The sequence below is a fragment of the Streptomyces yunnanensis genome (genome assembly GCF_029011865.1).
GTDB lineage: Bacteria > Actinomycetota > Actinomycetes > Streptomycetales > Streptomycetaceae > Streptomyces > Streptomyces yunnanensis.
In genome coordinates this window covers 682,619-797,961 of record NZ_CP095749.1, presented here as the reverse complement: position 1 = coordinate 797,961, position 115,343 = coordinate 682,619, and the positions used below count along the sequence as shown (strand labels likewise).

Genomic DNA, 115,343 nt, shown 5'->3' with positions numbered 1-115,343 from the left:
GCTGCCGCGCACCCTGCACGTCACCGAGCCCTCGACCCGGGTCGACTGGTCGGCCGGCGCGGTGCGGCTGCTCACCGAGCGGACCGCCTGGCCGCAGACGGACCGTCCGCGTCGGGCCGGGGTCTCCTCGTTCGGTATCAGCGGCACCAACGCCCACGTCATCCTGGAGCAGCCGCCCGCCGAGCCCACCCCCGTGGCCCCTGCCGACCGCCCCACCCGGACGCCCGCCGTCCTCCCGTGGGTCGTCTCGGCCCGATCGGCCGCCGCGCTCGACGCGCAGCTCGCGCGGCTGCGGGCGTTCGCCGCCGAGCGCCCGGACCTGCCGCCCGCCGACGTCGCCCACTCACTCGTCACCGGCCGCGCCACCTTCGAACACCGGGCGGTCCTGCTGGCCGCGCCCGACGGCATCACCACGGCCGCCCGCGCCGAGGCCCGCGAACGCCGCACCGCGTTCCTCTTCTCGGGGCAGGGTGCTCAGCGGTCGGGGATGGGGCGTGAACTGCATGCTGCTTTCCCGGTGTTCGCGGAGGCGTTCGACGAGGTGGTGGCTGTGTTGGACGCGGAGTTGGGCTCTGTTGCCGGTGGGGGTGTGTCGTTGCGGGAGGTGATGTGGGGCGAGGGGTCGGAGTTGTTGGATCGGACGCGTTTTACGCAGCCGGCTTTGTTTGCGGTGGAGGTGGCGCTGTTCCGGTTGGTGGTCTCGTGGGGGGTGGGGCCGGAGTTTGTGGCGGGGCATTCGGTGGGTGAGATTGCGGCGGCGTATGTGGCCGGGGTGTTCTCGTTGGTGGATGCGTGTCGTTTGGTGGTGGCGCGGGCTGAGTTGATGGATGCGTTGCCGGTGGGTGGCGTGATGGTTGCGGTGGAGGCGGCTGAGGCGGAGGTGGTGTCGCTGTTGGTCGATGGGGCGGCGATCGCTGCGGTCAATGGTCCGGTGTCGGTGGTGGTCTCCGGTGTGGAGGCGGCTGTTGGGCGGGTTGTGGATCAGTTGGTGGGGCGGGGGCGGCGGGTCCGTCGGTTGGCGGTCAGTCATGCTTTCCACTCGCCGTTGATGGATCCGATGGTGGATGCTTTCCGGGTCGTCGCGGAGGGTGTGGACTACCGTCGGCCGCGTATCCCGGTGGTGTCCAATGTGACGGGTGAGGTGGCCACGGCGGAGGAGCTGTGCGTGGCCGACTACTGGGTGCGGCACGTCCGGGCGACCGTGCGGTTCGCCGACGGCGTCCGGGCACTGGCCGGGCGCGGCGCCACCGCCTTCCTGGAGATCGGCCCCGACGGCGTACTGTCCGCCCTGGCCGCGGCCTGCCTGTTCGACACGGACGCCGAAGTGGTGCCCGCCCTGCGCAAGGGCCGCCCCGAGGAGCACACCGCCCTCACCGCCGCCGCCCAACTCCACGTGGCCGGCGTGGACATCGACTGGACCGCGGTCCTGGCCGGCACCGGCGGGCGGCGGACCGCCCTGCCCACCTACGCCTTCCAGCGCGAGCGGTACTGGCCCTCGCTCGCCGCACAGGCCCCCGGCGACGCCGGCGGGCTCGGCCTGGAAGCCGGGCGGCACCCGCTGCTCGGGGCCGCGACCACCGTCGCCGGATCCGCGGAGATCCTGCTCACCGGCCGACTGTCGACCACCGCCCAGCCGTGGCTCGCGGCCTACGAGGCGGACGGCCGCACCGTTCTGCCGGCCGCGGTCCTCGCCGAACTCGCCGTCCGCGCCGGCGACCAGGCCGACTGCCCGACCGTGGCGGAACTGACCGTCGCCGCACCGCTCGTCCTCACCGGCGCGGCGGCCCAGCGCCTCCAGGTCCGGGTGGCCGCCCCCGACGACACCGGCCGGCGCGCGCTGTCCGTGCACGCCCGACCCGACGACGCCCCCGACCGCCCCTGGACGCTGCACGCCACCGCGGTCCTCACCCGCGACACCCCGCGGCCCCCGGCGCCCGACACCGTCTGGCCGCCGGAGCGCGCCGTGCCGCTCGACGCCCTGCCCACCGCCACCGGCCCGGCCGGGATCGCGGCGGCCTGGCAGCGGGGCGACGAACTCTGCGCCGAGATCGAGCTCCCCGAACCCGGCCCGGCGGAGCGGGCGTTCGCGCTGCACCCGGCGCTGCTGGACACCGCGGTCCGCGCCGGCGGCCTGCTGGACGGCGACGCCACCCTGGACGCCGTCGGCTGGCGGTGCCTCGCCCTGCACGCCGCGTCCGCCACCGCCCTGCGGGTCCGCCTCACCCCGGACGGCACCGACACCTGGGCCCTGGAGGCCACCGACCCCCAGGGCGCTCCGGTCGTCTCCGTCACCGGGCTCACCCTGGGAACGCCCACCGTCGACCGGTCGGGGGCCGGGGCGGCCGATGGCGGCGCGACCCTGCTCGACCTGGACTGGGTGCCCGCGCCGCAGGCCGCACACACCGGCGGTGACCACCTCCCCTACGCCGTCCTCGGCGGTCAACTCGCGGAGTTGGACGGGGAGTCGCGGATCACGAGCGACGCGCCCGGGCGCGTCGCGTCGCTGGCCGCGCTGCTGGACGGCGGTGCGCCGCTGCCCCGGCTCGTCCTCGCGCCGGTGCTGGGCGAGCCGACCGGGGAAGGCGACCTGCCCGCCGCGGTGCGCGGCACCACCACGGCGGTGCTGGAGCTGCTGCAGCGCTGGACCGCCGACGCCCGCACCGCCGACAGCCACCTGGTGATCGTCACCCGTGGCGCCGTCGCCGCCGGGGCGGAGGACGTGCACGACCTGGCGGCGGCCCCGGTCTGGGGCCTGGTCCGCTCGGCGCAGTCCGAACACCCCGGCAGCCTCCTGCTGCTCGACCTCGACCCCGCCGATCCCGCGGGAGCCGCCCGCGCCGCCGCGCCGGCCACCCTGGCGGCGCTGCTCGACGCGGGCGAGACCCAGGCCGCGGTGCGCGCCGGCACGCTCACCGTCGCCCGGCTGACCCGGGCCGCCGACGGACCCGAGGCCGCCGCCGGACACCCGGTGCGGGACTGGGACCGCGACGGCACCGTCCTGATCACCGGCGGCACCGGCGGCCTGGGCGGCCTCCTGGCCCGCCACCTCGTCACCGGACACGGCATCAAGCACCTGCTGCTCGCCGGGCGCCGCGGCCCGAACGCCCCCGGCGCGAGGGCCCTGCGCGACGAACTGGCCGCCCTCGGCGCAGAGGTGACCGTCGCCGCCTGCGACGTGGCCGACCGCGCCGCACTGGACCGGCTCCTCGCGCAACTGCCGCCGGAGCACCCGCTGACCGCCGTCGTGCACACCGCCGGCGTCCTCGACGACGCCACCGTCGGCACCCTGACGCCCGAGCGGCTGGACACCGTCCTGCGCGCCAAGGCGGACGCCGCCTGGCACCTGCACGACGCCACCCGCGACCGCGACCTGGCCGGGTTCGTGCTGTACTCCTCGGTCGCCGGTGTCACCGGCGGCCCCGGCCAGGGCAACTACGCCGCCGGCAACACGTTCCTCGACGCGCTCGCCGCGCACCGCGCCGCCCAGGGCCTGCCCGGCCTGTCGCTGGCCTGGGGACCGTGGGCGCAGGACGCCGGCATGACCGGCACCCTCGGCGCCGCCGACCTGGCCCGCCTGGAGCGCTCCGGCATGCCGCCGCTCACCCCGGAAGGGGGCCTGGCCCTGTTCGACGCCGCCGGCGCCCGCGGCGACGGGTTCGCGGTGGCGGTGCGGCTCGCCGGTGGCGCCGCCGCACCGGGCGCCGGCGAGGTCCCCGCGGTGCTGCGTGCCCTGGTGCGCGGCCGGCGCCGCACGGCGGCCGCGGCCGGGCACGCCGGGGGACTGGCCCGCCGGCTGGCCGCCCTGGACACCGAGCAGCGGCATCAGGCGCTGCTCGACCTGGTCCGCACCGAGACGGCCGCGGTGCTCGGCCACTCCGGGGCGGACGCCGTCCCGGCCGAACGGGACTTCAACCGGCTGGGCTTCGACTCGCTGATGGCGGTCGAACTGCGGACGCGGCTGGCCACCGCCACCGCGGCCCGGCTGCCGGCCACCCTGGTCTTCGACCACCCGACGCCGGACGCGGTCGCCCGGCACCTCGCGTCGACGCTGCCCGGCGGGGGCGCGGCCGGCCCGGACCGTTCCCCGCTGGCCGAACTCGACCGGATCGCCGCCGAGTTGTCGCCGGAGCGCGCGGACGACGCCACCCGACAGGGCGTCGTCGGACGGCTGCGGCACCTGCTGGCGCAGTGGGACGGCACCCGGCAGGACGGCGGTGCGACGACCGTCGACGACCGCATCGAAGCGGCGAGCGCCGAAGAGGTCCTCGCCTTCATCGACCACGAGCTCGGCCGGCAGGCGGACTCCTGACCCGCCCGACTCCCGTCGCTCGCGCGCACCACATCTGAGGAAGGTTTCACGGACCATGCCGGACGAAAAGAAGCTCGTCGACTATCTGAAGTGGGTCACCAAGGACCTCCACCAGACCCGCCAGCGCCTTCAGGAGGTGGAGGCGGGGCGCCACGAACCCGTGGCGATCGTCGGCATGGCCTGCCGCTTCCCCGGCGGTGTGCGCTCCCCGGAGGACCTGTGGGAGCTGCTGTCCGCGGGCCGGGACGGCATCGGGCCGTTCCCCGCCGACCGCGGTTGGGACCTGGCGGCGCTGGCCGGCGACGGGCCCGGTCGCAGCGCCACCCAGGAAGGCGGATTCCTGCCCGACGCGGCCGCCTTCGACCCGGGCTTCTTCGACATCTCCCCGCGCGAGGCGCTCGCCATGGACCCGCAGCAGCGGCTGCTGCTGGAGACCGCCTGGGAGGCCGTCGAACGCGCCGGCATCGACCCGGCCGGGCTGCGCGGCAGCCGCACCGGCGTGTTCGTCGGCACCAACGGCCAGGACTACGCGCACCTGGTCCTCGCCGCACGGGACGACATGGGCGGCTACGCGGGCAACGGCCTGGCCGCCAGCGTGCTCTCCGGCCGACTGGCCTTCGCGCTCGGCCTGGAAGGCCCGGCCGTCACCCTCGACACCGCCTGCTCCTCGTCCCTGGTGACCCTGCACCTGGCCGCACAGGCCGTGCGCGCCGGCGAATGCGGCCTGGCCCTGGCCGGTGGCGTCACCGTGATGACGACCTCGTCGAGCTTCGCCGGCTTCAGCCTCCAGGGCGGCCTGGCGCCGGACGGCCGCTGCAAGGCGTTCGCCGAGGCGGCCGACGGCACCGGCTGGTCCGAGGGCATCGGCCTGCTCCTCGTCGAGCGGCTCTCCGACGCGCAGCGCAACGGCCACCCGGTGCTCGCCGTGCTGCGCGGCTCCGCCGTCAACCAGGACGGCGCGTCCAACGGCCTCAGCGCGCCCAACGGCCCGTCCCAGCAGCGGGTCATCCGGCAGGCGCTGGCCGGCGCCGGCCTCGTCCCCGGCGACGTGGACGCGGTCGAGGCGCACGGCACCGGCACCCGGCTCGGCGACCCCATCGAGGCCGGTGCGCTGCTCGCCACCTACGGCCAGGACCGGCCCGCCGACCGGCCGCTGTGGCTCGGCTCGGTGAAGTCCAACCTCGGCCACACCCAGGCCGCCGCGGGCGTCGCCGGCGTCATCAAGATGGTGCTGGCCCTGCGGCACGGCGTCCTCCCGCAGACCCTCCACGTGGACGCGCCCTCCTCGCACATCGACTGGGAGACCGGCGCCGTGCGGCTGCTCACCGCACCCGTCGCCTGGTCCGGGGGCGACGAACGGGTGCGCCGGGCCGGCGTCTCGTCGTTCGGCATCAGCGGCACCAACGCCCACGTCATCCTCGAACAGGCCCCCGATCAGCCGGAACCGACCGCGGAAGAGGCTGCTGTCGCGGCGCCCGGCGGCACCGCCGAGGAGCAGTCCGCCGCTCCGACCGTCCCGCGCGCCGTGCCGTGGCCGGTCGCGGCCCGCACCGCCGGCGCCCTCGACGCCCAACTGGCCCGGGTCCGCACGCTGACCACCGCGCCCGGCCGCACCGCCGCCGACGTCGGTCACACGCTGGCCACCGCCCGCACCCCCTTCGAGCACCGGGCGCTACTGGTCCACGAGGGCGGCGCCCTCACCGAGGTGGCGCGCGGCGCCGTCCCCACCGGCGACCGGGGCGGGCTGGCCGTGCTGTTCTCCGGACAGGGCTCCCAACGGCCGGGCATGGGACGCGAACTCCACGCCCGCTACCCGGTCTTCGCCGCCGCCTTCGACGAGACCGTCGCCCTGCTCGACGCCCGGCTCGGCACGTCGCTGCGCGACATCGTCTGGGGCCAGGACCGCACCCGGCTCGACGACACCCGCCACACCCAGCCCGCGCTGTTCGCCGTCGAGGTCGCGCTGTACCGCCTGCTGTCCTCCTGGGGCATCCGGCCCGACCACGTCACCGGACACTCCATCGGCGAGATCACCGCGGCGCACGTCGCCGGTGTGCTGACCCTCGCCGACGCCTGCACCCTGGTGGCCGCCCGCGCCACCGCCATGAGCGAACTGCCGCCCGGCGGCGCGATGGTGGCGCTGGAGGCCACCGAGGACGAGGTGCGCCCGCTGCTCACCGACGACCTCGCGCTCGCCGCGGTCAACGCCCCCCGTTCCGTCGTCGTCGCCGGCGCCGAGGACGCCGCCCTCGCCGTCCGCCGGCACTTCGACGACCTGGGCCGCCGCACCACCCGGCTCCCGGTCAGCCACGCCTTCCACTCGCCGCTCATGGACCCGATGCTCGACGCCTTCCGGACGGCCCTCGCCCCGCTGACCTTCGCCGAGCCGGAGATCCCGGTCGTCTCCAACCTCACCGGCCGCCCGGCCACCGCCGAGGAACTCGCCACCCCGCACTACTGGGTGTGCCACGTCCGGCAGGCCGTCCGCTTCGGCGACGGCGTGCGCGCCCTCGCCGACCGCGGCGTGCGGACCTTCCTCGAACTCGGCCCGGACGGCGTGCTGTCCGCCCTGGTCCGGGAGAACCTCCCCGAGCCCGGCCTGGTAGCGGTGCCCGTGCTGCGCAAGGAGCGGCCCGAGGAGACCACCGTGCTGGCCGCCCTGGGCACCCTGTGGGCGCACGGCGCGGACGTGGACTGGGACGCGGTGTTCGCCGGCACCCGCACCCCGCAGGCCGACTCCGTCGAACTGCCCACGTACGCCTTCCAGCGCGCCCGCTACTGGCCCACCCTCGGCGCCCGCCACGGCGACCCGGCCGACCTCGGGCAGACCGCCGCCGCCCACCCGCTGCTGGGCGCCGCCGTCACCCTCGCCGACGCCGACGAGACCGTGCTCACCGGCCGCCTCGCGCTGCCCACCCACCCCTGGCTCGGCGACCACCGCAGCGAAGGAAGGATCACCGTCCCCGGCGTCGCCTTCGCCGAACTCGCCGTCCGCGCCGGCGACCTGAGCGGCACCCCGCACCTGGCGCGGCTCGACCTGCCGGCGCCGCTCACCCTCGGCGACGGCGACGCCGTCACCCTCCAGGTCCGGGTCGGCGCCCCCGACCCCGCGGGCCACCGGCCGCTGACCGTCCACGCCCGCCTGGCGGCCACCGAGGACGCCCCCTGGACCACCTGCGCGACCGGCCTGCTCGCCCCCGACGCCCCCGAAGCGCCGGCGGATCCGATCGGCCCGGCCGACGCCGCATGGCCGCCGCGGGACGCCCGCCCGGTGCCCGTCGCCGACCTCGACGCGGCCGCCACCGCCGCCGGCCGCCACTACGGCCCCCACTTCCAGGGCCTGACCGGGCTGTGGCGGCGCGACGGCGAGGTCTTCGCCGAGGTGGCCCTGCCCGCCGCCACCGCCGCCGACCGCGCCTTCGGCATCCACCCCGCGCTGCTGGCCACCGCGCTCCGCGCCACCGCCGCACTGGACGACGACCACACCGCCGGCCACACCCCCGAACCGACCGGCTTCACCGGACTCGCCCTGCACGCCACCGGGGCCACCGCGCTGCGGGTCCGGCTCACCGCGACCGGGCCCGACACCGTGGCCCTCGCCGCCACGGACGCCACGGGCGGCGCGGTCCTGACCGCCGACACCGTCACCCTCGGCTCCCCCCAGGACCGCCCGACCCCCGCACCGGCCGGCCACACCGGGCAGGGCGGCCTGTTCCACCTCGACTGGGTGCCGGTCGACCCCGGCGCCCGCGCCACCGGCACCCGCTGGGCCGTCGTCGGCGACGACGAACTCGACCTCGGCTACGCCCTGCACCGCGCCGACGAGACCGTCAGCGCCTACGCGGCGTCGCTGGGCGGAGCCATCGGCGACAGCGGTCTGGCGCCGGACGTCTTCCTCGTCCCCGTCGTCGGCGGTCCGGACGCCGGGCCCGACGCCGTGCACGCCGTCACCGCCCGCGCCCTGGGGCTGCTCCAGGAGTGGCTGAACGAGCCGCGGTTGGCCGGCGCCCGCCTGGTCTTCGTCACCCGCGGCGCCGTCGCGGTGCCCGGCGAGACCGTCACCGACCCGGCCGGCGCCGCCGTCTGGGGCCTGCTGCGCTCCGCCCAGACCGAGAACCCGGGCAGTCTGCTGCTGATCGACCTCGACGACGCGTTCCGGTCCGCCGGGATGCTGCCGCACGTCCTCACCCTCGACGAACAGCAACTCGTCGTCCGCGACCACGCGGTCCGCGCCGCCCGCCTGGCCCGGCTGCCGGAGCCGGCCGCCGGCACCGCGCCGGCCCGCGCCTGGGACCCGGACGGCACCGTCCTGATCACCGGCGGCACCGGCGGCCTGGGCGCCGCGCTCGCCCGCCACCTGGTCACCGTCCGCGGTGCCCGCCACCTGCTGCTCGTCGGCCGCCGCGGACCCGAGGCACCGGGCGCCGGCGCACTGGTGGCGGAGCTGACCGCACAGGGCGCGGACGTGCGGGTGGCCGCCTGCGACGTCGGCGACCGCACCGCCCTCGACGCGCTCCTCGCCACGGTCCCCGCGGCGCACCCGCTGACCGCCGTCGTGCACACCGCCGGCGTCCTGGACGACGCCCTGATCGGCTCGCTCACCCCCGGCCAACTGGCCACCGTGCTACGGCCCAAGGCCGACGCCGCCTGGCATCTGCACGACGCCACCCGCGGCCTCGACCTGGCCGGCTTCGTCCTGTACTCCTCGGTCTCCGGCGTCCTGGGCAGCCCCGGCCAGGGCAACTACGCCGCCGCCAACGCCTACCTCGACGCGCTCGCCCGGCACCGCGCCGACCAGGGCCTCCCGGCGCTCTCCCTCGCCTGGGGCCCCTGGGGCCGGGGCAGCGGCATGACCGCGTCGGTCAGCGACGCCGACCTGGAGCGGATGGCGCGCGGCGGCCTGCCGCCGCTGACCGTCGAGGACGGCCTGGCCCTGTTCGACGCCGCCGTCGGCCGCCCCGAGCCGGCCCTGGTGCCCAGCCGCATCAACGTCGCCGGCCTGCGGGACCAGCAGGCCCTGCCGGCGCTCTGGCGCGACCTGGTACCGCGGGCCCGCCGCACCGCGGCCGCCGCCGACCGCTCCCCGGTCACGGTGCGCGAGCGCCTCCGCCACCTCGACGAGACCGGCCGGGAACAGCTGCTCACCGACCTCGTCGTCGGCTACACCGCCGGCCTGCTCGGCCACCCCGACCCCACCGCCGTCGACCCCGAACGGGGCTTCCTGGAGCTGGGCTTCGACTCCCTGGTCTCGGTCGGCCTGCGCAACCAGCTCGCCGAGATCCTCGGCCTGCGCCTGCCCTCGTCCATCGTCTTCGACAGCAAGTCCCCCGTGAAGCTGGCGCGTTGGCTGCACCAGGAACTCGCCAACAGCCCCCAGCCGGGCGCCCCCGCCCCCGCCACCGCGGACGCCCGCCCCGCGGTGCGCTCCGACGACACCCTGGAGGGCCTGTTCTACAACGCGGTGCGCGGCGGCAAGCTCGTCGAGGCGATGCGGATGCTCAAGGCCGTCGCCAACACCCGGCCGATGTTCGACACCCCCGCCGAGCTGGAGGAGCTCTCCGAGCCGGTGACGCTCGCCGACGGCCCGGGCCGGCCCCGGCTGATCTTCGTCAGCGCCCCGGGCGCCACCGGCGGCGTCCACCAGTACGCGCGCATCGCCGCGCACTTCCGCGGCAGCCGCCATGTCTCCGCGCTGCCCCTGATGGGCTTCGCCCCCGGCGAACTCCTCCCGGCCACCAGCGAGGCCGCGGCCCGCATCGTCGCCGAGAGCGTCCTGATGGCCAGCGAGGGGGAACCGTTCGTCATGGTCGGCCACTCCACCGGCGGCTCGCTCGCCTACCTCGCCGCCGGTGTCCTGGAGGACATCTGGGACGTCCGGCCCGAAGCGGTGGTCCTCCTCGACACCGCGTCCATCCGCTACAACCCCGGCGAGGGCAACGACCTGGACCGCACCACGCGGTTCTACCTGGCCGACATCGACTCGCCCTCGGTGACGCTCAACAGCGCCCGGATGTCCGCCATGGCCCACTGGTTCATGGCGATGACCGACATCCAGGCGCCCGCCCCCACCGCCCCCACCCTCCTCGTGCGCGCCGCCCGGGCCCTCGACGGCTTCCGGCTCGACACCTCGTCCGTCCCCGCCGACGAGGTCCGGGACATCGACGCCGACCACCTCTCCCTCGCCAAGGAGCACTCGGCACTGACCGCGCAGGCCATCGAGGGATGGCTCGCGGAACTGGAGGAACCCGCGGTGTGAGAACAGATCGAGCCGGGCGTCCGGACAAGGCGCCACACATCCCACCGGGGTGGGGCGGGGTGGCGCCGCCCCACCCCGCCCGGCCCCGCGCAGACAGTCGGACGCCTGTCCCCCCACGGCACCACCCTCCAGAGGAGTCCTCCATGAGCACACCCACCGCGCCGCCCTCCCTCGCGGCGGAGGCGCGCACCGTCCTGCGCCTGAGCCCCCTGCTGAGCGACCTGCAATCCAGGGCCCCCGTCTGCAAGGTCCGCACCCCGGCCGGCGACGAGGGCTGGCTCGTCACCCGCCACGCCGAACTCAAACAGCTGCTGCACGACGAGCGGTTGGCCCGCGCCCACGCCGACCCGGCCAACGCACCGCGCTACGTACGCAACCCGATGCTGGACCTCATCGTCACCGACGACGTCGACGGGGCGCGCGCCCTGCACGCCGAGATGCGCTCGCTGCTCACCCCGCAGTTCTCCGCCCGCCGGGTCCTGGACCTGGTGCCGAAGGTCGAGGCCCTCGCCGAACAGGCGCTCGCGCACCTCACCGCCCAGGGCCCGCCCGCCGACCTGCACGGCGACTTCTCCATGCCGTTCTCCCTGTCGGTGCTGTGCGCCCTCATCGGCGTCCCCGCAGCGGAGCAGGGCCAGTTGGTCGCCGCGCTCGCCAAGCTCGGCGAAATCGACGACCCGACCCGGGCCCAGGAAACCCAGGACGAGCTGTTCGGTCTGTTGTCCGGACTGGCCCGCCGCAAGCGCACCGCACCCGAGGACGACGTCATCTCCCGGCTGTGCCCGAAGGTGCCGTCCGACGACCGCATCGGGCCGATCGTCGCCGGACTGCTCTTCGCCGGCCTGGACAGCGTCGCCAGCCACATCGACCTGGGCACGGTGCTGTTCACCCAGTACCCCGAACAGCTCGCCGCGGCGCTCGCCGACGAGCAGCTGATGCGCAGCGGAGTCGAGGAGATCCTGCGGTCCGCGAAGGCCGGCGGTTCGGTACTCCCGCGGTACGCCACCGCCGACGTGCAGGTCGGCGACGTGACCATCAGGACCGGCGACCTGGTGCTGCTGGACTTCACTCTGGTGAACTTCGACCGCACGGTCTTCGACGAGCCCGAGCTGTTCGACATCCGGCGGGCGCCCAACCCGCACCTGACGTTCGGCCACGGCATGTGGCACTGCATCGGCGCACCGCTGGCCCGGGTCCAACTGCGCACCGCCTACACCCTGCTCTTCACCCGGCTCCCCGGCCTGCGGCTGGCGCGCCCGATCGAGGAACTGGGCTTCTCGTCCGGCCAGTTGTCCGCCGGACTGACGCAGCTGTCCGTCACCTGGTGACGATCTGCCCGCCCGCTCCCGGGCAGGCAGAGGCGAGGGCCCCCGACCCGCTCGGCCGGGGGCCCTCACGCACGGGGGAGCGGGCTCCTCAGTCCGCCGCGACGCTGATCGCCCCGGACGGGCACAGCGCCGCCGCCTCGCGGGCGGCGACGGCCAAAGCGCCCGCCGCCGGGTCGAGGACGGTCACCAGACCGTCGTCGTCCTGGTCGAACAGGTCCGGTGCGGTCAGGACGCACTGGCCGGCCCCGACGCAGCGGCCGGGGTCCACGGTGATGCGCACGATCGTTCCTCCGAGGGTCGGTTCGTTGCCGGGGTCGGGCCGCCGGCGGGCGGCCCGACCGGGCTCACTTCCAGGTGACGGGCAGTTCGTGCAGGCCGAACAGCACCCCGTCGTACTTCAACGGCAGTTCCTCCACCGGCACGGCGAGCGTGAGGGAGGGGATCCGGGCGAAGAGCGTGCGGTAGGCGATGTCCATCTCCTCCCGCACCAGGTTCTGGCCCAGGCACTGGTGGACACCGTAGCCGAACGCCACGTGCGAGCGCGCCGAGCGCTCGGGGTCGAACTCCGAGGGCGCCGCGAACGCCGTGTCGTCGTGGTTGGCGGCGGCGATCAGCGGCACGATGCCCTCACCGGCCCGGATCAGCTGACCGCCGATCTCCACGTCCTCGACGGCCACCCGGAACGCCACCAGATCGGCCACCGAGTAGTAGCGCAGCAGCTCCTCGACGATCCGGTCGTCGCCGATCCACTGCGGGTTGGTGAGCAACTGCACCACGCCCAGGCCGATGTTGTTCGCCGTCGTCTCGTGCCCGGCGATCAGCAGCAGCATCGACACCCCGGACAGCTCCTGCCGGGACAGCGTGCCCGCGGCGATCAGCCGGCTGATCAGGTCGTCGCCGGGCCGCCGCTGCTTGATCTGGATGAGTCGGCCCAGATAGCGCAGCAGTGCCTGGGTCGCCTTGTCGCGCTCCTCGTCGGTCGAGCTGAGTCGGACCAGCACCCGGGTCCGGTCCTCGAAGAAGTCCCGGTCGGCCTTGGGCACCCCGAGCAGACTGGAGATCACCAGGGACGGCACCGGCAGCGCGAAGGACTCGATGAGGTCCGCCGAGGTGCCCGCGGCCAGCATCGCGTCGATCCGCTCGTCCACGATCTGCTGGATCACCGGCCGCAGTTCCCGCACCTTGCGCACGGTGAACTCGGGGATCAGCGTCTTGCGGAACCGTCCGTGCTCCGGGGGGTCCATCGCCACGAACCACCCCGGCACCTCGTACTGCGACGGGGCGCCACCGGTCCGACCGGCTTTGGGGAAACCGGGTTTGGAGGGGTCGGCGCTGATCCGCGGGTCGGTCAGCACCGCCCGGACGTCCTCGTGCCGGGTCACCAACCAGACCGGGCCGCTGGGGAGTTCGGAGCGGACCAGGCCCACTCCGCCGCGGTAGGTCGCGTACTCCGGCGGGGGGAAGGGCCGGCCCGGCCTGCGCAGCGGGAAGGCCACCGGGCACTGCGGCGCGGCCGTCCGCGCGTCGGCTCCGGTGCTCATGCCGCTCCGTAGAACGCGCGGATCCGGCCGGTGATGAACTCCTGCTGCTGCGCGGTCAGTCCGGTGTGCGTCGGCAGGTAGAAGCCGTCGGCGCTGAGCCGGGCCGCGTTCAACGTGGGCCAGTCGGCGGAGAAGTAGCCGGGCTGACGGCTCATCGGCTTGAAGAACACCCGGGTCTCGACGCCCTCGCCGGCGAGGTACCCGCACAGCTCGTCGCGCCGCTCGGCCCGCAGGTCGTACATCCACAGCACGTCGCGCGGCGGCATCAGCGTGATGCCGGGGATGTCGCGCAGCGCCTCGTCGTAGCGCTTCTCGATGTCGCGGCGCCGGGCGAGGATGGTGTCCAGCTGCTCGGTCTGGGCGAGCGCCACCGCGGCCTGCATGTTGGTCATCCGGAAGTTGTAGGCCAGCTTCTTGTGCAGGAAGCTGTGGTCCTTGGTGAACGCCATCGCCCGCAGATGGGCCATCTGCTCGGCCAGGTGCGGGTCGTGGGTCAGGCAGACGCCGCCCTCGCCGGCCGAGATGATCTTGTTGGCGAAGAGTGAGAAACAGGCGATGTCGCCCCGCGGCCGCACCCCGTGCGCCTCGGCGGAGTCCTCCACCACCCGCAGGTTGTACTCGTACGCCAGGTTCAGCACGGCGTCCATGTCGCACTGCCGGCCGTAGATGTGCACCGGCATGATCACCTTGGTGCGCGGGGTGATCTTCTCCTCGATGCGGGACACGTCGATGTTCAGGTCGTCGCCGCAGTCCACGAACACCGGCGTGGCACCGGTGTAGGTCACCGCCCAGGCGGACGCGATCATCGTGAACTCCGGGACGATCACCTCGTCACCGGGGCCGACGCCCAGCGCGCGCAGCGCCAGCGTCAGCGCCGTGGTGCCGGAGGAGCAGGCGACGCCGAACGGCACGTCGTTGTACGCGGCGAACGCCTCCTCGAACTGCCTGACGTAAGGCCCCTGCGAAGAGATCCAGCCGCCGCCGACGGCCTCCGTCACATAGTCGAGCTCGCGGCCCTGGAGCCACGGCATGGACACCGGATACGTAAAGGACATGAGTTGAGTCTTCCTCGGTCAGTCGGTTGCCAGGGCGGGAAGGCCGAGCAGCAGGTCCGCCGCCGCGGCCCGGCCGCCGGCGTCCCGCAGCAGCCCGGCGAAGTGCTCCGCGCGCTCGGTGAAGGAGGGCTGGTCGAGCACGCGGGTGATCTTGTCCAGGACGTCCTCGGTGTCCACGGTCTCCGGCCGGTCCAGCGTCAGGCTCACCCCGAAGTCCTGGCCCCGGATCGCCTGGTCGTCGCAGTCCACCCACAACGGCCGGACCACCAGCGGCTTCCCGAAGTACAGGCCCTCGTGGTAGCCGTTGCCGCCGGCGTGGGTGAAGAACGCCTTCACGTTCGGATGGGCCAGCACGTCCAGCTGGGACGGCACCCAGCCCTCGATCCGCAGGTTGTCCGGCAGCTCGGCGGCCGGCGGCAGCAACTCCTGCTGGCCGCGCGGGAGTTTCCACAACACCTGGTGGCCCTGGCCGTCCAGCCGCCGGGCGACCTCCACCAGCGACGCCACCTGCCCGCGGGTCAGCCGGGTGATCGTGCCGAAGCCCATGTACACCACGGACTTCTGCGCCGACAGCCAGTCCGCCAGGCCGTCGTCGTCCGGTGCCTGGGGCAGCGGCGGCACCATCGTGCCCACCAGCCGCAGCTTCGGATGCATCGGGAACGGGTAGTCCAACTCCCTTACGGAGTAGCACAACACCTGCTCCGCATGGTCGATCCGCGCCATCATCTGCCGTGCCTGGGGCGCGATGCCCAGCTCGGTGCGGATCCGGTTGTCCTCCTCGACGACCTTGCGGATCTCCGGCGTCAGGAACATCCCGAGCGTCCGCAGCCGGAACAGCTGGTTCTCGATCCGCTGGGCCAGGGACATCGCGGCCGGCAGCCCCGAGTGCGGCACCGGGAAACCCGACGGGGTGTAGGACTTGGCGAACGGGACGTGCGAGGTGAGGACGTTGCTCGGCACGAACGGCACCCCGAGCACGAACGGAATGCCCTTGGTGATCGCCAGCTCGTACCCGAACTGGCACATGCTCTCGATCACCATCAGCGCCGGCCGGACCTCCTCGACGATCTCCTCCAGGCGGCGGTACTTCGCCCTCCGCGACTCCGGCGCGAACGAATGCCGAATCACCGCCGCGTGCGCCTTGAACCGCGACCGCTGCGTCACCTCCGCGTACGTCGCGTCGTCCCATGTGACCGCCGACATCTGCGAGACGGTGTCGCCGAGCGACGCGAACTGCACCGGGCTGCCGTCCACCACGGCAGCCACCTCGTCGCGCGCTTTCTCGTCGGTGGCGAACCACAGGTCCGCCACGTTGCGCCGGGACAATTCCCCGGCCAGCACGAGCAGCGGATTGAGCAGGCCGCTTTCGGCATAACTGACGAACAGGATCGGCCGCCGATTCGCGCCCATGGACAACACCCCTCGGAATGTGGCGGGCCGCCGGGCCCGCGCGCCACGCACCCGCCCGGCCGGGTCGCCGGGTGGGTGCATTCGCCGACGCCGCCACCCCGGGCGCGCGCTGCCGGAAGGAACGGTCACCGGCCGGCACCCGGAACGCGCCGCGTGGAAAACGGGTCGGTTACTTGGTCTCATGCCACGGACCGGGGAATCACTAGTCTTCGCCGCGCGACGGCCCTTTCCGGGCCGTGCGGCCAATGCCCGTCCCCGTCGCCCGTCATTCCTTAGGGAAAAGTACAGCGTTTGCGAACGTACGATCCGGCACGCAGAGGTGACCTGAGGCCAACTTTTCCGCAGGGGTGAGCAAGGCATGACGATCGGAGCCGACGAGGACCCGGTGGTGGTCGTCGGAATGGCCTGCCGTTATCCGGGTGGGGTCGCCGGCCCGGAGGACCTGTGGGAACTGGTCCGCACCGGCCGCGACGCGACCACCGCCTTCCCGGACGACCGCGGCTGGGACCTGGCCGCACTGGCCGGCGACGGACCCGGCCGCAGCGCGACCCGCGAGGGCGGATTCCTCACCGGCGCCGCCGACTTCGACGCCGCCTTCTTCGGCATGTCGCCCCGCGAGGCCGTCTCCACCGACCCGCAACAGCGCCTTGTCCTGGAGACCGCCTGGGAAGCCCTGGAACGCGCGGGCATCGACCCGCACTCCCTGCGCGGCAGCCGCACCGGCGTCTTCATCGGCGCCAGCGGCCAGGACTACGCCGCCGTCACCCACGCCTCGCCCGACGACCTGGACGGTCACGCCCTCACCGGCCTGGCCCCCGGCGTCGCCTCCGGTCGCCTGGCGTACGTCCTGGGCCTCGAAGGCCCCGCCGTCACCGTCGACACCACGTCCTCCTCCTCGCTGGTCGCACTGCACTGGGCGGTTCGCGCCCTGCGCGCGGGGGAGTGCAGCACCGCCCTGGCCGGCGGCGTCACGGTGATGTCCACCCCGGCCGCCTTCGTCGGCCACACCCGACAGGGCGGCCTCGCACCCGACGGCCGCTGCAAGCCGTTCTCCGACGACGCCGACGGCACCGCCTGGGCGGAGGGCGTCGGCATCGTCGTCCTGGAGCACCTGTCCACCGCCCGCGCCGCCGGCAACCCCGTCCTCGCCGTGCTGCGCGGCTCGGCCGTCAACCAGGACGGCGCCTCCGACGGCCTCACCGCACCCAGCGGTCCCGCCCAGGAACGCGTCATCCGCGCCGCCCTCGCCGACGCCCGACTCGTCCCCGCCGACATCGACCTCGTCGAGGCGCACGGCACCGGCACCCGGCTCGGCGACCCCGTCGAGGCCCGGGCGCTGCTCGCCGCCTACGGCCAGGACCGGGACCCGGACCGGCCGCTGCGCCTGGGCTCCCTGAAGTCCACCCTCGGCCACGCACAGGCCGCCGCCGGCATCGGCGGAGTGATCAAGACCGTCCTGACCCTCCGGCACGGCCTGATGCCGCGCATCCGGCACCTGGCCACGCCCACCCGCCAAGTCGACTGGTCCCAGGGTGCCGTGGCCCCCCTCACCGACCACACGCCCTGGCCACCGGCCGACCGACCGCGCCGCGCCGGCGTCTCCTCCTTCGGCATCAGCGGCACCAACGCCCATGTGATCCTCGAAGAGGCCCCGCCCGCCGACGTCCCCGTCACCCGGCCCGGCACCCTCCGCCCCACCACCGTCCCCTGGCCGGTCTCCGCCGCCACCCCCGAAGCCCTCGACGCCCAACTCGCCCGGCTCCGCGCCCACCTGCGCACCCGGCCGGACCTGGACCCGCTGGACGTCGGCTACTCCCTCGCCACCGGTCGCGCCGCGCTCCGCCACCGGGCGGTCCTCCTGCCGACCGCCGACGGCGCCGCCGCGGACGCCGTCGAGCACGCCCGTGGCGCGGCCCACCAGCGCCGCACCGCCGTCCTCTTCTCCGGCCAGGGCAGCCAGCGCCTGGGCATGGGCCGCGAACTCGCCGCCCGCTTCCCGGTGTTCGCCGACGCACTGGACGACGCGCTGCGCGCCCTGGACCGGCACCTGGACGGCCCGGTGCGCGAGGTGATGTGGGGCACCGACGCCGCGCTGCTGGACCGGACCGGCTGGACCCAGCCCGCCCTGTTCGCCGTCGAGGTCGCCCTCCACCGCCTGATCACCTCGCTCGGCCTGCGCCCCGACGCCGTCGGCGGCCACTCCGTCGGCGAGATCGCCGCCGCCCACGTCGCCGGCGTCCTGAGCCTGGAGGACGCCTGCCGCCTGGTGGCCGCCCGCGCCACGCTGATGCAGGCGCTCCCGGCCGGCGGCGCGATGGCCGCGCTGGAGGCCACCGAGGACGAAGTGGCCCCGCTGCTCGGCGCACACCTCGCGCTGGCCGCCGTCAACGGCCCGACCGCGGTCGTCGTCGCCGGAACCGAGGACGCCGTGCTGCAACTGACCGCCCACTTCGCCGACCGCGGCCGGCGCACCAGCCGGCTGGCCGTCTCGCACGCCTTCCACTCGCCGCTGATGGAGCCCATGCTCGACGCCTTCCGGGACGTCGTGGGCCGACTGACCTTCCACCAGCCGTCGATCCCGCTGGTCTCCAACCTCACCGGTGAACTCGCCGGCAGCGAGATCACCACCACCGAGTACTGGGTCCGGCACGTCCGCGACACCGTCCGCTTCGCCGACGGCATCACCGCACTGGCCAAGGCCGGCACCGACGTCCTGGTCGAACTCGGCCCCGGCAGCGTGCTGTCCGCGATGGCCCGCGACACCCTGGGCCCCGACGGCACCACCGACGTCGTACCCGCCCTGACCAAGGGACGGCCCGAGGAGACCGCGTTCGCCGGCGCCCTCGGCCGCCTGCACACCCTCGGCGTCCCCGTCGACTGGCCCGCCTTCTACGCCGGCACCGGCGCCCGCCGCGTCGAACTGCCCACCTACGCCTTCCAGCGCGTGCGCCACTGGCCCACCCCGCCCCGCCCGAACGGCACCGGGCCCGGCGCCCTCGGCCACCCCCTGCTCGGCTCCGCCGTCGAACTCGCCGACGGCGGCGGCACCGTCTGCTCCGGCGCCCTCTCCCTCCGCACCCACCCCTGGCTCGCCGACCACACCGTCGCCGGCCGGATCGTGCTGCCGGCCACCGCGCTGCTGGAACTCGCCGTGCGCGCCGGCGACGAAACGGGCTGCGACGTCCTGCACGAACTCCACCTCACCACCCCGCCGGCCCTGCCCGACGACGCCGCCCTGCACGTCCAGGTGCACGTCGGCCCCGCCGACCCCACCGGGCGCCGCGCCGTCACCGTCCACACCCGCCCCGACCACCACCCGGCCGGCGACTGGACCCGATGCGCCACCGGCACCCTCGGCAGCACCCCGCCGTCCACCACCGAAGCCGCCACCGACGGCACCCCGGCCAGCTGGCCGCCGGCCGACGCCGAACCCCTCGACCTCGCCGACCACTACGAACGGCTCGCCGACCGCGGCTTCGACTACGGCCCGACCTTCCGCGGCCTGCGCGCCGCCTGGCGACGCGGCGCGGAGATCTTCGCGGACGTGGAATGCCCGCCCGGCACCGCCGACGACGCCCCCGACCACGAACTGCACCCCGCCCTGCTCGACGCGGCCCGGCACGCCGCCATGGCCGTGGACGGCACCGTGCCCGTCGCCTGGCACGGCGTCCGGCTGCACGCCGTCGGCGCCACCGCGCTGCGCGTCCGCATCCGCCCCACCACGACCGGCACACTGACCCTCACCGCGGTCGACGTGCACGGCGCGCCGGTCGTCACCGTCGAGGCCCTCGCCACCCGCCCGCTGACCGACGAGGAACGCGCCGCCCCCCGGACCCCGCGGCAGGCCCGCGGCGAGACGCCCGCCGACGCCCGCCCGGCCCGGCCCGCCGCGGCCCGCCCCGACCCGGCCGGCGAACCCCTCCCGGACACCACCGCCTCCCACCCCACCGCCGGCCACCTCACCGCGCTTCCGCCGGCCGCCCGGGAGCGCCACCTGCTGGACCTGGTGCGCACCCAGGCCGCCGCCGTCCTGGGCCACCCCGGCCCCGAGGCCGTCGGCACCCGCAGCGTCTTCAAGGAGCTCGGGTTCGACTCGTTGGCCGGCGTCGAACTCGCCGACCGGCTCACCGCCCGCACCGGACTGCGTTTGCCGGCCACCCTCGTCTTCAACTTCCCCACCCCCGAACGGGCGGCCCACCGCCTCGGGGAACTCCTCGCCGCAACCGACCCCCTCGACCCCGGGGCGTACGGCGAGGAACTCACCAGGTTCGAGGCGATCGTGACGAACCTGCCGCCGGACGGCCCCGAACGCCGGGCCGTCGCGGACCGGTTGGACGCCATCGTCTCCGCACTCCGCCAGAACTCGCCTGCAGAGGTGCCCTCCTCGGACGAGGACATCGACACGGTGTCGGTCGACAGACTGCTCGACATCATCGATGAAGAGTTCGAAACCACATAGAGAAATTGTTGCTTTCGTTCGCGACCCGATGACGAGGACGGACCGATGCAGGAACCCCAGCAAGGCCAGCCGGACCAGCAGGAGAAAATCGTCGACTATCTCCGGCGGGTCACTTCCGATCTTCGCCGTGCCCGCCGCCGCATTGGCGAACTGGAATCCAAGGACAACGAACCCATCGCCATCGTCGGAATGGGCTGCCGACTTCCCGGCGGCGTCAATTCACCGGAATCCCTGTGGGACCTGGTGCGGTCCGGTGGTGACGCCATTTCCGGATTCCCCGCCGACCGCGGCTGGGACCTGGAAACCCTCACCGGAAACGGCGACGGCAGCAGCGCCACCCACGAGGGCGGATTCCTCTACGACGCCGCGGAATTCGACGCCGCCTTCTTCGGCATCTCGCCGCGCGAGGCGACCGCCATGGACCCCCAGCAGCGCCTCCTCCTCGAAGTCGCCTGGGAGGCGCTGGAGCGCGCCGGCATCGCCCCCACCGCCCTGCGCGGCAGCCGGTCCGGCGTGTTCGTCGGCTCCTACCACTGGGGCGCGCCCTCGGCCGACGCCGCCACCGAACTGCACGGCCACGCCCTGACCGGCACCGCCGCCAGCGTGCTGTCCGGCCGCCTGGCCTACACCCTCGGCCTCGAAGGCCCGGCCGTCACCGTCGACACCGCCTGCTCCTCCTCCCTCGTCGCCCTGCACCTGGCCGCCCAGTCCCTGCGCGCCGGGGAATCCTCGCTCGCCGTGATCGGCGGCGTCACGATCCTCACCGAGCCGTCCGTCTTCGTCGAGTTCAGCGCCCAGGGCGGCCTGGCACTCGACGGCCGCTGCAAGGCGTTCTCCGACGCCGCCGACGGCACCGGTTGGGCCGAGGGCGTCGGTGTCCTCGTCGCCGAGCGGCTCTCCGACGCGGAGCGCAACGGCCACCCGGTCCTCGCCGTGCTGCGCGGCTCCGCCGTCAACCAGGACGGCGCCTCCAACGGCCTGACCGCCCCCAACGGCCCCTCCCAGGAACGCGTCATCCAGCAGGCCCTCGCCCGGACCGGCCTGACCCCCGCCGACATCGACGCCGTCGAGGCGCACGGCACCGGCACCCGGCTCGGCGACCCCATCGAGGCCCAGGCCCTGCTCGCCACCTACGGCCAGGGACACACCCCGGACCAGCCGCTGTGGCTCGGCTCCCTGAAGTCCAACATCGGGCACACCCAGGCAGCCGCCGGCGTCGCCGGTGTCATCAAGATGGTCATGGCGCTGCGCCACGGCCACCTGCCGCCGACCCTGCACGCCGACGCGCCCTCCTCGCACGTGGACTGGTCCGCGGGATCGGTACGGCTGTTGACCGAGGGGCAGCAGTGGCCGGAGACCGGTCGTCCGCGCCGGGCCGCGGTGTCCTCGTTCGGCATCAGCGGCACCAACGCGCACGCCCTGCTGGAACAGGCACCCCACCCCGCGGACACCCCGGACGCCGGCGACGACGCCGCGCCCACCGAACCGGCCGGCGCGCCCGCCGCGCTGCCCTGGATCGTCTCCGGCCACTCCCCGCAGGCGCTGCGCGACCAGGCGGCCGCCCTGGCCGCCCGGGTCGAGACCGACCCTGCGCTCCGCCCCCAGGACATCGGGCACACCCTGCACACCGCCCGCGCCCTGCTCGAACGGCGCGCCGTCGTCGTCGCCCCCGACCGCGCCGAACTCCTCGCGGCCACACGCGAGTTGGCCGCCGGCCGGTCCGCGAAAGCCGTCGTCGAGGGCCTCGCGGACGTCGAGGGTCGGACGGTGTTCGTGTTCCCCGGTCAGGGTTCGCAGTGGGTGGGGATGGGTGCGCGGCTGCTGGACGAGTCGCCGGTGTTCGCGGAGCGGATTGCCGAGTGTGCGGCGGCGTTGGCGGAGTTCGCCGATTGGTCGCTGGTGGATGTGTTGCGCGGTGGTGTGGGTGCGCCGTCGTTGGAGCGGGTTGATGTGGTGCAGCCGGCGTCGTTCGCGGTGATGGTGTCGTTGGCTGCGTTGTGGCGTGATCGTGGTGTCGAGCCGGATGCGGTGGTGGGGCATTCGCAGGGGGAGATTGCTGCTGCGGTGGTGTCGGGTGGGTTGTCGTTGCGGGACGGGGCGCGGGTGGTGGCGCTGCGGAGCCAGGCGATCGGTCGTGCGTTGGCGGGGCGGGGCGGGATGATGTCCGTCGCGTTGTCGGTGGAGGCGCTCGAACCGCGGTTGGAGGAGTTCGAGGGGCGGGTGTCGGTGGCCGCCGTCAACGGCCCCGGCGCGGTGGTGGTCTCGGGCGAGCCGACCGCCCTGGACGACCTCCAGGCCCGGCTGGCCGCCGACGAGATCCGGGCCCGCCGGATCGCGGTGGACTACGCCTCGCACTCGCACCAGGTCGAGGACCTGCGCGAGGAACTGCTCGCCGCACTCGCCGAGGTGACCCCCCGGGAAGCGCGGATCCCGTTCTTCTCCACGGCGACCGGCGACTGGCTGGACACCACCGAGCTGGACGCCGGCTACTGGTTCCGCAACCTGCGCGGCCGGGTGCGGTTCGCGGACGCGGTACGGGAGTTGCTGGCGGCGGAGTACCGGGCGTTCGTCGAGGTCAGCTCGCACCCCGTGCTGACGATGGCGGTCCAGGACCTGATCGAGGAGGCCGGGGTCACGGCCGTCGCGACCGGCACCCTGCGCCGCGACCAGGGCGGCGCGGGCCGCTTCCTGCTGTCGGCCGCCGAGGTCTTCGTGCGCGGTGTGGACGTGGACTGGGCGGGGGTGTTCGAGGGGACCGGTGCGTCCCGGGTCGACCTGCCCACCTACGCCTTCCAGCGCGAGCGGTACTGGAACACCCGCAGCGCCGCCGACCGCACCCCGGCCGACGCGCCGATGGACGCCGAATTCTGGGCCGCCGTCGAGCAGGCGGACGTCTCCGCGCTGACCGCCGCGCTCGGCACCGACGAGGACTCCGTCGCCGCCATCCTGCCCGGCCTCACCTCCTGGCGCCGGGCCCGCTCCCAGCGCGCCACCCTCGACTCCTGGCGCTACCGCGTCACCTGGACGCCCCTCGCCCAGGTGCCCCGCGCCACCCTGACCGGCACCTGGCTGCTGGTCACCGCCGACGGCATCGACGACACCGATGTGGCAGGGGCGTTGGAGACCTACGGTGCCGAGGTGCGCCGGCTGGTCCTGGACGAGGAGTGCGTCGACCGCGTCGTCCTGCGGGAGCGGCTGGCCGGCGCGGAGGACGTGACCGGCATCGTCTCCGTCCTCGCCGCCGCGGAGGACGACGCCGCCCGCCACCCCGGCCTCACCCGGGGACTCGCACTCACCGTCTCCCTCGTCCAGGCCCTGGGCGACGCCGCGGCGACCGCGCCGCTGTGGTTCCTGACCCGAGGCGCCTTCGCCACCGGCCCGTCCGACCCCGTCACCCGGCCCCTGCAGAGCCCGATCGCGGGCGTCGGCTGGACCACCGCGCTGGAGCACCCGCAGCGCTGGGGCGGCACCGTGGACCTGCCCGACACCCTCGACGCCCGGGCCGCCCAGCGGCTCGCCGCCGCGCTGTCCGGCGCCCTCGGCGCCGAGGACCAGCTCGCCGTCCGCGCCGCCGGGGTACTGGCCCGCCGCATCGTCCGCGCCGGACACCGCGCCGGACGACCGGCACGGACCTGGGCACCGCGCGGCACCACCCTGGTCACCGGCGGCTCCGGCACCCTCGCCCCGCAGCTCGCCCGCTGGCTGGCCGAACGCGGCGCCGAGCACGTGGTGCTGGTCAGCCGACGCGGTGCCGACGCCCCCGGAGTGCCCGAACTCATCGCGGAGGCAGCCGAGTCGGGCACCGAGGTGACCGCCGCCGCCTGCGACATCACCGACCGCGCCGCGGTCGCCGCGCTGCTGGCCGACCTCACGGCCGACGGCCGCACCCTGCGCACCGTCGTCCACGCCGCCGCCGCCATCGAGCTGTCCGCGCTCGCCGACACCACCGTGGCGGAGTTCGCCGACGTCGTGCACGCCAAGGTCACCGGCGCACGGATCCTCGACGAACTGCTCGACGACGCGGAACTGGACGACTTCGTCCTGTACTCCTCCACCGCCGGCATGTGGGGCAGCGGCGTGCACGCCGCCTACGTCGCCGGCAACGCCTATCTGTCCGCGCTCGCCGAGCAGCGCCGCGCCCGCGGACTGCGCACCACCTCCATCCACTGGGGCAAGTGGCCCGACGACCGGGCACGCGAGCTGGCCGACCCGCACCGGATCCGCCGCAGCGGCCTGGAGTACCTCGACCCCGAGCTGGCGCTCACCGCGCTCCAGCACGTCCTGGACGACGACGAGACCGTCATCGGCCTCATGGACATCGACTGGGACACCTACCACGACGTGTTCACCGCGGGCCGGCCCGCGCACCTCTTCGACCAGATCCCCGAGGTGCGCCGCCGCCTCGACCAGGCATCCGCCCCGGACCCCGCGGGCCCGGCCGCCGACGGCCTGGCCGCCCGCCTGCACGGCCTCGCCGCCGCCGAACAGGACCGGCTGCTGCTCACCCTGGTCCGCACCGAGGCCGCCGCCGTCCTCGGCCACGCCTCCGCCGAGTCCTTCCCCGAGCGCCGCGCCTTCCGCGACCTCGGCTTCGACTCGGTCACCGCCGTGGACCTGCGCAACCGGCTCGTGGCCGGCACCGGACTGCGGCTGCCCTCGACGATGGTCTTCGACCACCCCAACTGCGCGGCGCTCGCCGCGTTCCTGAAGACGACGGCGCTCGGCGTCCCCGGCGCCGCACCGCGGCAGCACGCCGCGACCGGCACCCCGGCCGACGACGACCCGATCGCCGTGATCGGCATGAGCTGCCGCTTCCCCGGCGGCGCCACCACCCCCGAGGAACTGCTGCGGCTCGCCCTCGACGGCGCCGACGTCATCTCGGAGTTCCCCGCGGACCGCGGCTGGGACGCCCGGGGCCTGTACGACCCGGACCCCGACCGCCCCGGCCACACCTACTCCGTCCAGGGCGGCTTCCTCCACGAGGCCGCCGGCTTCGACCCCGGCTTCTTCGGGATCTCCCCGCGCGAGGCGGTCGCCATGGACCCGCAGCAGCGGCTCCTGCTGGAGACCTCCTGGGAGGCGTTCGAACGCGCCGGCATCGACCCCACGTCACTGCGCGGCAGCGCCGCCGGCACCTTCTTCGGGGCCAGCTACCAGGACTACTCCTCCACCGTGCAGCACGGCACGGGGGAGTCCGAGGCGCACATGGTGACCGGCACCGCGGCCAGCGTCCTGTCCGGCCGGGTCTCCTACCTGCTCGGCCTGGAGGGCCCCGCGGTCACCGTGGACACCGCCTGCTCCTCCTCCCTGGTCGCCCTGCACCTGGCCTGCCAGTCCCTGCGCAGCGGCGAGAGCTCCCTCGCGCTGGCCGGTGGCGCGGCCGTGATGGCCACCCCGCACGCGTTCGTCGGCTTCAGCCGGCAGCGTGCCCTCGCCAAGGACGGCCGCTGCAAGCCGTTCTCCGACACCGCCGACGGCATGACGCTCGCCGAGGGCGTCGGCGTCGTCCTGCTGGAGCGCCTGTCCCACGCCCGCGCCAACGGGCACCGGGTCCTGGCCGTGATCCGCGGCTCGGCCGTCAACCAGGACGGCGCCTCCAACGGCCTGACCGCGCCCAACGGCCCGTCCCAGCAGCGCGTGATCCGCCAGGCGCTCGCCAACGCCGGCCTGACCGGCGCCGACGTCGACGCGGTCGAGGCGCACGGCACCGGCACCAAACTCGGCGACCCCATCGAGGCCCAGGCCCTGCTCGCCACGTACGGTCAGGACCGCGACGCCGAACGGCCGCTGCTGCTGGGCTCGGTGAAGTCCAACATCGGCCACACCCAGGCCGCGGCCGGCGTCGCCGGCGTCATCAAGATGGTGCTGGCCATGGACGCCGGCGAACTGCCCGGCACCCTGCACCTCGACGCGCCCTCCAGCCACGTCGACTGGACCGCCGGCGCCGTGGAACTGCTGCGCGGGCGCACCCCGTGGCCCGAGAGCGGGCGCCCCCGCCGGGCCGGTGTCTCCTCGTTCGGCATCAGCGGCACCAACGCCCACCTGATCCTCGAACAGGCCCCGGCCACCGAGCCGCCCGCCGACCCCGACCGCGCCCAGGACACCGACACCGTCGTCCCCTGGCCGCTCGCCGCCAAGTCCCCGGCCGCCCTGCGCGCCCAGGCCGCCCGGCTGCTCGCCACCGTCGAGCACGCCCCCGACCTTCCGCCCGCCCCCGTCGGCCACGCCCTGGCCACCACCCGCGCCGCCCTCGAACACCGCGCCGTCGTCGTCGGCGAGCGCCGCGAGGACTTCCTGCGCGGCCTGGCCGCCCTGTCCACCGGCGCCTCGGCGGCCGGCCTGGTCACCGGCATCGCCGGCCCCGACCCCGAGGGAGCGGTCTTCGTCTTCCCCGGCCAGGGATCCCAGTGGTGGGGAATGGGCCGCGAACTCCTCGCCACGTCCGAGGTGTTCCGCACCGCGATCGACGACTGCGCGACGGCCCTCGCCCCGTACGTCGACTGGTCGCTGCACGACGTCCTGGCCGGCGAGGGCGACCCCGCCCTGCTGGAGCGGGTGGACGTGGTCCAGCCCGCGCTGTTCGCCATGATGGTCGGGCTGTCCGCGCTCTGGCGCTCCCACGGCGTCGTCCCGGCGGCCGTGGTCGGCCACTCGCAGGGCGAGATCGCCGCGGCCTGCGTCGCCGGAGCCCTCAGCCTGGCGGACGCCGCCCGCGTGGTGGCACTGCGCAGCCAGGCACTGCCGCAACTGTCCGGACGCGGCGGCATGATGTCGGTCTCCGCCCCCGTCGAGCGGGTCGGCGCACTCCTCGCCCCGTGGCAGGAGGCGCTGTCCGTCGCCGCGGTCAACGGGCCCTCGTCCGTGGTCGTCTCCGGCGACACCGACGCCCTCGACGCCCTGCTCACCGCCTGCCAGGAACAGGGCGTGCGGGCCCGCAAGGTGTCCGTGGACTACGCCTCGCACGGGCGGCACGTCGAGGCCGTCCGCGACGAACTCGCCCGCGTCCTCGCGCCCGTCGACCCGCGCGCCCCCGAAGTGCCGTTCTACTCGACGGTCACCGGCGACCGCGTGGACGACGCCGCCTTCGACGGCGCCTACTGGTACACCAACCTCCGCCGGACCGTCCGCATGGAGGAGGCCACCCGCGCTCTCCTCACCGCCGGGCACCGCGTCTTCATCGAGGTCAGCCCGCACCCGGTGCTCGCCGCCCCGATCCAGGAGACCCAGGAGGCCGTCGCGGAGGCCACCGGCGGGTCCGCGGTGGTCCTCGGCTCGCTGCGCCGCGACGAGGGAGGCCCGCGGCGCTTCCTGACCTCGCTCGCCGAGGCCCACACCCACGGCGCCCCGGTCGACTGGACCACCACCTTCGCCCGGTCCGCCTACCGGCCGGTGGACCTGCCGACCTACCCCTTCCAACGGCAGGACTTCTGGCCCGAGGCCCGGCCCGCCACCCCGGCCGCCGGCGCCGACGCGTCCGACGCCGCGTTCTGGCAACTGGTCGAGAACCAGGACCTCGCCGCGCTCGCCGACGCGCTCGGCGTCCCCGCCGACGCCGAGCACACCGCGCTCGGCGCCGTGCTGCCGGCCCTGTCCGCCTGGCGCGCCAAGGCCCAGGCCCGCACCCGGATCGACGAACTCCGCTACCACGTCCAGTGGACCCGGGTCGCCGAGCCCGCAGCGGCCCCCGCCACCGGCCGGCTGCTGGTCGCCGTCCCGCCGGACCACGCCGACGCCCCCTGGGTCACCGCGGCGCTCGACGCCCTGGGCACCGACACCGTCCGCTTCGAGGCCAAGGGCACCGACCGCGCGGGATGGGCCGCGCAGATCGCCCAACTCATCGAGGACGGGGAGGAGTTCAGCGGCGTGGTGTCGCTGCTGGCAGCCGCCGAGGACCTCCACCCGGACTTCGGCTCGGTGCCGCTGGGGCTGGGGCAGACCCTCGTCCTCGTCCAGGCCCTCGGCGACGCCGGCCTGACCGCACCCCTGTGGTGCCTGACCCGCGGCGCCGTCGCCACCGGCCGCGACGACGCCCTCGGCAGCCCGACACAGGGCGCCCTGTGGGGCCTCGGCCGGGTCGTGGCCCTGGAACACCCCGACCGCTGGGGCGGCCTGATCGACCTGCCCGCCGCCCTCGACGCCCGCGCCGCGGCCCGCCTCACCGGCCTGCTCGCCGACCCCGCCGGCGAGGACCAACTCGCCGTCCGCGCCACCGGCGTGCTCGCCCGCCGCATGGTGCACGCCGCGCCGTCCGCGCCCCGCGCCGGGCGCCGCTGGCGGGGCCGCGGCACCTGCCTGATCACCGGCGGCACCGGCGGCATCGGCGGCCGGGTCGCCCGCTGGATGGCCGAGCACGGTGCCGCCCACCTGGTCCTGACCAGCCGGCGCGGCCCGGACGCACCCGGCGCCGCCGCACTCCGGGCCGAACTGGAGGCCCTGGGCGCCCGCGTCACCCTCGCCGCCTGCGACGTCGCCGACCGCGACGCCCTGGCCGCCCTGCTGGCCGACCTCCCCGCCGACCAGCCGCTCACCTCCGTCTTCCACTCCGCCGGCGTGGCCGACGGGGACGCCCGGGCAGCCGACCTGACCCTCGATCAGCTCGACGCGCTGCTGCGCGCCAAACTGACCGCCGCCCACCACCTGCACGAGCTGACCGCCGCCCTCGACCTCGACGCGTTCGTGCTCTTCTCCTCCGGCGCCGCGGTCTGGGGCAGTGGCGGCCAGCCCGGCTACGCCGCCGCCAACGCCTACCTCGACGCCCTCGCCGCCCACCGCAGGTCCCTCGGCCTGTCCGGCGCTTCCGTCGCCTGGGGCACCTGGGGCGAGGTCGGCATGGCCACCGTCCCCGAGGTCCACGAGCGACTGCACCGCCAAGGGGTCCGCGCCATGGAACCGGACCACGCGATCGGCGCGCTCCAGCAGATGCTGGAGGACGACGACACCACCCTCGCCGTGACCCTCATGGACTGGGAGACGTTCGCACCCAGCTTCACCGCGACCCGACCCAGCGCCCTGTTCAGCACGGTGCCCGAAGCCGTCCGCGCGGTGACCGGCGACCCCGGCACCACGGCCGGCGACGACGCGGACTCCGCGACCCCGCCGCTCCGCCGCCACCTGGAGGAGCTGTCCGCCGCCGAGCGCGGCCGGGCCCTCGTCGAGGCGGTCCGCGCCGAGGCGTCCGCGACCCTCGGCCACGACACCCCCGATGCCATCCCCGCCGGCCGTGCCTTCCGCGACGTCGGCTTCGACTCGGTCACCGCCGTCGAACTGCGCAACCGGCTGCGCACCGCCCTCGGCCTGCCGCTGCCGGCCGCGCTCGTCTTCGACCACCCCACCCCCACGGCCCTCGCCGGCCACCTCGGCGCGCTGCTGTTCGGCACCGCCCCCGAGGACGCCGGCGCCGGCCGCCCCGACGACCCCGACGCCCGCATCCGCGAGGCGCTCGCCACCGTCCCCATCGGACGGCTGCGCAAGGCGGGCCTCCTCGACATGGTGCTGAAACTCGCCGACTCCGACGCGACCGACGACCCCGCCCCCGAGGCCGACGCCCCCTCGGAATCCCTCGACGACATGGACGCCGAAGCCCTGCTGCGGCTGGCCACCGAGAACTCGGCGAACTGAAAGAGAGCTGGAGCCCACCATGAGCACGAACCCCGACAAGTACGTCGAGGCACTCCGGTCGTCCCTGAAGGAGATCGAGCGGCTGCGCCGGCAGAACGAACAGCTGGTGGCGGCGGCGGTCGAGCCCGTCGCGGTCGTCGGCATCGGCTGCCGCTTCCCCGGCGGCGTCACCTCCCCCGAGGACCTGTGGGAGCTGGTCGCCGAGGGGCGCGACGTCATCGGGCCGTTCCCGCAGGACCGCGGCTGGGACCTGGAGAAGCTGGCCGGCGGCGGCGAGGGCGGCAGCCTCGCGCAGGTCGGCGGCTTCGTCGAGGACGCCGCCGGCTTCGACCCCGGCTTCTTCGGCATCTCCCCGCGCGAAGCGGTCGCCATGGACCCGCAGCAGCGCATCCTGCTGGAGATCACCTGGGAAGCCCTGGAACGCGCCGGCATCGACCCGTCCACCCTGCGTGGCACCCCCACCGGCGTCTTCGTCGGCACCACCGGCCAGGACTACGGCGAGGTCATCAAGGCGTCCGCCGAGGACGTCGAGGTCTACTCGACCACCGGCCACGCCGCCAGCGTCATCTCCGGCCGACTCTCCTACACCCTCGGCGCCGAGGGCCCGGCCGTCACCGTCGACACCGGCTGCTCCTCGTCCCTGGTCGCCCTGCACTGGGCCGTCCAGGCGCTGCGCGGCGGCGAGTGCTCCATGGCCCTGGCCGGCGGCGCGTCCATCATGGCCACCCCGGGCCCGTTCGTCGCCTTCACCGCGCAGAGCGGCCTGGCCGCCGACGGCCGGTGCAAGCCCTTCTCCGACCGGGCCGACGGCACCGGCTGGGGCGAGGGCGCCGGCATGCTGGTCCTGATGCGGCTCTCCGACGCCCAACGCGAGGGCCGCCCGGTCCTCGCCGTGCTGCGCGGCTCCGCCATCAACCAGGACGGCGCCTCCAACGGCCTGACCGCCCCCAACGGCCCCTCCCAGCAGCGCGTCATCCGCGCCGCGCTGGACAGCGCCCACCTCACCGCCGCCGACATCGACGCCGTCGAGGCCCACGGCACCGGCACCACCCTCGGCGACCCGATCGAGGCCCAGGCGCTCCTGGCGACCTACGGACAGGACCGGCCGCGGCCCCTGTGGCTCGGCTCGGTCAAGTCCAACATCGGCCACACCCAGGCCGCCTCCGGTGCCGCCGGCGTGATCAAAATGATCATGGCGTTGCAGCGCGGCGTGCTGCCGCGCAGCCTGCACGCCACCGAACCCACCACGGACGTCGACTGGACCGCCGGCTCCGTCGACCTCCTCGACGAGACGGTCGCCTGGCCCGAGACCGGGCGCGCCCGCCGCGCCGGTGTCTCCTCCTTCGGCATCAGCGGCACCAACGCGCACGTCATCCTCGAACAGGCCCCCACCGCCCCCGAAGAGCCCACCACCGAACCCACCGTCCGCCCCGCCGTCGTCCCGTGGGCGCTCTCCGCCCGCACCGCCGCCGCCCTCGACGCCCAGCGCGCCCGCCTCACCGGCCGCCTCGCCGACACCCCCGACGTCGACCCCCTCGACGTCGGCTACGCACTCGCCGACGGACGCGCCACCTTCGAACACCGCGCCGTCCTGCTCCCCGACGGCACCGAACTCGCCCACGGAACCGCCGGCGAGGGCCTGTCCGCCGTCCTCTTCTCCGGCCAGGGCTCCCAGCGCCCGGGCATGGGACGCGAACTCCACACCCGCTTCCCGGTGTTCGCCGCGGCCTTCGACGAGATCGCCGCCCTCCTCGACACCCACCTCGACCGCCCGCTGCGCGAGGTCGTCTGGGGCACCGACGCCGACCTGCTGAACGACACCGGCTGGGCCCAACCCGCCCTGTTCGCCGTCGAGGTCGCCCTCTACCGCCTGGTCGCGTCCCTCGGCGTCACCCCCGACTTCGTCGGCGGCCACTCCATCGGCGAACTCGCCGCCGCGCACGTCGCCGGGGTCCTCTCCCTCGAAGACGCCTGCACCCTCGTCGCCGCCCGCGCCCGCCTCATGCAGGCCCTGCCGCGCGGCGGCGCGATGCTCGCGATCCGCGCCACCGAGGACGAGGTCACCCCCCACCTCACCGACGACGTCTCGATCGCCGCCGTCAACGGGCCCACCTCCGTCGTCGTCGCCGGCACCGAGGACGCCGTCGCCGCGCTCGGGGCGCACTTCACCGCACAGGACCGCAAGACCACCCGGCTGCGGGTCAGCCACGCCTTCCACTCGCCGCTCATGGACCCGATGCTGGCGGAATTCCGCGCCGTCGCCGCGGGCCTGACCTACCACGAGCCGCGCATCCCGGTCGTCTCCAACCTCACCGGCGCCGTCGCCGCCGTCGCCGACCTGTGCTCCGCCGACTACTGGGTCCGCCACGTCCGCGAGGCGGTCCGCTTCGCCGACGGCGTCACCGCCCTCACCGACCGCGGCGTGACCACCCTCGTCGAACTCGGCCCGGACGGCGTGCTGTCCGCCATGGCCCAGGAATCCCTGCCGGACGGCGCCGCCGCCGTGCCGCTGCTGCGCAAGGACCGCCCCGAGGAGCTCTCCGCCGTCACCGGCCTGGCCCGCGCCCACGTCCGCGGCGTCACCGTCCGCTGGACCGGTCTCTTCGACGGCACCGGCGCGCGCCGCGCCGACCTGCCCACCTACCCCTTCCAGCACCAGCGGTTCTGGCCGACCGCGGCCCGCGCCGCCCAGGACGTCACCGCCGCCGGACTGGGCGCCGCCGACCACCCGCTGCTCGGCGCCACCGTCGAACTCGCCGACGGGGCCGGCTACTTGTTCACCAGCCGGCTCTCCGTCCGGACCCACCCCTGGCTCGCCGACCACGGGGTCCAGGGCCGGGCCCTGCTGCCCGGCACCGCCTTCGTCGAACTGGCCGTCCGCGCCGGCGACGAGGCCGGCTGCGACCGCGTCGAGGAACTGACCCTGGCCGCACCCCTGGTGCTGCCCGAGCGCGGCGGCGTCCAACTCCAGGTCCGCGTCGGCGCGCCCGACGCCGCCGGCCGCCGCACCCTCGGCATCTTCTCCCGCGTCGAGGACGGCTTCGACCTGCCCTGGTCGCAACACGCCACCGGCGTCCTGACCGCCGGCGCCGGCACCCCCGACCCCGCCTTCGACGCCACCGTCTGGCCCCCCACCGGCGCCGAACCCGTCGACCTCACCGGCGCGTACGAGCGCCTGGCCGCCCTCGGCTTCCAGTACGGCCCCGCCTTCCAGGGCCTGCGCGCCGCCTGGCGCCGCGACACCGAGGTCTACGCCGAAGTGGCCCTGCCCGACGGCGCGGACACCGACCCCGCCACCTTCGGACTGCACCCGGCCCTGCTGGACGCCGCACAACACGCCGCCGCCTACGCCGACCTCGGCGCCATCAGCCGCGGCGGCCTGCCGTTCGCCTGGCAAGGCGTCTCGCTCGCCGCCGCCGGCGCCACCACCGTCCGCGCCCGGATCGCCCCGGCCGGCGAGGACACCGTCACCATCGCCGTCTACGACGCCGCCGGCGGCACCGTGCTGTCCGTCGACTCCCTGGTCTCCCGCGAGGTCCCCGCCGACGCACCCGGCGCCGCCGGCACCGTCCACCGCGACTCGCTCTTCCACGTCGAGTGGACCCCGCTCCAGGGCCGCCCCGGCCCCGCCCCGGCCACCGTCGCCGTCCTCGGCCCCGACCCGGACGCCCTGGCCGACGCCCTCCGCGCCACCGGCATCCGGACCACCGCCCCCCGCGACCTGGCCGCCCTCGCCGACGCCGAAGGGCCCGTCCCCGACCTGGTCGTCACCACCCTCACCAGCACCCCGGGCGCCCCCGTCCCCGACGCCGCGCACGCCACCACCGCCGCCGTCCTCGACCTCGCCCAACAGTGGCTCGCCGACGACCGCTTCGCCGACTCCCGCCTGGTCCTCGTCACCCGCGGCGCCACCGACGGCACCGACCCCGCCGCCGCGGCCGCCGGCGGCCTGATCCGCACCGCCCGCACCGAGAACCCCGGCCGTTTCGCCCTCCTCGACCTCGCCCCCGACACCGACCGGCCCGACCCCGAGACCCTGGCCACCGCCCTGGCCGCCACCCACGACGAGCCCGACCTCGCCGTCCGCGGCACCGACGTGCACGCCGCCCGCCTGGCCCGTGTCCCGCTCGCCACCGAACCCACCACCTGGAACCCGGACGGCACCGTCCTGATCACCGGCGGCACCGGCGGCCTGGGCGCGGTCCTCGCCCGCCACCTGGTCACCACCCACGGCGTCCGCCACCTGCTGCTCGCCAGCCGCCGCGGCCCGGCCGCCGACGGCGCCGACGACCTGACGGCCGAACTGACCGGACTCGGCGCCACCGTCCACATCGCCGCCTGCGACGTCGCCGACCCGGCCGCCCTCGCCGACCTGCTCGGCACCGTCCCGGCCGGGCACCCGCTCACCGCCGTCGTCCACACCGCCGGCGTCGTCGACGACGGCGTCCTCGGCTCCCTCACCCCGCAGCGCCTGGACACCGTCCTGCGGCCCAAGGCCGACGCCGCCTGGCACCTGCACGAGGCGACCCGCCACCTCGAACTGGACGCCTTCGTCCTCTTCTCGTCCGTCGCCGCCACCCTCGGCAGCCCCGGACAGGCCAACTACGCCGCCGGCAACGCCTTCCTGGACGCCCTCGCCGCCCGGCGCGCCGCCACCGGCCTGCCCGCCACCTCCCTCGCCTGGGGCCCGTGGACCCAGAGCGTCGGCATGACCAGGAGCCTGTCCGACCTCGACGTCGAGCGCATCGCCCGCTCCGGCATGCCCCCGCTGACCCTGGAACAGGGCACCGCCCTCTTCGACGCGGCCCTGGCCGCCGGGCCCGCCGCCCTCGCCCCGGTCCGCCTCGACCTGCCCGTCCTGCGCACCCAGGGCGACATCGCCCCGCTGCTGCGCGGCCTGATCCGCACCCCCGTGCGGCGCACCGCCGCCCAGGTCTCGCAGACCGCCGACGGCCTCGCCCAGCGGCTCGCCGGCCTCGACGCCGCTGCCCGCCGGGAAGCCCTCCTGGAGCTCGTCCGCACCCAGATCGCCCAGGTCCTCGGCCACGCGGACGCCACCGAGGTGGAGACCGGCCGCCAGTTCCAGGACCTCGGCTTCGACTCCCTCACCGCCGTCGAACTCCGCAACGCCCTCAACACCGCCACCGGCCTGCGGCTGCCCGCCACCATGGTGTTCGACTACCCGACACCGCACGCCCTCGCCGACCACCTGCGCGACGAACTCCTGGGGATCGACGCCGAGTCGACCCCCGCCGTCCCCGCGCCGACCCGCGCCGCCGGCACCGACGACCCCATCGTCATCGTCGGCATGGCCTGCCGCTACCCCGGTGGCATCGCCTCACCCGAGGACCTCTGGCGCCTGGTCAGCCAGGGAGCCGACGCCACCGGCCCGTTCCCCACCAACCGCGGCTGGGACCTGGACAACCTCTACGACCCCGACCCCGACCGCCCCGGCCGCACCCACGTCCGCGCCGGCGGCTTCCTGCACGACGCCGGCTCCTTCGACGCCGACTTCTTCGGGATGAGCCCGCGCGAGGCGATGGCCACCGACTCCCAGCAGCGCCTGCTGCTCGAACTCTCCTGGGAAGCCGTCGAACGCGCCGGCATCGACCCCGCCGCACTGCGCGACTCCGGCACCGGCGTCTTCGCCGGCGTCATGTACAACGACTACGGCACCACCCTGACCGGCGACGAGTACGAGGCGTTCCGCGGCAACGGCAGCGCCCCGAGCGTCGCCTCGGGCCGCGTCTCCTACGCCCTCGGCCTGGAGGGCCCGGCCGTCACGGTGGACACCGCGTGTTCCTCCTCGTTGGTGGCGTTGCACTGGGCGGCGCAGGCGTTGCGGGCGGGGGAGTGCTCGTTGGCGTTGGCCGGTGGTGTGACGGTGATGTCGACGCCGAGCACGTTCGTGGAGTTCTCGCGGCAGCGGGGTCTGGCGCCCGATGGTCGTTCGAAGGCGTTCGCCGAGGCCGCGGACGGCGTGGCCTGGTCCGAGGGCGTCGGCATGCTGGTCCTGGAACGTCAGTCGGACGCCGTGCGCAATGGTCACCGGATCCTGGCCGTGGTGCGCGGCTCGGCGGTCAACCAGGACGGTGCGTCCAACGGCCTGACCGCGCCGAACGGCCCGTCCCAGCAGCGCGTGATCCGCCAGGCGTTGGCCAGCGGCGGCCTCTCCACGGCCGACGTCGATGTGGTCGAGGCGCACGGCACGGGTACGACGCTCGGTGACCCGATCGAGGCCCAGGCGCTCCTGGCCACCTACGGGCGTGACCGCGACCCCGAGAACCCGCTGCTGCTCGGCTCGATCAAGTCCAACATCGGTCACACCCAGGCAGCGGCGGGTGTCGCCGGTGTCATCAAGATGGTGATGGCGATGCGGCACGGTGTGCTGCCGCAGACCCTGCACGTCGACGCGCCGTCCTCGCACGTCGATTGGAGCGCCGGCGCCGTCGAGCTGCTCACCGCGCAGACCGCCTGGCCGGAGACCGGCCGGGCCCGTCGCGCCGGTGTCTCCTCCTTCGGCATCAGCGGCACCAACGCCCACGTCGTCATCGAGCAGCCCCCGACCGCCGCCCCCGCCACGCCCGCGTCCGCCGACCGGTCCGTCGAGGAACCGCCGGCCATCCCCTGGGCCCTGTCCGGCAAGACCCCCGAGGCCCTGCGCGCCCAGGCCGCCCGCCTCCTCGCCCACGTCGAGGCGCACCCCGCACTGCGCCCCGTCGACATCAGCTACTCCCTGATCGCCACCCGCACCGCCTTCGACCACCGCGCCGTCGTCCTCGGCACCGACCGCGCCGAGGCCCTGCGCGCCCTCACCGCGCTCGCCGCCGGCGAGACCGACCCGGCCGCCCTCACCGGCACCGTCCGCACCGGCCGCACCGCCTTCCTCTTCTCCGGCCAGGGCTCCCAACGGCTCGGCATGGGCCGTGTCCTCTACGAGCGGTTCCCCGCCTTCGCCGAAGCCCTCGACACCGTCCTCACCGCCCTCGACGCGGAACTCGGCCACCCCCTCCGCGACATCATCTGGGGCGAGGACGCCCAACTCGTCGACCGGACCGGCTACACCCAACCCGCCCTGTTCGCCATCGAAGTGGCACTCTTCCGCCTCCTGGAAGCCTGGGGCATCACACCGGACTTCGTGGCCGGCCACTCCATCGGCGAGATCGCCGCCGCACACGTCGCCGGCGTGCTCTCCCTCGGCGACGCCTGCCGCCTCGTCGTGGCCCGCGCCGTGCTGATGCAGTCGCTGCCCGAAGGCGGCGCGATGATCGCCGTCCAGGCCACCGAGGACGAGGTCCTGCCGCTCCTCACCGACGACGTCTCGATCGCCGCCATCAACGGCCCGACCTCCGTCGTCGTGTCCGGCCACGAGAACGCCACCCTCGCCGTCGCCCGGCACTTCGCCGACCAGGGCCGCCGCACCACCCGGCTGCGCGTCAGCCACGCCTTCCACTCGCCGCTGATGGCGCCGATGCTCGACGACTTCCGCGCCGTCGTCGAGAGCCTCACCTTCACCGCCCCCACGACCCCCGTCGTCTCCAACCTGACCGGTGAACTGGCCCCGGCCGAGGCACTCTGCTCGGCCGACTACTGGGTCCGGCACGTCCGCGACGCCGTCCGCTTCGCCGACGGCATCCGCACCCTCGCCGACCGCGGCGTCACCACCTTCGTCGAACTCGGCCCCGACAGCGTGCTGTCCGCCATGGCCCAGGAGTCCGCCCCCGAAGGCGCCGGCACCGTCCCGCTCCTGCGCCGCGACCGGCCCGAGGAGCAGGCCGTCCTGGCCGCGCTCTGCCACCTCCAGGTGCTCGGCGTCGAGGCCGACTGGTCCGCCACCTTCCGCGGCCTCGACCCCGTCCGCGTCGACCTGCCGACCTACGCCTTCCAACACCGCTGGTTCTGGCCCGCCGCCCGACCCGCCCGCCCCGACGACGTCCGCGCCGCCGGCCTGGGCGCCGCCGAACACCCCCTCCTCGGCGCCGCCGTGCAACTCCCCGACGACGACGGCGCACTCTTCACCGGCCGCCTCTCCCTGCGCACCCACCCGTGGCTGGCCGACCACACCGTCCTGGGCACCGCACTGCTCCCGGGCACCGCACTGGTGGAACTCGCCGTCCGCGCGGGCGACGAGACCGGCAGCGGCCACCTCGAAGAACTCACCCTCGCCGCGCCCCTGACCCTCCACGAGGACGGCGCCACCCTCCTCCAGGTCCGGGTCGGAGCCGCCGACGACACCGGCCGCCGCACCGTCACCGTCCACGCCCGCCCCGACGACACCGCCGACCGCACCTGGACGCTGCACGCCACCGGTGTGCTCGCCACCACGCCCCCGGCCGCCGCGGCGTTCGACACCACCGTCTGGCCGCCCGCCGACGCCGAACCCCTCACCACCGACGACTGCTACGCACACTTCACCACGCTCGGCTTCGCCTACGGCCCCGCCTTCCAGGGCCTGCGGGCCGCCTGGCGCGCCGGCGACGTGCTGTACGCCGAGGTCGCCCTGCCAGAGTCCGCTGCCGACGACGCGGCCGCCTTCGGCCTGCACCCGGCGCTCCTGGACGCCGGCCTGCACGTCGCGCTCCTCGCCGAGGACCGCGACACCGGACTCCCGTTCTCCTGGGAAGGCGTCACCCTGCACGCCTCCGGCGCCACCGCGCTGCGCGTCCGGCTCGCCCCGAACGGCCCCAACGGCCTGTCCGTCACCGCCGTCGACCCGGCCGGCAACCCCGTCGCCACCGTCACCCGCCTGCTCGCCCGCCCCCTGGACGCCGAGCAGTTGACCACCCACAGCGCCCTGACCCGCGACGCGCTCTTCCACCTGGACTGGACCCCGGTCCCGCTCCCCGACACCGCGAACCCCGCGACGCCGGCCCTCCTCGGCCCGGACACCGCCGCGCTCGCCGACGCCCTCGGCGCCCCGGCCGTCGCACGCCACGCCACCCTCGACGACCTCCTGGCCGGGGACGCCACCGCGCCCGCCACGGTCCTCGTCCCCCTCGGCGCCCCCCTCGACGGCGACACCGCGCAGCACGCGCACGCCCTCACCCGCAGCGCGCTGACCCTCGTCCAGCAGTGGCTCGCCACCGACCGCCTCGCCGACTCCCGCCTGGTCTTCGTCACCCACGGAGCCGTCGCCACCGACGACGCGCCCGCCACCGACCTGGCCGCCGCCGCGGTCTGGGGCCTGATCCGCTCCGCACAGACCGAGAACCCCGGCACCTTCACCCTCCTCGACCTCGACACCGAGCCCGACTCGACCACCGCGCTCGGCCGCGCCCTCACCCTCGACGAACCACAGCTCGTCCTCCGCGCCGGCCGCGCCCGCGCCGCCCGCCTCACCCGCACCCCCGCCCCCACCACCACCCACACGCCGTGGTCCGCGGACGGAACGGTGTTGGTGACGGGTGGTACCGGTGGTCTGGGTGGGGTGGTGGCTCGGCATCTGGTGCGGTCGTGTGGGGTGCGGCGGTTGTTGTTGACCAGTCGTTCGGGTTTGGGTGCGGCGGGTGCGGTGGAGTTGGTTGCGGAGTTGGAGGCGTTGGGCGCGCGGGTTGTGGTTGCGGCGTGTGATGTGGGTGATGGCTCGGCTGTGGCGGAGTTGGTTGCCGGTGTTTCGGAGTCGTATCCGTTGTCTGCGGTGGTGCATGCGGCTGGTGTGTTGGATGACGGTGTGGTGGGTTCTTTGACGCCGGAGCGGTTGGCTGCGGTGTTGCGTCCGAAGGTGGATGGTGCGTGGAACCTGCATGTGGCGACGCGTGGTCTGGATCTGGACGCGTTTGTGGTCTTCTCTTCTGTTGCGGGTGTGTTCGGGGGTGCGGGTCAGGCCAACTATGCGGCGGGTAATGCGTTTTTGGATGCGTTGGCGGTTCATCGGGTGGCTGGTGGGTTGCCTGGTGTGTCGTTGGCGTGGGGTGCCTGGGATCAGGGTGTGGGGATGACGGCGGGGTTGACGGAGCGGGATGTCCGTCGTGCTGCCGAGTCGGGTATGCCGTTGTTGACGGTTGATCAGGGTGTGGCGCTGTTCGATGCGGCGTTGGCGACGGGGAGTGCCGCGTTGGTCCCGGTCCGCCTGGACCTGGCCGCACTGCGCATCCGGGGCGACATCGCACCGCTCCTCCGCGGCCTCGTCCGCGCACCGCTGCGCCGCACCGCGGCCACCGGCCTCGCCACCGGCGCGGACACCGGACTCGTCCAACGGCTCGGCCGACTCGACCACGCCCAGCGCCACGAGGCCCTGCTCGACATGGTCCGCAGCAGCGCCGCGCTCGTCCTCGGCCACGCCGACGGCAACGCCATCGACGCCGAACGCGCCTTCCGCGACCTCGGCTTCGACTCGCTCACCGCGGTAGAACTCCGCAACCGTCTGCGCACCGCCACCGGCCTGCACCTGTCGGCCACGATGGTCTTCGACCACCCCACCCTGTCCGCCCTCGCGGAGCACCTGCGGGACGAGTTGTTCGGCGCGGTCGAGAACGAGGCGCGGGTGCCGGTCCAGGCACTGCCGCCGACCGCCGACGATCCCGTCGTGGTGGTGGGCATGGCCTGCCGTTTCCCGGGTGGCGTGGCCTCGCCGGAGGACCTGTGGCGCCTGGTCGACACCGGCGCCGACGCCATCACCGACTTCCCGACCAACCGTGGCTGGGACCTGGACAACCTCTACGACCCGGACCCCGAGCACTTCGGAACGTCCTACACCCGCTCCGGTGGTTTCCTGCACGAGGCGGGGGAGTTCGACCCGGCGTTCTTCGGAATGAGCCCGCGTGAGGCACTGGCGACCGACTCCCAACAGCGGTTGTTGTTGGAGTCGTCGTGGGAGGCGATCGAGCGGGCCGGCATCGACCCGCTGACCCTGCGCGGCAGCGCCACCGGTGTCTTCGCCGGCGTGATGTACAGCGACTACGGGAGCATCCTCGGGGGCAAGGAGTTCGAGGGCTTCCAGGGCCAGGGGAGCGCGGGCAGCGTGGCCTCGGGCCGCGTCTCCTACGCCCTCGGCTTCGAAGGCCCGGCCGTCACGGTGGACACCGCGTGTTCCTCCTCGTTGGTGGCGTTGCACTGGGCGGCGCAGGCGTTGCGGGCGGGGGAGTGCTCGTTGGCGTTGGCCGGTGGTGTGACGGTGATGTCGACGCCGAGCACGTTCGTGGAGTTCTCCCGGCAGCGGGGTCTGGCGCCCGACGGTCGTTCCAAGGCGTTCGCCGAGGCCGCGGACGGCGTCGGCTGGTCCGAGGGCGTCGGCATCCTCGTCCTGGAGCGCCAGTCGGACGCCGTGCGCAACGGCCACGAGATCCTCGCCGTGATCCGCGGCTCGGCCGTCAACCAGGACGGTGCGTCCAACGGCCTGACCGCGCCGAACGGCCCGTCCCAGCAGCGCGTCATCCGCCAGGCACTGGCCAGCGGCGGCCTCTCCACGGCCGACGTGGACGCCGTCGAGGCACATGGCACCGGCACCACGCTCGGTGACCCGATCGAGGCTCAGGCGCTCCTGGCCACCTACGGGCGTGACCGCGACCCCGAGAACCCCCTGTGGCTGGGCTCCCTGAAGTCCAACATCGGTCACACCCAGGCAGCGGCGGGTGTCGCCGGTGTCATCAAGATGGTGATGGCGATGCGGCACGGTGTGCTGCCGCAGACCCTGCATGTCGACGCGCCGTCTTCGCACGTCGATTGGAGCGCCGGCGCCGTCGAGCTGCTCACCGCGCAGACCGCCTGGCCGGAGACCGGCCGGGCCCGTCGCGCCGGTGTCTCCTCCTTCGGCATCAGCGGCACCAACGCCCACGTCATCGTGGAACAGCCGGCACTCGTCGAGAGCCCGGCCGCGGAGCCGAGCGGACGCGAACCCGCCGTCGTTCCGCTGCCGCTGTCCGGAAAGTCCCCCGAGGCCCTGCGCGACCAGGCCGCACGCCTGCTGGCCGGGTTGGCGGAGCGGCCCGCGCTGCGCCCGCTCGACCTCGGCTACTCGCTGGCGACGACCCGTTCGGCGTTCGACCACCGGGCGGTGGTGCTCGCCACCGACCGCTCCGATGCGGTCCGCGCGTTGACGGCGCTCGCCGCCGCCGACGCGGATCTCTCCGCCGTCGTCGGCGCTACCCGCACGGGTCGCCACGCGGTGCTGTTCTCGGGCCAGGGCTCGCAACGCCTTGGTATGGGGCGTGAGTTGTACGGTCGTTTCCCGGTCTTCGCCGAGGCCCTCGATGTCGTGGTCGACCATCTGGACGCCGCCTTGCCTGCCGAGGCCGGTCTGCGTGAGGTGATGTGGGGTGACGATGCGGAGCTGCTGAACGAGACCGGTTGGACGCAGCCCGCTCTCTTCGCCGTCGAGGTGGCGCTGTTCAGGCTGGTGGAGAGTTGGGGTGTCCGTCCGGACTTCGTGGCCGGCCACTCCATCGGTGAGATCGCGGCGGCGCATGTCGCCGGGGTGCTGACGTTGGAGGACGCCTGCCGTCTGGTGGCCGCTCGTGCCGCGTTGATGCAGGCGTTGCCGGCCGGCGGCGCGATGATCGCGGTCCAGGCGACCGAGGACGAAGTCACCCCGCACCTGACCGACGACGTAACGATCGCGGCCGTCAACGGCCCGACCTCCGTGGTCGTCTCCGGGGCCGAGAGCGCCGCCCGTACGGTGGCCGAGCGGCTCGCGGAGAACGGCCGCAAGACGACCCGGCTGCGGGTCTCCCATGCGTTCCACTCGCCTCTGATGGATCCGATGCTGGCGGAGTTCCGCGCGGTGGCGGAGGGCCTGTCCTACGCCGCCCCGTCCCTGCCCGTCGTCTCGAACCTGACGGGCCAGCTGGCCACGGCCGACGAACTCTGCTCGGCCGAGTACTGGGTGCGCCACGTCCGCGAGGCGGTCCGCTTCGCCGACGGTGTGACGGCCCTCGAAGCCGAGGGCGTGCGGACCTTCCTGGAACTCGGCCCGGACGGCGTGCTGTCCGCCATGGCCCAGCAGTCGCTCACCGGCGACGCCGCCACCGTCCCGGCCCTCCGCAAGGACCGCGACGAGGAGACGTCCGCGCTCACCGCGCTCGCCCACCTCCACACGGCAGGTCTCCGCGTCGACTGGGCGGCGTTCTTCGCCGGCACCGGCGCCACCCGCGTGGACCTGCCGACCTACGCCTTCCAGCACGCCACCTACTGGCCCACCGGCACCCTGCCCACCGCGCACGCCGCGGCCGTCGGCCTCACCGCCGCCGAGCACCCGCTGCTGAACGGCTCGGTCGAACTCGCCGAAGGCGCAGGGGTGTTGTTCACCGGACGGCTGTCGCTGCAGTCGCATCCGTGGCTGGCCGACCACGCCGTGATGGGACAGGTCCTGCTGCCCGGCACCGCACTCCTGGAACTGGCGTTCCGGACCGGCGACGAGGCCGGTTGCGACCGCGTCGAGGAACTGACGCTCGCCGCACCGCTCGTCCTGCCCGAGCGCGGCGCGGTACAGACCCAGGTCCGGGTCGGCGTCGCCGACGACACCGGCCGCCGCACCGTCACCGTCCACTCCCGGCCCGAGCACGCGACCGACGTGTCGTGGACCCAGCACGCCACCGGCACCCTGACCACGGGCGCAGCCCCGGCCGACACCGGTTTCGACGCCACTGCCTGGCCGCCCGCCGACGCCGAACCCCTCACCACCGACGACTGCTACGCGCGCTTCACCGCGCTCGGCTTCGCCTACGGCCCGGTCTTCCAGGGCCTGCGGGCCGCCTGGCGCGCCGGCGACGTGCTGTACGCCGAGGTCGCCCTGGCGGACTCCACCGGCGACGAGGCGACCGGCTTTGGTCTGCACCCCGCACTGCTCGACGCCGCCCTGCACGCCGCCCTCGTCGCCCACGACGGCGAGGAGAGCAACGGCGGACTCCCGTTCTCCTGGGAGGGCGCGACCCTCTACGCGACCGGCGCCACCGCACTGCGCGTCCGGCTGACCCCGACGGGCACCGACGGCCGGTCGGTGGCCATCGCCGTGGCCGACACCGCCGGCCGTCCGGTCGCCGCCATCGACAACCTCGTCTCGCGCCGGGTCTCCGGCGACCAGTTGACCGGCGCCGCGGGACTCGCCCGCGACGCCCTGTTCACCCTGGACTGGAACCCCGTACCGGAGAAGTCCGGAGGGGAGCAGACCCGGGACCAGGACGGCCGGCCCGCCGCGGCCACCGTCGCGCTGGTCGGCGCGGACGGCACCGCAATCGCCGCCGACCTGACCGCCGCCGGCATCCACACCACCCTCCACCCCGACCTCACCGCCCTCGCCACGACCGACGCCGACGTTCCGAAGACGGTCCTCGTCCCCCTCACCGGAACCGGCACAGGCATCGGGACCGAGTCGGTGGCCGGAATCGGGACGGGGGCCGCCGCGCCGGACGCGTCCGCCCCCTCCCCGGCCGAGGTCGCCTACACCCTGACCACCGCCGCACTCGCCCTCGTCCAGGAATGGACCGCACAGGAGCGCTTCGCCGGCTCCCGCCTGGCGTTCGTCACGACCGGGGCGACGGCCGCCGGCGGTACCGACGTCGTCGACGTGGCCGCCGCCGCGGTCTGGGGCCTGGTCCGCTCCGCCCAGTCCGAAGCCCCGGACACCTTCGTCCTGATCGATCGTGACCCCGGCCCGGCCGGCGCGCACGACCGCACAGCCGCCGCCGAACGGGGCCAACTCCTCCTACGGGCACTGCACACCGGCGAACCGCAGCTCGCCCTGCGGGACGGCGGAGTGCTCGCCGCCCGCCTGGCCCGCTTCGACACCGCGGCCGCGCTCACCCCGCCGGCCGACCGGGCCTGGCGGCTCGACAGCACGGCCAAGGGCAGCCTCAACGGCCTCGCCCTGACCCCGTATCCGGCGGCACTGGCGCCGCTCACCGGCCACGAGGTGCGGGTCGAGGTGCGTGCCGCGGGCCTGAATTTCCGTGACGTGTTGAACGCGTTGGGGATGTATCCGGGGGATGCGGGGTTGTTCGGTTCGGAGGCGGCCGGTGTGGTCGTCGAGGTCGGGCCGGACGTCACCGGGCTGGCACCCGGCGACCGGGTCATGGGCATGATCACCGGCAGCTTCGGCTCGCTCGCCGTGGACGACGCGCGCCGCCTCACCCGCCTGCCCGAGGACTGGTCCTGGGAGACGGGTGCCTCGGTGCCGTTGGTGTTCCTCACCGCGTACTACGCCCTGAAGGAGTTGGGTGGTCTGCGGGCGGGGGAGAAGGTGCTGGTGCACGCCGGTGCCGGTGGTGTCGGTATGGCGGCGATCCAGATCGCCCGGCATGTCGGTGCCGAGGTGTTCGCCACGGCCAGTGAGGGCAAGTGGGACGTGCTGCGCTCGCTGGGCGTGGCCGACGACCACCTCGCCTCCTCCCGCACCCTCGACTTCGAGGCGGCATTCGCCGAGGTCGCCGGCGACGGCGGCCTGGACGTGGTGCTGAACGCGCTGTCTGGTGAGTTCGTCGACGCCTCGATGCGGCTGCTCGGCGACTGCGGCCGGTTCCTGGAGATGGGCAAGACCGACATCCGCGCCGCGGACTCCGTCCCCGACGGCCTCACCTACCACTCCTTCGACCTCGCCTGGGTGGTGCCGGAAACCATCGGCACCATGCTGGCCGAGCTGATGGACCTCTTCCGCACCGGCGCACTGCGGCCGCTCCCGGTCCGTACCTGGGACGTCCGGCACGCCAGGGACGCGTTCCGGTTCATGAGCATGGCCAAGCACATCGGCAAGATCGTGCTCACCCTGCCCCGCTCCTGGCAGCCCGAGGGAACGGTGTTGGTGACGGGGGGTACCGGTGGTCTGGGTGGGGTGGTGGCTCGGCATCTGGTGCGGTCGTGTGGGGTGCGGCGGTTGTTGTTGACCAGTCGTTCGGGTTTGGGTGCGGCGGGTGCGGTGGAGTTGGTTGCGGAGTTGGAGTCGTTGGGCGCGCGGGTTGTGGTTGCGGCGTGTGATGTGGGTGATGGCTCGGCTGTGGCGGAGTTGGTTGCCGGTGTTTCGGAGTCGTATCCGTTGTCTGCGGTGGTGCATGCGGCTGGTGTGTTGGATGACGGTGTGGTGGGTTCTTTGACGCCGGAGCGGTTGGCTGCGGTGTTGCGTCCGAAGGTGGATGGTGCGTGGAACCTGCATGTGGCGACGCGTGGTCTGGATCTGGACGCGTTTGTGGTCTTCTCTTCTGTTGCGGGTGTGTTCGGGGGTGCGGGTCAGGCCAACTATGCGGCGGGTAATGCGTTTTTGGATGCGTTGGCGGTTCATCGGGTGGCTGGTGGGTTGCCTGGTGTGTCGTTGGCGTGGGGTGCCTGGGATCAGGGTGTGGGGATGACGGCGGGGTTGACGGAGCGGGATGTCCGTCGTGCTGCCGAGTCGGGTATGCCGTTGTTGACGGTTGATCAGGGTGTGGCGCTGTTCGATGCGGCGTTGGCGACGGGGAGTGCCGCGTTGGTCCCGGTCCGCCTGGACCTGGCCGCACTGCGCACCCGGGGCGACATCGCACCGCTCCTCCGCGGCCTGGTCAAGGCGCCCATCCGTCGCACAGCCGCCACCACCCCCGGCGACGCCGGACTTGCCGAGCAGCTCACCCGGCTCCAGCGCGCCGAGCGACGGGACACCCTCCTCGCACTCGTCCGCGACCAGGCCGCGATGGTCCTCGGCCACACTTCGGGCGACGGCGTCGACCCGTCCCGCGCCTTCCGCGACCTCGGCTTCGACTCGCTCACCGCGGTCGAACTCCGCAACCGCATCGGCGCGGCCACCGGCCTGCGGCTACCGGCCACGGCCGTCTTCGACTACCCCACCGCCGACGCCCTCGCCGCCCACCTGCTCACCGAACTCCTCGGCCCCGACGCCGAGTCGGACCCCGGCGAGCCCGGCGCCCCCACCGCGGGGCCGACCGACGACCCCATCGTCGTCATCGGCATGAGCTGCCGCTTCCCCGGCGACATCACCTCGCCGGAGGACCTGTGGCGTCTGCTCGGCGACGGCGCCGACGTCGTCACCGACTTCCCGACCAACCGCGGGTGGGACCTGGACAACCTCTACGACCCCGACCCCGCGCACCCCGGCACCTCGTACGCCCGCGCCGGCGGATTCCTGCACGACGCCGCCGACTTCGACGCCGACTTCTTCGGCATGAGCCCCCGCGAGGCCATGGCCACGGACTCCCAGCAGCGCCTGCTCCTGGAGTCCTCGTGGGAGGCGATCGAGCGGGCCGGCATCGACCCGCTGACCCTGCGCGACAGCCGGACCGGCGTCTTCGCCGGCGTCATGTACAGCGGCTACGGCACCCGCCTCGACGGCACCGAATTCGAAGGCTTCCAGGGGCAGGGCAGCGCACTGAGCGTGGCCTCCGGCCGGGTCTCCTACACCTTCGGTTTCGAAGGCCCGGCCATGACGGTCGACACCGCCTGCTCCTCCTCGCTGGTCGCCCTGCACCTCGCCGCACAGGCACTCCGCGGCGGTGAGTGCACCCTCGCCCTCGCCGGCGGCGTCACCGTGATGTCCATCCCGGACACCTTCATCGAGTTCTCCCGGCAGCGCGGACTGGCCCCCGACGGCCGCTCCAAGCCGTTCTCCGAGTCCGCCGACGGCGTCGGCTGGTCCGAGGGCGTCGGCATGCTGCTGCTGGAGCGCCGGTCGGACGCCGTGCGCAACGGTCACCAGATCCTGGCCGTGGTGCGCGGCTCCGCGGTCAACCAGGACGGTGCGTCCAACGGCCTGACCGCGCCCAACGGCCCGTCCCAGCAGCGCGTCATCCGCCAGGCGTTGGCCAGCGGCGGCCTCTCCACGACCGATGTCGACGCGGTCGAGGCACACGGCACCGGCACCACACTGGGCGACCCGATCGAGGCCCAGGCCCTCCTCGCCACCTACGGCCAGGACCGCGAGCACGACCGCCCGCTGTTCCTCGGCTCGATCAAGTCCAACCTCGGCCACACCCAGGCCGCCGCCGGTGTCGCCGGCGTCATCAAGATGGTCATGGCGATGCGGAACGGCGTGCTGCCGCGCAGCCTGAACATCACCGAACCGTCCTCGCACGTCGACTGGGGCGTCGGCGCCGTCGAACTGCTCACCGAGCAGACCGCCTGGCCGGAGACCGGCCGGGCCCGCCGTGCCGGTGTCTCCTCCTTCGGCATCAGCGGCACCAACGCCCACGTCATCCTGGAACAGCCGGAGGCCGCGCGGCACTCGGCGCCGGACGAAGCCGACACGGTGGCGGCAGCCGCCCAGGCGCCGGCCGCCACCGCGGACCTGCCCGTGATGCCGTGGGCGCTGTCCGGCAAGACGCCGGAGGCCCTGCGCGCCCAGGCCGCACGCCTCCTCGCCCACCTCCAGCAGCACCCCGAACTCGCACCCGCCGACATCGCCCTGTCCCTCGCCACCCAGCGCTCCCAGTTCACCCACCGGGCAGTCGTCCTGAGCGCCGACCGTGACGAGGCGACCCGCGCGCTGTCCGCCCTCGCCACCACCGCCGCGTCCGACCCCTCGGCCCTCACCGGCACGGTCACCATGGGACGTCGCGCGGTGCTGTTCACGGGTCAGGGTGCGCAACGCCTGGGCATGGGGCGTGAGTTGTACGGCCGTTTCCCGGTCTTCGCCGAGGCTCTCGATGTCGTGGTCGACCACCTGGACGCTGTCTTGCCTGCGCAGGCCGGTCTGCGTGAGGTGATGTGGGGCGACGATGCGGAGTTGCTGAACGAGACCGGTTGGACCCAGCCCGCTCTGTTCGCCGTCGAGGTGGCGCTGTTCCGGCTGGTGGAGAGTTGGGGTGTCCGTCCGGACTTCGTGGCCGGCCACTCCATCGGTGAGATCGCGGCGGCGCACGTCGCCGGGGTGCTGACGTTGGAGGACGCCTGCCGCCTGGTGGCCGCGCGGGCGACGCTGATGCAGGCGCTGCCCGCCGGCGGCGCGATGTTCGCGGTCCAGGCGACGGAGGACGAAGTCACCCCGCACCTGACCGACGAGGTGGCGATCGCGGCCGTCAACGGCCCGACCTCCGTGGTCATCTCGGGCGCAGAAGAGGCCGCGCAGACCGTGGCGCAACACTTCGCCGACCAGGGACGCCGGACGACCCGACTCCACGTGTCGCATGCGTTCCACTCGCCGTTGATGGACCCGATGCTGGCGGAGTTCCGTGCGGTGGCGGAGGGCCTGTCCTACGCCGCCCCGACCCTCCCCGTCGTCTCGAACCTGACGGGCCAGCTGGCCACGGCCGACGAACTCTGCTCGGCCGAGTACTGGGTGCGCCACGTCCGCGAGGCGGTCCGCTTCGCCGACGGGGTGACGGCCCTCGAAGCCGAGGGCGTGCGGACCTTCCTGGAACTCGGCCCGGACGGCGTCCTCGCCGCCATGGCCAGGGAAACCGTCGCCGACGACACGGTCACCGTCCCCGTCCTCCGCAGGAACATGCCCGAGGAACGGGCCCTGCTCACCGCACTCGGCCGACTCCACACCACCGGAACGCCGATCGACTGGACCACCCTCCTGGCCCCGACCGGTGCCCGCCCGGTGGACCTGCCGACATACGCGTTCCAACACCGTCCCTTCTGGCCCTCCGGCCCCCGCGACACCGCGGATGCCGCCGCCGTCGGCATCGCCGGCGCGAGCCACCCGCTCCTCAACGGCATCGTCGAACTCGCCGACGAAGAGGGCCTGTTGTTCACCGGACGGCTGTCGCTGCAGTCGCATCCGTGGCTGGCCGACCACGCCGTCATGGGACAGGTCCTGCTGCCCGGCACCGCACTGCTGGAACTCGCCCTGCGCGCCGGCGACGAGGTCGGCTGTGACCACGTCGAGGAACTGACGCTCGCCGCACCGCTCGTCCTGCCCGAGCGCGGCGCGGTACAGACCCAGGTCCGGGTCGGCGTCGCCGACGACACCGGCCGCCGCACCGTCACCATCCACTCGCGTCCGGCACGCGCCACGAACACCGACAGTGACCCCCAAACCGACACCGACACCCCGTGGACCCAACACGCCACCGGCGTCCTCGTCACCGGACTGCCGGCGACGGCAACCGTGCCGTTCGACGCCACCGTGTGGCCGCCGGCGCACGCCGAACCCGTTGACCTGGCGGACTTCTACGCGTCCCGGGCCGGCGAAGGATTCGGCTACGGGCCCGCTTTCCAGGGCCTGCGAGCGGCCTGGCGGCGCGACGGCGAGGTGTTCGCCGAAGTCGCTCTGCCGGAGGCCGGCCGTACCGAAGCCGAGGCGTACGGGCTGCATCCGGCGCTGCTCGACGCCGGACTGCACGCAGCCTGGCTCGTCGCCCCGGACGGGGAGCCCACCCGGACGGGCAGCGTGCCGTTCTCGTGGCACGGCGTCTCCCTGGCCGCTTCCGGTGCCTCCTCGGTCCGCGTCCGACTCGGCCGCGACACCGACGGCACGCTGAGCCTGGCCATCGCCGACACCACCGGTGCACCGGTCGCGTCCGTACAGGCCCTGGCCATGCGTACCGTCTCGGCGAAGGCCCTGAGCACCACGGCGACCCTCGCCCGCGACGCGCTGTTCCGCCTGGACTGGGCCCCGGCCCCGGCCCTGGCCCCGGAGCCGGCGCCCCAGCCGGACGGCACGGTGGCCGTGACCCCGGCGGTCACGGTCGTCGGTGCGGAAACCGTCGAGCTCACCTCCGAGCTCACCGCGGCCCTGCGCGCGGCGGGCGCCGACGTCGACGTCCGCACCACCCTGTCGACCGATGAACCCGCGCCCGCGCTGATCGCGCTGCCGCTCGTCGCCTCCGACCAGGCCGGCACCGCAGACGCGGACTCCGTCCCGGCGGCCGTGCACGATCTCACCCGCCGAGCCCTGGCCCTCGTACAGACTCGCCTGAAGGAGCAGCACTTCGCGGACACGAAGTTCGTCTTCGTGACCCGTGGTGCGACGGTCGGGCGTGATGTGGCTGGTGCTGCGGTGTGGGGTCTGGTGCGTTCGGCGCAGTCGGAGAACCCGGGTTGTTTCGGTCTGGTCGATCTGGATCCGGATGGTGCGGTGGGTGCGGCGGTGCTCGTCGCCGCGTTGGCCGGTGATGAGCCGCAGCTTGCGGTGCACGGTGATGTGTTGCGGGTCGCGCGTCTGGTGCGGCGGCCGCTCACCGAGGGGGGTGAGGGCACTGATGACGGCTCTGGTGTGTCGTTCTCGGGTGAGGGTGCGGTTCTGGTCACGGGTGGTACGGGTGGTCTGGGTGCGGTGTTGGCGCGTCATCTGGTGGCCGAGTACGGGGTGCGGGATCTGCTGTTGGTCAGTCGCAGTGGTGAACGTGCGGTGGGTGCTGGGGAGTTGGTGGCGGATCTTGCGGGTGTGGGTGCGCGGGTGCGGGTGGTTGCGTGTGATGTGACCGATCGTGCCGCGGTGGTGGAGTTGGTTGCCGGGCATGGTGTGTCTGCGGTGGTTCATGCGGCGGGTGTGCTGGATGACGGCATGGTGGGTGCGTTGACCGGGGAGCGGTTGTCCGCGGTCCTGCGGCCGAAGGTGGATGCTGCCTGGCATCTGCACGAGGCGACCCGCGGCCTGGACCTGGAGGCGTTCGTCGTCTTCTCCTCCCTCGCCGGTGTCTTCGGCAGCCCCGGCCAGGCCAACTACGCGGCGGCGAACGCCTTCCTGGACGCGCTGATGATGCAGCGCCGGGCGGAGGGTCTGCCCGGCCTGTCACTGGCCTGGGGACCGTGGTCGCTGGCCGGTGGCACATCGGGCATGCTCGCGGACGCCGAGTCCGATCGCCTGACCCGTTCGGGAGTGCCACCGCTGACCGCGGAGCAAGGACTGGCACTGTTCGACGCGGCCTTGGCGACCGGTGACGCCACCTGTGTCCCGGTGCGCCTGGACCTGTCGGCACTGCGCGCCCAGGGTGAGGTACCGCCGCTGCTGCGGTCCCTGATCCGAGGCCGCTCGCGCCGCGCCGCCGCCGCGGAATCGGCAACCGCCACCGGGCTGCGGGAACGGCTCGTCGGCCTGAACCCGGTCGAGCGACAGGAAGTCCTCCTGGACCTCGTGCGCGGCCAGGTGGCCCTGGTCCTCGGCCACGCCGACGCCAACGACGTCCACCCGGCACGTGCCTTCCGGGAGTTGGGCTTCGACTCCCTCACCTCGGTGGAACTGCGCAACCGCCTCAACACCGTCACCGGCCTGCGGCTCCCCGCGACCATGGTGTTCGACTATCCGACCGTCGAGGTGCTGGTCTCCTACGTCTTGGACGAGTTGTTGGGCGCGGATGTCGAGGTGGCGACCGTGCAGCGGGCCGCGGTGGCGGTGGCGGACGACCCGATCGTCATCGTGGGCATGGCCTGCCGCTACCCCGGCGGGGTCACGTCTCCGGACGACCTGTGGAGGCTCGTCAGGGACGGCACCGACGCGGTGTCCCCGTTCCCGACCAACCGTGGTTGGGACGTCGAGTCCCTCTACCACCCGGACCCTGACCATCTCGGTACCTCTTACACCCGCTCGGGTGGGTTCCTGCATGAGGCGGGGGAGTTCGATCCGGGGTTCTTCGGGATGAGTCCGCGGGAGGCGTTGGCGACCGACTCCCAGCAGCGGTTGTTGTTGGAGTCGTCGTGGGAGGCGATTGAGCGGGCCGGTATTGATCCGGTGAGTTTGCGGGGCAGTCGGACGGGTGTGTTCGCGGGGGTGATGTACAGCGATTACAGCGCGATGTTGGCCGGTCCGGAGTTCGAGGGTTTCCAGGGCAGTGGTAGTTCGCCGAGTTTGGCGTCGGGTCGGGTGGCCTACACGTTGGGGTTGGAAGGCCCTGCGGTGACGGTGGATACGGCGTGTTCGTCGTCGTTGGTGGCGATGCACTGGGCGATGCAGGCGTTGCGCAGTGGTGAGTGTGGGTTGGCGTTGGCCGGTGGTGTGACGGTGATGTCGACGCCTGCGGTGTTTGTGGACTTTGCTCGGCAGCGGGGTCTGTCGCCGGACGGTCGGTGCAAGGCGTTCGCGGATGCGGCCGATGGTGTGGGCTGGTCCGAGGGCGTGGGTGTGTTGGTGTTGGAGCGTCAGTCGGATGCGGTGCGCAACGGTCATGAGATTTTGGCCGTGGTGCGCGGTTCGGCGGTCAACCAGGACGGTGCGTCCAACGGCCTGACCGCGCCGAACGGTCCGTCCCAGCAGCGCGTGATCCGTCAGGCGCTGGCCAGCGGCGGCCTGTCCACGGCTGATGTGGATGTGGTGGAGGCGCACGGCACCGGGACGACGTTGGGTGACCCGATCGAGGCGCAGGCGCTGATCGCTACGTATGGGCGGGATCGTGAGCCCGGGCGGCCGTTGTTGTTGGGTTCGGTGAAGTCGAACCTGGGGCATACGCAGGCTGCTGCGGGTGTGGCGGGTGTGATCAAGATGGTGTTGGCGATGCGGCATGGTGTGGTGCCGCGGACGCTGCATGTGGATGCGCCTTCCTCGCATGTGGACTGGTCCGAGGGTGCGGTGGAGCTGCTGAGCGAGCAGGCTGCCTGGCCGGAGACGGGTCGGGTGCGGCGGGCGGGTGTCTCCTCCTTCGGCATCAGCGGCACCAACGCGCACGTGATCCTGGAGCGTCCGGAGGCCGCGCGGCGTCCGGGGATGGAGACGAACACCGTGGAGCCGTCCACGGTGCCGTGGGTGCTCTCCGGCAAGACACCGGAGGCCGTGCGCGCCCAGGCGGCGAAGCTGTTGTCGTCGATCGAGGAACGCCCGGAGCTTCGCCTCGTCGACGTGGGCATGTCCCTGGTCACCGACCGCTCGACCTTTGAACACCGTGCGGTGGTACTCGCCGCCGACCGTGCCGATGCCGCCCGCGCACTGTCGGCGATTGCTGCCGACGAGGCCGATGCTGCCGCTGCCATCGGCCGCGTCGGTACGGGGCGCAATGCGGTGCTGTTCTCGGGCCAGGGCTCGCAACGCCTGGGCATGGGGCGTGAGTTGTACGAGCGCTTCCCGGTCTTCGCCGAGGCCCTCGATGTCGTGGTCGACCATCTGGACGCTGTCTTGCCTGCCGAGGCCGGTCTGCGTGAGGTGATGTGGGGTGACGATGCCGAGTTGCTGAACGAGACGGGTTGGACGCAGCCGGCTCTGTTCGCCGTCGAGGTGGCGCTGTTCAGGCTGGTGGAGAGCTGGGGTGTCCGTCCGGACTTCGTGGCCGGCCACTCCATCGGTGAGATCGCGGCGGCGCACGTCGCCGGGGTACTGACGCTGGAGGACGCCTGCCGCCTGGTGGCCGCTCGTGCCTCGTTGATGCAGGCGCTGCCCGCCGGCGGCGCGATGATCGCGGTCCAGGCCACCGAGGATGAAGTCATCCCGCACCTGACCGACGACGTAACGATCGCGGCCGTCAACGGCCCGACCTCCGTGGTCATCTCGGGCGCAGAAGAGGCCGCGCAGACCGTGGCGCAACACTTCGCCGACCAGGGACGTCGCACGACCGCGCTGCGGGTCTCGCATGCGTTCCACTCGCCGTTGATGGATCCGATGCTGGCGGGGTTCCGTGCGGTGGCGGAGGGCCTGTCCTACGCCGCCCCGTCCCTCCCCGTCGTCTCGAACCTGACGGGTGGGCTGGCGTCGGCCGATGACCTCTGCTCGGCCGAGTACTGGGTGCGCCACGTCCGTGAGGCGGTCCGCTTCGCCGACGGTGTGACGGCCCTCGAAGCCGAGGGCGTGCGGACCTTCCTGGAACTCGGCCCGGACGGCGTCCTCGCCGCCATGGCAGGAGCCTCGCTCACCGAATCCTCCCTCGCGGTACCGCTGCTCCGTAAGGACCGGCCGGAAGAACCGGCGGCGCTCGCCGCCCTGGCCCAGTTGCACATCGCCGGCGCGCGCGTCGACTGGCCCGTGCTCTTTGCTGGTGTGGGTGCGCGGCGGGTGGAGTTGCCGACGTATGCGTTCCAGCGTGGGTGGTTCTGGCCGGTGGGTCGGGTTGGTGTTGGTGGTGATGTGGGTGCTGTGGGGCTTGGGTCTGCGGGGCATCCGTTGTTGGGTGCTGCGGTGGAGTTGGCTGCGGGTGTGGGGGTGGTGTTGACGGGTCGTCTGTCGTTGTCGTCGCATGGGTGGTTGGCTGATCATGCGGTGATGGGGCGGGTGTTTGTTCCTGGTACGGCGTTGCTGGAGATGGTGATGCGTGCTGGTGATGAGGTGGGGTGTGGTCGTGTTGAGGAGCTGACGTTGGCGGCGCCGTTGGTGTTGTCTGAGCGTGGTGCGGTGCGGGTTCAGGTTGCTGTGGATGCTCCTGATGCTGCGGGTCGTCGTGGTGTGGGGGTGTATTCGTGTCCTGATGGTGTGGGTCAGGCGGTGTGGTCGCAGCACGCTGTTGGTGTGTTGTCTTCCGGTGCGGCTGACCGGGTCGGTGGGTTGGGCGACGGGGTGTGGCCGCCGCAGGGTGCTGTGTCGGTGGATGCTGAGGGTTGCTACGAGTTGTTTGCGGATGCTGGGTTTGGTTATGGCCCGGTGTTCCAGGGGTTGCGTGCGGTGTGGCGTCGCGGTGAGGAACTCTTCGCAGAGGTCGCCCTGTCGGAAGAGGTTGCTCAGAGCGCCGATACGGCGACCGGTTTTGGGTTGCACCCGGCGTTGCTGGACGCCTCGCTTCATGCCTCGCTTCTCGCCTCCCTTGAAGGTCAATCCGCCGGTGGTGGGCCTGCGTTGCCGTTCGCGTGGGAGGGTGTTTCCCTCTTCGCCTCGGGTGCGACGGCCTTGCGTGTGCGGCTGGCTCCCGCGGGTGAGCATGCGGTGTCGGTGACCGCGGTGGATCCGACCGGCGCGCCGGTCATCTCCATCGACGCACTCCGTACCCGGCGCCTCACCCCCGATGAGGTCAACGCATCCCACACCCACCTCAGCGACGCGCTCTTCGGCATCCAATGGACCACCGTCCCGACCGCCCCGGCCGCAGGCCACCCATCGGTAGCCATCATCGGAACCGACCGACTGGGGCTCGCCGAAGCGCTCAGCAGTTCCTCTCCTGGCTCGACCACGTCCACGACCACGACCACGACCACGTCCACGTCCACGACCGTGTACGAGAGCGTTGATGCGCTGATCGCGGCGGGGTCCGAAGTGTCCGTCCCTGACGTCACACTCATCGGTCTGACCATCGAGGACGCAGCCGCCCAGCACCTGAACGACCACCACGCCACCGGGGCGGGCCAAGGCGCCGTCGGAGCCGGCGCGGCGGCCGTAGAGGCGGCACACCGCCTCACCGCCGAGGCCCTGCGCACGATCCAGGCATGGTTGGCCGACGAGCGTCTGGCGGCCGGGCGCCTGGTCTTCGTGACCCGCGGCGCGGCCGACGGGCAGGATGTCGCGGCGGCGGCCGTCCAGGGCCTGGTGCGCTCCGCCCAGACCGAGAACCCGGGCATCTTCGGCCTCCTCGACATCGACGGGTCCGAGGCGTCGGCCGCGGTCCTCGGCGAGGCTCTCACCTCCGACGAACCGCAACTGCTCCTGCGCGACGGGCACCTGCACGCCGCCAGGCTGACCCGCCTGGCGCCGCCCGCCGACGCGGTCGCGCCCACGGAGTGGAACGCTGACGGCACGGTGCTGATCACCGGTGGCACCGGCGGGCTCGGCGCGCGGTTCGCACGGCACCTCGTCGACAGGTACGGCGTCCGCAATCTCCTGCTCGTCAGCCGGCGCGGCCCGGATGCCCCGGGATCCACGGAGTTGGTCGCCGAGCTGACGGCGCTCGGTGCCGTGGTGGCCGTGCAGGCGTGTGACGTGGCCGATGGCGATGCGGTGGCGGCGTTGGTCGCCGGGGTATCGGATGAGTACCCGCTGAGGGCGGTCGTCCACACGGCCGGTGTGTTGGACGACGGGGTGATCGGCTCGCTCACCGAGGAGCGGCTCGCCACCGTCCTGCGGCCCAAGGCCGACGCCGCCTGGCATCTGCACGAGGCGACCCGTGGCCTGGACCTGGAGGCGTTCGTCGTCTTCTCCTCCGTCGCGGGGGTCTTCGGCGGCGCCGGCCAGGCCAACTACGCCGCGGGCAACGCCTTCCTGGACGCGCTGATGGCACAGCGCCGGGCAGCGGGCCTGCCCGGACTCTCGTTGGCCTGGGGCCCGTGGGAGCAGACCGACGGAATGACCGGCATGCTGTCGGACGCCGAGGCCGACCGCCTCGCCCGCTCCGGCATCCCGCCGCTCTCCGCCGAGCAGGGCCTCGCCCTCTTCGACGCGGCACTCGCCCTTGCCGGCACCAGCACGCCAGACAAGGCAGCCGGCAGCGCCGCCGCCAGCACATCTGGAACCGGCGACCCGATCGCCATCCCGGCCGCGGCCCTCGTCGCACCGGTCCGGCTCGACCTGGCGGCGCTGGCCGCGCAGGGCGAGGTCCCCGCGATCCTGCGCGGACTGGTGCGGACCCGCATCCGCCGTACGGCGGCCGGCGGTTCCGCCACCGTGGCCGGACTCGTCAACCGCCTGTCCGGGCTCACCGCCGACGAGCGGCGCCAGGAACTCCTCGAACTGGTCCGCACTCAGGCAGCCCTCGTCCTCGGGCACGCCGATCCGGCGTCCGTGGACACCACCGCACAGTTCCGTGACCTCGGCTTCGACTCGCTGACCGCCGTCGAGCTGCGGAACCGGCTGAGCACGGCCACCGGCCTGCGCCTGACCGCAACCCTGGTCTTCGACTACCCGAACACCGATGCCCTCGCGGAGCACCTGCGGGACGAGTTGTTCGGCGCGGTCGAGAACGAGGCGCGGGTGCCGGTCCAGGCACTGCCGCCGACCGCCGACGATCCCGTCGTGGTGGTGGGCATGGCCTGCCGTTTCCCGGGTGGTGTGACCTCGCCCGAGGACCTGTGGCGCCTGGTCGACACCGGCGCCGACGCCATCACCGACTTCCCGACCAACCGTGGCTGGGACCTGGACAACCTCTACGACCCGGACCCCGCACACCTCGGTACCTCCTACACCCGCTCCGGTGGTTTCCTGCACGAGGCGGGCGAGTTCGACCCGGCGTTCTTCGGAATGAGCCCGCGTGAGGCACTGGCGACCGACTCCCAACAGCGGCTCCTCCTGGAATCCTCCTGGGAGGCGATCGAGCGGGCCGGCATCGACCCGCTGACCCTGCGCGGCAGCGCCACCGGTGTCTTCGCCGGCGTGATGTACAGCGACTACGGGAGCATCCTCGGCGGCAAGGAGTTCGAGGGCTTCCAGGGCCAGGGGAGCGCGGGCAGCGTGGCCTCGGGCCGCGTCTCCTACACCCTCGGCTTCGAAGGCCCCGCCGTCACCGTGGACACCGCCTGCTCCTCCTCCCTGGTCGCCCTGCACCTGGCAGCCCAGGCCCTTCGGGCCGGCGAGTGCACGCTCGCGCTCGCCGGCGGTGTGACCGTGATGTCCACGCCGAGCACGTTCGTGGAGTTCTCCCGGCAGCGGGGTCTGGCGCCCGACGGTCGTTCCAAGGCGTTCGCCGAGTCCGCGGACGGCGTCGGCTGGTCCGAGGGCGTCGGCATCCTCGTCCTGGAGCGCCAGTCGGACGCCGTGCGCAACGGCCACGAGATCCTCGCCGTGATCCGCGGCTCCGCCGTCAACCAGGACGGTGCGTCCAACGGCCTGACCGCGCCGAACGGCCCGTCCCAGCAGCGCGTCATCCGCCAGGCACTGGCCAGCGGCGGCCTCTCCACGGCCGACGTGGACGCCGTCGAGGCACATGGCACCGGAACCACGCTCGGTGACCCGATCGAGGCCCAGGCGCTCCTGGCCACCTACGGGCGCGACCGCGACCCCGAGAACCCCCTGTGGCTCGGCTCCCTGAAGTCCAACATCGGTCACACCCAGGCAGCGGCCGGCGTCGCCGGTGTCATCAAGATGGTGATGGCGATGCGGCACGGTGTGCTGCCGCAGACCCTGCATGTCGACGCGCCGTCCTCGCACGTCGATTGGAGCGCCGGCGCCGTCGAGCTGCTCACCGAGCAGACCGCCTGGCCGGAGACCGGCCGGGCCCGTCGCGCCGGTGTCTCCTCCTTCGGCATCAGCGGCACCAACGCCCACGTCATCCTGGAACAGTCGGCGGCTGTGCAGCGCCTGGCACCGGGAGCAGCAGAGACCGTGGAGCCGGTCGCCATCAAGCCGTCGGTGGAGCCGTCCTTGGTGCCGTGGGCGCTGTCCGGCAAGTCGCCCGAGGCCCTGCGCGCCCAGGCCGCACGCCTCCGTGACTTCCTGGCGGAGCGGCCCGAACCGCGCCCGATCGACGTCGGCCACTCACTGGCCGTCACACGCTCGCAGTTCGACCACCGCGCGATCGTGCTGGTCGACGATGCGAAGGACCCGGCGGACAGCGTGGCCGCCCTCGCGGCCCTGGCCTCCGGTACGGCCGATCCCGCCGTCGTCTCCGACGCGGTATCGACCGGCGGTTCGGCGGTGCTGTTCACGGGTCAGGGTTCGCAACGCCTCGGTATGGGGCGTGAGTTGTACGGTCGCTTCCCGGTCTTCGCCGAGGCCCTCGATGCCGTGGTCGACCATCTGGACGCTGTCTTGCCTGCCCAGGCCGGTCTGCGTGAGGTGATGTGGGGTGACGATGCGGAGCTGCTGAACGAGACGGGTTGGACGCAGCCCGCTCTCTTCGCCATCGAGGTGGCGCTGTTCCGGCTCGTGGAGAGCTGGGGCGTCCACCCCGACTTCGCGGCCGGCCACTCCATCGGCGAAATCACTGCGGCGCACGTCGCCGGGGTGCTGACGCTGGAAGACGCCTGCCGTCTGGTGGCCGCCCGTGCCTCCTTGATGCAGGCGTTGCCGGCCGGCGGCGCGATGATCGCGGTCCAGGCAACGGAGGACGAAGTCACCCCGCACCTGACCGACGACGTAACGATCGCGGCCGTCAACGGCCCGACCTCCGTGGTCATCTCGGGCGCAGAAGAGGCCGCGCAGACCATGGCACAACACTTCGCCGACCAGGGACGCCGGACGACTCGACTCCACGTGTCGCATGCGTTCCACTCGCCGTTGATGGACCCGATGCTGGCGGAGTTCCGCGCGGTGGCGGAGGGCCTGTCCTACGCCGCCCCGACCCTCCCCGTCGTCTCGAACCTGACGGGCCAGCTGGCCACAGTCGAGGAACTCTGCTCGGCCGAGTACTGGGTGCGCCACGTCCGTGAGGCGGTCCGCTTCGCCGACGGCATCACCACCCTCGAAGCCGAGGGCGTAGGGACCTTCCTGGAACTCGGCCCGGACGGCATCCTGTCCGCGCTGGCTCAGCAGTCCCTCGCCGGCGAGGCCGTCACCGTGCCTGTCCTGCGCAAGGACCGCGGTGAGGAGTCCACGGCCATGACGGCCCGAGCGCATCTCCACACCCGTGGCCTGATCGAAGACTGGCAGGACTTCTTTGCTGGTGTGGGTGCGCGGCGGGTGGAGTTGCCGACGTATGCGTTCCAGCGTGGGTGGTTTTGGCCGGTGGGTCGGGTTGGTGTTGGTTTTGGTGGTGATGTGGGTGCTGTGGGGCTTGGGTCTGCGGGGCATCCGTTGTTGGGTGCTGCGGTGGAGCTGGCTGCGGGTGTGGGGGTGGTGTTGACGGGTCGTCTGTCGTTGTCGTCGCATGGGTGGTTGGCTGATCATGCGGTGATGGGGCGGGTGTTTGTTCCTGGTACGGCGTTGCTGGAGATGGTGATGCGTGCTGGTGATGAGGTGGGGTGTGGTCGTGTTGAGGAGCTGACGTTGGCGGCGCCGTTGGTGTTGCCTGAGCGTGGTGCGGTGCGGGTTCAGGTTGCTGTGGATGCTCCTGATGCTGCGGGTCGTCGTGGTGTGGGGGTGTATTCGTGTCCTGATGGTGTGGGGCAGGCGGTGTGGTCGCAGCACGCTGTTGGTGTGTTGTCTTCCGGTGCGGCTGACCGGGTCGGTGGGTTGGGCGACGGGGTGTGGCCGCCGCAGGGTGCTGTGTCGGTGGATGTTGAGGGTTGCTACGAGTTGTTTGCGGATGCTGGGTTTGGTTATGGCCCGGTGTTCCAGGGGTTGCGTGCGGTGTGGCGTCGCGGTGAGGAACTCTTCGCAGAGGTCGCCCTGCCCGAAGACGCCACCCACCCCATCGACACGGCGACCGGTTTTGGGTTGCATCCGGCGTTGCTGGACGCCTCGCTCCATGCCTCGCTCCTCGCCTCCCTTGAAGGTCAATCCGCCGGTGGTGGGCCTGCGTTGCCGTTCGCGTGGGAGGGTGTTTCCCTCTTCGCCTCGGGTGCGACGGCCTTGCGTGTGCGGCTGGCTCCCGCGGGTGAGCATGCGGTGTCGGTGACCGCGGTGGATCCGACCGGCGCGCCGGTCATCTCCATCGATGCGCTTCGCACTCGCCGCCTCACCCCCGATGAGGTCAACGCATCCCACACCCACCTGAGCGACGCGCTCTTCGGCGTCCAATGGACCACGGTCCCGACCGTCCCGACCGCCCCGGCCGCAGGCCACCCATCGGTAGCCATCATCGGAACCGACCCCTACGGCCTCGCAGACGGCCTCACGGACGCCTCGACCCTGGTCGAGGAGCGCGGCGACCTCGCGGCACTCGCCGCGTCGGAGCACCCGGTACCGGACCTCGTCCTCGTCCCGGTCATGGGCACCCAGCCGACGGGCGCACCAACGAACGCGGACGCAGACGCGGAGGCACACGAAGAAGTACATGCAGAAGGACACCCCGACGCCGGGACACCCGACGACAGGCCGTCCGACGACAGCTCGTCCGACGGCAGGCCGTCCGACATGCTCCGCGCCGTGCGGGAGATCACCGCGCAGGTGCTGGAGCAGATCCAGCAGTGGCTGGCGGACGACCGGTTCGCGGCGGCGCGGCTGGTGTTCGTGACGCGCGGTGCGGTGTCCGTGGACGACGGCGGCATCACCGACCTGGCGGCCTCGGCCGTCTGGGGTCTCGTGCGGTCGGCGCAGTCGGAGAATCCGGGCTGCTTCGGTCTTCTCGACCTCGACCTCGACCTCGACCTCGACTGCGATCCGGCCGGTGTGACCGTGCCGTCCGCGCTCGCCGCGGCCCTGCACGCGACCGCCGACGAGCCGCAGTTGGCGCTCCGCGGCGGGGCCGTACAGGCCGCCCGACTGACCCGAATCCCCGCGCCGGAGACCGACCTTCCGGACACCGACCTTCCGGACACCGACCGTCTGGCGACCGACCTTCCGGAGACCGCCCGTTCCGAGAGCGCCGGCAGCGGTTCGGCCAATGACGGGAACACGGTCCCGGACGGTCCGGCCCGGCGGCCCGGCACGGTGCTCATCACCGGTGGTACCGGTGGCCTCGGTGGGTTGCTCGCCCGACACCTCGTCGCCGAGCGGGGCGTACGGAGCCTGGTGCTCGCCAGCCGTCGCGGTCTCGCGGCCGAGGGCGCGGAGAAGCTGGTCGCCGACCTCGAAGCGCTCGGTGCCGTGGTGGCCGTGCAGGCGTGTGATGTGGCCGATGGCGATGCGGTGGCGGCGTTGGTCGCCGGGGTGTCGGACGAGTACCCGCTGAGGGCGGTCGTCCACACGGCCGGTGTGTTGGACGACGGGGTGATCGGCTCGCTCACCGAGGAGCGGCTCGCCACCGTCCTGCGGCCCAAGGCCGACGTCGCCTGGCATCTGCACGAGGCGACCCGCGGCCTGGACCTGGACGCGTTCGTCGTCTTCTCCTCCCTCGCCGGCGTTCTCGGCGGCGCAGGCCAGGCCAACTACGCGGCGGCGAACACGTTCCTGGACGCCTTGATGGCGCAGCGTCGCGCTGCCGGGTTGCCGGGTGTGTCGCTGGCGTGGGGTCCGTGGGACCGGGCCGGCGGCATGACGGGGACCTTGTCGGACGCCGAGGCCGACCGCCTCGCGCGCTCCGGCATTCCGCCGATCTCGGCGGAGCAGGGCCTTGCGCTGTACGACGCGGCGACCGCCGGTGAGCGGCCTCTGGTGGTGCCGGTGCGGCTGGACCTCGCCGCGCTCCGCGGGCTCGGCGATGTTCCGGCGCTGCTGCGCGGACTGGTCCGGGCGCCCGCGCGGCGGACCGCGGCGGCCGGTGCGGCGCCCTCGGCCGATGCGCTCACCCGGCAGTTGACCGGGCTCGGCGGGGCGGAGCAGGAGGAGGTCCTGCTGAGGCTGGTGCGCGGTCAGGCCGCGGTGGTGCTCGGGCACGCCGACGGTTCGGCGATCGGTGCGGGTCGGCAGTTCCAGGAGTTGGGCTTCGACTCGCTGACCGCGGTGGAGTTCCGCAACCGGCTCAACGCGGCCACCGGACTGCGGCTGCCGGCCACCCTGCTGTTCGACTACCCGACGCCGGCCGACGTCGTCGGGCACCTGCGCGGCCGGCTCGGCACCGGGGAGGTGTCGGGTGCGGGCTCGGTGCTGGCGGCGCTGGACAACCTGGAGGCGGTGATCGCAGGGCTGTCCCTCGACGACGCGGGGGAGCACCAGTTGGTGGCCGGCCGGCTGGAGGTCCTCAGGGCGAAGTGGGCGGACATGCGAAGCGCGGAGGGATCCGTGGACGCCGGTGCGGACGTCGACATCGAGGAGGCGTCGGACGACGACATGTTCGCGCTGCTGGACGACGAGCTGGGGCTGAACTGAGCCGTTCCGCACGAGCAGTTCCGCAGTGACCTGTCCCGCAGTGACCTGTTCCGCAGTGACCTGTTCCGCAGTGGTTCCGTAGTGAGTCGTTCCGCTTCGGTGGGAAACCGGGGCCCGGTGGTCGGACGCTTGATTCCGGCCACCGGGAGCGTCAAACCGGCCTCTTCTAAAGAAAGGGAAAGAACTAGGGAAACACCCACAGCCCGATCATGTGCAATGAATTCCGTGGCTCGGAAAACCGTTCGCGGGCCATGGAGTTACGGTGTGATCACGTGTCCGTACGGCAGTGACGGCGTGCGCGGGATGTCACGGCAGGTCCCCGGCCGAGGCGTCTCCCCGCTGGCGCCCGGCGGTGCGTGCCGCTTGGTTCGTCCCTAGGAGGTCCCCCCATGACCACGTCCACCGAGGAGAGCCTGTGGGCCCGGTGCTTCCATCCAGCACCGGCCGCCCCCGTCCGGCTCTTCTGTTTCCCACATGCGGGTGGCTCGGCCTCCTTCTACTTCCCGGTGTCGGCCCAACTGTCCTCGGTTGCCGAGGTGTTCGCGATCCAGTACCCGGGGCGCCAGGACCGGCGCAAGGAAGCCGGTGTCAGCGACCTCGCGACCTTGGCCGATCAGGTCTACGACGCGCTGCGCCCCCTGCTGAAGGAGCGGCCGAGCACGTTCTTCGGGCACAGCATGGGCGCGACCCTGGCCTTCGAGGTGGCCCGGCGCTTCGAGGCCGACGGCGGTGACCTGGTCCGGCTGTTCGCCTCCGGGCGCCGCGCCCCCTCCCGGGTGCGTGACGAGGCCGTGCACCGGCGGTCCGACGACGGCATCGTCGAGGAGCTGAAGCTGCTCGCCGGCACCAATACCGCGCTGCTCGGCGACGAGGAGATCCTGCGGATGATCCTGCCCGCGATCCGCAGCGACTACCAGGCCATCGAGACCTACCGCTGCCCGCCCGACGTCACCGTCCGGGCGCCGCTGACCGTCCTCACCGGCGACCGCGACCCGAAGACCTCCCTGGACGAGGCGGAGGCGTGGCGCGGCCACACCACCGGGGACTTCGACCTCAAGGTGCTTCCCGGCGGGCACTTCTTCGTCAGCTCCGAGGCCCCGGCGATCATCGATCTGCTCCGGGCGCACCTCGCCGCCAACGGCTAGGGCCTGTCGTCGAACTCCCGCCTGCCTCGCGACGCCTGGCATGCACTCCCCCACGCCTTAAGGGCGCGGGGGGACCCCCATGCTGCGTTGTCGGGCTCATCCCGGTACGCCCGGTACCGGGATGACCCTCCGCCTTGAGATCGCACGCACCAGACGCCGCGAGGCCCGCCCTCCGGGCGAACGACGGGAGTTTGACGACAGACCCTAGCGGGCGCACTGCGGCAGGCCGGCGGTGCCGGTCTGCCGCACACCCCGCGCCGTCTGAGGCGGCACCACGCCATCCGGCGACGCGCGTTGCGTGCGCCCGCGGAGCACCGTCCCGCGTGCGTACGCGGGCGTGCGGACGACTTGCCCGGCCGGTCGGATGTCCCGGAGGGGACCATTCGGAAAACGTCAAATGTCTGACAGGTGCTGCCCATTTACTCCAGCCCGCACTATATGATCTTGTGATGGGGCATGTACGGAGCGTGCCACTCGTTCGCTCCTGGTGCATCCATCCTGACCGTCCGGTTTTGCGTGCGCCGGACGGCCGTGGTCCTGGTACGCGTCGGCGCGAGGTCGGCTCCTGTTCTCACCCCACGTGGAGGAACGCGTGATGCGGAAGCAGTCGGGTTCTTCCGGCTTACTGACCACGTTGGTGGGACGCGACGACGAACTGCGCACCCTCGCCCGGCACGCCGCGGCCGCCCGCGACGGGCGGGCGGGCCTGGTCCTGCTCCACGGGCCCGCCGGCATGGGCAAGACCAGTCTGCTGCGGTCCTTCACGGCGAGCGATGTCTGCCGCGGTATGACGGTGCTGTACGGCACCTGCGGCGAGACCGTCGCCGGCGCCGGGTACAGCGGTGTGCGCGAACTCCTCGGCGGGCTCGGCCTGAGCGGCGGCGACGCCCGGCGCTCGCCCCTCCTGGAGGGCCTGGCGGCCCGCGCGCTGCCCGCACTCACCGCAGACCCCGCCGGCCCCGACGCCGCCACGGCCGCCTACCCGGTGCTGCACGGCCTGTACTGGCTCGCCGCCCGCCTCATGGCCCAACGGCCGCTCGTCCTCGTCCTCGACGACGTCCACTGGTGCGACGAACGCTCCCTGGCCTGGATCGACTTCCTGCTGCGACGCGCCGAGGACCTGCCGCTGCTGGTCGTCCTGGCCTGGCGCAGCGAGGCCGAACCGGTCGCGCCCGCGGTGCTCGCCGACATCGCCGCCCAGCGCCGCCCCACCGTGCTCGGCCTGCGCCCGCTCGGCCCCGACGACATAGGCGAAATGGTGCGTCGCGTCTTCCGGACCACGGCCGCACCGCCGTTCGTCAGCCGGGTCGCCGCCGTGTCCGGCGGCAATCCGCTGGCCCTCGCCCGCCTCCTCGACGAACTCCGCGCCGAGGGCGTCCGACCGGACGCCGCCGGAGAGCGCCGGGCCGCCGAGGTCGGCAGTCATGTCCTCGCCCGTTCGGTGCGCTGTCTGTTGGAGCGTCGGCCGCCCTGGGTGCGCGGCGTGGCCCGTGCCATCGCCGTACTCGGCCCGGAGTGCACCGAGTTGCTGGCGGCGCTCGCCGGCGTCCCGGCCGCCACCGTCGACGAGGCCCTGTTGGTGCTGCGCAGGGCCGGCATCCTGGCCGGCGACCGCGTGGACTTCGTCCATGACGTCGTCCGCTCCGCGGTGCTCGACGACGTCGCCCCGCCCACCCTGGCCGAACTGCGGACCAACGCCGCGCTGTTGCTGAGCGACGCCGGCCGCCCCTCAGAGGAGCTCGCAGGACAGCTCATGCTGCTGCCGGTGCTCGACCAGCCGTGGATGGCCGCGGTGCTGCGCGACGCCGCCGCCCAGGCGGAGAGCCGCGGCGCCCCCGAGGCCGGTGTGCGCTGCCTCTACCGCGTGTTGGAGGTGGAGCCGGACAACGTTGCCGTCCGCATCCAGATGGCCCGCGCCCTCGCCGAGATCAACCCGCCCGAGGCGATGCGCCTCCTCAAGGAAGCGCTCTCCCTCGCCGAGGACGTCCGCACCCGCGCCCAGGTCGCCGTCCAGTACGGCTTCACCTGCCTCGCCGTGCAGGAATCCCCGTCCGGGGTGCGGATGCTGGAGGACGCGCTCGCCGAGCTGACCGCCGAACTGGGCCCCGAACCAGGGCCCGTCGACCGGGAGTTGCGGACCCTCGTGGAATCCGTGCTGCTCATCGTCGGGGCCGACGAGAAGGTGACGATCGGCGCGGTCCGCGACCGGGCGGCCCGGCTCACCATGCCGCCCGGCGACACCCCGGCCCAGCGGCAGATGCTGGCCATGACCACGGTGCTGACCGCGATGGACGGCCGGGACGCCCGATCCGCCGTCGACCAGGCCCGCCGCGCGCTGCGCGCACCCGGCGTCGAGCTGGAACCCTGGTCGCTGCTGTCCGCCTCCTTCGCCCTCTCCCTGGCCGACGAGGTCGCCGACGCGCAGTACGCACTGGACCTCATGCTCCAGTACGGCCAGGACAACGCGGCCGTGTGGACGTACGTCCTGGCGCTCTCCACGCGCGCCCTGCTCCACCACGGGGTGGGGGCCTTCCCCGAGGCGCTGGCCGACGCCCAGACCGCCGTCGAGATCCTCGGCGAGGAGCGCTGGGCGGACAGTGCCGTGCTGCCCCGTGTCGCACTGGCCACCGCCCTCGTCGACCGCGGCGAGCCCGAGCGCGCCGAACACGTCCTCGACGGCATCACCCGCCCCCGCCTCGAACGCTTCGTCATCGAATACCACTGGTACCTCCAGGCCCGCGCCTACGCCCGCTGGGTCCGCGGGGACTTCCAAGGGGCCCTGGACCTCCTTCTCGCCTGCGGCCGGTCCCTGGAGGAGTCGCGCTTCAGCAACCCGGCGTTCGTGCCGTGGTGGGCCGATGGCGCGGTGCTCCTGGCGGCCCTGGACCGCCACGACCAGGCACGCGAACTCGCCGAATACGGCAGCGAGTTGGCCGAGCGTTGGGGAACGGAGCGCGGCCTCGGACTGGCCTTTATGGCCCAGGGCGTCGCCGCACCCGGCCGCGCCGGCATCGACCATCTCACCGAGGCGGTCTCGCTGCTCGCGGACTCCCCGGCCCGGGCCATGGAGGCCCGGGCCGAACTTCTCCTCGGACACGCCCACCTGAAGCGCGACGACCTGCGCGCCGCCCGGGAACACCTGCGCGCCGCCGCCGACCTCGCCCAGCGCTGCGGTGCCGTGAAGCTCGGCGTCGACGCCAGAAAACTGCTGGTCACCGCGGGTGGCCGGGTACGCAGGATGACCGCCTCGCCACTCGACATGCTGACCGGGATGGAACGCACGGTGGCGGACCTCGCGGTGACCGGCGCGAGCAACCGGGCCATCGCGGAAGCCCTCTTCGTGACGGTAAGGACCATCGAAACCCATCTCACGAGCGTCTACCGGAAGCTCGGGGTCGGCGGACGTGCGGAGCTCTCCGCCGTCCTGGAGACCAGGACCGCCACCTCCGGTCGGCAGCCGCCGGCCTGGGTCTCCCAGGCACGCGGACGCGCTTGAGACGAACAGGACGAGAGGTAGCGGTGCCCCGGAGCAAGGCGCGGAACCAACCGACCACCTGCACGCCGCAGTGCGCACCCGACGCCCACGGCGACCCCACCATGCTCCTCGAATGCGGCCGGGAACAGCGGCTCATCGGTGACCTCCTGCACCGTCTCGGCCAGGGCCGGCCATCGGTGCTCAGCCTGACCGGCCGTCCCGGGCACGCCCAGAACGCCCTGGTCCGCTGGGGCGCGTGCCGGGCCAGGCACGACGGGCTGCGCGTCCTGCGAGCCCAGGCCACGCCCGCGGAACGGGAACTCCGCTACGGCGCCGTCCTCCAACTGCTGGCCGCCCTCGACGGCCCGCACGGCAGCACCCTGGACGCCGTGATCCGCCACGACGGCCCCCCTCCACTGCCCGCGCCCGGCATCGAGGAGGTGCTGCGGCGCGCCGGCACGGCACCCACCCTCGTCGTGGTCGAAGACGTCCAGTGGTTGGACCCGGCCTCGCTGACGTGGTTGCAGATCCTGCTGCGCCATCTCGGGCCGGACACCCCGCTCGCCGTGCTGGCCAGCAGCTGCGGTGACACCATCGCCTTCGACACCGACCCGAACGCCCCCACCGTTCCGGGGCCGCGGGACACCGTGCCCGTCCGGCGCTTCGTGGTGCCCGCGCTCACCGACCGCGGGGTCGCCGCCACCGTCCGCGCCGTCTGCGGCACCCCCGGCGACGAGGAGTTCATCGCCGCGCTCACCTCCGCCACCGCCGGCAACCCCGCCGTCCTGCGGGACGCCCTGCGCGCCTTCGTCGACCACGGCCTCCCCGCCGACGCCGACCACCTCCCGGAGCTGCACGCCCTCACCGCGGGCGTCGTCGGCGACCACACCGTACGCGCCCTGGACGGCCTGCCCGCCGAAGTCAACGCCGTCCTGCGGGCCCTGGCCGTCTGCGGCGACCTGCTCGACTTCCACCGCGTCCGGGTCCTCGCCGGCGCGCACTCCCTGTCCGAGGACCGGATCCGCACCCTGTTGGCGAGCGTCGGCCTGACCGTGTCCGTCGGCGACAAGGTGCACATCCGCTTCCCCGCCTCCAAGGCACGCGTCATCGAGGACATGCCCGCCGCGGAGCGCGCCGACCTGTACGTCCGCGCGGCCGAACTCACCCACAGCTGCGGTGTCAACGACGAGGACGTCGCCCATCTGCTGCTGCGGTCGTCGCCGCTCGGCGCACCCTGGGTCGTGCCCCTGCTCCGCCGCGGATTCGCCGCCGCGCTGCGCCGGGAGGACCACCACCGGGCCTGTGCCTGCCTCTCCCGCGCCCTGCAGGAACCCCTCGACGCCCGGGAGCGCAGCCTGTTGACGTTGGAACTGGCCGCGGCCGAAGCCGTCGCCCGGCCGGAAGCGGGCGATCGACGCCTGGGGGAACTCGTCCGCAGCACCGTCGCGGACACCGACCCCTCGTCGTCCAGCGGGGGGTTGGGGGTCCGCGCCATCGACCTGGGGTTCGCCCGGGGCAACAGCGAATGGGTCCGCCGCACCGCGGGCGAGGCCCTGCCGTACGCCGGGCCGGCCGACCGGGAGGAACTGGTCGCGCTGTTCTGGTTGGCCGCCGTGCGGGACGACGACGCACCGATGATCCCCGTGGTGCCCCGGTTGCCCGACCGGCCGGTGCCACCGGCCCAGGCCGGCGCCCGTGCCTGGCAGCTGGCCACGGCGGGGGAGGACGCGGACAAGGCCAGGAAGCTCGCCCGGATCGCCCTCACCGGCGGGGCGAACGAGAGCCTGATGATGCCGAAACTGGCCGCCTGCGCCGCGCTGTTCGCCACCGACGACAACGACGAGGCGGTGCACGGCCTGGACACCATGCTCACCGCCGCCCGCAGCGCCCACCTGCGCAGCATGGCCGCCCGCATCTTCAACCTACGGGCCCGGATGCACCTGTGCGCGGCCCGGCTGGAGGCCGCCGAACGCGACCTGGACAGCGCCGAACGCGCCCTGCCGCCGACGAGTTGGCACCCCCGGGCGCTGCCCAACCTGATCGCCACCCGCATCCTCGTCAGCATGGAGACGGGCCGCCCGGACCGGGCCCGCCAACTCGCCGAGGCCCCGGTACCCGCCGGCGGCGAGGAGGGCGTGTGGTGGCCCGCCCTGCTGCTCGCCCGCGCCCGGGTGGCCGCCGACGACGGTGACTGGGAGGAGGCCCTGCGGCTGTCGCGGGAGTGCGGGCGCTGGCTGCTGCGCCGGCACTGGGCCAACCCGGCCATGCTCAGTTGGCGCCCGCTGGCCGCCGAGGCGTGTCTGAAGCTCGGCGACGTGACGGAGGCGCGCCGGCTGCGGGACGAGGAGCTGTTCTTCGCCGACCGCTGGGGCACCGCGAGCGCCCGCGGGATCGCCCGCCTGACGACGCGGCGCCTCTTCGACGACGACGGCGACCGGGCCGTCCGACGCATCCGCGAGGCCGCCGCCCTGTTGAGCGACTCGCCCGCCCGCCTGGCCTACCTGTGGAGCCGGCTGAGCCAGGCCGGCGCCGAGACGGCCCACGGCGACACCGCCGCGGCCGCACGCTCCTGGCAGGAGGTCGCCCGGATGACCGCCGCCCACCCCACCAGCCGCCTCGCCACCGCCGCCCGCACCCTGACCGTCCCCTCCGTTCCGGTCGCCACCGCGCCACCCACCGCCGTCGTCCCACCCGGATGGCGCGACCTGTCCGAGGCGGAGAAGGACACTACGCTGCTCGCCGCCCGCGGCCACGGCAACCGCCAGATCGCCGAACAACTCGCCGTCAGCAGACGCACCGTGGAACTCCGGCTGAGCAACGCCTACCGCAAGCTGCGGATCGGCGGCCGCAAGGAGCTGTACCTGCTCCTGGAGGCGCTGGAAGGGCCGGTCGCGGATGCTTCTTGAGCGGGAGAACGAACTGGCCCGGGTCCGGGCCGCCCTGGACGCCGCGGAAGCGGGCGACTCCTCGCTCCTCCTCATCACCGGCCCCCTCGGCAGCGGGCGCTCGGCGCTGCTGCGCCGGATACCGGAGCTGGCCGGCGACGGCACCCGCGTCCTGCGGGCCAGCGCCGCCTGGCGGGAACGCGACTTCCCCTTCGGGATCGCCCGCCAACTCTTCGACCACCTGCTGTCCGGGGCGGGCGGCGCCGGGCCGGCCGAACGCACCGCCGGGGCAGAGCACTTCAGCCGGCTCATGGACGCCGGCGACCGCCGCACCGGGACCGGCCCCGCCCTGGAGGTCTCCCAGGCAGTCCTCCAGGGTGCCCAGGCGCTGCTCGCCGACGCCTCCGCGGAGCGGCGCCTGCTGATCCTGGTCGACGACCTCCAGTGGGCCGACGGCCCGTCCCTACGCTGGCTGGCCCACCTCACCCGGCGGCTGCACGGCCTGCGCGCGCTGCTGGTGTGCACGCTGGCCGACGGCGACCACCGGGGCAGGTACCCCCTGGTGCGGGAGGTCGCCGGCGCCGCGCACACCGTCCTGCGCCTGGCGCCGGTGTCCCGGGACGCGACCCGCGTCCTGCTCGCCGGGCCCCAGGGCCGGCCGCCGCAGGACGCACTGGTGCGCGCCGTGTACGAGGCGTCCAGGGGCAACCCGCTGTTCCTGACCGCCTTCCGGAGCGCCCTGCGCGCCACCGGAAGGCCGCCCGGCGGCGACCACTTCGGTGCCGTCCGGGAGCTGAGCCCGACGGTGCTGCGCGATCGGCTCGCGGGCCATCTGCGGATCCAGCCGCAGCCGGTGCGCGAGGTCGCGGTGGCGGTGGCCGCGCTGGGCGACCACAGCGATCCGGTGCTGCTCGCCCAGCTCGCCGGGGTCGATGAAATCGGTTTCTCCGGTGCCCGCCGCGCCCTGGTCGACGCCGGCCTGTTGGCTCCCGGACGGGACGTCCGCTTCGTCCACGGCGTCGTCCGCGATGCGGTGGACTCCCTGCTCACCCTCGACGAGCGCGAACGCTCGCACGACGCCGCCGCCGATCTGCTGTACCGCTGCGGGCGGCCGGCCGAGCAGGTCGCCGGCCATCTGCTGGCCGTGGTCCACCCGGGCCGGCCCTGGTCGGAGGCGGTCCTGCGCTCCGCGGCCCACAACGCGCTGCGCGCCGGCCGGCCCGCCGACGCGGCCCGGTACCTGCGCCGCGCCCTGCTGCACCACCGTACCCAGGACGGCTGCCGCGCCCGCATCCTGATCGATCTGGCCACCGCCGAGCGCGCCCTCGACCCCGATGCCTGTGTACGCCACGTCAGCCAGGCGGTCGCGCTGCTGGACACCCCGCGGGACCGGGCCGCCGCCGTGTTGCGCATCCCGCCGTCCCTGCTCGCCGCCCCCGGCCCGTCCGCCGTCGAGCTGGTGCGGCAGGCCGCCGCCGGGCTCGACGGCCCGGGGCAGCGGGACGAGGAGGGAACCGACGAACTCGCCCTGCGCCTGGAGGCGTGGCTGCGGCACTCCGGCCACGAGAACCCCGTCGAGCTGGCGTCCTCGGTGGCGCGGCTGCGACGCATGGGGGCACGGCCGCCGGTGGACAGCGTCGCCGAACGCGAGTTGGTCGCCGTGCTGTTGTGTGCGGGCGCGCTGAGCGGCCGGCTCAGCGCCGCGGAGATCGCCGACACCGGCAACCGCATCCTCGAACGCGAGCCGGCCACCGCCGCCCACGCCCACACCCCGTTGCCGCTGGTGATGCTCTCGCTGTTCGTCGCCGAGTCCGTGCAGGGCGTGGCCTCCTGGCTGGCCAGCGAACAGCACACCCGGCGCCGGTACGCGACCGGCGCGGACGATGTGCTGCTGACCGCCGAGCGGGCCTTCGTCCTGGTGACGCAGGGCCGCCCGGCCGCCGCGCGGGAGCACGTCGAACGCGCCCTGGTCATGGACGCCGGCGATTGGTCGGAACCCGCCGTCATGATGTTCGCCGCGGTCGCCTTCGAACTGCGCGACCCGGCCTTGAGCGAACGCATACTGGAACGGGTCCGCGACCGCCGGCCGGCCGGACTGGCGCTCACCGCCACCGGTCAGATGCTCCAGGCCGCCGTCGACGTGCAGTTCGGCCGGGGGCGGGACGCCCTGGACACGCTGCTGGCCTGTGGCCGACGCCTGGAGACCGCGGGATGGCGCAATTCCGCGCTGCTGCCCTGGCGTCCGTATGCAATCGGGCTGCACCAGCGGCTCGGCGAGACCGATGCCGCGCTGCAACTCGCCGAGGACGAGCTGAGGTGGGCCCGGGAGTGGGGTGCGACGACGAACCTGGGCCGGGCCCTGCGCCTGAAGGGCTGGCTGTTGCAGGACGAGGGACTGGATCTGCTGCGCGAGAGCGTCGAGATCCTCCGCGCCTCGTCCTACGCGACGGAACTGGCCCGCACCCTCGTCGTCCTCGGGCGTCGGCTGCCGGGTGGGCCGGAGGCCGAGGCGGTGTTGCGGGAGGCCGCGGGGATCGCCGCCGCCTGTGGTGTTCCCTGGCTCGCCGAACGGGCCGAACACGGTCTGGGCAGTGTCATCGTGCCGCCGGTCGCCACCCTGACCCCCAGTGAGCGGCGGGTGGCGTCGCTGGTGAGCCGGGGCCTGACCAACCAGGCCATCGCGACCGAACTCGGTGTGAGCTCCCGGGCGGTGGAGAAGCACCTCACCAGCGCCTATCGCAAGCTCGGCGTCTCCGGCCGCCGCGAGTTGGTGAACGCGCTCCCGGGGCGTTGACGCCCGCGGCCGTCCCGTTCCGGACGATCACAATCCTCTGTGCCTGTCAGTCCTGTGGGTGAGGTGCTGTTGTCGCACGCCCGTCCGGTCATGACGGCGACCCTCAACAAAAGCTCAAACGGAAGCGAGGGCAGGTACATCCACCCCGTCACCAATGTCTCCTATGTTACTTTTGGCCCACCGTAGTGGTGACTCTGCGGACCGTACCTCGTCAAGTACGGACCACGGATTTAGGGGTGCGCAGATGTGTCGCGTTGACGTCCCGAGTTGTGGCTAACTACGCTCCGTTTCACGGAAATCGAAACTCTTCGGCGTGAATCGCGGCGAACTTCGATCGAATTCTGGATTCCGTTTCTCAGAACGCTAAAAACGACGGGGGTTATCCGAAAGGATGGCGGTCTCGTGACAATCACTCACCTCACTGACTCGAATCACCGTACGACCGGCGGGGTGATATCCGCTCAGGCCGCACCGGCCGGGGAGTCCGTCGGCCCCGGGCTGATGGCGTCCCTCGACCGTGACCTCACCATCAAGCACGCCAACCAGGAGTTCCGCCGCCGCTTCGACGATTCCGCCGGTGACGTCTGCGGCCGCAGCTTCCGGGACCTGATGCACCCGAGCGTGCAGCAGCCGCTGATGCGCCAGTTCTCCCGGCTGATCGAGGGCAAGCGGCACCGCTTCGCCTCGCACGTGGTCGCCGTGGGCGCCCAGGACGCGGCCTTCGCGGGCACCCTCACCGCCTCCGCGGTCACCGGCAAAACCCCGGACATCGCCGGGATCCTGGTGCTCATGGACTCGTCCGATGCCGCCGATGCCGCCGATGCCGGCGTCGTGACCAGCCAGAAAAAGTTCCTGACCGAGATCGATGCGCGCATCCTCGAAGGCATCGCGGCCGGGCTGTCGACCATTCCGCTCGCCTCGCGGCTCTACCTCAGCCGCCAGGGCGTGGAGTACCACGTCACCGGGCTGCTGCGGAAGCTGCGGGTGCCCAACCGCGCCGCGCTCGTCTCGCGCGCCTACTCCATGGGCATCCTGAACGTCGGCACCTGGCCCCCGAAGGTCGTGGACGACTTCATCAAGTGACGCCCGGCCGGCCCGTCCCGCACCGACCGGCCACCGTCGGGCCGCTGTCCCGCACGCCCGTGTCGCCGACGCCCGCCCCTCACGGGGCGATGCCCGGCGGCACGGGCGTTTCGTGCCCTGGTCGGCGTTTATCCATTCCCGCGTTACGAACCCGCAATATTCATGCACGCGATTCCGGCCACTTTTCGTTCCGTCGTAACCAAACTGCCCGTCATATCGTTTCCGCTGACCGTTTCTGTGGTCCGCGGTGTACCTCCGGGGCCCTGCCCCGACGCGCCCGCGACGGGTCGCGAGCGGCCTCCGAATACTCGCGGTAACCCCCGTTCCGCCTGCTGGAGTTCCCCGCGCGTCACATTCCCCCGTGCCTCGTGCGGCACGGGTCGCCGGCTTTCCCCGCCGCCGCGACAACCATTGTGACAACGGCACGACAGGGCGGGGCGGTCGACCCGTCCGCGTCGCGAAGCAGTCAAGCGGAACCTCCGCTCGTTGTTCGTGCCACCCTGAAGTCTGTGTTCTTGGTGACCGTTTTCACCAGTGCCCCGCCCGTTCGGTGGCGAATCCGCCGCCCGTTCCTGGCCACAACGGATCGCTTCGGCCGCCCACCACGGCCGGCGCAGCCGAGGCTTGTTGGAATCACCCCCCACCCAGTCGGGGCGCCGTTGTGGCCCGGACGCGCAGGAGGAACACCGTGGATGCTGAGGGACGCCGCAGGGACATGCTGGAGCTGATCCGGCGCAGCGGATCCGCCGATGTCGTGCGTCTCGCCGAGGAGTTCGCCGTCAGCAAGGAAACGGTCCGCCGGGACCTGAACGTCCTGGAGGGCCACGGGCTGATACGGCGGCGGCACGGTGGCGCGTATCCCATGGTGCGACCGGGCTCCGAGGCCGTCCTCGTCTCCCGGACCGCGCCGCGGGTCCCGGAGGAGTCCCGGATCGCCGCCGCGGCCGCCGAACTCCTCAGCGAGGCCGAGACCGTCTTCGTCGACGAGGGCTTCACCCCGCAACTCATCGCCGACGCCCTGCCGCGCGACCGGCCGCTGACCATCGTCACCGCCTCGCTCCCGGTGGTCAGCGCCTTCGCGACGAGCCCCCAGGCCAATGTGCTGCTCCTGGGCGGCCGGGTCCGCCGGGGCACGACGGCCACCGTCGACCACTGGGCCGTCCACATGCTGTCCGGCTTCGTCATCGACCTGGCCTTCCTCAGCGCCGAGGGGATCTCGCGCACGTACGGCCTGACCACCCCCGACCCGGCGGTCGCCGAGGTCAAGGCCCAGGCCATCCGTGTCGCGCGCCGCCGGGTCCTCGCCGGGGTGCACACCAAGTTCGGCACGGCGAGCTTCTGCCGGTTCGGAGAGGTCGGCGACCTGGAGACGATCGTCACCGGCGCCGGCCTGCCCGTCGCCGAGGCCCACCGCTACCACCTCATGGGCCCCAAGGTCTTACGGGTGTGACGCCGCCGGTTCCCGCCAGAGCGCGAGCGGTGTCACGCCGACCCGGTAGCCCTCTTCGTCGAGGAGATGGCCGCCGTGCTTCATGTGCCAGAGCGCGACCGCGCGTTCGGTGACGGTCAGGTCCGCGGCCCGTTCGGCGAGGCGGACCTCAAAGCGCTGGGCGTCGTCGAGGGAGCGCACCCAGGCCACCAGGTGCAGGTTGTGCCGGCTGATGACACTCGCGCACAGGCGGACCTCGCGCATCCCGGTGACCCGGCGGGTCACCTCGCGCAGCCTCGCGGCCGGGACCTGCCCCCAGAAGCTCACCGTGACCGGCCACTCGGACAGCGGGCGGGCGACCTCGCACCGGGCGTGCAGCATGTCCGCGGCGAAGAGCCGTTGGACGCGACGGCGCACGGTGTCGGGGCCGGCGCCGCACTGCTCGGCCAGCGCGCGGTAGGTGGCCCGGCCGTCCACGGACAGCGCGGTGACCAGCCGTTGGTCGAGCTCGTCGAGGACGAAGGCGGGGGAGTCGGTGCGGTGTCTGGACGCGTCGGCGGCGAGCCGGGCGACCTGGTGCCGGCCGAGGGCCCGCAGGCGCCACCGGCTGCCCTCGGTGTGCACCGGGCCGGCCAGGTGCGTCCGGGCGGCCCGGACGCCGTCCAACGCGGCGAGGTCGTGGGTCACCCAACGGGAGAGCATGGCCGGATCGCGGGCCATGACGTTGAGTTGGAGGTCGCGGTCCCCGGTGACGTGGGAGAGCGCCACCACGTGCGGCGCGGCGGCCAACGCCCGGGCGACGTCGAGCAGTCGGCCGGGAGCACAGTCGATCTCGACGAACGCCAGGCACCCCTGGCCCGAAGCGGCCAGCACCGGGGCCGGATGGCAGCTGATCCAGGCGGCGCCGGTCTCGACCAGTCGGTTCCAGCGCCTGGCCACCGTCACGGCGTCCAGTCCGAGGACGGCGCCGATCCGGGTCCAGCTGGCCCGCGGCGTGATCTGCAGCGCGTGCACCAGGGCCTGGTCCACATGATCCAGGGACCGGGGGGTCGGCCCGGAATCCTGCGCCACGGGCCACCTCCTTGCGTGTTTCCGGCGGATTCGGGCCGCCGGTCGGCTCAACCTTCAGCCTGGACTCGGGTACGGCCGGACCGTACCAGGCAACCCCCGGAGCAACAGGAGTGGGATTCGACATGTCGGCAGTGGAGCGCGCCAAGGAACTGCAACCCGAGTTGGAGCGGCTGCGCCGGTCGCTGCACCGGGAGCCGGAGTTGGGCCTTGCGCTGCCGCGCACCCAGGAGAAGGTGCTCGCGGCGCTCGACGGGCTGCCGTTGGAGATCACCCTGGGTACCGGCCTCACCTCGGTGACCGCGGTCCTGCGCGGCGGGCGGCCCGGCGGCGCGGTGCTGCTGCGCGGCGACATGGACGCCCTGCCGGTCACCGAGGAGAGCGGCGTGCCGTACGCCTCCGAGATCCCCGGCCGGATGCACGCCTGCGGACACGACCTGCACACCGCCGGACTCGTCGGCGCGGCCCGGCTGTTGGCCGAACGCCGGGACCGCCTGCACGGCGACGTGGTGTTCATGTTCCAGCCCGGCGAGGAGGGCCACAACGGGGCCGGCGCGATGATCGAGGAGGGCGTGCTGGACGCGGCGGGCAAGCCGCTCGACGCGGCGTACGCGCTGCACGTGGCGTCCAACCAGGTGCCCGGCGGCGTGGTCATCACCCGCTCCGGCACCATCACCTCGGCCTCCGACCTGCTGACGGTGACGGTGCGGGGCGAGGGCGGCCACGGCTCGACGCCGGCCACGGCCAAGGACCCGGTCCCGGCGGCCTGCGAGATGGTCACCGCGGTGCAGAACTGGGTGACCCGCGCCTTCGACATCTTCGACCCGGTCGTGGTCACCGTCGGCACCTTCCACGCCGGGACGAAGGCGAGCGTCATCCCCGACACCGCCGAGTTCCAGGCCACGGTGCGCAGCTATTCCGAATCCGCCCGGGACCGGCTCGCCGAGGGACTGCCCCGTCTGGTGCGGGCCCTCGCGGCCGCCCACGGCCTGGAAGCGGAGGTCGACTACCTCCGGCACTATCCGGTCACCGTCAACGACACGGACGAGACCGCCTTCGCGGTGGCCACCGCCCGCGACCTGTTCGCGCCCGGCGAGGTGTGGGAGTCGCCGGTACCCACCAACGGCTCCGAGGACTTCGCGTACGTCCTCCGGCGCGTCCCCGGCGCGATGCTGCTGGTGGGCGCCGCCCCCGAGGGCAGCGACTGGCAGCACGCGCCGATGAACCACTCGCCGCGCGCCGTCTTCGACGACCGGGTGCTGTACCGGCAGGCGGCGCTGCTGACCGAACTCGCCGAGCGCCGGCTCGCGGCCACCGCGCCGGCCGAGCCCGCCGTGGCGGGATGACACCGCCGCCGCACGCGTGGGGCCCGCACGCGTGCGGCGTACGGGCCCCGGCCGGTCTCCGTCCCGGCTACTTGCGCGCGGGGCACTCCTTCCACGCGAAGTGGTAGAGGGTGTTGATGCTGCCGTCGGTGGAGTCCATGGCCATGTAGCTGGTGGCCTTGGGGTCCGCCCCGCTGCCGTCCAACCTCAGTTCGGTGTTGATGTTGAAATAGCGCTCCTCGCCGCAGGGTGCGTAGACCAGCTGGTCCACGTCGGTCTCGTCCGAGGTCTGCCAGTTGGTGTCGTAGGGGCCGGCGAAGCTGTGGCTCTTGCGGGCCGTCTCCGGCTGGCCCTGGAAGTAGTAGTTCGCCTGTTCCAGGCCCTTGGCGCCCGGTGCCAGCGAGGCGTAACCGCGGTAGTCGGCGCGCGCGATGGCGTAGGTGAAGCCCTGTGGGACGTGCACGTTCAGGGCGATCTGGCAGTTCTTGCGGGCGTCGGTCGGTTTGCTGCTGCCGCCCGCCTGGGCGAGGTATTCGCTGTAGGTGACGGTGAAGGCGGTGTTGTCGGGGGCGACGGCCACGGCGGCGCTGCCGGGTCTGCAACCCGATCCGTTGACCGTGGCGACGGTTATGGTGATCTGCCCGGTCGGCGGATCGTCGCCGAACCGTGCCGGTGTGGTGGGGGATGCCGATCCGAGGAGCAAGGATGCCACTGCGGCACCAGCACTGAGCGTGCTGAGCATGGGCTCGTCCTTCCGGTCGTCCTGGACCCGCGGTGCGGGCACACCAGGGGTGGGGGTGGCGAGTGCATGCCAGCACGGGGATCTCGGCTTGAACAGCTCTGCACCCGAGGATTGGGGCGAACCTACGCCTTGATTCGGACGCCCGGGGCACGGGCCGAACGTCTCCCGGGCCCGCCCCTCAGACGAAGTCCGCGGCGTGCTCGGCCACCCACTCCCGGTACGTGCGCGCCGGCGCGCCCGTCACGGCCTCGACGGTGCCGGTGACCGTGGGGCGCGGCGCCGTCATCATCTGCGCGTAGCCGTCGAGCAGCGGGTCCACGAACGTGTCGGGAAAGCCGTCGTCGGCGAGGAGTTGTCGGCGTGCGGCGTCCCGGGACAACTCCTCCCAGCGGAGCGGGCGGCCCAGCACCTCACCGATGATGCGCACCTGCTGGGCCTGGGTCAGCACCTCCGGCCCGGTCAGGGCGTACGCGGCCCCGGCGTGGCCGCCCTCGGTCAGCGCCCGCACCGCGACGTCCGCGATGTCCGCCTCGTGCAGCAGCAGCGTCGGCAGTGCGCCGAAGGCTCCCCGCACCGCGTCGCCGGCCCGGACCTGCCCGGCCCACCACCGGGTGTTGGCGGCGAAGGCGCTGGGCCGCAGGTGGGTCCATGCCGGTACGGACTCCTCGATCCGCCGCTCGACGGCCCGGTGCCACCGGCCCACCGGAGTCGACTGCGCAGCGGGCTCGACGCCGTCCTGTACGGATCCGGACGAGAGGAAGACCACCCGATCCGCGTGCCGGCCGATCGCCGCCACGACCGCGTCGGCCGGCTCGGCACTGTGGAACGGCCACATCAGGAAGACCGCGTCGACCCCCTCCGACGCCGCCGTCAGACCGGCCGCGTCGGACAGATCGCCCCGCCTCACCTCCACCACCGGTGGCAGCGCCGCCGTCTCCGGGCACCGGGTCAGCGCCCGGACCTCGTACGCCCCCGCCGCCACGAGCCCCGCGGTCACCCTGCGCCCCACGTTCCCCGTCGCCCCCGTGACCAGAATCCTGCGCACGGCACTCATCGACATCCCCGCTTCCCGCGCCCCGACGCCACCGGTCCCTCCGGTGCGTTGGGCACGCGCACACCCTCGCTCCGCGGCCCTGGGAAACCACAGCCAGACCCGCATTGATGACGAATACCGTCAAAGGAGCGGTGGACCCTGACGAGATCCGGCGCGGCGGGGCGCCCGCGCCGCGTGGTCCGGTCATCCGCTCAGGAGTGCGGCCTTGCGGGCGCGTTGGGCGAGGACGGCCTCGCGGCGGCCGTCCATCTGCCGCAGCGCGTCCTTGCGGTCCCGCTTGGCGAGCCGGTCGAGATAGGTGTGGCCGAAGAGGTGGTCGGTCTCGTGTTGCAGACACCGGGCGAAATAGCCGGTGCCCTCGATCACCAGGGGCCTGCCGTCCTTGTCGAAGCCCCGGGCGACGGCCCGGTCGGTGCGGGGGACCGCCATGGTCGCGCCGGGGACGGACAGGCATCCCTCGGCATCGTCGATCAGCCGGCGGTGTCCCGGATCGGGCAGTTCGAGAACGGGGTTGACGAGGTGGCCGACGTGCCTGATCCCGTGGTCGTCCGGGCAGTCGTAGACGAACAGCCGCAGATCCACCCCGACTTGGTTCGCGGCGAGGCCGGCGCCGTCGGCGATGTGCATGGTCAGGAACATGTCGTCGATCAGCGCGGAGAGTTCGGGGGTGCCGAACTCGGTCACCTCGCGGCACGGACGGCCCAGGACCTCCTCGCCCACCACGGTGATCCGGCGTTCCGACCCCCGTTCGGCCTCCGGCGGCAGAGCGGGGTGGGAGTCGACCGGTTCGCCCTGGACCCGGACGCGCCGGTCGTCGGGACCAGGCCGGTCGGTGTGACGTGACATCGTGCTTCCCCCTCGTCCCGGGCCGCCCGCCGGCCGTGCCGGGCGGTGCGGTGCTGCCGGGTCATCGGACTTGCATGGAGCTTTGCAAAGTAGCAGACTTTGCAAAGTGACTGAAGACGACCTCACCACCGCGCCCGGCCGGACCGCGCGGACCGATGGGGAACTGCCCGCGCACGAGGTCCGCACCGCCCTGCTCGACCTGCTCGCCGAAGTCGGCACCGTCACGGCCACCGAGGCCGCCGCGCGACTGGGCCACAGCTCCGGGCTCTGCTCGTTCCACCTGCGGCAGCTCGCACGCCACGGCCACATCGAAGAGGCCCCGCACAGCGGTGGCCGCGCGCGTCCCTGGCGCCTGCGGCGGTCGACCCCCGTGGCCGGCCCGTCCGCGGAGGACTTCGGCGACCTCGCCCGTGGCCTGGAGGACGAGAGTTGGCAGCGCTGGCTGGAGCAGCGCGGCCAGGTGCCGGCCGACTGGCGCCGCGACGAAGCCTTCAGCGCCGTGGCCTATCTGACACCGGAGGAGATGAGCCGGGTCGCCGCTGCGATCCGCAAGGCACTCGCCCCCTACGGCGACCGCGAGCAACGCCCGCTGGCACGGCCCGAAGGCGCCCGTCCGGTGGCGCTCATCACCCGGTTGTTCCCGCTGCTCACCGACGCGCAGCCGGCCCCGCCCGCCGACACGACGGACGACGGCACCGCGGGTCGGGACTGAGGCGGGCGCGCGGGCACGGGGCCGTCCATGGCGCCAACGGGCCCACCCTGCTGATGGCGTGGGTCCCGTTGATCGGGATCGTCCGGTACCGCTCCTGCCCGGCGAGGGCCTCCACTTGGCGCGATCCCGCGCTTTTTCGTGCCGGCGCCGGATCCGGCCAACGGGGCACTGGTGTGCGGGAGCACGACGCGCTTCACTCCTGTCCCATGAGACGTGTGTTTCTCACTCTGTGCGCCGCCGTCACCGGCCTGGTGCTGGGAGTGGCCCCGGCCACCGCCGCGGAGCCGCCCACCGAGTTCGGCACCCACTGGCACGACCCGGTCACCGCGGGTCCACCGGTCTCCGTCCCGGACACCCCGTCCTGCCAAGTGACGGTCGCCGACACCGAATTCCGCGACTACACGCCCTACAAGGGGACCTACACCCCGCCCGCCAAGTGCGGACACCGCTGGAACAAGGTCGTCCTGCGGCTCGAAGGGTCCGTCGCCGGGCGGCAGTTCGACCGCCTGGGCTATCTGCACATCGGCGGCGTGGAGGTCCTGCGCACCTCGACGCCCGAACCCTCTCCCGAGGGCATCACCTGGAAGGTGGAGAAGGACGTCACGCGGTACGCCCCCACGCTGCGCGTCGGCCAGCCCGTCGAGATGCTCATCGGCAACACCGTGGACGGCACCTACACCGGCGTCATCAAGGTCAAGGCGACGCTGACCTTCTACACCGCGCGGGGTCCGGTGAAGGAGGCCGCCACCCCCGACAAGGTCCTCACCCTGCAGGGCGCCCACACAAAGGGCGCGGTGTACGAGGGCCGACTGACCACGCCGCGCAACAGCGAACGCATCGTCGCGGAGGTGTACGCCACCGGATCGGGCGGCGGCTGCGAGGAGTTCTGGTACCTGACGGTGCCGGACCCGGCGTCGTACTCCTGCAAGGCCAAGGACGGCCCGTACCGCGAGGTGCAGGTGACGGTGGACGGCGAGCTCGCCGGCATCGCGACGCCCTACCCGACCGTGTGGACGGGCGGTTGGTCCAACCCGTTCCTGTGGTACGTGATACCCAGCCCCCGCGCCTTCGACGTCCACCCGGTCGAGTACGACCTCACGCCCTTCGCCGCCCGGCTGAACGACGGACGTCCGCACCGGATCGCCGTCTCGGTCGTCGGACTGCCCGCCGGGCAGGACGGCTGGAGCACCCCCACCAACATCCTGGTCTGGCAGGACGCCAAGGCGGCGCGGGTCACCGGCGGGCTCCTCACCCGCCGGGAGAGCGACCCCGTCAACAGGACGGCGTACGAGCCGGGCGACGAGCGCCGGCTGACCGCCGAGGGGCGACACTCCCTCACGGTCGCCGGATACCTCGACACCTCGCACGGCCGGGTCACCACGACCGTCGACCGCAGCCTCGCCGCCGACTTCGTGCACCGCTGGAACGCCGACGAGTCCACCGACGCGCTCCGGGCAGGCTGGCACGACGACGAGAAGGTCACCGTGCGCGGCTCCGGCCCCGCGACCACCACCGCGACCCGGCGCGCCTACACCATGGACGGCGCGACGACCGTCGGCACCGGCGACCGCCTGCGCACCACCATGACCATGGGCGACCGCGCGGACCACGCCACCCTGCGGGGCGGCCGGGTGACCGACTGGGCGCGGTCGGACGACACCTACACCGGCGACGCCGCGTACCACCAGAACGTGCCCCGCGAGCAGCGGCACGCCACCGGCGTCTCCCGCGAGCGCTACCGCCTCCACGGTCCGGGTACCTGCTACGACCGGACACTGGCCACGGCCCAGGGGGAGTTGACGGAGGACCGCTCCGGCTGCTGAACCGGTCGGTCGCCGGGCACGCTGCGCCGTGCCCGGCGACCGCCGCCGGCACTGCCCCGTCAGCGCACCCGCAGGTACGCGTCGAGCAGCGCGGCCGCGCCGAGCATGGCCAGGCCCCGCGCGGTGAGCTTCCGCTGCCAGTCGTCCAGGGCGTCGGCCAGGGTGTCGGTGCCGCCGGCGGTGCGGATCTGCTGGACCACGGTGGAGATGTGGTCCAGCGGATAGCCCCCGCGCCGGAGGAGGTGGGCGAGCTCCGCGTCGCGGATGTCGCCCGTGCGAAAGAGGCGGTATCCGGTGACGCGGTCCCGTGCCGGGACGAGGATGCCGGCACCTTCCCACTTGCGCAGGGTCGCGGGCGTGACACCGAGCCGGTGCGCGAGTTCGCCGATGGTCCGGGCCTCGGCGGATGCCGCGGGAGCCCCGGCGGGTGCTTCCGCGGCGACGGACTCCGCGGTCAGGTGATCCACCGCCTTGCGCACCGCGTCCAGCGTCTCCCGGTCCCGGAGCAACTGGTGATGACCCCGGTCGATGAGCGCCAGGGCGTCGTCGAGCGCGTCCCGGTGCAGTGCGTGCATGATCTGGCCGCCGGTCGCATGCCCGTAGGCCGGGACGAGCGCGAGGAAGGCGCGGAGCGCTGCCGCGTGCACCGCGGTGTAGATCCGGTAGCCGCTGCGGGTGCGCTCGGCGGGTGGCAGGAAACCGTCCCGCTCGTAGTTGCGGACCGCCTGGGCGGAGATGCCGTGCTCGCGCGCGAGGTCGGTGGGTCGCAAGGTGATCACGGTGTGGAGACCTTACCGCAGGGCGGGTCTGGCGAGGCCGCCGAACCTCGCCACCCGATGACGTGCGCACCGTGCGCTCCGTCTGCCGCGCGGACGCCCCGCGCCCGGGATGCCGCTCCCTTTCGCCCCCGTATCCCGACCGACCGCCGTAGTGTGGTCCACCGCGGCAGCCGCACGATCGAGCCGTAGATCGACAGCTGTGGGGAACCACGGTGCGAAATCTGCAGTGGCGGAACAGGCCAACGGGGGTGTGATGGTGCAGCCGGCGGACGTGGGGAACGGGGACGCGCACCGCACGCAGGCCGGCCGGATACAGGTCGGGAACGCGGGCGCCGCCGTGGCGGCCTGGGCGCTGGTCGTGCGCCGACGGGGAGCGCGGCTGCCGGCCCGGGACGTTCCCGACGCCGGATCCGCCGCCTCCGGAGGGAGGACCACCGGATGACGGCCCATCACATGGCGGCGGAGGACGCGGCCCGCCGCATCCTGGAGCGGGTGGAGCGGGTGGATGCCGACCCCGACGCCCTTCGCTGGTTCCTCGGCCCGGAGGCCGCCGCGGCCGTCGAGGCGGTGCGGGCCGACGCCGTGCTCCCCGACGGCAGCGTGCGGGCCCTGGCGCTGTACTCCCTCGCCTACGCCGACTGGTGCCGCTACCTCGCCGGCGACGGCCAGGACCGGGCCGCGCTCGGCTCGGCCGTGCTGTCCTTCGCCGGCCTGGGCGACCTCGGCCACCTGCCTCCCGTCCTGCGCCCGCTCCTGGACACCCTCGCCGGCCGACCCGCCGGCGCCGCCACCGACCCTTCCCTCGCCTACGAAGCCGGCGTCGGCGCCTCGTTCGTCCATCAACAGAGCCGGCACCCCGCCGCGTCTCGCGCCGCCGAGACCCTGCTGCGACACGCCACCGCCGGCTTCCCCGCCGGCAGCGCCGAACAGGGCACCTGCCTGTCCGACCTCGGACTCGTCCTCGTCCACGCCTACCGCGACGGCGCCGGCCCCGAGGCATTGACCGAAGGAGTCCAACTCCACCGCGCCGCCGTCGCGGCAGACCCCGTCGACCAGGACGAACAGGCCCGCAGACACGGCAACCTGGGCTTCGCCCTCCGACTCCGGGCCAGTGCGACCAAGGACCCGGAAGCGGCCCGGGAGAGCGTCGCCGTCCTGCGGACGGCCGTGCGGCTCTGCTCCCCGGACACGCCGAACCACCTGCTGTTCCGTGCCTCGCTCGGCTCCGCGCTCGCCACCGCCGCGCTCACCCTCGACGACCCCTCCCTGCTGCCCGAGGCGATCGACCTCCTGCGGGCCGCGGCCGCCGCGCCCACCCCGACCTCGCAGCCCGCCGCCGTGCTGTCCGACCTGGGCCTCGCCCTGATCATGCGCGCCATGGAAGGCGGTGACGACGCCGACCTGTACGACGAGGCCATCGCCACCTGTCGCCGCGCCGCCGACGCCGCCCCCAACCCCGTCGAGCGCGCCGTCTACCTCACCAACCTCGGCCTGGTCCTCGAAGGCCGGGCCCTGCGCACCGACCGCGCCGACGCCCTGGCCGACGCGTACGCCGCCGCCCGTGACGCCGTCGACAGCGCACCATCGGACCACCCGGTGCACGCCCAGGCATGCGTCGTCCTCGCCGGGGTGCTGCGCTCCCGCAACACGGCCACCGGCCGGCTCGCCGATCTGGACGAAGCCGTCGCGCTCGCCCGGCGGGCGTTCGAGACCACGCCGTCCGAGGACCGCCGACAACGCGTCTTCCGCGGCACGGAGTTCGCCGACCTGACGCGGCTGCGCGCGCTCGCCACCCGGACCCCCGACGACCTCGCCGAGCCGATCGCCCTCCTGCGCGACCTCGCCGGAGAGGTACCGGAAGACTCCGCGGAGCGGGCCGGAGTACTGTTCCAACTCGCCCGGTGCCTGACGGCCACCGGCCGCAACGACGGCCACATCGGGGCCGGACGGCCCACCGACATCGACACCCACGTCGCCGACGAGGCGAACGACTGCTTCCGTGCCTGCCTGGCGCTGCCGCCCCCCAACCGCACCTTCGAGGCCGCCGTACGGTTCGCCCTCGGCATGGCCCTCGCCGGCCGCGCCGGTCTCGACGCCCCGGCGGCCTGGCAGGAAGGGGCCGACGAGATGCGCCGGGGCATCGCCCTGCTCCCGGCCGACGACCTGCGCCGCTCGGAGTACCTCTCCGACTGCGGCAGCGCCCACCTCCAGCGCGCCGCCGACACCGGCACCGCCCGGCTCTACGAAGAGGGGCTGCGGCTGCTGCGCGAGGCACTGGCCTGCGCACCGCGCACCGGCGCCTCCGAAAGGGCCGTACGCCACTCCAACCTCGGCGCCGCCCTGGCGACGTTCGGCAGGCGCACCGGGGACATCGACCTGCTGGCCGAGGCGGTCCGGGCCCACCGCGCCGCCGTCGTCCTCACCCCACCGGATGACCACTTCCGCGTGCACCGTCTCGGCAACCTCGGCGACGCCCTCCAACACCTCGCGGAGGTCCGCTCGGACCGGGCCCTGCTGACGGAGGCCGTCGAGGTGCTGCGGGAGGCGGTGACCAGCGCAGGACCGACCACGCCCAGCCGGCCCGGCGCCCTCACCCGCCTCGGTCACGCGCTGCGTTCCCTCACCCGCTTCACCGGCGACCGCGCACCGCTCCGGGAGGCCATCCAGTGGCACCGGGAAGCCTGCACCACATCGGCCGGACCAACCGCCCCAGGGGCGTTGCTCGGCCTGGCGAACGGACTGATGGAGCACTACTACTCCACCCGCGACGAACGGATCCGCACGGAGGCACTGGAGCAGTACGCCACCGCCCTCGCCGCCACCCCCGCGTCCTCCGACGACCGCTTCCTCGTCCTCACCAGCTTCGGCCACGCCGCATGGGGCCGCGCCGCCGACACCGGCGACGAGGCACTCATGGACGCGGCCATCGACCGGCTCCGGGAGGCCGCCGCCACCGTGCCCACCGGCCACGCCGCACACGGCAACATCCTGACCAACCTGGCCGTCGCCCTGATCCAACGCGCCCAGATCACCGGCGACCGCACCTGGCAGGAGGAGGGCGTCGCCGTGGCCCGCCGCGCCGTGGACGAGGGCCCGCCGGACGCCTTCGACCGGGCCGGCCTCCTGAACAACCTCGCCGAGGCCCTGAGCGGCTGGTACGACATCACCGGCGACACCGCCGCCGCCGACGAGGCGGCCACGCTGCTGCGCACGGCGATGGCACGCGACCACGGCGAACGCCTCGGCACCGAATTCGCCGCGCTCAACCTCGGGCTGCTGCTCCAGAACCGCGCCTTCACCGAGGAACACACCGGCGCCCCGCAGATCGCCGAGGCCCGGCAGGTCCTCGAAACGGCGGTCGCCGGTCTCGGCCCGGACCACCCCTGGCGCTCCTTCGCCCTGACCAACCTCGCCGCCGCCCACCTGGCCGCCGCGCAACTCGCCGAGGACGCCACCGATCCCACCGTGGCGCAGTCACTGCACCGGTCGGTCACCGCCGCCCGGCAAGCCCTCGACGGCACCCCGGACGGCCACCCCGACCAGGCCCGCGCCCAGTGGGTCCTGGCCTCCGCGCAGATGCGCCGCGCCCTGCTCGGCGAACGCGTCGACCTGGAGGCGGCGGCCCACCTGGCACGGCAGTCCGGGCAGAACCCGGCCTCGCCCCTGCCCGTCCGCCTGTTGGCCGCCCGCACCTGGGGCGAGGCGGCGGCCCACGCCGGATGGGAGTCCGGCGCCCTGGACGGCTACGCCTACGCCGTCGAACTGCTGCCGCACCTCGCCCCGCGCAGCCTCGCCCGCACCGACCAGGAGGACCGGCTGCGCGCCAGCACCGGTCTGGCCAGCGACGCCGCCGCACTCGCGCTGCGCGCCGGCGACCCCGCGCGGGCCCTGGCGCTCCTGGAACAGGGGCGCGGCGTGCTGCTCGCCCAGAGCCTGGAGAACCGCACCGACGCCTCCCGGCTGCGCGCCGTCGCCCCGGCCCTCGCCGCCGAGTTCGAAGACCTCCGCGAGCACCTCAGCGCGCCCGCGCGTCCGCTGGCGATGCTCGACTCCGCCGGCACCGTCGTCCCTCCGCACGCCGCGCAGCGGTCCGGGCGCGACGCCGAGGCCCGGCACGCCCTGGCCCGTCGCTGGGACGAACTCCTCGCGGAGATACGGGCGTTGCCCGGCTTCGCCGACTTCCTCCGCCCGCCCGCGCTGCCGCACCTGCTCACCTCCGCCGCCGACGGCCCGGTCGTCGTCCTCAACGTCAGCGCCTACCGCTCCGACGCCCTCCTGCTGACCGCCGACGCCGGTATCGAGGTGCTCCCGCTGCCCGGCCTCGACCCCGGCGCCGTCCTGGACCGAGCGGCGGCCTTCATCGAAGGCGTCGACGAGGCGTACGGCGAACACGGCGTCCCCCGCGCCGTCACCGCGATGCGCACCCTCACCGAGACCCTGGAATGGCTGTGGGACACCGTCGCCGCGCCCGTCCTGGACCGGCTCGGCCTGCGGACCGTCCCGGACGACGGCGAAGCCTGGCCGCGGGTGTGGTGGTGCCCCACCGGCTGGCTGTCCTTCCTGCCGCTGCACGCGGCCGGCCGCGGTGGACCCGACTCCGGCACGTGGGTCCTCGACCGCGCCGTTTCCTCGTACACACCCACCGTGCGCGCCCTGCTCCAGGCGCGCAGCCGCCTGGACCGCGCTCCCCGGTCGCGCCCCGCCCCACTGGTCGTCGCCCTCGCCGAGACCCCGGGCGGCACTCCGCTACCGGGCGCCTCGCGCGAGGCGGCCCTGCTGGCCGACCTGTTCCCCGCGGGGCGGTTCCTGACCGGCCCCGACGCCACGGTCGAGGCCGTGGGCCGGGCACTGGCCGCACACTCCTGGGTGCACTTCAGCTGTCACGGCGTCAGCGAACTGCTCACCCCCTCGGACAGCGGGCTGATCCTCCACGACGGCCGGCTCACCGCCTTCCAGGCCGCCGCTCAACGCCCGGGCAACCCGGAACTCGCCGTGCTGTCCGCCTGCTCCACCTCCCAGGGCGGCATCACCCTGCCCGACGAGGCGGTCCAGTTGGCGTCCTCCTTCCAACTCGCCGGATACCCGCATGTGATCGGCACCCTGTGGACCGTCTCCGACAAGCTGGCCACCCACCTCATGGAGGAGTTCTACGCCGCCCTCTGCGACGACCTCACCCACCACCGCCCCCTGGACCCGGCGTCGGCCCTGCACCATCCCCTCCGCTCGCTGCGCGACCGCTTCGCCCGGGCTCCGCACCTCTGGGCAGCACACATCCACACCGGCGCCTGAACCGGGACCGCACCCGAACGACCGCTCAACCGCTGCTGAACCTCCGCCGCTCTCCTCTGCCCGCCTCCGTCATCCCGCCGCCTCCGCTACGGAGTCGCCGGCTCCCCACCCGCCGAGCCCGTCCCGCCCGCGTCCCCCATCGCCGCCCCCGAAGCCGCCGGTGGCATCTCCTCGGGCTCGGCCAGGTCGTCGGTGGGCCGGTAGGTCCTGCGTGACGAGAACTCCCCGACCAGTTCCGCCAACTCCTCGTCGTCACCGCTCCGGTCCGTCATCGCCCTCTCCTTCCGTCGCGCCCGCCGCCGGCGGCAGCAGGACCTCCAGTACGTCGACCTCGGCCGCCCGCACGTACACGCCCGCCGTACCGGGCACCCGCCCGAGGAACCTGCCGTCCGGCCCCATCCGGTACTGCGCCTGCAGATAGAGGTCGCCGGCCTGCGGATACGCCGACACCGCGGACCGCGATCCGAGCCAACCCCCCACCCACAGACCGCTCTTGAGCCGCACCCGCACGAAGCAGGACCCGCGGTCATGGAACAGGGCGTCCCAGGCGGTCGGCGTGGGCTCGTACCGCGCGGACGCCCGCCGGCGCAGCCAGGCGGCCTCCGCCCAGGCAACGGCGGACGGCACCACGACGACCAACAGCAACGCGGCCGCCCCGGCGGCTCGGGGGTGCCGCAACACCCCCACGAGCGGCCCGTGCCCTCCGCCGGCGAGCAGTTCGACCAGCCACGGCCCGGCCGCCACGGCATACACCGCGTCCAGCAGCGCCCCCGCGGCGATGGCGCGCACCAGCCGGTTCTGCGGCTCCTGCTCGGTGGCCAGGCCGCCGAGCAGCCGCTCCCGCACGGCCTGGTAGAAGACGCCGGGCAGCACGAGCACCAGCAGAATGGTCAGCTGTGCCACCGTTCCCGGAACCATCGGACCCCCGACCTGGCGCTTTCACCCCTGCCCCGCACCTGCCGGGCAGGCCCAGCATGACGCACACCGCCCGTCCCCGTCAGGGCGTCCCGACAACCTGCCCCGTCTCAGCTCTGGGCCGTGGGGCGGACGACGATGTCTCCCACGTCGACGCCGTCCGGCTGCTCGACGGCGAAGGCGATGGCGCGGGCCACCGCGTCGGGCGAGAGGCCGGCCTGGTCCAACCGGTCGAGGATCCGGGCCCGCACCTGCGGATCGATCTGATCCGCGAAGTCCGTGCGGACGAGGCCCGGTGAGACGACGGTGACCCGCAGGCTGTCGCCGGCTTCCTGGCGCAGGCCCTCGGAGACGGTGCGGACGGCGTTCTTCGTGGCGGCGTACACGGACTGGAGCGGCACGATGCGCAGCCCCGCGGTGGACACGGTGTTGACGAAGTGTCCGAAGCCCTGCTCCCGGAAGACGGGCAGCGCGGCGGCGATTCCGTACAGCACGCCTTTGAAGTTGACGTCGATCATCTGCTCCCAGTCCTCCACGCGCAGGTCGTCCAGGGCGGAGATCGGGCCGACCCCGGCGTTGCTGACGAGGACGTCGAGCCGGCCGTAGCGGTCCCGGGCCAGCTCGACGAGTCGGGTCAGGTCCGCACGGCGCGTCACGTCCGTGCAGGTCCAGGCGGCTTCGCCGCCGGATGCCCCGATGCGGGCGGCCAGGGCCTCAAGGCGCTCCGCGCGGCGTGCCCCGAGGACGACCCGTGCGCCGCGCTCGGCGAGCAGGAGCGCCGTCGCCTCGCCGATGCCGCTGCTGGCGCCGGTGATCGCCACGACCTTGCCTTGGATTCCCGACATGATGGACAGTCCTTCCGAAGGAGGAGAGCGGGCAGGGCGGACCGTGCCCATGGCCTAGAGTGAAAGCGGAGGCTCCGCCACTTCGCCTGAACGCTAAATGGAGGCGCCTCCATTTGGCAACCCTCGAAGAGAAGGAGCGACCGATGGCACGAGCCGCGGAACGCCCGCTGCGGGCCGATGCCCAGCGCAACCGGGAGAAGATCCTGGCCGCGGCGGTGCGGGTGTTCACCGAGGACGGGCTGGACGCGCACCTCGAACGCATCGCCAGGGAAGCGGGCGTGGGAAGCGGCACGCTGTACCGGAACTTCCCGACCCGGGAGGCCCTGATCGAAGCGGCCTACCGCAACGAGGTCGCCCGGCTGTGCGACGCCGTCCCCGGCCTCCTGGCGACCATGCCGCCCGATCAGGCACTGCGCGCCTGGACACGACGCTTCATCGACTACGCCACCGCCAAGCTCGGCATGGCCGACGCCCTGCGCGCCGTCATCGCCGCCGGGGCCAATCCCTACGCCGACAGCCGCGAGATGATCCAGGGCGCCCTGTGCTCCCTGATGGACGCCGGAACGGCAGCCGGCGTGATCCGCACCGACATCCGCCCGACCGACATGTTCGCCGCCCTCGCCGGCATCGCCCTCACCTCGGCGCAGCCCGACCAACGGGACCAGGCCGAACGCCTCCTCGACCTCACCCTGGACGGGCTGAGGCCCGTCGCGGGGCGGGGCGCCGGCGGCCGCTGACGACGACGGCGGGGCCGAACTGCCCGGTGAGCGGAGACCGTTGCCCGCCTGCCCGCGTCGCCGCTCAGGTCGTGAGGCCGGCGTCGCGGGCCAGCAGGGCGGCCTGCACGCGGTTGGTGACCTCCAACGCGGCCAGGATGCGGCTGACATGGGCCTTGACGGTGCTTTCGCGCATGCCCAGACGGGCGGCGATGTCGGCGTTGGTACCGCCCTCGGCGAGCAGCGCCAGCACGTCGTGTTCGCGCGGGGTCAGCCGGCCGACGCGGGCCCGGGCGGCGGTCGCCTGCGGCCGGCCGGTGGCGTGGAAGCGGTCGATCACCCGACGGGCCGCGGCGGGGTGGAGCATGGCGGAGCCGCCGGCCACGAGGTGCACGGCGCGCAGGATCTCGGCCGGTTCGGTGTCCTTGAGGAGGAAGCCGTCGGCGCCGGCGGCGAGGGCGTTGTAGACGTAGTCGTCGAGGTCGAAGGTGGTCAGGGTGATCACCTTCGGGGGGTGGGGGAGGGCGCGCAGCCGGGCGGTGGCGGCGATGCCGTCCATACGCGGCATGCGCACGTCGACCAGGGCGACGTCGACGCGGTGGGCGGTGGCCTGCTCGATGGCGTGCAGGCCGTCGGACGCCTGGGCGACCACCTCGATGCCGGCATCGCCGTCGAGGAGGTCGGCCAGACCCAGGCGGACCAGGGCGTCGTCGTCGACGATCATGGCGCGGATCATGTGCGGGTGCCGTTCTGCTCGCTGGCGGACGGATGGGGAATGCGGGCGGCCAGCCGCCAGGCACCGCTGTCGCAGGGCCCGGCGTGCAGTTCGCCGCCGAGTGCCGTGACGCGCTCGCGCAGGCCGACGAGCCCGAACCCGGAGGCGACGGCATCGGGGCTCCGGGGGCCCGGGGCGTTGACGACCTCCACGGTGGTGGCGGGTGGCCGGTAGGCGATGCGGAGGGTCACCGGGGCGCCGTCGGCGTGCTTGCGGACGTTGGTCAGCGCTTCCTGGACCAGGCGGTGGACGGCCAGTCGGTGGGTGGCGGGCGCCTGTTCGGGACGGCCGTCGAGGTGCACCGCGATCTGTTGCCCGGCGGCGCGGGCCTGTTCGACCAGCGCTTCCACCCCGCGCAGGACGGGCGCCGGGGCGGTGGCGGCCCGGGCGGAATCCGGGTCGCGGAGGACGCCGAGCACATCGCGCAGGTCCGCCAGCGCCTCGGTGGAGGCGGTCCGCAGCAGCGCGAGCCGCTGGCCGACCTGTGCGGGCAACGCGTCGTTCCTGGTGGTCAGGACGCCGGAGTGCAGGGCGATCAGACTCAGGCGGTGGGCCAGCACATCGTGCATCTCCGCGGCGATCCGGGAACGTTCGGCCGCGCGGGCCGCCTCCTCGCGCAACTCCCGCTCGATCCGCAGGTGTTCGACCTGCGCGTTGAGCGCCCGCACCAGGCGGCGCCGGTGGCCCGCCCACAACCCGCCGACCACGGCCAGCAGCAGGAACAGCGTGCCGCCGTACTGCTGCGGATTCCACAGCGAGAACTCCGGGCTCCGGGCGAAGTTGACGCCGAGCGCGGTGACGGAGCAGCCCACCGCCACCCAGGCGCGGCGCTGCGCGGCCAGGTCGAACAGGGCGACGAGCAGCAGCGGCATGATCGGCGCGCCCCACCAGGCCACCGCCGCGGTGGTCACCAGGGGCGCGGTCGGCCAGGGCAACCCCCGTACCAGCACGACCAGTCCGCACAGCACCCCGGCGGCCGGGCACAGGGACAGATACCGCCCGCCGGCGGCCAGGGCACCGTGGTGCACCGAGTTGAACGTCAGCAGCAGCACGAGAGCGGACCGCCCGTAGGCGATCCACCGTGGGGCCCCGCTCCCTCCCGACCCCGAGCGCTCTCTCCGACTCATCCCGAAATCCTAAGTGGCCGGCGGAGTCCGCCACTTGCGACGATCCGCCGTCGAGACCCCCTACTTTCGTCGATGCCGCCGTCGCACAACGGCGGGTCCGTCGGCCGCGGAGGCTCCCTAGCGTCGCCGTCATGGAATCCAGGATCTCCTCGTCCGCCCGTGTCCCTTCGCCGGATCGCTCGGCCGACCGCTCGCCCGACCGCCTCCCGGCCCGACGCTTCGCCGAGAGCGGGGTGTTCCTGCTCGAAGCCGTCCGCGACATGCGCACCACCGGCGCCGTGGCCCCCAGCGGCAAGGCCCTGGCCCGCGCGCTGACCGCCCCGGTGCGCGCCCGGGCGCCGCAACCACTGACGGTCCTGGAGGCGGGGGCCGGTACCGGAGCGGTCACCCGCGCCGTGATCGCCCATCTGCCAACGGACAGTCACCTGGACGTCGTCGAGGCCAACTCCCGCTTCGCCGCCCGCCTGAGGCACCTCGTCACCACCGCTCCCCGGCTCGCCGACGCACCCGCACGGGTCCACGTCCACCACACCGGCGTCGAGCACCTGGACGTCACCCGGCGCTACGACGTCATCGTCTCCGGCCTGCCCCTGACCAACTTCACTCCCGATCAGGTGGAGACGATCATGAACCGGTATCTGGAGCTGCTCCGCCCCGGCGGCACCCTCACCTACTTCGCCTACCGCGGCACCCGCAAGGCCCGCACCCTACTGGCCGCACCGCCCCAGGCCCGCCGGCACCGAGCCGTCGACGAGGTCATGGACGCCTACCAGCGCCGCTACGCCACGGACTGCCGCACGATCTGGACCAACCTGCCCCCGGCGAGGGTCTGGCAACTCCGACGCTCCCTCCCCGCCCTCCCGGTGCCGAGGCCCGCCGCGACCGGAGCCCACCGATGACCCCGTCGCTCGACGCGGTGGGCCACCTGCCCACCGCGACCGCCGCCTATGCCGTGCTGGCCGCCGCCGTGCTGACCGAATCGGTGCTGCTCATCGGCGCGTTCGTGCCCACCCTCACGCTGCTGCTCAGCGCCGGTGCACTGGCCCGCACCGGGTATCTGCACCTGCCCCTGGTCATCGCGACCGCTGCCTGCGCCGTGCTGGCAGGCGACTTCCTCGCCCACCGCACCGGGCGCCTGCTGTCCGACCGGCTGAGCGTCGGACGCGCCGGGCGCCGCGTGCCCGCCGCCGGGTGGCGGCGCGCCCGGGCACTGATGGCCCGCCGCGGCGGGCAGGCCGTCTTCCTGGGCCGCTTCGTTCCGGTGCTCCGCACACTGATGCCGCACCTGGCCGGCGCGACCCGCCTGCCCTATCGCCGCATCGCCCCGTACAGCGCCCTGGCCGCCCCGCTGTGGGCCGGCGCCGAGGCCGGCACCGGGTACGCGGCCGCGCCGGTGCTCCGGCGCGCGGTGACCTACGGCGGCCCGGCGCTCGCCGTGACCGCGCTCGCCTGCGCGGGGGCGGGAGCGGCATGGCTTGCGGTGCGTCGTCGCGGCGGGACGCGGAGCGGAACGAGTCGGGTCGGCAGGGGCGCGGTGGGCGCCACAGCCGCGACGGCCTGTCGGGGACCGATCCCCGACAGGCCGTCGATGTCGCCCTGGAGCACCCGGTCAGAGCACCCGGTCGACCCGCGGTAGCCGGCGGACCACATAGGCCACGGCCCAGCACAGCGGCAGCGCGACCACGGCGACGAGGGCGAACTTGGCGATGGCCGGCGCGTGCAGCCAGCTGAAGGCATGCCCCAGTCCGACCAGCACCAGCGCGTGCAGGACGTAGACCCCGAAGGCGTGGCGGGAGAGGAACGCGGCCTTCCGCCCCTGGCGGTTGAGGCGTTCGCGGAAGAGCACGGTCAGGCCCAGGACCATGCCGATCGCGAACGTCGACTCCCAGGCGGCCGCGGCCAGCGACTGCCATGTGCCGTGTCCGTCGGTCGCCCCGCTCTTCGCCGTGACGATGACCGGGAGGTAGGCGAGGGTGGCGACGGTCGCGACGGCGAAGCCCACCCGTCCCGCACGGCGGGAGAGGGTCCCCGGCCAGCCGCGGCGGTGCGCGAGGACACCGACCGCGAAGAAGCTCGCGTACTGCATGAGATAGCTGGGGGTGGGCAGCCCCAGGATCGGGACGTAGACGCCGGCCGGCACGAGGATGCGCCATCCGTAGGTGGCCAGGGCGAGGGCCACGGTGAAGAGCACGATCGCGCGTGGTCGCAGCGGCCGCGGCGCCGGCCGACCGGGCGCCGCCGCGTCGGCCGTGACCTGGCCGCGCCGCGCGGCCCGACGCCGGACGAGGGCGTAGAGCACGGCGAACACCAGCAGTACTTCCGCGAACCACAGCGGGCCCGGGTCCCAACTCACCAGGTAGTAGAACCAGTAGGGGAGGGCCTCACCGTGCTCGGCGAGGGACGTCTTGAGCTGGAAGTACCCGTCGAGGCCCGTCAGGGGACGTATCAGGAGCAGGAAGGCGAGCAGTGGGATGCCGAGCCGCTTGAGGCGGTCCCGGAGGAAGGGGCCCGCCCCCTTGCGGTCGAAGGACGCCGGCGTGAAGTACCCGGCGATCATGAAGAAGAAGCCCATGAAGAACGCCTGGTTGAGCACGACGAAGGCGTCCAGGACCAGCCCGGTCCCGTCCTTGGCGGGCTCGGTGTAGTACCAGACCGGGATGTTGCCGTAGGTGACGGCGATGTGGTGCAGCACCACCAGGGCCGTCAGGGCGATGCGCAGATTGTCGATGTAGTACAGGCGCGGGCGCGTGGGGCCCGCGGCGTCGGCGGGCGCCACCGTGCGCCCGAGGTCATGTGCCATGGAACGTTCCCCCGTTCGGTGTGGTTCAGGAATCGGCCCGACCGTCGGCCCTGGTGGCGTGCCAGAACAGGTCGGTGAGTTCGCGGGCGTGCGCCGCGAGGTCGTGGTCGGGGTGGGCGCTCCAGTACGCGAACATGTCGTCGATCGCGGCCTGGAGGCTGACGGCCATCACCCGGGCGTCGAACGCGCGCAGTTCCCCGCGCTGTTGGCCCGCCCGGAAGACCTCTTCCAGGTGGGCGAAGAGCGACTCGCTGGAGGCGATGCCGTAGCGGAGCTCACCGTTCTCGGTGCGGAACTGCGTGAAGATCTCGCCGAGGGCGATGAGTTGGGTCCGGTGGTCGGCCATGTGCTCGGCGAGCGACCCGATGTAGATGCGCAACCACGCGGCGGTTCCGGTCTCGCCCTCTCCGGCGAGGCGGGACGCGACGAAGGCGCCGAGACGGTCGTAGATCTGCTCGACGGTCCGCTCGATCAACTCGTTCTTGCCGGCGAAGTGATACGAGATCACGCCCTTGCTGACGCCGGCCCGCTCGGCGATCTGTGCCATCGACGCCTTCGCGAACCCCCGTACCGCGATGACGTCGATGGCTGCCTCGATGATCTGGGCCCGTCGCACCTTCTCGATGAGCGAGCGTTCCGGCTCCGTCGGTGCGCTCTCCCCGTTGCCGGGCTGGCCACTTGGATCAATTTCTGACCGCATGGCCAAAAATTTAGCCGACCGGCCAAACGCTGTCCAGTGGAGACCCGTGGTCGACGACGTCCGACGTCGAAACGGAGCCGTTGCCGGGCAACAGGCGTCGTGCCGAACGACGTTGTGGCACGATGCCGCGATGACCTCCAGCACACCCCCACCGACCGGCCTGCCGGCCACCTTGCCGGGCGCCATACCGGCGGTCGTCCCCGCAGGTCGGATGGGTGCGACCGCTCAGCCGGTGCTCGACCTGCCGAACGGTTGGCAGCTGCGTCCCTGGCACCGTTCGGACGCCGACGCCCTGGCGACCGCCGGCCGGGATCCGGCGATCCGGCAGTGGAACCGCCTGCTGGTGGACACGCCGGAAGAGGCCCGCCAACGGATAGAGCGCATGCACGACCGCTGGCGGGCCGAGCAGAGTGCCATCTGGGCCCTCGCCCGACCGGGCGGCGAGGCCATGGGGCTGATCGGCTGGGGCGACATCGACCTGGCGGGCGGCAGCGCCGAGATCCTCTACTGGATCCTGCCCGCGGCCCGCGGCGGCGGTGCCATGGTGGAGGCCACCCGACGCGTGAGCCGGTGGGCACTCGACGACCTGGGGCTGCACCGACTGCGCCTGTGCCACTCGGTGGCCAACCAGGCGTCCTGCCGGGTCGCGACCAAGGCCGGATACTCCCTCGAAGGCACCATGCGCAGCGCCCTGTTGCACGCGGACGGATGGCACGACGAGCATCTGCACGCGCTCGTGCAGGGCGACATCTGACCCGGACCGGAACGGCCGTGCCGCGCTCGCGCCGCAGCCCGCCGGCCACCGCGCCCGAGGGGACGCCGTGGCCGGCGGGGGACGGGACCTACCTGCGGCGGATCGCGTTCACCAGCCCGGCCACCAGGTGCGCCCGCTCGGCCATGGCGTCGATGACCAGGTACTCGTGGTCGGCGTGGGCACCGCCCCCGACCGCCCCCAGGCCGTCGAGGGTGGGCACCCCCAGGGCGGCCGTGAAGTTGCCGTCGCTCCCGCCGCCGACCGCGGCGCCTTCGAGGCCGGGGAGCAACTGCTGTGCCACGGCGAAGAGTTCGGCCGATGCCGACTCGGGCATCGGGGGGCGGCCGACGGCTCCGCGAACCGTGAGCTCCGCCCCGTCGAGATGCGGGGTCAGCGCCGCGAAGGCGGATTCGACCCGCTCCTTCTCGTCGGCCGACTCGACCCGGACGTCGACGACGACGGTCGCCTCGGCGGGGACGACGTTGTCCAGGGTGCCCGCGGAGGCGACGGTCGGGGTGACCGTCGTACCGATCTCGGGACGGCCCAGTGCCGCGATCTGCAGGACCTGGTGTGCCGCCTCGACCAGGGCGTTGACCCCCGCCTCGGGCTCCAGCCCGGCGTGCGAGGCCCGGCCCCTGACGGCGACCTGGAACGTGCCGCAACCCTTGCGGCCGGTCTTCACGGCCCCGCCCTCGGCCGCGCCCTCGAAGACCAGCACGGCGCCGCACGCCCGGGCGCGCTCTTCGATGAGGGCCCGTGAGGAGTGGGAGCCGACCTCCTCGTCGGCGGTCACCAGGATCTCGACGCCGGACAGGTCGTCGAGCGAGGCCAGGCCGTGCAGGGCCTGCACCAGACCGCCCAACATGTCGAAGACCCCGGGGCCGGTCGCCCGCCCGCCGTCGACCCTGAACGGGCGTCGTGCCAGCGTGCCGAGCGGGAAGACCGTGTCGTGGTGGCCGAGGATCAACACCCGGGGGGCGCCACCGCCCGACCAGCGCACGTGTGGCCCGGCCGCGCTCTCGACGAGGTCGGCCCGCCCGCCCAGGCGGCTCTCGACGATGCCGGCGACGGCCTTGGCCGATGCCGTCAGGGCGTCGACATCGCGGGAGGGGGACTCGACCTCGACGAGCGTCCTGAGGTCGTCGAGCATCGCGTCGATGCTCACGCGGGCGGTCTTGTGCGTCGTCATGCGGCGAGGGTAGTCGGCCCGGCCCGCGCCGTCCGGCCGCCGCCGGAGCCGTGGCCGACCCCGACGGCAAGGACCTGAACGCCCCGGTCCGGGTGCTGCACGGGGTCGGTCCGAAGATGGTGCGCATTCTGACCGAGGCGCTGCACGCGCGCGGACTCGCCCTGCGGGATTGAGCGCCTTTCGGCCTTTCCCGCGGATTGCGGCGGAGACGGCACTGTCGGCATCCGCACCGCTGAACCTCCGCCGCGATCCGCCGTCTACCACCGGCACAACCCGAGAATTACCAGAAGGACTTGGTGATCCGCATGCGTTCCGCATCGAAATGGCGGGTGGTGAGGTACGTCACCGGAAGCAAAGGAACCGGTTCGGCGTGCGGGGCATCCGGGGCGATTGCGATTGGCAAAAAATCCGTTTGCGAGAGCTTCGATTGTCAGCCGTTGCAGCGCTCATGACATAGCATCATCGGTCGAAGCGCTCAGTGCAGAGAGTTTTCGCAGGGACAGCCCTGATCGGGTTTCCCCGAAGCCTCTGCCGCTGCCCCCTGCCCGGAACTGGTGCCGCACACCCCGCGGTACCGGTTCTTCTGAATGCGAAAAACAGGAAAGCAATGCCCGTTCAACAATTAACGGATCTCATACGCTTCGTGCGTCACAACTCGCCCTTCTACCGGGATCTCTACGCGGATCTTCCGGACCACGTGGACGAGCTGACCGCCATACCGGTGGTCCCGCACGACACATTCTGGCAAGCCAACACCCCACGTCGGAACCGCCTTTTGACCGGACCGATCGACGAGGCGGTGGTTTTCAAGAGCGGCGGCACGACCGGCGCCCCGAAGTTCTCCGTCTATACCCGTGAAGAATGGCGGGAATTCACCTCCGCGTTCGGCAGCGGACTGGTCGAGGCCGGACTCCGCCCTGGTCACCGGGTCGCCGACCTCTTCTACGCCGGCGAGCTCTACGCCAGCTTCACCTTCATCCTGGATTCCCTCCACCGGGCCCCCGTTGCCAACGTCCGGCTGCCGATCGGCGGCGGCGCGCCGCTGGCCTCGACCGTGCACACGCTGGAGGAATTCGACGTCGACGTCGTCGCCGGCACCACGACCACGCTCTGCGGCCTCGCGGACCATCTCGTGCGCGAAGGACGACAACTCCCCGCCGTACAGATCCTGTTCTTCGGCGGCGAGGGGCTGTACGAGGACCAACTGCCCCTGCTGCGCAAGGCGTTCCCGCAGGCACAGGCGCGCTCCATCGGCTACGCCGGCGTCGACTCCGGGCTCCTCGGACAGGCCGTACCGGGGGCCGACCCCCGCGTCCACCGCGCGTTCACGCCGTACACCGTCGTCGAGATCCTCGACGAGAACACCGGTGAGCCCCTGACCCGCGAAGGCGTCGCCGGCCGCATCGTCGTCACCGACCTGCGCCGGCGGCTGATGCCGATCATCCGGTACCCCGTCGGCGACCGGGCGGAGTGGACCGATGTCGCCGCCGGGCACTTCCGCATCCTCGGCCGGGCCGAAGAAGGCGTGCGCATCGGCGCGGTTTCCCTCTACACCCAGGACGTGCACGAGCTGGTGCGCGCCGCCGACCCCACCGGTCGGGTGATCGGCATGCAACTCGTGGTGCGCCGCTGGGACGGTCGGGACGGGCTGGTCCTGCGGCTGGCCGTGGACGGCGAACCGGTCCCCGGCTGCCAGGTGCCCACCGAGGTGAGCCCCGTCGGCGAAGCGGACCCGACCGGGCTCCGACACCTCGCCGCCGCCGTCGCAAAGGAGATCCTCGCGGCGCGGCCGATGTACGCCGCGGAAGCCGACGCCGGACGCATCCACCCGATCGCCGTCGAGTGGGTCCGCCACGGCGAGCTGTCCGTCAACGCCCGTACCGGCAAGCTGCTGCGGGTCATCGACGAACGGCCGCACTCATGACCCCGACCTCGACCCCGGCCGCGCGCCGACTCCCCGTCGTCCTGCGCAACCGGGCCTTCGGCGCCGTCTGGGCCGCCCAGGTGCTCACCCAGGCCGCGGGCAGGATGTTCCAGGTGGGTGTGGTGTGGTGGCTGGTCGGCCACGCCATCGCGGCCGACGGCGACCGCGGCCTCGCCTCGGGCGCGTTCCTCGCGGTGAGCACCCTGCCCGCGGTGGCGCTCGCCCCGCTGGTGGCCACCGTCATCGCCCGCTGTCCGCACCGCACGGTGCTGGGGGCCAGCTCCGCGCTCGCGGGCCTGGTCGCCGCCGCCACCGCCGGCTGGACGTACCTCGCCCCGCCGCCCACCCTCGTGGCCTACGGAGCCGCCCTGTTGCTGGCGGGCTGCCAGGCACTCTTCGACCCCTGCCTGACCACCTCCGTCCCCGAACTCGTCGACGACGTGGACATCGAGGCCGCGACCGGGTTCGAACTCGCCACGCAGTCCCTGGCCGGCCTGGCCGGCGGACTCCTCGGACCGCTCGTCGTGGACGCCTGGGACCTGACCGGCATCGTCTCCGGCTGCGCCGGCGCGTACCTCGTCGCCGCCGCGCTGGTGTTCCTCACCCGCTTCCCCCGGAGCGCCGCGGCGCCGGAGCCCGCCACCGCGTCAGCGGCCCCGGCACCCCGGCGGACGCTACGTCAGATCCTCAAGGACCACCCCTTCATCCGGCGGGTGCTGCTCTGCTTCGCCGCGGTGAACCTCTTCACCACCGCCCTCTACGTCGTCATGCCCCTGTACACACGGGCGGTGCTGCACGCACAGGGCTCCACGGTGGCCGCCCTGGAGGCGGCCCTGGGCATCGGCACCCTGCTCGGGTCGTTCACCGGCGCCCGGCTGCCGGGATCGCCCACGGCCGTCGGCGGGGCCTGCCTGGGACTGATGGCCGCGGCCCTCGCGACGCCGGGCCTGCTCGCCGACCGGGCCGCGATCGTCGGGGCACTGATCGTCGCCGGCTGGTGCGTCGGAGCCATCGGGGTGCGGTTCGTCGCGCTGTTCCAACGACTGGTCCCGGCAGCGGACAAGCCCGGCTTCTTCGCCATGATGCAGGCCCTGCTCGGCGCGACCTTCCCGCTGTCCTCGCTCCTCTTCGGCGCGCTCGGCGACCATCTGTCGCCGCGCACCCTGTGCATCCTCCAAGCCGTCGGACTGGTCCCGCTCGCCGTGGCGCTGTGGTGGACCGGACGACGCGCCGACGCGCCCCGGGACCCGGCCGGCGGCACCGCCCCGGTCGCCTCCGGCGCCGACGCCCCCGCCGCCTCGCCCGCCGGCACCCTGCCACTGGAAGAGGCCCGATGACCGCCCTCATCCGCCCGGCCACCCCCCAGGACATCGCCGAACTACGGCAGTTGTACTTCGAGGTGTACGGCCACGGCTATCCGGTCGCCCTGGGCAGCGACCCGACCGAGATGCGCCGGTTGATCACCGATCCGCACAGTCACTGGCTCACCGCACGCCGCACCGACACCGGTGAACTCGCCGGTTCCGTCGTCGTGCAGACCGACCCGGGCAACCGCGTCGGCAAGCTCGTCGGCCTCGCGGTCCACCCGCACCACCGGCAAGGCGGGCTGGCCGGCCGGCTGACCGGCGCGGTCACCGCCGACGCCTTCGCCACCGGCGCCCTGGACTCCATCCACACCACCGTCCGGATGGTCACCCAGGCACCCCAACGCGTCGTCGCCCGCAACGGATACCGACCGCTGGGCCTGCTGCCCAACGCCGCCGATGTGTCCGGCTGCGAGACCCTGGCCCTGTTCGCCTGCTACGCCGAGGGCGTCCTCGAACGCCGCGAGCCGGTCACCGACGTCCCCCAGGCACTGATGCCCCTCCTGGGCGCCGCCGAGGAGGCCACCGGCATCCGCTACCCCGGGACCCTCGCCCTGCCCTTCCTGGACCCGGAGCCGCTCCTGCCGCCGTCGGGCGGGAGCGGCGTCATCACGGCGAACGCGACGCGCCCCGGCACGCTGCTGACGGCCCCCGCGACCGCCCCGGTCACCACCCGCACCCCCATCGAGGTGATCACCGCCCCCGGCTTCGTCCGCCGGCGCTTCCGCGACCTCTTCCCCGACCCCGCGGGCGCCTACTCCCCGCTGCGCACCCCGAACACGCTGCTGACGTCGCCAGACGGCGAGTTCGAGATCTACGCGGCCCTCGACCCGGCGGCCGCCAGCTGCGCCCTCGTCGCGGTGCACCCGTACCCGTCGGCCGCCAACCGGGCCCTCGACTCGCTGATGACCGCGCTCACCCGGGCCGGCGCCGACTACGTCGAGACCCTGGTGCCGCTCTCCGACACCGCGGCGCTGCACGCCTTCCTCTCCTCCGGCTTCGTCCCCAGCGCCGGCTACCCGGCCATGCGCCGGGTCGGCGACCGCTTCCACGACTACGTCGTCCTCTCCCGCACCAACCGTCAGATCGACTTCCGGACCACGGCCGTCAGCCCGCTGGTCCAGCCCTACCTGAGCGCGTACCTGACCGCCTGGGCGTCGATCTACCTGCCCCCGCACGAGGTTGTCCGATGAACCCGCATCTCGCCCCCGTCGAGGTCCCCGACCCGGCGGCCCTCACCCACGTCCAACGCCTCTGCGACATCCCGTCGCCCTACACCTCCGGACCCGAGGCCGACGCCCTGTTCGAGGCCGCGATGGCCGAGTCCAACGCCTGGCACGCGCAGCGCTCCCCGCTCTTCCGCGCCCTCCTCGACGACACCCCGGAGGCCCCGGCCCCCACCGTCGGCGCGCACACCCGCGCCCCGCTCCTGCACGCCAACTTCTTCAAGCGGCACGAGGTCCTCTCCATCCCCCGCGACGAGGTCTTCCTGCACCTGACCTCCTCCGGCACCACTGGGCAGAAGTCGCAGATGTTCTACGACCGGTGGACCATCCGCTCCGCGCAGCGCATGGTCGCCCGCATCTTCGACCACTACGGATGGATCACCCCCGACCAGCCCGTCAACTACCTGCTCTACAGCTACGAGCCCGCCCCGCAACTCCGCCTGGGCACCTCCTTCACCGACAACTACCTGTGCGACTTCGCGCCCGCACACCACACCACCCACGCCCTGCGGCACACCGGAAGCGGCCACGCCTTCGACGTGCACGGCTGCATCGACGCCCTCCGTCGCTACGCCGAGGACGACCGCCCGGTCCGCATCCTGGGCTTCCCGGCCTTCCTGCACTTCACCCTGGAACGCATGCGTGCCGCCGGCACCCCGCCGCTCGAACTCCCGCCGGGCTCCCTGGTGGTCCTCGGCGGCGGCTGGAAGGGCCACGCCGACCGGCAGATCGCCAAGGCGGACTTCTACGACGAGGTGACCCGGCAACTCGGCATCCCCCCGGAGCGCATCCGGGACACCTACGGCTCCGTCGAGCACTGCGTGCCGTACGTCGAGTGCACCCACCACCGGCTGCACGTCCCGGTCTGGTCCCGTGCCGCCATACGTGACACCCGCACCCTGCAACCGCTGCCGTACGGCCAGCCCGGCTACCTCCACCTGGTCTCCCCGTACATCACCTCGGTCCCGGCGCACAGCGTCGTCATGGGCGACCTGGCCTCGCTGCACCCCGGGGACGACTGCCCCTGCGACCTGACCACTCCGTGGTTCACCCTCCACGGCCGCGCCGGGGTGAGCCGCAACCGCAGCTGCGCGGTGGCCGCCGCCGAACTCCTGAAGGGAATGTCATGACCCAGCAACTCCACTTCTGGCAGGGGGAGTTCATCGGCGACGCCGAGGTGGCCGACCGGCTCGCGGAACTGCCGGCCCGCGTCGAACGCGCCCTGGCGGAGCCGCTCTCCACCGAAACGGTCCTGGTCGCCTGCGACACCCTCAGCCGCGCCCTGCGCCAGCCGCACGGCGACGTCCACGCCCGTCTGATGGACGAGCTGGCCGCCGCGGCGGACGGGCCCGCGGACGCCCGCCCGGCCACCGACCGCGAGGAGGCCGCCGCCCTCCTCGCCGAGCTCGCCGACGCCCTCGCCCGCCCGGCCCTGGAACGCAAGCTCCGGCGCGAACTCGGCGGACCGCGCCCGGAACGCCTCACCCGGCCCGACGCGCGCGAGACGACCTACGAGGCATGGGCCCCGGTGGGCCTGCTCGTCCACATCGCCCCCGGCAACGCCGCGGCGGTCGCCCCCCTGAGCGTCGTCGAGGGGCTCCTCGCGGGCAACGTCAACGTGCTCAAGACCAGCCGCAGCGACACCGCGCTCGCCCAGCACCTGCTCGCCGAGCTCGCCGCGGCCGACCCCACCGGGGCGGTCGGCCGCCGGATCGTCGCGCTGCGCTTCCCCTCCAGCCGCCAGGACCTGATGCGGTTGATGTGCGCGTCCGCCGACGCCGTGGCCGTATGGGGCGGCGAGGACGCCGTGCAGGGGGCCGCCGCCCTGATCCCGCCGGGGTGCCGGCTGGTCGAATGGGGCCACAAGATCTCGTTCGCCTATCTGACCCGCGAGGCCCGGACGGACCGGGACGCCCTCGTCGCGCTCGCCGCCGACGTCTGCCGCATGGAGCAGCAGGCGTGCTCCAGCCCCCAGGTCGTCTACCTCGACACCGACACCGACACCGACACCGACACCGGTATCGGCACCGGCACGGGTGCCGCGACCGACGCCGAAGGCGGCACTGCGACCCCCGCCGCCCGCGACGAACTCTTCGCCTTCGCCGAGCAGTTCGCCGCCGTGCTGGACGAGGTGTCCGCGAAGTTCCCCGTCCCGACGCGCGGCGCGGCCGACCTGGCGGACGCCGCCGAGCAGGCCGAGATCACCACCACCGAGCTGGTCACCCGGGCCGAGCAGCACCTCGGCCTGACCAAGGTCATCGCGGCGGACGACGGAAGCTGGCGGGTCTTCGCCGACACCCGCCCGGCCCTCACCGCGTCCCCCCTCCACCGCACCGTCTGGATCAAACCCCTGCCCCGCCGCGAGATCGTCGCGACCCTGCGACCGATGCGCCGCTACCTCCAGACCGCCTCGGTGGCCGGCAGCCGCGCCGACCTCGCCGAGCTCTCCCGCAGCCTCCTGACCGCAGGCGTCCTGCGGATCACCCCGGTCGGCGCCATGCTCGACAGCTACGCCGGCGAGCCGCACGACGGCGTCTACGCCCTCCAGCGCTACAGCCGACGGGTCAGCGTGCAGGCCCCCGAAGCCGCCTTCGCCACCGTCCCGTGCCTGGACGACCTGATCGCCCCCGCCGCGTCGCCCGTCCCGCCCACCGGACCGCTGATGGACAAGGCGGCCGCCCAGGACCAGCTGCGCTCCCTCGCGCCCCACAACGCCCAGCTGTACTTCCGCAGCGGCGGAACCACCGGCACCCCGGCCCTGTCCGTCTTCACCTGCGACGACTACGACACCCAGATGCGCGCCGCGGCACACGGCCTGCTCGCCGCGGGCTTCGACCCGGCCCACGACCGCGCCGCCAACCTCTTCTACTGCGGAGAGATGTACGGCAGCTTCATCAGCTTCTTCTCCATCCTCGAACGCCTGGGCGCCACCCAGATCCCCATGGCCGCCGGCCCCGACCACGAGGCGATAGCCGAGGCCCTGGTCGCCTACCGCGTGGACACCCTCTTCGGGATGCCGTCCTTCCTGTGGCAGCTGCTCCACAGCCAAGCCGATCGCCTGCGCTCCTACGGCGGCATCCGCAAGGTGTTCTACGGCGGCGAGCACTTCACCACCGAGCAACGCCGCATCCTCACCGAGAACTTCGGCGTGGAGGTGATCCGCTCCGCCGCCTACGGAAGCACCGACCTGGGCCCGCTGGGCTACCAGTGCGCCCACGCCCACGGCACGGTGCACCACGTCCTCACCGACCTGCACACCCTGGAGATCCTCGACCCGAAGGAGGACCGCGCGGTTCCCGCGGGGCAGCCGGGCAGGCTGGTCTTCACCACCCGCACCAGGGCCGGACAGCACCTGGAGCGCTACGAGATCGGGGACCTGGGCCGGGCCGTCGACGGGGTGTGCCCCTGCGGCAGCCACACGCCGCGCATCGAGCTCCTCGGGCGGTACGGCGATGTGTTCCGCATGGGCACCTACCACTTCAACTACCGCCGCTTCACCCAGATCGCCGAGGAACACCTCGACTACCGCGGCGAGTTGCAACTCCTCCTGACCAGCACGGCCGACCGGGAGCACCTCACCGTCCGCCTCGACAGCGCCTACGCACCGGACCCGGACACCGCTCGTGCGGCGTTCCTCGCCCACCTTCCCGAGCTCGGTTCGGCGGTCGGCCCGGAGGCCCTGCTGACCTGCACCGCGGAGATCGTCGCGGGGCACGCCTTCGAGCGCACCCCCACCAGCGGCAAACTCCGCACCGTCATCGACCGGCGCACGACGGCGGCCTGACGCAACGTCCTCCTGCGGACCGTCGACGGGGGCTGCGGCTCGACGCCGCAGCCCCCACCGCGCGTTTCCGGCGCGCCCGGCTTCCCGCGCGACGCCTCCCGCTTCCGTTCCTCGTTACGTCAGCGCGCCCAGGAGCGCGGGAACGTCGGCGAAACCGGCGTCGGCCGGCTGCCCGCACACCTTGCCCGCGGTCTCGCCGGCGAAGCTGAACACACCGGCCAGCTCCGGGCCGCGTCGACCCCAGGTGACCAGGGGGCTGCCACTGTCACCGAAGCACATGGTGGTCCGGCCGCTGGGCACGTCGCGGGCGCAGAAGACCGAGGCGTCGTCCACGACGGCGGGCGTCTGGGCCGCGCACTGCGCATGGGTGCGGACGGTGAGGTCGCCGCGGCGCAGCACATCGCCGCGGATCTCCCGATCCGGGTGGGCCGGGTCCGGTGCGGCCGTCGTGCCGTGGCTGAAGAGCGACACGGGGGTGCCGGGGGCCGGCCGGTGCCGGGCGATGGGAAGCGGCCGGACATCAGGCACGGGGGAGCTGAGGCGGATCTCGGCGAGGTCGTAGGCGGCCGAGGACAGCTCGGGTGCCTGGGGGTCGGCGGGGGAGGGTAGCAGCTTGTACTTCGGGTGCAGGGTGACCGCACGGATGTCCCGCACGATGCCCGGGTCCTTCGAGAGCACCGAGGACCCGATGTGCAGCTCCCCCTTGTGGAAGTCCACGCCGTCGAGGCAGTGGGCGGCCGTGAGCACCCGGTCCGGGGCGATGAGCGCCCCGCCGCACGAGGCGCGCTGCAGCAACGGGCCGTCGCCCTTGACCACCAAGGTGGCCAGCCACGGCGCCGCCCCCTTCTGCGGTAGCTGTGTGCCACCTGACATGGCCTGTGCCGGGCCGGCCGTGCCCAGTGCCGCGGTCACACCCACCACGGCGGCGCCGAACGCCACCCCCGCACGCGTACGACGGTCGTGCTTGGCCTTGCGCCGCCGTTCCGCGGTGCCCGCCGCGCGCGCCATTTTGTTGATCATGCCGCTCCTGTATCTCTCGTGTGAGGGATCGATCTCTTCTCAACCACCCAACGTAGTGACGGGAGTTGGCGTTGATCGTCAGACCGTGGTCGCGTCCGCCGTCATCCTGTGGGCTCATCCGCCCCGGCTCACTACGTCAGATTGCTGACGCCGCCCCGGCGCCGGGGGGACGGGGCGGGAAAGAGGGCGTCCTACCTTGAAGCACCCCCACACTTGCCTAAAGGCATTAGGCATGGGCATAATCTCTTCAGGTAAGTGAAGGGGTAACCGAAAGGAAGGGCCGGACATGGCGGCGCGGGTGGGGCTGACCGTCGAGCGCCTGACCCGGGCGGCGGCGGAGCTGGCCGACGAGGTCGGCTTCGAGCAGGTGACCGTCTCGGCGTTGGCCAGGCAGTTCGACGTCAAGGTCGCGAGCCTGTACTCGCACCTGAAGAACTCCCAGGACCTCAAGACCCGGATCGCGCTGCTGGCCCTGGAGGAACTCGCCGACCGGGCCGCCGAAGCCCTGGCCGGTCGCGCCGGCAAGGACGCCCTGGCCGCCTTCGCGAACGTCTACCGCGACTACGCCCGGGAGCACCCCGGCCGGTACGCCGCGGCCCGGTTCCGGCTCGACCCGGAGACGGCGGCCGCCAGCGCCGGCGTGCGGCACGCCCAGATGACGCGGGCGATCCTGCGCGGTTACGACCTCGCGGAGCCCGACCAGACCCATGCGGTGCGGCTGCTGGGCAGCGTCTTCCACGGCTACGTCAGCCTGGAAATGGGGGGAGGGTTCAGCCACAGCGCCCCCGACTCGCAGGAGTCCTGGTCACGCATCGTGGACGCCCTCGACGCGCTCCTGCGGAACTGGCCCGCGTCCTGAACGCCACGGTCCCGGCCCGGCCGGCCGCGCAGCATCGCGCCGCCGCCACCCCGACCACCCCGAAACCGCGACCTCGATCGACCCGCTGAGGCGAGGAACACCATGCACGACTGGATCACCACACCCATCACCGCGGACATCCTGCGCGGCGCCATCGAGCTGGAGCGCACCGAGCACGGGCTGCTGCCGCACCGGCTGCCGGCCCGGGCCCGCGCCCAGTGCGCCGACGGACAACTCGCCATGGCGGAGTCCCAACCCTCCGGCGTGCGACTGGTGTTCCGCACCCGGGCCACCGCCGTCGAGCTGGACACACTGCCCACCAAGCGGGACTACGTCGGCGTACCGCCCCGACCGGACGGCCGCTACGACCTGCTCGTCGACGGCCGCCTGACCGGCCAGGCCAGCGTGACCGGCGGCAACACCCTGACCATCGACATGACCACCGGGACCGCCCGACTCCGGCCCGGGGCGCCAGGCACCCTCCGCTTCGCCGACCTGCCCGACGGCGTCAAGACCGTCGAGATCTGGCTGCCGCACAACGAGACCACCGAACTCATCGCCCTGCGCACCGACGCCCCCGTCGAGCCCGCACCGGACGAGGGTCGCAAGGTGTGGCTGCACCACGGAAGTTCGATCAGTCACGGCTCGGACGCGGCCGGCCCCAGCACCACCTGGCCCGCACTCGCCGCCTCGCTCGGCGGCGTGGAACTGACCAACCTGGGCATGGGCGGCAGCGCCCTGCTCGACCCGTTCACCGCCCGTGCCCTGCGCGACACCCGGGCCGATCTCATCAGCATCAAGATCGGTATCAACCTGGTCAACGCCGACCTGATGCGGCTGCGTGCCTTCACCCCCGCCGTCCACGGCTTCCTGGACACCATCCGCGAGGGCCACCCCACCACACCGCTGCTGGTCGTCTCGCCCATCCTGTGCCCCATCCACGAAGACACCCCAGGCCCCAGCGCTCCGGATCTCACCGCCGGACAGCTGAGGTTCCGCGCCGTGGGCGATCCGGCGGAGCGCGCGAGCGGCAAGCTGACCCTCACCGTCATCCGTGACGAACTCCAGCGCATCGTCGAACAGCGAGCAGCCGACGATCCCCACCTGCACTACCTCGACGGCCGCGACCTCTACGGCCAGGCCGACTCCGCCGAACTGCCCCTGCCCGACCAACTCCACCCCGACGCCGCGACCCACCGCCGCATCGGCGAACGCTTCGCCGCGTTCGCCTTCACCGCCAACGGCCCCTTCGGCAAGTAGCCGGGGCGGCCACCGGTGGGGCGTGGCGGCCGCGGTCCACCAGCAGATTGCCCGGCAGTCGATCTCCTCCTGCCGGAGCCCGCGCAGCCAGGTGACGGTTCAGGTGGCCGTTCGGCCGAAGCAGCGCTCCAACTCCTGCACGTCGTAGAAGCGGCTGCCCTTGGCGATGGGCCGGCAGCCCGCCTTGAAGGCGGTCTCCTTCTCGTTGTAGAGCATGCGCACGAGGTAGGTGTCGCCCTTGCGGAACACGTCCCACTGGATGTTCGTGGCCATGGGAGCCACGGACGTGCCGCGCCAGGGGTTGTCGGCGTAGGTGTAGGGCTCCCGGGGCGCGACAGGCACGGTGCTGCCCGGAAGGCCCATCAGCGCGGCGAGCGGGATGATTTCCTCGGCATGGGTGAAGCGCAGTTCGGCGCCCAGCTTGCCGGTGCCGTCCCGCTTGGCCTCGACCTGCTTGAAGAAGTCGTCGAGCAGGACATCGGCCATCTTGTAGGTGATGTCGCTGTCGGCGAAGCTGGGGCCCTTCTCGTAGAACTCCTCGGCGTCGTTCAGGTACCCGAACCACTCGGCGTCGCGCGGCGCGAGGTACCGGTCCAGGTGCCAGCCGTGGCCGTTCGGGCTCTCCGCGCGCATCGCCGGGGCGATGCCGTAGAGGTTGTAGACGGCCTTCGCGGCGGTGACGTCGTCGCCGACGGAGGGGAACTCCCCGTCCGCGATGCGCTGCACGAAGGCCGGCTTGAAGATCTTCTCCAGTACGTGGCGGGCGGCGGCGCGGGTGGCGGGCCGGTCGGTGAGGTCCTTGAGGGTGCTCGCCAGGCGCTGGTCGTCGGCGAGCCACTTGCGGTAGGCGGCGCCGCCGGCCGACTTGTGGAAGTAGAGCAGGTCCTTGTCCGTACGGGCGGGCCCGACCAGCGGCTTCAGCGCCGGATCGGCCTGGGTGAGCGCGTCGGTGAAGACGGTTCCGCTGTCGACGGCGCGCCCCTGCCCGGAGCTGACGACATCGATCGACTCGCCGTTCTTCACGATCGTGTCGAGCAGCTGCGGCAGTCGTTGCGCCATCCGCACGGCCGTGTCGTGGAGTTCCTGCTTGCCGCGTCCGCTGAGATTGCCGTACCCCACCTTGCCCATGGCGGCGAGCAGGGCGCGCACGTCCGGCCCGAAGCCCTCGCCGAGGCGCGTGAGCTGGCCCTCCCCGCGAGCGCGGTCCCACAACGTGAGGAGGAGGTCGCCGTCGCCGCTGTCGCCGGCGGCCCGGGAACCGTGCCGGGAGACGTTCTCGGTGAACACGGGCACGAAGCCCCTGGGCGCGCGCTGATAGGTCCGCGGATTCTGCCCGGGCTCGTACGACGCCTTGGTGCTGTAGCTGTAGCTGTGGTCGGGGGTGTTGTCGCGGGGGTGACGGGTGTGTTCGTCGGCGGTGGGCGCGGCATGGGCGGGCGCGGAGCCGACGAGCAACGTCCAGGACGCGACGAGGACGGCGGGGGCGATACGTCTCATGAACCCATGATTTTCGCCTGAGGTGAATGCGGGGTGGACGTGGGGTGGCTCGGCGGCACTCGCCGCCGCCGTGCCCAACCGGGAGGCAGCGCTGGGGAGTTCCGCCCGGACGTCCGTCCCGCAACGCCGAACGCACCGTCCAGATCGCCGGTCACGGCGTCGCCGTACGGCGAACTGGGCGGTGCGTTCGGCGCTGGTGCACCGCCTCGCGGCTACGCCCTACCGCGGATTGAAGACGACGCTGGAGAAGTGCGTGCCGGACGGCGCGGACTTGCCCGGGGCGAGGCGCGTCACCCGCCCGTCGCAGTGCTTGCCGCTGTAGACGGCGACGGCCTGCTTCGTCGCGTTGCGCGGGGCGCGGGCCTCCTGGTTCATGGTGAGGCACTTGCTGTTCGGCGGGTTCTGGATGAAGTACGGCTGGCCCTTGGGCCCCACCCATCCGAACTTCCCGGTAGCGGCGAGCGCCGTGCCGGCGGGGAGAGCCACGGCCAGGGCAATGCTGCTGAGACCGATGGTAATCGGGTGGAACAGGCGCATCATGTGCCTTTCATGAGCAGAGGTAACGAATAGCACCCGGACCAACGGCTGAGTCGGAGGGAAGGAAACGGCCTGCACGGACCGGAGGACCTGACGAGGCGTCAGGCAACCGCCTTGCCGTCCGCGGTCACCCGGAACGTCCGTCGGTAGGCCAGCGGGGCGACGCCGAGGGCGGCATGGAAGTGCTGGCGAAGGGAGGTTCCCGTCGCGAAGCCGACCCGGCCCGCGATGTGGTCGACGGACAGATCGCTCGACTCCAACAGGTGCCTGGCGCGCGCCACCCGCTGGGCGATGAGCCAGCGGCCGGGGCTCATGCCCACCTCGTTGCCGAACTTGCGGGCGAAGGTGCGCCGACTCATCCTGGCGTGCTCGGCGAGCTCGGCCAACGTCAGCGGCAGATGCAGATTCTCCAGTGCCCACTGCCGGGTCGGCGCCGTGCCCGTCGTGGCGGCGTCGGGCACGGGCTGTTCGATGTACTGCGCCTGACCGCCATCGCGCCAAGGCGGCACCACGCAGCTCCGGGCCACCCGGTTGGCCACCTCGCTGCCGTAGTCCGCCCGCACGACGTGCAGGCAGACATCCACTCCGGAGGCCGCCCCGGCCGAGGTCAGGATGTCCCCGTCGTCGACGAACAGCACCTCCGGATCGAGCGCCACCCGGGGGAACCGCTCGCGGAAGGTCTCGGCCAGCTGCCAGTGGGTGGTCGCCGGGCGGCCGTCCAGCAGACCGGCCGCGGCGAGCACGAACGCGCCGGTGCAGATCGACACGATCCGGGTGCCCGGCCGGATCAGCGCCAGTGCGTCGGCGACCTGCCGGGGGAGTGGCGTGGTGCTCAGCGCGAGGTCGCAGGGCGGGATCACCACGGTGTCCGCGGCGCGCAACGCCTGTGGGCCGTGCTCGACCGCGATCGTGAAATCGGCGCAGGTCCGCACCGGACCGCCGTCCGCCGAGCAGGTCAGCACCTCGTAGCGGTCCCCGGCATTGCCGAAGATCCGCTTGGGGATGCCGAGTTCGAACGGGTAGACGCCGTCCAGGGCCAGGACCACCACGCGATGCATGGCACGATCCTATCGGATATTGGCCATCAGGCCATTTCGTTCGAGGGCGGGCGACGGCAGCCTGGGACCATGAACTCAGCACCCACCATGCGCGCGATCAGCCAGGACGCCCTGGGCGGACCGGAAGTCCTGCGGGAGGTCGAGCTGCCCCGCCCGGAACCGGGCCCGAGCCAGCTCCTCATCCGCGTCCACGCGGCCGGCGTCAACCCGACCGACTGGCTCCACCGCTCCCGTCCGCATCTGTTCCTCCCCGAGCCCCCGTTCGTCCTGGGCTGGGACGTCTCCGGAGTGGTCGAGGCGACCGGAGCCGGAGTCACCCTGTTCAAGCCGGGTGACGAGGTGTTCGGCATGCTGCCCTACCCGCACGGCCACGGCTCCTTCGCCACCTACGTCGTCGGGCCGACACGGGCCTTCGCCCGCAAGCCTGCCGGCATCGACCACGTCCAGGCAGGCGCCCTCCCGCTGGCCGCGCTCACCGCGTGGCAGGCGCTCGTGGACACCGCGAACGTCCAGCCCGGCCAACGGGTCCTGATCCATGCCGCCGCGGGCGGGGTGGGCCACCTGGCCGTGCAGATCGCGAAGTCCCGTGGCGCCCACGTCATCGGCACCGCGAGCGAGGGCAAGCACGCGTTCCTGCGTGGCCTCGGTGCCGATGAACTGATCGACTACCGCACGGTGGACTTCGCCGAAGCGGTCCGCGACGTCGACGTCGTACTGGACGCCATGGGCGGCGAATACGGCCACCGGTCCCTGGCCACCCTGCGCCCCGGCGGCCTGTTGGTCACCATCAAGTTCAGGGGGCAGGAACTGCATGCCGAGGCGGCCCGGCGCGGGGTACGGGTCGAAGCGCTCCTGGTCGAGGCCGACCACGCGGGCATGACCGCGATCGCCGATCTCGCCGCCACGGGCAAGCTGGTGGCGCACATCGCCGGGACGTTCCCGCTCGCCGAGGCGGCCGCCGCGCACGCACTCGGGGAAACCGGCCGCACCACTGGCAAACTGGTGATCACGACGACCTGATCACCCGCGCGTAGGGCGCTGCGCGACCGCGGCACGTCCGCGGTCGACCTGCCCCGACGCCGAGGGTGAACGCGAACAACGACCACCCGGAGGGCGGCGCCGTATGACATACACCGCGCAGGAATGGCAGCTG

Annotated in this window: 51 protein-coding genes and 1 pseudogene (2 of these 52 running past the window's edge); 31 read left to right on the top strand and 21 right to left on the bottom strand. The window is 73.3% G+C overall.

Features of this window, described 5'->3' with window-relative positions:
• The 3 genes from MOV08_RS03295 to MOV08_RS03285 form a co-directional block, all read left to right on the top strand.
• On the top strand, positions 1–4,309 hold the 3' end of the coding sequence (locus tag MOV08_RS03295) for a type I polyketide synthase (protein WP_275306129.1). Its footprint begins 11,996 nt before the window's first position; the window shows 4,309 of its 16,305 coding nt (coding positions 11,997–16,305); the start codon falls outside the window, past its left edge; the stop codon is at positions 4,307–4,309.
• Between the two features lie 55 nt (positions 4,310–4,364).
• Positions 4,365–10,565, top strand: a complete 6,201-nt coding sequence (locus MOV08_RS03290) for a type I polyketide synthase (protein WP_275306128.1) — start codon at positions 4,365–4,367, stop codon at positions 10,563–10,565.
• 143 nt (positions 10,566–10,708) lie between these two features.
• A complete protein-coding gene (locus MOV08_RS03285; protein WP_275306126.1) occupies positions 10,709–11,893 on the top strand; it encodes a cytochrome P450 in 1,185 nt (394 codons plus the stop codon).
• 88 nt (positions 11,894–11,981) lie between these two features.
• On the opposite strand, the gene MOV08_RS03280 is transcribed toward MOV08_RS03285, so the two are convergent.
• From MOV08_RS03280 to MOV08_RS03265, 4 genes are all read right to left on the bottom strand, one after another.
• Complete coding sequence (locus tag MOV08_RS03280) at positions 11,982–12,173, bottom strand: ferredoxin (protein ID WP_039629367.1); 192 nt, start codon at positions 12,171–12,173, stop codon at positions 11,982–11,984.
• A 64-nt stretch (positions 12,174–12,237) separates the two neighbouring features.
• Positions 12,238–13,434, bottom strand: a complete 1,197-nt coding sequence (locus MOV08_RS03275) for a cytochrome P450 (RefSeq protein WP_275306125.1) — start codon at positions 13,432–13,434, stop codon at positions 12,238–12,240.
• The gene (locus tag MOV08_RS03270) at positions 13,431–14,489 is read right to left on the bottom strand and encodes a DegT/DnrJ/EryC1/StrS family aminotransferase (protein ID WP_275306123.1); all 1,059 of its coding nucleotides are present in this window, start codon (positions 14,487–14,489) and stop codon (positions 13,431–13,433) included. Before MOV08_RS03270 ends, MOV08_RS03275 begins: the two co-directional genes overlap by 4 nt.
• 18 nt (positions 14,490–14,507) lie before the next feature.
• Positions 14,508–15,899 carry a glycosyltransferase gene (locus tag MOV08_RS03265; RefSeq protein WP_275306122.1) on the bottom strand — a complete coding sequence of 464 codons (1,392 nt, stop codon included), beginning with the start codon at positions 15,897–15,899 and terminating at the stop codon, positions 14,508–14,510.
• 367 nt (positions 15,900–16,266) lie between these two features.
• Here MOV08_RS03265 and MOV08_RS03260 point away from each other — a divergent pair.
• The 9 genes and pseudogenes from MOV08_RS03260 to MOV08_RS03220 form a co-directional block, all read left to right on the top strand.
• A pseudogene (locus MOV08_RS03260) lies at positions 16,267–20,358 on the top strand (type I polyketide synthase); the annotation flags it as partial.
• A 45-nt stretch (positions 20,359–20,403) separates the two neighbouring features.
• Positions 20,404–29,976, top strand: a complete 9,573-nt coding sequence (locus MOV08_RS03255) for a type I polyketide synthase (RefSeq protein ID WP_275306120.1) — start codon at positions 20,404–20,406, stop codon at positions 29,974–29,976.
• 7 nt (positions 29,977–29,983) lie between these two features.
• Positions 29,984–63,391: an SDR family NAD(P)-dependent oxidoreductase gene (locus tag MOV08_RS03250; protein ID WP_476718405.1), complete on the top strand. Its 33,408-nt coding sequence runs from the start codon at positions 29,984–29,986 to the stop codon at positions 63,389–63,391.
• A 389-nt stretch (positions 63,392–63,780) separates the two neighbouring features.
• Entirely contained in the window at positions 63,781–64,536 is a 756-nt protein-coding gene (locus MOV08_RS03245) for a thioesterase II family protein (RefSeq protein ID WP_039629354.1), read from the top strand.
• A 595-nt stretch (positions 64,537–65,131) separates the two neighbouring features.
• Complete coding sequence (locus MOV08_RS03240) at positions 65,132–68,032, top strand: helix-turn-helix transcriptional regulator (protein WP_275306118.1); 2,901 nt, start codon at positions 65,132–65,134, stop codon at positions 68,030–68,032.
• Between the two features lie 23 nt (positions 68,033–68,055).
• Positions 68,056–70,917, top strand: a complete 2,862-nt coding sequence (locus tag MOV08_RS03235) for a LuxR C-terminal-related transcriptional regulator (protein ID WP_275306116.1) — start codon at positions 68,056–68,058, stop codon at positions 70,915–70,917.
• A complete protein-coding gene (locus MOV08_RS03230; protein ID WP_275306114.1) occupies positions 70,907–73,690 on the top strand; it encodes an ATP-binding protein in 2,784 nt (927 codons plus the stop codon). Before MOV08_RS03235 ends, MOV08_RS03230 begins: the two co-directional genes overlap by 11 nt.
• A gap of 501 nt (positions 73,691–74,191) precedes the next feature.
• Entirely contained in the window at positions 74,192–74,773 is a 582-nt protein-coding gene (locus tag MOV08_RS03225) for a PAS and helix-turn-helix domain-containing protein (RefSeq protein ID WP_039640042.1), read from the top strand.
• Between the two features lie 688 nt (positions 74,774–75,461).
• Positions 75,462–76,223, top strand: a complete 762-nt coding sequence (locus MOV08_RS03220; RefSeq protein ID WP_275306113.1) for a DeoR/GlpR family DNA-binding transcription regulator — start codon at positions 75,462–75,464, stop codon at positions 76,221–76,223.
• Here MOV08_RS03220 and MOV08_RS03215 read toward each other — a convergent pair.
• Positions 76,212–77,273, bottom strand: coding sequence for an Lrp/AsnC family transcriptional regulator (locus MOV08_RS03215; RefSeq protein ID WP_052286450.1), 1,062 nt, complete (start codon positions 77,271–77,273; stop codon positions 76,212–76,214). The genes MOV08_RS03220 and MOV08_RS03215 overlap by 12 nt on opposite strands.
• A 122-nt stretch (positions 77,274–77,395) precedes the next feature.
• Here MOV08_RS03215 and MOV08_RS03210 point away from each other — a divergent pair, with 122 nt between their 5' ends.
• Positions 77,396–78,616: a M20 metallopeptidase family protein gene (locus tag MOV08_RS03210; RefSeq protein WP_275306111.1), complete on the top strand. Its 1,221-nt coding sequence runs from the start codon at positions 77,396–77,398 to the stop codon at positions 78,614–78,616.
• 67 nt (positions 78,617–78,683) lie between these two features.
• On the opposite strand, the gene MOV08_RS03205 is transcribed toward MOV08_RS03210, so the two are convergent.
• The 3 genes from MOV08_RS03205 to def form a co-directional block, all read right to left on the bottom strand.
• Positions 78,684–79,337 carry a DUF4360 domain-containing protein gene (locus MOV08_RS03205; protein WP_039629346.1) on the bottom strand — a complete coding sequence of 218 codons (654 nt, stop codon included), beginning with the start codon at positions 79,335–79,337 and terminating at the stop codon, positions 78,684–78,686.
• Positions 79,338–79,515: 178 nt separating this feature from the next.
• Positions 79,516–80,391 carry an NAD(P)H-binding protein gene (locus tag MOV08_RS03200; RefSeq protein ID WP_275311685.1) on the bottom strand — a complete coding sequence of 292 codons (876 nt, stop codon included), beginning with the start codon at positions 80,389–80,391 and terminating at the stop codon, positions 79,516–79,518.
• Between the two features lie 183 nt (positions 80,392–80,574).
• On the bottom strand, positions 80,575–81,237 hold the full coding sequence (def, locus tag MOV08_RS03195; RefSeq protein ID WP_039629343.1) for a peptide deformylase: 663 nt from the start codon (positions 81,235–81,237) through the stop codon (positions 80,575–80,577).
• 106 nt (positions 81,238–81,343) lie between these two features.
• Between def and MOV08_RS03190 the strand changes: the two genes are divergently transcribed.
• Together MOV08_RS03190 and MOV08_RS03185 are read left to right on the top strand one after the other, a co-directional pair.
• Positions 81,344–81,949 carry an ArsR/SmtB family transcription factor gene (locus MOV08_RS03190; RefSeq protein WP_039629341.1) on the top strand — a complete coding sequence of 202 codons (606 nt, stop codon included), beginning with the start codon at positions 81,344–81,346 and terminating at the stop codon, positions 81,947–81,949.
• Between the two features lie 206 nt (positions 81,950–82,155).
• Positions 82,156–83,772, top strand: coding sequence for a peptide-N4-asparagine amidase (locus MOV08_RS03185; protein ID WP_275306109.1), 1,617 nt, complete (start codon positions 82,156–82,158; stop codon positions 83,770–83,772).
• Positions 83,773–83,831: 59 nt separating this feature from the next.
• Here the strand turns inward: MOV08_RS03185 and MOV08_RS03180 are convergent, their stop codons facing one another.
• Positions 83,832–84,551, bottom strand: a complete 720-nt coding sequence (locus MOV08_RS03180) for a TioE family transcriptional regulator (RefSeq protein ID WP_275306107.1) — start codon at positions 84,549–84,551, stop codon at positions 83,832–83,834.
• Positions 84,552–84,804: 253 nt separating this feature from the next.
• Here MOV08_RS03180 and MOV08_RS03175 point away from each other — a divergent pair, with 253 nt between their 5' ends.
• Both MOV08_RS03175 and MOV08_RS03170 read left to right on the top strand, forming a co-directional pair.
• Entirely contained in the window at positions 84,805–84,993 is a 189-nt protein-coding gene (locus tag MOV08_RS03175) for a hypothetical protein (protein ID WP_275306106.1), read from the top strand.
• The gene (locus tag MOV08_RS03170) at positions 84,990–89,840 is read left to right on the top strand and encodes a CHAT domain-containing protein (protein WP_275306105.1); all 4,851 of its coding nucleotides are present in this window, start codon (positions 84,990–84,992) and stop codon (positions 89,838–89,840) included. Before MOV08_RS03175 ends, MOV08_RS03170 begins: the two co-directional genes overlap by 4 nt.
• An 86-nt stretch (positions 89,841–89,926) precedes the next feature.
• Here the strand turns inward: MOV08_RS03170 and MOV08_RS03165 are convergent, their stop codons facing one another.
• The 3 genes from MOV08_RS03165 to MOV08_RS03155 form a co-directional block, all read right to left on the bottom strand.
• A complete protein-coding gene (locus tag MOV08_RS03165; RefSeq protein ID WP_039629331.1) occupies positions 89,927–90,112 on the bottom strand; it encodes a hypothetical protein in 186 nt (61 codons plus the stop codon).
• Positions 90,093–90,743, bottom strand: a complete 651-nt coding sequence (locus tag MOV08_RS03160) for a DUF6338 family protein (protein ID WP_275306103.1) — start codon at positions 90,741–90,743, stop codon at positions 90,093–90,095. The genes MOV08_RS03165 and MOV08_RS03160 overlap by 20 nt, the downstream gene beginning before the upstream one ends.
• Before the next feature lie 122 nt (positions 90,744–90,865).
• Positions 90,866–91,600, bottom strand: coding sequence for an SDR family oxidoreductase (locus MOV08_RS03155; protein ID WP_039629326.1), 735 nt, complete (start codon positions 91,598–91,600; stop codon positions 90,866–90,868).
• A 143-nt stretch (positions 91,601–91,743) separates the two neighbouring features.
• Between MOV08_RS03155 and MOV08_RS03150 the strand changes: the two genes are divergently transcribed.
• A complete protein-coding gene (locus MOV08_RS03150; protein WP_039629324.1) occupies positions 91,744–92,337 on the top strand; it encodes a TetR/AcrR family transcriptional regulator in 594 nt (197 codons plus the stop codon).
• A gap of 64 nt (positions 92,338–92,401) precedes the next feature.
• On the opposite strand, the gene MOV08_RS03145 is transcribed toward MOV08_RS03150, so the two are convergent.
• Positions 92,402–93,052 carry a response regulator gene (locus MOV08_RS03145; RefSeq protein WP_039629322.1) on the bottom strand — a complete coding sequence of 217 codons (651 nt, stop codon included), beginning with the start codon at positions 93,050–93,052 and terminating at the stop codon, positions 92,402–92,404.
• Positions 93,049–94,218 (bottom strand): sensor histidine kinase, encoded by a 1,170-nt coding sequence (locus MOV08_RS03140; RefSeq protein ID WP_275306102.1) that lies wholly within the window; start codon positions 94,216–94,218, stop codon positions 93,049–93,051. Before MOV08_RS03140 ends, MOV08_RS03145 begins: the two co-directional genes overlap by 4 nt.
• A gap of 131 nt (positions 94,219–94,349) precedes the next feature.
• Here MOV08_RS03140 and MOV08_RS03135 point away from each other — a divergent pair, with 131 nt between their 5' ends.
• Both MOV08_RS03135 and MOV08_RS03130 read left to right on the top strand, forming a co-directional pair.
• The gene (locus MOV08_RS03135; protein WP_275306100.1) at positions 94,350–95,117 is read left to right on the top strand and encodes a class I SAM-dependent methyltransferase; all 768 of its coding nucleotides are present in this window, start codon (positions 94,350–94,352) and stop codon (positions 95,115–95,117) included.
• Complete coding sequence (locus MOV08_RS03130; RefSeq protein WP_078875360.1) at positions 95,114–95,854, top strand: DedA family protein; 741 nt, start codon at positions 95,114–95,116, stop codon at positions 95,852–95,854. Before MOV08_RS03135 ends, MOV08_RS03130 begins: the two co-directional genes overlap by 4 nt.
• Here MOV08_RS03130 and MOV08_RS03125 read toward each other — a convergent pair.
• Positions 95,828–97,018: an acyltransferase family protein gene (locus MOV08_RS03125; RefSeq protein WP_275306099.1), complete on the bottom strand. Its 1,191-nt coding sequence runs from the start codon at positions 97,016–97,018 to the stop codon at positions 95,828–95,830. The two genes, MOV08_RS03130 and MOV08_RS03125, sit on opposite strands and share 27 nt — an antisense overlap.
• Positions 97,019–97,043: 25 nt before the next feature.
• Complete coding sequence (locus tag MOV08_RS03120; protein ID WP_039629315.1) at positions 97,044–97,718, bottom strand: TetR/AcrR family transcriptional regulator; 675 nt, start codon at positions 97,716–97,718, stop codon at positions 97,044–97,046.
• A 130-nt stretch (positions 97,719–97,848) separates the two neighbouring features.
• Here MOV08_RS03120 and MOV08_RS03115 point away from each other — a divergent pair, with 130 nt between their 5' ends.
• Positions 97,849–98,472 carry a GNAT family N-acetyltransferase gene (locus MOV08_RS03115; RefSeq protein WP_275306097.1) on the top strand — a complete coding sequence of 208 codons (624 nt, stop codon included), beginning with the start codon at positions 97,849–97,851 and terminating at the stop codon, positions 98,470–98,472.
• 88 nt (positions 98,473–98,560) lie between these two features.
• Here MOV08_RS03115 and MOV08_RS03110 read toward each other — a convergent pair whose 3' ends face one another.
• Positions 98,561–99,661: a M20 family metallopeptidase gene (locus MOV08_RS03110; RefSeq protein WP_275306095.1), complete on the bottom strand. Its 1,101-nt coding sequence runs from the start codon at positions 99,659–99,661 to the stop codon at positions 98,561–98,563.
• 50 nt (positions 99,662–99,711) lie between these two features.
• On the opposite strand from MOV08_RS03110, the gene MOV08_RS03105 reads away from it, so the two are divergent.
• The 6 genes from MOV08_RS03105 to MOV08_RS03080 all read left to right on the top strand — a co-directional run bounded on the left by MOV08_RS03105 (position 99,712) and on the right by MOV08_RS03080 (position 107,959).
• Positions 99,712–99,834: a hypothetical protein gene (locus MOV08_RS03105; RefSeq protein ID WP_275298539.1), complete on the top strand. Its 123-nt coding sequence runs from the start codon at positions 99,712–99,714 to the stop codon at positions 99,832–99,834.
• Between the two features lie 434 nt (positions 99,835–100,268).
• Positions 100,269–101,585, top strand: coding sequence for a phenylacetate--CoA ligase family protein (locus MOV08_RS03100; RefSeq protein ID WP_275306094.1), 1,317 nt, complete (start codon positions 100,269–100,271; stop codon positions 101,583–101,585).
• Positions 101,582–102,922 carry an MFS transporter gene (locus MOV08_RS03095; protein ID WP_275306093.1) on the top strand — a complete coding sequence of 447 codons (1,341 nt, stop codon included), beginning with the start codon at positions 101,582–101,584 and terminating at the stop codon, positions 102,920–102,922. The genes MOV08_RS03100 and MOV08_RS03095 overlap by 4 nt, the downstream gene beginning before the upstream one ends.
• Positions 102,919–104,142, top strand: a complete 1,224-nt coding sequence (locus tag MOV08_RS03090) for a GNAT family N-acetyltransferase (protein WP_275306092.1) — start codon at positions 102,919–102,921, stop codon at positions 104,140–104,142. The genes MOV08_RS03095 and MOV08_RS03090 overlap by 4 nt, the downstream gene beginning before the upstream one ends.
• The gene (locus tag MOV08_RS03085) at positions 104,139–105,305 is read left to right on the top strand and encodes a LuxE/PaaK family acyltransferase (RefSeq protein ID WP_275306090.1); all 1,167 of its coding nucleotides are present in this window, start codon (positions 104,139–104,141) and stop codon (positions 105,303–105,305) included. The genes MOV08_RS03090 and MOV08_RS03085 overlap by 4 nt, the downstream gene beginning before the upstream one ends.
• Positions 105,302–107,959, top strand: a complete 2,658-nt coding sequence (locus MOV08_RS03080) for an acyl-CoA reductase (protein WP_275306089.1) — start codon at positions 105,302–105,304, stop codon at positions 107,957–107,959. The genes MOV08_RS03085 and MOV08_RS03080 overlap by 4 nt, the downstream gene beginning before the upstream one ends.
• Positions 107,960–108,073: 114 nt before the next feature.
• Here MOV08_RS03080 and MOV08_RS03075 read toward each other — a convergent pair whose 3' ends face one another.
• Positions 108,074–108,979: a S1 family peptidase gene (locus MOV08_RS03075; RefSeq protein ID WP_275306088.1), complete on the bottom strand. Its 906-nt coding sequence runs from the start codon at positions 108,977–108,979 to the stop codon at positions 108,074–108,076.
• Positions 108,980–109,265: 286 nt separating this feature from the next.
• On the opposite strand from MOV08_RS03075, the gene MOV08_RS03070 reads away from it, so the two are divergent.
• The gene (locus MOV08_RS03070; RefSeq protein ID WP_039629301.1) at positions 109,266–109,838 is read left to right on the top strand and encodes a TetR/AcrR family transcriptional regulator; all 573 of its coding nucleotides are present in this window, start codon (positions 109,266–109,268) and stop codon (positions 109,836–109,838) included.
• A 102-nt stretch (positions 109,839–109,940) separates the two neighbouring features.
• Positions 109,941–111,098, top strand: coding sequence for a GDSL-type esterase/lipase family protein (locus MOV08_RS03065; protein WP_275306086.1), 1,158 nt, complete (start codon positions 109,941–109,943; stop codon positions 111,096–111,098).
• Between the two features lie 99 nt (positions 111,099–111,197).
• Here MOV08_RS03065 and MOV08_RS03060 read toward each other — a convergent pair whose 3' ends face one another.
• The 3 genes from MOV08_RS03060 to MOV08_RS03050 all read right to left on the bottom strand — a co-directional run bounded on the left by MOV08_RS03060 (position 111,198) and on the right by MOV08_RS03050 (position 114,190).
• Positions 111,198–112,595 (bottom strand): histidine-type phosphatase, encoded by a 1,398-nt coding sequence (locus tag MOV08_RS03060; protein ID WP_275306084.1) that lies wholly within the window; start codon positions 112,593–112,595, stop codon positions 111,198–111,200.
• A 219-nt stretch (positions 112,596–112,814) separates the two neighbouring features.
• Positions 112,815–113,081: a peptidase inhibitor family I36 protein gene (locus MOV08_RS03055; protein WP_275306083.1), complete on the bottom strand. Its 267-nt coding sequence runs from the start codon at positions 113,079–113,081 to the stop codon at positions 112,815–112,817.
• Between the two features lie 152 nt (positions 113,082–113,233).
• Complete coding sequence (locus MOV08_RS03050; protein WP_275306081.1) at positions 113,234–114,190, bottom strand: GlxA family transcriptional regulator; 957 nt, start codon at positions 114,188–114,190, stop codon at positions 113,234–113,236.
• Positions 114,191–114,259: 69 nt separating this feature from the next.
• Between MOV08_RS03050 and MOV08_RS03045 the strand changes: the two genes are divergently transcribed.
• The gene (locus tag MOV08_RS03045; RefSeq protein ID WP_275306079.1) at positions 114,260–115,210 is read left to right on the top strand and encodes an NADP-dependent oxidoreductase; all 951 of its coding nucleotides are present in this window, start codon (positions 114,260–114,262) and stop codon (positions 115,208–115,210) included.
• Between the two features lie 103 nt (positions 115,211–115,313).
• Positions 115,314–115,343, top strand: partial view of an NADP-dependent oxidoreductase gene (locus tag MOV08_RS03040; RefSeq protein ID WP_275306077.1) — the beginning only. Its footprint extends 978 nt past the window's final position; only the first 30 of its 1,008 coding nucleotides appear in the window; its start codon is at positions 115,314–115,316; its stop codon lies off the right edge, out of view.

What these genes read in the sequence shown, in the direction of transcription:
- MOV08_RS03145 (WP_039629322.1), bottom strand. Translation starts at nt 93,052, where the DNA reads ATGATCCGCGCCATGATCGTCGACGACGACGCCCTGGTCCGCCTGGGT.
- MOV08_RS03060 (WP_275306084.1), bottom strand. Translation starts at nt 112,595, where the DNA reads ATGAGACGTATCGCCCCCGCCGTCCTCGTCGCGTCCTGGACGTTGCTC.
- MOV08_RS03245 (WP_039629354.1), top strand. Translation starts at nt 63,781, where the DNA reads ATGACCACGTCCACCGAGGAGAGCCTGTGGGCCCGGTGCTTCCATCCA.
- MOV08_RS03240 (WP_275306118.1), top strand. Translation starts at nt 65,132, where the DNA reads ATGCGGAAGCAGTCGGGTTCTTCCGGCTTACTGACCACGTTGGTGGGA.
- MOV08_RS03125 (WP_275306099.1), bottom strand. Translation starts at nt 97,018, where the DNA reads ATGGCACATGACCTCGGGCGCACGGTGGCGCCCGCCGACGCCGCGGGC.
- MOV08_RS03115 (WP_275306097.1), top strand. Translation starts at nt 97,849, where the DNA reads ATGACCTCCAGCACACCCCCACCGACCGGCCTGCCGGCCACCTTGCCG.
- MOV08_RS03225 (WP_039640042.1), top strand. Translation starts at nt 74,192, where the DNA reads ATGGCGTCCCTCGACCGTGACCTCACCATCAAGCACGCCAACCAGGAG.
- MOV08_RS03255 (WP_275306120.1), top strand. Translation starts at nt 20,404, where the DNA reads ATGCAGGAACCCCAGCAAGGCCAGCCGGACCAGCAGGAGAAAATCGTC.
- MOV08_RS03045 (WP_275306079.1), top strand. Translation starts at nt 114,260, where the DNA reads ATGAACTCAGCACCCACCATGCGCGCGATCAGCCAGGACGCCCTGGGC.
- MOV08_RS03205 (WP_039629346.1), bottom strand. Translation starts at nt 79,337, where the DNA reads ATGCTCAGCACGCTCAGTGCTGGTGCCGCAGTGGCATCCTTGCTCCTC.
- MOV08_RS03140 (WP_275306102.1), bottom strand. Translation starts at nt 94,218, where the DNA reads ATGAGTCGGAGAGAGCGCTCGGGGTCGGGAGGGAGCGGGGCCCCACGG.
- MOV08_RS03230 (WP_275306114.1), top strand. Translation starts at nt 70,907, where the DNA reads ATGCTTCTTGAGCGGGAGAACGAACTGGCCCGGGTCCGGGCCGCCCTG.
- MOV08_RS03165 (WP_039629331.1), bottom strand. Translation starts at nt 90,112, where the DNA reads ATGACGGACCGGAGCGGTGACGACGAGGAGTTGGCGGAACTGGTCGGG.
- MOV08_RS03085 (WP_275306090.1), top strand. Translation starts at nt 104,139, where the DNA reads ATGAACCCGCATCTCGCCCCCGTCGAGGTCCCCGACCCGGCGGCCCTC.
- MOV08_RS03275 (WP_275306125.1), bottom strand. Translation starts at nt 13,434, where the DNA reads ATGAGCACCGGAGCCGACGCGCGGACGGCCGCGCCGCAGTGCCCGGTG.
- MOV08_RS03100 (WP_275306094.1), top strand. Translation starts at nt 100,269, where the DNA reads ATGCCCGTTCAACAATTAACGGATCTCATACGCTTCGTGCGTCACAAC.
- MOV08_RS03135 (WP_275306100.1), top strand. Translation starts at nt 94,350, where the DNA reads ATGGAATCCAGGATCTCCTCGTCCGCCCGTGTCCCTTCGCCGGATCGC.
- MOV08_RS03155 (WP_039629326.1), bottom strand. Translation starts at nt 91,600, where the DNA reads ATGTCGGGAATCCAAGGCAAGGTCGTGGCGATCACCGGCGCCAGCAGC.
- MOV08_RS03075 (WP_275306088.1), bottom strand. Translation starts at nt 108,979, where the DNA reads ATGATCAACAAAATGGCGCGCGCGGCGGGCACCGCGGAACGGCGGCGC.
- MOV08_RS03265 (WP_275306122.1), bottom strand. Translation starts at nt 15,899, where the DNA reads ATGGGCGCGAATCGGCGGCCGATCCTGTTCGTCAGTTATGCCGAAAGC.
- def (WP_039629343.1), bottom strand. Translation starts at nt 81,237, where the DNA reads ATGTCACGTCACACCGACCGGCCTGGTCCCGACGACCGGCGCGTCCGG.
- MOV08_RS03290 (WP_275306128.1), top strand. Translation starts at nt 4,365, where the DNA reads ATGCCGGACGAAAAGAAGCTCGTCGACTATCTGAAGTGGGTCACCAAG.
- MOV08_RS03120 (WP_039629315.1), bottom strand. Translation starts at nt 97,718, where the DNA reads ATGCGGTCAGAAATTGATCCAAGTGGCCAGCCCGGCAACGGGGAGAGC.
- MOV08_RS03170 (WP_275306105.1), top strand. Translation starts at nt 84,990, where the DNA reads ATGACGGCCCATCACATGGCGGCGGAGGACGCGGCCCGCCGCATCCTG.
- MOV08_RS03285 (WP_275306126.1), top strand. Translation starts at nt 10,709, where the DNA reads ATGAGCACACCCACCGCGCCGCCCTCCCTCGCGGCGGAGGCGCGCACC.
- MOV08_RS03130 (WP_078875360.1), top strand. Translation starts at nt 95,114, where the DNA reads ATGACCCCGTCGCTCGACGCGGTGGGCCACCTGCCCACCGCGACCGCC.
- MOV08_RS03090 (WP_275306092.1), top strand. Translation starts at nt 102,919, where the DNA reads ATGACCGCCCTCATCCGCCCGGCCACCCCCCAGGACATCGCCGAACTA.
- MOV08_RS03185 (WP_275306109.1), top strand. Translation starts at nt 82,156, where the DNA reads ATGAGACGTGTGTTTCTCACTCTGTGCGCCGCCGTCACCGGCCTGGTG.
- MOV08_RS03080 (WP_275306089.1), top strand. Translation starts at nt 105,302, where the DNA reads ATGACCCAGCAACTCCACTTCTGGCAGGGGGAGTTCATCGGCGACGCC.
- MOV08_RS03200 (WP_275311685.1), bottom strand. Translation starts at nt 80,391, where the DNA reads ATGAGTGCCGTGCGCAGGATTCTGGTCACGGGGGCGACGGGGAACGTG.
- MOV08_RS03175 (WP_275306106.1), top strand. Translation starts at nt 84,805, where the DNA reads ATGGTGCAGCCGGCGGACGTGGGGAACGGGGACGCGCACCGCACGCAG.
- MOV08_RS03070 (WP_039629301.1), top strand. Translation starts at nt 109,266, where the DNA reads ATGGCGGCGCGGGTGGGGCTGACCGTCGAGCGCCTGACCCGGGCGGCG.
- MOV08_RS03065 (WP_275306086.1), top strand. Translation starts at nt 109,941, where the DNA reads ATGCACGACTGGATCACCACACCCATCACCGCGGACATCCTGCGCGGC.
- MOV08_RS03095 (WP_275306093.1), top strand. Translation starts at nt 101,582, where the DNA reads ATGACCCCGACCTCGACCCCGGCCGCGCGCCGACTCCCCGTCGTCCTG.
- MOV08_RS03210 (WP_275306111.1), top strand. Translation starts at nt 77,396, where the DNA reads ATGTCGGCAGTGGAGCGCGCCAAGGAACTGCAACCCGAGTTGGAGCGG.
- MOV08_RS03270 (WP_275306123.1), bottom strand. Translation starts at nt 14,489, where the DNA reads ATGTCCTTTACGTATCCGGTGTCCATGCCGTGGCTCCAGGGCCGCGAG.
- MOV08_RS03110 (WP_275306095.1), bottom strand. Translation starts at nt 99,661, where the DNA reads ATGACGACGCACAAGACCGCCCGCGTGAGCATCGACGCGATGCTCGAC.
- MOV08_RS03050 (WP_275306081.1), bottom strand. Translation starts at nt 114,190, where the DNA reads ATGCATCGCGTGGTGGTCCTGGCCCTGGACGGCGTCTACCCGTTCGAA.
- MOV08_RS03150 (WP_039629324.1), top strand. Translation starts at nt 91,744, where the DNA reads ATGGCACGAGCCGCGGAACGCCCGCTGCGGGCCGATGCCCAGCGCAAC.